The 113,285-nt window shown below is 67.9% G+C and carries 104 protein-coding genes (2 of these 104 cut by a window edge); 65 read left to right on the top strand and 39 right to left on the bottom strand.

What is annotated here, in order from left to right:
* From ASC81_RS19765 to ASC81_RS19710, 12 genes are all read left to right on the top strand, one after another.
* A protein-coding gene (locus ASC81_RS19765) for a response regulator (protein WP_056270870.1) crosses the window boundary here: on the top strand, positions 1-2,209 show its 3' portion. 128 nt of this gene lie to the left of the window's left edge; the window shows 2,209 of its 2,337 coding nt (coding positions 129-2,337); its start codon lies beyond the left edge, outside the window; its stop codon occupies positions 2,207-2,209.
* Positions 2,206-4,245 (top strand): ATP-binding protein, encoded by a 2,040-nt coding sequence (locus ASC81_RS19760; protein WP_056270868.1) that lies wholly within the window; start codon positions 2,206-2,208, stop codon positions 4,243-4,245. Before ASC81_RS19765 ends, ASC81_RS19760 begins: the two co-directional genes overlap by 4 nt.
* Positions 4,242-5,360: an HD-GYP domain-containing protein gene (locus tag ASC81_RS19755; RefSeq protein ID WP_082536665.1), complete on the top strand. Its 1,119-nt coding sequence runs from the start codon at positions 4,242-4,244 to the stop codon at positions 5,358-5,360. The genes ASC81_RS19760 and ASC81_RS19755 overlap by 4 nt, the downstream gene beginning before the upstream one ends.
* Before the next feature lie 23 nt (positions 5,361-5,383).
* On the top strand, positions 5,384-6,124 hold the full coding sequence (locus tag ASC81_RS19750) for a sulfurtransferase (protein WP_056270866.1): 741 nt from the start codon (positions 5,384-5,386) through the stop codon (positions 6,122-6,124).
* Between the two features lie 133 nt (positions 6,125-6,257).
* Complete coding sequence (locus ASC81_RS19745; protein WP_056271818.1) at positions 6,258-7,208, top strand: alpha/beta fold hydrolase; 951 nt, start codon at positions 6,258-6,260, stop codon at positions 7,206-7,208.
* A gap of 26 nt (positions 7,209-7,234) precedes the next feature.
* On the top strand, positions 7,235-8,014 hold the full coding sequence (locus tag ASC81_RS19740; protein ID WP_056270863.1) for an ABC transporter substrate-binding protein: 780 nt from the start codon (positions 7,235-7,237) through the stop codon (positions 8,012-8,014).
* Positions 8,014-8,814, top strand: coding sequence for a transporter substrate-binding domain-containing protein (locus ASC81_RS19735; protein ID WP_056270860.1), 801 nt, complete (start codon positions 8,014-8,016; stop codon positions 8,812-8,814). The genes ASC81_RS19740 and ASC81_RS19735 overlap by 1 nt, the downstream gene beginning before the upstream one ends.
* A 139-nt stretch (positions 8,815-8,953) precedes the next feature.
* Complete coding sequence (locus tag ASC81_RS19730; protein ID WP_304438379.1) at positions 8,954-9,646, top strand: ABC transporter permease; 693 nt, start codon at positions 8,954-8,956, stop codon at positions 9,644-9,646.
* Positions 9,643-10,329 (top strand): ABC transporter permease, encoded by a 687-nt coding sequence (locus ASC81_RS19725; RefSeq protein WP_235533715.1) that lies wholly within the window; start codon positions 9,643-9,645, stop codon positions 10,327-10,329. The genes ASC81_RS19730 and ASC81_RS19725 overlap by 4 nt, the downstream gene beginning before the upstream one ends.
* Before the next feature lie 2 nt (positions 10,330-10,331).
* Positions 10,332-11,456: a succinylglutamate desuccinylase/aspartoacylase family protein gene (locus ASC81_RS19720; RefSeq protein ID WP_056270857.1), complete on the top strand. Its 1,125-nt coding sequence runs from the start codon at positions 10,332-10,334 to the stop codon at positions 11,454-11,456.
* Positions 11,457-11,467: 11 nt separating this feature from the next.
* Positions 11,468-12,238: an ABC transporter ATP-binding protein gene (locus ASC81_RS19715; protein ID WP_056270854.1), complete on the top strand. Its 771-nt coding sequence runs from the start codon at positions 11,468-11,470 to the stop codon at positions 12,236-12,238.
* A 10-nt stretch (positions 12,239-12,248) separates the two neighbouring features.
* Positions 12,249-12,617 carry a YbaN family protein gene (locus ASC81_RS19710; protein WP_056270852.1) on the top strand — a complete coding sequence of 123 codons (369 nt, stop codon included), beginning with the start codon at positions 12,249-12,251 and terminating at the stop codon, positions 12,615-12,617.
* Between the two features lie 31 nt (positions 12,618-12,648).
* Here the strand turns inward: ASC81_RS19710 and ASC81_RS19705 are convergent, their stop codons facing one another.
* From ASC81_RS19705 to ASC81_RS19695, 3 genes are all read right to left on the bottom strand, one after another.
* On the bottom strand, positions 12,649-13,647 hold the full coding sequence (locus ASC81_RS19705; RefSeq protein ID WP_156392311.1) for a hypothetical protein: 999 nt from the start codon (positions 13,645-13,647) through the stop codon (positions 12,649-12,651).
* A 63-nt stretch (positions 13,648-13,710) separates the two neighbouring features.
* The gene (locus ASC81_RS19700) at positions 13,711-15,765 is read right to left on the bottom strand and encodes a M3 family metallopeptidase (protein ID WP_056270847.1); all 2,055 of its coding nucleotides are present in this window, start codon (positions 15,763-15,765) and stop codon (positions 13,711-13,713) included.
* 81 nt (positions 15,766-15,846) lie between these two features.
* Complete coding sequence (locus ASC81_RS19695) at positions 15,847-16,509, bottom strand: hypothetical protein (protein WP_056270843.1); 663 nt, start codon at positions 16,507-16,509, stop codon at positions 15,847-15,849.
* Positions 16,510-16,623: 114 nt separating this feature from the next.
* Between ASC81_RS19695 and ASC81_RS19690 the strand changes: the two genes are divergently transcribed.
* The 3 genes from ASC81_RS19690 to argG are packed head-to-tail and all read left to right on the top strand — an operon-like array spanning position 16,624 to position 18,775.
* On the top strand, positions 16,624-17,184 hold the full coding sequence (locus ASC81_RS19690) for a YaeQ family protein (RefSeq protein ID WP_056270840.1): 561 nt from the start codon (positions 16,624-16,626) through the stop codon (positions 17,182-17,184).
* Positions 17,181-17,447 carry a GNAT family N-acetyltransferase gene (locus ASC81_RS19685; RefSeq protein ID WP_056270837.1) on the top strand — a complete coding sequence of 89 codons (267 nt, stop codon included), beginning with the start codon at positions 17,181-17,183 and terminating at the stop codon, positions 17,445-17,447. Before ASC81_RS19690 ends, ASC81_RS19685 begins: the two co-directional genes overlap by 4 nt.
* A gap of 14 nt (positions 17,448-17,461) precedes the next feature.
* Complete coding sequence (argG, locus tag ASC81_RS19680; RefSeq protein ID WP_056270835.1) at positions 17,462-18,775, top strand: argininosuccinate synthase; 1,314 nt, start codon at positions 17,462-17,464, stop codon at positions 18,773-18,775.
* Positions 18,776-18,926: 151 nt separating this feature from the next.
* On the opposite strand, the gene ASC81_RS19675 is transcribed toward argG, so the two are convergent.
* Positions 18,927-19,742 (bottom strand): DNA ligase, encoded by an 816-nt coding sequence (locus ASC81_RS19675; RefSeq protein ID WP_056270832.1) that lies wholly within the window; start codon positions 19,740-19,742, stop codon positions 18,927-18,929.
* Positions 19,742-20,821 (bottom strand): UDP-N-acetylmuramate dehydrogenase, encoded by a 1,080-nt coding sequence (gene murB, locus ASC81_RS19670; protein WP_056270829.1) that lies wholly within the window; start codon positions 20,819-20,821, stop codon positions 19,742-19,744. Before murB ends, ASC81_RS19675 begins: the two co-directional genes overlap by 1 nt.
* A 73-nt stretch (positions 20,822-20,894) precedes the next feature.
* On the opposite strand from murB, the gene ASC81_RS19665 reads away from it, so the two are divergent.
* The 14 genes from ASC81_RS19665 to ASC81_RS19600 all read left to right on the top strand — a co-directional run bounded on the left by ASC81_RS19665 (position 20,895) and on the right by ASC81_RS19600 (position 38,533).
* Positions 20,895-21,383 carry a YajQ family cyclic di-GMP-binding protein gene (locus tag ASC81_RS19665; protein WP_056270826.1) on the top strand — a complete coding sequence of 163 codons (489 nt, stop codon included), beginning with the start codon at positions 20,895-20,897 and terminating at the stop codon, positions 21,381-21,383.
* Between the two features lie 2 nt (positions 21,384-21,385).
* Positions 21,386-22,036, top strand: a complete 651-nt coding sequence (locus ASC81_RS19660) for a TIGR02281 family clan AA aspartic protease (RefSeq protein ID WP_056270823.1) — start codon at positions 21,386-21,388, stop codon at positions 22,034-22,036.
* A gap of 54 nt (positions 22,037-22,090) precedes the next feature.
* Positions 22,091-24,898 (top strand): XrtA/PEP-CTERM system TPR-repeat protein PrsT, encoded by a 2,808-nt coding sequence (gene prsT, locus ASC81_RS19655; protein WP_056270820.1) that lies wholly within the window; start codon positions 22,091-22,093, stop codon positions 24,896-24,898.
* A 156-nt stretch (positions 24,899-25,054) separates the two neighbouring features.
* A complete protein-coding gene (gene xdp1, locus ASC81_RS19650; protein ID WP_082536664.1) occupies positions 25,055-25,924 on the top strand; it encodes an exosortase-dependent surface protein XDP1 in 870 nt (289 codons plus the stop codon).
* Between the two features lie 144 nt (positions 25,925-26,068).
* Positions 26,069-27,268, top strand: coding sequence for an acyl-CoA dehydrogenase family protein (locus ASC81_RS19645; RefSeq protein WP_056270815.1), 1,200 nt, complete (start codon positions 26,069-26,071; stop codon positions 27,266-27,268).
* A gap of 15 nt (positions 27,269-27,283) precedes the next feature.
* Complete coding sequence (locus ASC81_RS19640; protein ID WP_056270812.1) at positions 27,284-28,411, top strand: acyl-CoA dehydrogenase family protein; 1,128 nt, start codon at positions 27,284-27,286, stop codon at positions 28,409-28,411.
* Positions 28,412-28,457: 46 nt separating this feature from the next.
* Complete coding sequence (locus ASC81_RS19635; RefSeq protein WP_082536663.1) at positions 28,458-29,012, top strand: DUF3617 domain-containing protein; 555 nt, start codon at positions 28,458-28,460, stop codon at positions 29,010-29,012.
* Positions 29,009-29,743 carry a 16S rRNA pseudouridine(516) synthase gene (locus ASC81_RS19630; protein WP_056270806.1) on the top strand — a complete coding sequence of 245 codons (735 nt, stop codon included), beginning with the start codon at positions 29,009-29,011 and terminating at the stop codon, positions 29,741-29,743. The genes ASC81_RS19635 and ASC81_RS19630 overlap by 4 nt, the downstream gene beginning before the upstream one ends.
* A gap of 96 nt (positions 29,744-29,839) precedes the next feature.
* Entirely contained in the window at positions 29,840-31,813 is a 1,974-nt protein-coding gene (locus tag ASC81_RS19625) for a PAS domain-containing sensor histidine kinase (protein ID WP_082536662.1), read from the top strand.
* A gap of 22 nt (positions 31,814-31,835) precedes the next feature.
* The gene (locus ASC81_RS19620) at positions 31,836-32,864 is read left to right on the top strand and encodes a bifunctional riboflavin kinase/FAD synthetase (protein WP_056270802.1); all 1,029 of its coding nucleotides are present in this window, start codon (positions 31,836-31,838) and stop codon (positions 32,862-32,864) included.
* 73 nt (positions 32,865-32,937) lie between these two features.
* Positions 32,938-35,760 carry an isoleucine--tRNA ligase gene (gene ileS / locus ASC81_RS19615; protein ID WP_056270798.1) on the top strand — a complete coding sequence of 941 codons (2,823 nt, stop codon included), beginning with the start codon at positions 32,938-32,940 and terminating at the stop codon, positions 35,758-35,760.
* A gap of 2 nt (positions 35,761-35,762) precedes the next feature.
* Positions 35,763-36,251 carry a signal peptidase II gene (lspA, locus tag ASC81_RS19610; RefSeq protein WP_056270795.1) on the top strand — a complete coding sequence of 163 codons (489 nt, stop codon included), beginning with the start codon at positions 35,763-35,765 and terminating at the stop codon, positions 36,249-36,251.
* Positions 36,252-36,321: 70 nt separating this feature from the next.
* Positions 36,322-37,017 carry a PEP-CTERM sorting domain-containing protein gene (locus ASC81_RS19605; protein WP_056270794.1) on the top strand — a complete coding sequence of 232 codons (696 nt, stop codon included), beginning with the start codon at positions 36,322-36,324 and terminating at the stop codon, positions 37,015-37,017.
* A gap of 40 nt (positions 37,018-37,057) precedes the next feature.
* Complete coding sequence (locus ASC81_RS19600) at positions 37,058-38,533, top strand: ATP-binding protein (protein WP_056270791.1); 1,476 nt, start codon at positions 37,058-37,060, stop codon at positions 38,531-38,533.
* A 24-nt stretch (positions 38,534-38,557) separates the two neighbouring features.
* On the opposite strand, the gene ASC81_RS19595 is transcribed toward ASC81_RS19600, so the two are convergent.
* On the bottom strand, positions 38,558-39,544 hold the full coding sequence (locus ASC81_RS19595) for a quinone oxidoreductase (RefSeq protein WP_056270789.1): 987 nt from the start codon (positions 39,542-39,544) through the stop codon (positions 38,558-38,560).
* Between the two features lie 71 nt (positions 39,545-39,615).
* Here ASC81_RS19595 and ASC81_RS19590 point away from each other — a divergent pair, with 71 nt between their 5' ends.
* The 5 genes from ASC81_RS19590 to ASC81_RS19570 all read left to right on the top strand — a co-directional run bounded on the left by ASC81_RS19590 (position 39,616) and on the right by ASC81_RS19570 (position 44,843).
* Positions 39,616-40,518 carry a DMT family transporter gene (locus ASC81_RS19590; protein WP_056270787.1) on the top strand — a complete coding sequence of 301 codons (903 nt, stop codon included), beginning with the start codon at positions 39,616-39,618 and terminating at the stop codon, positions 40,516-40,518.
* A complete protein-coding gene (locus ASC81_RS19585; RefSeq protein ID WP_056270785.1) occupies positions 40,518-41,108 on the top strand; it encodes an RluA family pseudouridine synthase in 591 nt (196 codons plus the stop codon). The genes ASC81_RS19590 and ASC81_RS19585 overlap by 1 nt, the downstream gene beginning before the upstream one ends.
* Before the next feature lie 3 nt (positions 41,109-41,111).
* Entirely contained in the window at positions 41,112-41,816 is a 705-nt protein-coding gene (locus ASC81_RS19580) for an SDR family NAD(P)-dependent oxidoreductase (RefSeq protein ID WP_056270782.1), read from the top strand.
* Between the two features lie 56 nt (positions 41,817-41,872).
* Positions 41,873-42,748, top strand: a complete 876-nt coding sequence (locus ASC81_RS19575) for a Tim44 domain-containing protein (protein WP_056270779.1) — start codon at positions 41,873-41,875, stop codon at positions 42,746-42,748.
* An 82-nt stretch (positions 42,749-42,830) separates the two neighbouring features.
* Entirely contained in the window at positions 42,831-44,843 is a 2,013-nt protein-coding gene (locus ASC81_RS19570; RefSeq protein ID WP_082536661.1) for a S9 family peptidase, read from the top strand.
* Here the strand turns inward: ASC81_RS19570 and ASC81_RS19565 are convergent.
* From ASC81_RS19565 to rpsP, 9 genes are all read right to left on the bottom strand, one after another.
* Entirely contained in the window at positions 44,818-45,348 is a 531-nt protein-coding gene (locus ASC81_RS19565; RefSeq protein ID WP_056270776.1) for a histidine phosphatase family protein, read from the bottom strand. The genes ASC81_RS19570 and ASC81_RS19565 overlap by 26 nt on opposite strands.
* Positions 45,348-46,109 (bottom strand): adenosylcobinamide-GDP ribazoletransferase, encoded by a 762-nt coding sequence (cobS, locus tag ASC81_RS19560; RefSeq protein WP_056270775.1) that lies wholly within the window; start codon positions 46,107-46,109, stop codon positions 45,348-45,350. The genes ASC81_RS19565 and cobS overlap by 1 nt, the downstream gene beginning before the upstream one ends.
* Positions 46,110-46,112: 3 nt before the next feature.
* Positions 46,113-47,138, bottom strand: coding sequence for a nicotinate-nucleotide--dimethylbenzimidazole phosphoribosyltransferase (gene cobT / locus ASC81_RS19555; protein WP_056270772.1), 1,026 nt, complete (start codon positions 47,136-47,138; stop codon positions 46,113-46,115).
* Positions 47,139-47,157: 19 nt separating this feature from the next.
* Positions 47,158-48,147, bottom strand: coding sequence for a CobD/CbiB family protein (locus tag ASC81_RS19550; protein ID WP_056270770.1), 990 nt, complete (start codon positions 48,145-48,147; stop codon positions 47,158-47,160).
* A 268-nt stretch (positions 48,148-48,415) separates the two neighbouring features.
* Positions 48,416-49,099 (bottom strand): CoA pyrophosphatase, encoded by a 684-nt coding sequence (locus tag ASC81_RS19545; protein ID WP_056270767.1) that lies wholly within the window; start codon positions 49,097-49,099, stop codon positions 48,416-48,418.
* A 63-nt stretch (positions 49,100-49,162) separates the two neighbouring features.
* A complete protein-coding gene (gene rplS / locus ASC81_RS19540) occupies positions 49,163-49,516 on the bottom strand; it encodes a 50S ribosomal protein L19 (RefSeq protein WP_056270764.1) in 354 nt (117 codons plus the stop codon).
* Between the two features lie 121 nt (positions 49,517-49,637).
* A complete protein-coding gene (gene trmD, locus ASC81_RS19535) occupies positions 49,638-50,390 on the bottom strand; it encodes a tRNA (guanosine(37)-N1)-methyltransferase TrmD (RefSeq protein WP_056270762.1) in 753 nt (250 codons plus the stop codon).
* A gap of 10 nt (positions 50,391-50,400) precedes the next feature.
* Entirely contained in the window at positions 50,401-50,916 is a 516-nt protein-coding gene (rimM, locus tag ASC81_RS19530) for a ribosome maturation factor RimM (RefSeq protein WP_235533714.1), read from the bottom strand.
* A gap of 79 nt (positions 50,917-50,995) precedes the next feature.
* Positions 50,996-51,253 (bottom strand): 30S ribosomal protein S16, encoded by a 258-nt coding sequence (gene rpsP, locus ASC81_RS19525; protein WP_056270756.1) that lies wholly within the window; start codon positions 51,251-51,253, stop codon positions 50,996-50,998.
* A 198-nt stretch (positions 51,254-51,451) separates the two neighbouring features.
* Here rpsP and ASC81_RS19520 point away from each other — a divergent pair, with 198 nt between their 5' ends.
* Entirely contained in the window at positions 51,452-52,006 is a 555-nt protein-coding gene (locus ASC81_RS19520) for a GNAT family N-acetyltransferase (protein WP_056270754.1), read from the top strand.
* Positions 52,003-52,428 (top strand): hypothetical protein, encoded by a 426-nt coding sequence (locus ASC81_RS19515; RefSeq protein WP_056270751.1) that lies wholly within the window; start codon positions 52,003-52,005, stop codon positions 52,426-52,428. The genes ASC81_RS19520 and ASC81_RS19515 overlap by 4 nt, the downstream gene beginning before the upstream one ends.
* Here the strand turns inward: ASC81_RS19515 and ASC81_RS19510 are convergent.
* The 9 genes from ASC81_RS19510 to murJ are packed head-to-tail and all read right to left on the bottom strand — an operon-like array spanning position 52,422 to position 60,330.
* Positions 52,422-53,432: an inorganic phosphate transporter gene (locus tag ASC81_RS19510; RefSeq protein ID WP_056270749.1), complete on the bottom strand. Its 1,011-nt coding sequence runs from the start codon at positions 53,430-53,432 to the stop codon at positions 52,422-52,424. The genes ASC81_RS19515 and ASC81_RS19510 overlap by 7 nt on opposite strands.
* Before the next feature lie 9 nt (positions 53,433-53,441).
* On the bottom strand, positions 53,442-54,089 hold the full coding sequence (locus ASC81_RS19505; protein ID WP_056270746.1) for a DUF47 domain-containing protein: 648 nt from the start codon (positions 54,087-54,089) through the stop codon (positions 53,442-53,444).
* 58 nt (positions 54,090-54,147) lie between these two features.
* Positions 54,148-54,504: a DMT family protein gene (locus ASC81_RS19500; RefSeq protein ID WP_056270744.1), complete on the bottom strand. Its 357-nt coding sequence runs from the start codon at positions 54,502-54,504 to the stop codon at positions 54,148-54,150.
* Positions 54,505-54,519: 15 nt separating this feature from the next.
* Complete coding sequence (gene folK / locus ASC81_RS19495; protein WP_056270741.1) at positions 54,520-54,996, bottom strand: 2-amino-4-hydroxy-6-hydroxymethyldihydropteridine diphosphokinase; 477 nt, start codon at positions 54,994-54,996, stop codon at positions 54,520-54,522.
* The gene (gene pcnB / locus ASC81_RS19490) at positions 54,993-56,546 is read right to left on the bottom strand and encodes a polynucleotide adenylyltransferase PcnB (RefSeq protein ID WP_056270738.1); all 1,554 of its coding nucleotides are present in this window, start codon (positions 56,544-56,546) and stop codon (positions 54,993-54,995) included. The genes folK and pcnB overlap by 4 nt, the downstream gene beginning before the upstream one ends.
* Positions 56,543-57,211 (bottom strand): HAD family phosphatase, encoded by a 669-nt coding sequence (locus tag ASC81_RS19485; protein WP_056270736.1) that lies wholly within the window; start codon positions 57,209-57,211, stop codon positions 56,543-56,545. Before ASC81_RS19485 ends, pcnB begins: the two co-directional genes overlap by 4 nt.
* Complete coding sequence (gene hda / locus ASC81_RS19480) at positions 57,208-57,894, bottom strand: DnaA regulatory inactivator Hda (protein WP_056270733.1); 687 nt, start codon at positions 57,892-57,894, stop codon at positions 57,208-57,210. Before hda ends, ASC81_RS19485 begins: the two co-directional genes overlap by 4 nt.
* Positions 57,895-57,908: 14 nt before the next feature.
* A complete protein-coding gene (locus ASC81_RS19475; protein ID WP_056270730.1) occupies positions 57,909-58,766 on the bottom strand; it encodes a SirB1 family protein in 858 nt (285 codons plus the stop codon).
* A 1-nt stretch (position 58,767) separates the two neighbouring features.
* Positions 58,768-60,330 carry a murein biosynthesis integral membrane protein MurJ gene (gene murJ / locus ASC81_RS19470; protein ID WP_056270729.1) on the bottom strand — a complete coding sequence of 521 codons (1,563 nt, stop codon included), beginning with the start codon at positions 60,328-60,330 and terminating at the stop codon, positions 58,768-58,770.
* 120 nt (positions 60,331-60,450) lie between these two features.
* On the opposite strand from murJ, the gene rpsT reads away from it, so the two are divergent.
* A complete protein-coding gene (gene rpsT, locus ASC81_RS19465; RefSeq protein ID WP_056270726.1) occupies positions 60,451-60,747 on the top strand; it encodes a 30S ribosomal protein S20 in 297 nt (98 codons plus the stop codon).
* A 235-nt stretch (positions 60,748-60,982) separates the two neighbouring features.
* Here rpsT and ASC81_RS19460 read toward each other — a convergent pair whose 3' ends face one another.
* Together ASC81_RS19460 and ASC81_RS19455 are read right to left on the bottom strand one after the other, a co-directional pair.
* Complete coding sequence (locus tag ASC81_RS19460; protein ID WP_156392309.1) at positions 60,983-61,939, bottom strand: alpha/beta fold hydrolase; 957 nt, start codon at positions 61,937-61,939, stop codon at positions 60,983-60,985.
* On the bottom strand, positions 61,936-62,274 hold the full coding sequence (locus ASC81_RS19455) for a DUF3579 domain-containing protein (RefSeq protein WP_056270720.1): 339 nt from the start codon (positions 62,272-62,274) through the stop codon (positions 61,936-61,938). Before ASC81_RS19455 ends, ASC81_RS19460 begins: the two co-directional genes overlap by 4 nt.
* Positions 62,275-62,424: 150 nt before the next feature.
* On the opposite strand from ASC81_RS19455, the gene ASC81_RS19450 reads away from it, so the two are divergent.
* Together ASC81_RS19450 and argF are read left to right on the top strand one after the other, a co-directional pair.
* Positions 62,425-63,630 carry an aspartate aminotransferase family protein gene (locus tag ASC81_RS19450; RefSeq protein WP_056270718.1) on the top strand — a complete coding sequence of 402 codons (1,206 nt, stop codon included), beginning with the start codon at positions 62,425-62,427 and terminating at the stop codon, positions 63,628-63,630.
* Positions 63,627-64,589, top strand: a complete 963-nt coding sequence (gene argF / locus ASC81_RS19445; protein ID WP_056270716.1) for an ornithine carbamoyltransferase — start codon at positions 63,627-63,629, stop codon at positions 64,587-64,589. Before ASC81_RS19450 ends, argF begins: the two co-directional genes overlap by 4 nt.
* 63 nt (positions 64,590-64,652) lie before the next feature.
* Here argF and ASC81_RS27960 read toward each other — a convergent pair whose 3' ends face one another.
* Complete coding sequence (locus ASC81_RS27960; RefSeq protein WP_056270713.1) at positions 64,653-65,231, bottom strand: PEP-CTERM sorting domain-containing protein; 579 nt, start codon at positions 65,229-65,231, stop codon at positions 64,653-64,655.
* Positions 65,232-65,415: 184 nt separating this feature from the next.
* On the opposite strand from ASC81_RS27960, the gene ASC81_RS19435 reads away from it, so the two are divergent.
* The 11 genes from ASC81_RS19435 to atpE all read left to right on the top strand — a co-directional run bounded on the left by ASC81_RS19435 (position 65,416) and on the right by atpE (position 77,091).
* Positions 65,416-65,865: a copper chaperone PCu(A)C gene (locus ASC81_RS19435; protein ID WP_162245931.1), complete on the top strand. Its 450-nt coding sequence runs from the start codon at positions 65,416-65,418 to the stop codon at positions 65,863-65,865.
* Positions 65,866-65,984: 119 nt separating this feature from the next.
* The gene (locus tag ASC81_RS19430) at positions 65,985-68,261 is read left to right on the top strand and encodes a hypothetical protein (protein ID WP_056270708.1); all 2,277 of its coding nucleotides are present in this window, start codon (positions 65,985-65,987) and stop codon (positions 68,259-68,261) included.
* Between the two features lie 169 nt (positions 68,262-68,430).
* Positions 68,431-69,288 carry a peptidyl-prolyl cis-trans isomerase gene (locus tag ASC81_RS19425; protein ID WP_056270704.1) on the top strand — a complete coding sequence of 286 codons (858 nt, stop codon included), beginning with the start codon at positions 68,431-68,433 and terminating at the stop codon, positions 69,286-69,288.
* Positions 69,285-70,265 carry a HupE/UreJ family protein gene (locus ASC81_RS19420; protein WP_056270701.1) on the top strand — a complete coding sequence of 327 codons (981 nt, stop codon included), beginning with the start codon at positions 69,285-69,287 and terminating at the stop codon, positions 70,263-70,265. Before ASC81_RS19425 ends, ASC81_RS19420 begins: the two co-directional genes overlap by 4 nt.
* A complete protein-coding gene (locus ASC81_RS19415) occupies positions 70,262-70,888 on the top strand; it encodes a putative 2OG-Fe(II) oxygenase (RefSeq protein WP_056270698.1) in 627 nt (208 codons plus the stop codon). Before ASC81_RS19420 ends, ASC81_RS19415 begins: the two co-directional genes overlap by 4 nt.
* Positions 70,889-71,036: 148 nt before the next feature.
* Complete coding sequence (locus ASC81_RS19410) at positions 71,037-73,469, top strand: fused MFS/spermidine synthase (protein WP_156392307.1); 2,433 nt, start codon at positions 71,037-71,039, stop codon at positions 73,467-73,469.
* A 44-nt stretch (positions 73,470-73,513) separates the two neighbouring features.
* A complete protein-coding gene (locus ASC81_RS19405; protein WP_056271803.1) occupies positions 73,514-74,290 on the top strand; it encodes a metallophosphoesterase in 777 nt (258 codons plus the stop codon).
* Complete coding sequence (locus tag ASC81_RS19400; RefSeq protein ID WP_056270697.1) at positions 74,290-75,738, top strand: bifunctional serine/threonine-protein kinase/universal stress protein; 1,449 nt, start codon at positions 74,290-74,292, stop codon at positions 75,736-75,738. Before ASC81_RS19405 ends, ASC81_RS19400 begins: the two co-directional genes overlap by 1 nt.
* Before the next feature lie 135 nt (positions 75,739-75,873).
* The gene (locus ASC81_RS19395; protein WP_056270694.1) at positions 75,874-76,320 is read left to right on the top strand and encodes an Hsp20/alpha crystallin family protein; all 447 of its coding nucleotides are present in this window, start codon (positions 75,874-75,876) and stop codon (positions 76,318-76,320) included.
* Between the two features lie 24 nt (positions 76,321-76,344).
* Positions 76,345-76,752, top strand: a complete 408-nt coding sequence (locus tag ASC81_RS19390) for an Hsp20/alpha crystallin family protein (RefSeq protein WP_082536659.1) — start codon at positions 76,345-76,347, stop codon at positions 76,750-76,752.
* A gap of 96 nt (positions 76,753-76,848) precedes the next feature.
* Positions 76,849-77,091, top strand: coding sequence for a F0F1 ATP synthase subunit C (atpE, locus tag ASC81_RS19385; RefSeq protein WP_056270691.1), 243 nt, complete (start codon positions 76,849-76,851; stop codon positions 77,089-77,091).
* 7 nt (positions 77,092-77,098) lie between these two features.
* On the opposite strand, the gene ASC81_RS19380 is transcribed toward atpE, so the two are convergent.
* Complete coding sequence (locus ASC81_RS19380; protein ID WP_235533713.1) at positions 77,099-77,746, bottom strand: plastocyanin; 648 nt, start codon at positions 77,744-77,746, stop codon at positions 77,099-77,101.
* An 81-nt stretch (positions 77,747-77,827) separates the two neighbouring features.
* Between ASC81_RS19380 and ASC81_RS19375 the strand changes: the two genes are divergently transcribed.
* Complete coding sequence (locus ASC81_RS19375) at positions 77,828-78,154, top strand: YkgJ family cysteine cluster protein (RefSeq protein ID WP_056270686.1); 327 nt, start codon at positions 77,828-77,830, stop codon at positions 78,152-78,154.
* A 39-nt stretch (positions 78,155-78,193) separates the two neighbouring features.
* Here ASC81_RS19375 and ASC81_RS19370 read toward each other — a convergent pair whose 3' ends face one another.
* Positions 78,194-79,393: a tetratricopeptide repeat protein gene (locus tag ASC81_RS19370; protein ID WP_156392305.1), complete on the bottom strand. Its 1,200-nt coding sequence runs from the start codon at positions 79,391-79,393 to the stop codon at positions 78,194-78,196.
* Between the two features lie 270 nt (positions 79,394-79,663).
* On the opposite strand from ASC81_RS19370, the gene ASC81_RS19365 reads away from it, so the two are divergent.
* Together ASC81_RS19365 and ASC81_RS19360 are read left to right on the top strand one after the other, a co-directional pair.
* The gene (locus tag ASC81_RS19365) at positions 79,664-83,245 is read left to right on the top strand and encodes an alpha-1,6-glucosidase domain-containing protein (protein ID WP_056270681.1); all 3,582 of its coding nucleotides are present in this window, start codon (positions 79,664-79,666) and stop codon (positions 83,243-83,245) included.
* Positions 83,242-83,808, top strand: a complete 567-nt coding sequence (locus ASC81_RS19360) for a PEP-CTERM sorting domain-containing protein (RefSeq protein ID WP_056270678.1) — start codon at positions 83,242-83,244, stop codon at positions 83,806-83,808. The genes ASC81_RS19365 and ASC81_RS19360 overlap by 4 nt, the downstream gene beginning before the upstream one ends.
* On the opposite strand, the gene ASC81_RS19355 is transcribed toward ASC81_RS19360, so the two are convergent.
* Positions 83,809-84,141 (bottom strand): hypothetical protein, encoded by a 333-nt coding sequence (locus tag ASC81_RS19355; RefSeq protein ID WP_056270676.1) that lies wholly within the window; start codon positions 84,139-84,141, stop codon positions 83,809-83,811.
* Positions 84,142-84,314: 173 nt separating this feature from the next.
* Here ASC81_RS19355 and ASC81_RS19350 point away from each other — a divergent pair, with 173 nt between their 5' ends.
* From ASC81_RS19350 to ASC81_RS19340, 3 genes are all read left to right on the top strand, one after another.
* A complete protein-coding gene (locus ASC81_RS19350) occupies positions 84,315-84,968 on the top strand; it encodes a phosphatase PAP2 family protein (protein ID WP_056270673.1) in 654 nt (217 codons plus the stop codon).
* Between the two features lie 66 nt (positions 84,969-85,034).
* The gene (locus ASC81_RS19345; protein ID WP_056270672.1) at positions 85,035-85,589 is read left to right on the top strand and encodes an ECF-type sigma factor; all 555 of its coding nucleotides are present in this window, start codon (positions 85,035-85,037) and stop codon (positions 85,587-85,589) included.
* A 7-nt stretch (positions 85,590-85,596) separates the two neighbouring features.
* Positions 85,597-88,419 carry a serine/threonine-protein kinase gene (locus ASC81_RS19340; RefSeq protein ID WP_056270669.1) on the top strand — a complete coding sequence of 941 codons (2,823 nt, stop codon included), beginning with the start codon at positions 85,597-85,599 and terminating at the stop codon, positions 88,417-88,419.
* Here ASC81_RS19340 and ASC81_RS19335 read toward each other — a convergent pair.
* The 3 genes from ASC81_RS19335 to pulA form a co-directional block, all read right to left on the bottom strand.
* On the bottom strand, positions 88,399-88,659 hold the full coding sequence (locus tag ASC81_RS19335) for a hypothetical protein (RefSeq protein WP_056270666.1): 261 nt from the start codon (positions 88,657-88,659) through the stop codon (positions 88,399-88,401). The genes ASC81_RS19340 and ASC81_RS19335 overlap by 21 nt on opposite strands.
* A gap of 5 nt (positions 88,660-88,664) precedes the next feature.
* The gene (locus ASC81_RS19330; RefSeq protein WP_056270664.1) at positions 88,665-89,720 is read right to left on the bottom strand and encodes an NF038122 family metalloprotease; all 1,056 of its coding nucleotides are present in this window, start codon (positions 89,718-89,720) and stop codon (positions 88,665-88,667) included.
* A 98-nt stretch (positions 89,721-89,818) separates the two neighbouring features.
* Entirely contained in the window at positions 89,819-92,530 is a 2,712-nt protein-coding gene (gene pulA / locus ASC81_RS19325; RefSeq protein ID WP_082536658.1) for a pullulanase-type alpha-1,6-glucosidase, read from the bottom strand.
* A 116-nt stretch (positions 92,531-92,646) separates the two neighbouring features.
* Between pulA and ASC81_RS19320 the strand changes: the two genes are divergently transcribed.
* Genes ASC81_RS19320 through ASC81_RS19305 form a run of 4 tightly spaced genes read left to right on the top strand, consistent with a single transcriptional unit; the run spans position 92,647 to position 98,258 of the window.
* Positions 92,647-92,904, top strand: coding sequence for a hypothetical protein (locus ASC81_RS19320; RefSeq protein WP_056270661.1), 258 nt, complete (start codon positions 92,647-92,649; stop codon positions 92,902-92,904).
* 4 nt (positions 92,905-92,908) lie between these two features.
* Complete coding sequence (locus ASC81_RS19315; protein WP_056270658.1) at positions 92,909-94,528, top strand: alpha-amylase family glycosyl hydrolase; 1,620 nt, start codon at positions 92,909-92,911, stop codon at positions 94,526-94,528.
* A gap of 2 nt (positions 94,529-94,530) precedes the next feature.
* Positions 94,531-96,405: a glycoside hydrolase family 13 protein gene (locus ASC81_RS19310; RefSeq protein WP_056270657.1), complete on the top strand. Its 1,875-nt coding sequence runs from the start codon at positions 94,531-94,533 to the stop codon at positions 96,403-96,405.
* Positions 96,406-96,428: 23 nt separating this feature from the next.
* On the top strand, positions 96,429-98,258 hold the full coding sequence (locus tag ASC81_RS19305; protein WP_056270655.1) for a glycoside hydrolase family 13 protein: 1,830 nt from the start codon (positions 96,429-96,431) through the stop codon (positions 98,256-98,258).
* Between the two features lie 200 nt (positions 98,259-98,458).
* Here ASC81_RS19305 and ASC81_RS19300 read toward each other — a convergent pair whose 3' ends face one another.
* From ASC81_RS19300 to ASC81_RS19280, 6 genes are all read right to left on the bottom strand, one after another.
* Positions 98,459-98,752: a type II toxin-antitoxin system RelE/ParE family toxin gene (locus tag ASC81_RS19300; RefSeq protein ID WP_056270652.1), complete on the bottom strand. Its 294-nt coding sequence runs from the start codon at positions 98,750-98,752 to the stop codon at positions 98,459-98,461.
* Complete coding sequence (locus ASC81_RS26685; RefSeq protein WP_082536657.1) at positions 98,749-98,979, bottom strand: addiction module protein; 231 nt, start codon at positions 98,977-98,979, stop codon at positions 98,749-98,751. The genes ASC81_RS19300 and ASC81_RS26685 overlap by 4 nt, the downstream gene beginning before the upstream one ends.
* A 29-nt stretch (positions 98,980-99,008) precedes the next feature.
* Positions 99,009-100,520: a 4-alpha-glucanotransferase gene (gene malQ, locus ASC81_RS19295; protein WP_056270648.1), complete on the bottom strand. Its 1,512-nt coding sequence runs from the start codon at positions 100,518-100,520 to the stop codon at positions 99,009-99,011.
* Positions 100,517-102,589, bottom strand: coding sequence for a glycogen debranching protein GlgX (glgX, locus tag ASC81_RS19290; RefSeq protein ID WP_056270645.1), 2,073 nt, complete (start codon positions 102,587-102,589; stop codon positions 100,517-100,519). The genes malQ and glgX overlap by 4 nt, the downstream gene beginning before the upstream one ends.
* A 290-nt stretch (positions 102,590-102,879) precedes the next feature.
* Positions 102,880-105,066, bottom strand: coding sequence for a 1,4-alpha-glucan branching protein GlgB (glgB, locus tag ASC81_RS19285; RefSeq protein WP_056270642.1), 2,187 nt, complete (start codon positions 105,064-105,066; stop codon positions 102,880-102,882).
* 4 nt (positions 105,067-105,070) lie between these two features.
* On the bottom strand, positions 105,071-107,530 hold the full coding sequence (locus ASC81_RS19280; RefSeq protein ID WP_056270639.1) for a glycogen/starch/alpha-glucan phosphorylase: 2,460 nt from the start codon (positions 107,528-107,530) through the stop codon (positions 105,071-105,073).
* Between the two features lie 360 nt (positions 107,531-107,890).
* Here ASC81_RS19280 and ASC81_RS19275 point away from each other — a divergent pair, with 360 nt between their 5' ends.
* From ASC81_RS19275 to ASC81_RS19255, 5 genes are all read left to right on the top strand, one after another.
* The gene (locus ASC81_RS19275) at positions 107,891-109,015 is read left to right on the top strand and encodes an ABC transporter ATP-binding protein (RefSeq protein ID WP_056270636.1); all 1,125 of its coding nucleotides are present in this window, start codon (positions 107,891-107,893) and stop codon (positions 109,013-109,015) included.
* On the top strand, positions 109,012-110,181 hold the full coding sequence (gene malE / locus ASC81_RS19270; protein WP_056270634.1) for a maltose/maltodextrin ABC transporter substrate-binding protein MalE: 1,170 nt from the start codon (positions 109,012-109,014) through the stop codon (positions 110,179-110,181). The genes ASC81_RS19275 and malE overlap by 4 nt, the downstream gene beginning before the upstream one ends.
* A 5-nt stretch (positions 110,182-110,186) precedes the next feature.
* Positions 110,187-111,758: a maltose ABC transporter permease MalF gene (gene malF, locus ASC81_RS19265; protein ID WP_235533712.1), complete on the top strand. Its 1,572-nt coding sequence runs from the start codon at positions 110,187-110,189 to the stop codon at positions 111,756-111,758.
* Between the two features lie 104 nt (positions 111,759-111,862).
* Positions 111,863-112,753, top strand: coding sequence for a maltose ABC transporter permease MalG (gene malG, locus ASC81_RS19260; RefSeq protein WP_056270632.1), 891 nt, complete (start codon positions 111,863-111,865; stop codon positions 112,751-112,753).
* 5 nt (positions 112,754-112,758) lie between these two features.
* Positions 112,759-113,285, top strand: partial view of a glycoside hydrolase family 13 protein gene (locus ASC81_RS19255; protein WP_056270629.1) — the start only. 1,858 nt of this gene lie beyond the right edge of the window; 527 of the gene's 2,385 nt are visible here — the first part of the coding sequence; it begins with the start codon at positions 112,759-112,761; its stop codon lies beyond the right edge, outside the window.

Below are 113,285 nucleotides of genomic sequence, written 5' to 3'. Positions count from 1 at the left end.
CGCCCTGCTGTTGCCGCTGCCGCTGCTGTGCGTCTTCATGCTGCGCCGGCATGCCGACAACAGCCGGACGCTGATCGCCAGCACCCAGGCCGCCACCGAGGCCAAGACCCGCTTCCTCGCCCAGCTCAGCCACGAGATCCGCACGCCGATGAACACCGTCATGGGCATGACGCAGTTGGCACTGCAGACCCCGCTGACGGCCGAGCAGCGCGACCTGCTCACCAAGGCCGATGCGGCCTCGCGCATGTTGCTCGGCCTCGTCAACGACGTGCTGGACGTGTCCAAGATCGAGGCCGGCCACATGGAGATCGAATCGCTGCCGTTGCGGCTGGAGGATGTGGTCGGCCAGGCCATCGAGCTGGTGCGGCCGGTACATGCCAACCCCGACGTCGCGCTGATCTGCGATTGGGCGGATGCCAGCCTGCTGGGCGCGCGCGGCCAGCTGCGCGGCGATGCGCTGCGGCTGCAGCAGGTGCTGGTCAACCTGCTGTCCAACGCGCTCAAGTTCACGCCGGCCGGCGAGGTCCTGCTGCGCCTGGCCGCAAACCCCGGCGACGCCGACGGCCGCGTACCGCTGAGCATCACCGTGCAGGACAGCGGCATCGGCATGAGTGCCGGCCAGCTCGAAGGCCTGTTCAGCGAGTTCCGGCAGGGCGACGCCTCGATCCCGCGGCGCTACGGCGGCACGGGCCTGGGCCTGGCGATCACGCGCCGCCTCGTCGAGCTGATGGGCGGCACGCTGGATGTGCAGAGCCAGCCGGGCCGCGGCAGCAGCTTCGAGATCCGCCTGGCCCTGCCGCTGGACCCGGCCGGCACGCCGCCACCGGCCCTGCAGCCGGTGCGCCTGCTGCTGGCCAAGGCACGAGCAGAAAGCCGCGAGGCCACGCTGGCCCTGCTGCGCCACCTCGGCCTCGGCCCCGGCCTGGGCGCCAGCATCGACGTCGCCGGCACCCTGGCCGCGCTGGCCGAGGCGCGCCAGGCCGGCAGGCCGTTCGACTGGCTGCTGCTGGACTGGCTGCTGCCCGGCCCGGGCGCCACCGCCGCCGAACTGCTGGCCCAGCTGCGCCGCGACTACCCGGCCCTGCGCATCGCCGTGCTCAGCCCGCCGGGCGTCGACGAAGGGCCGGCGCAGGCACGCGGCTTCGGCGCCCGTGCCCTCTGCCCCAAGCCGCTGCTGCCCCAGGAACTGCGACGCCTGCTCAGCAACGCACGCGCGGATCGCCCTGCCGGCGTCGATGCGCAGTCCCTGGCCGGCCTGCGCGTGCTGCTGGTCGAGGACCATCCCATCAACCAGGAAATCGCCCTGCGCCTGCTGAGCAGCCGCGGCGCGCAGGTCGACGTGGCCGGCAACGGCCAGGAAGGCCTGGACCGGCTGCAGGCGCGTGGCCCCGGTGCCTACGACCTGGTGCTGATGGACCTGCAGATGCCCGTACTCGACGGCCTCAGCGCCACGCGCCGCCTGCGCGCGCTGCCCGAGTTCGACACCCTCCCCGTGCTTGCCATGACGGCCCACGCGCTGGCGGAAGAGCGTGCCCAATGCATGGCCGCCGGCATGCAGGGCCACATCGCCAAGCCGCTGGACGTGGGCCGGCTGGTGCGTGAACTGCAGCGCTATCGCCCGCTGCCCGAGCCGCCCGAATCGCCTGTGTCGTCGCCCCAGCGCCTGACGCTGGACGTGCGGCTGGGCCTGGGCCGGTTCGACGGCCAGACGGCGCTCTACCGGCGCACGCTGCAGGGCTTTGCCGACCAATACGCGGCCGGGCTGGGCGGCTGGTCCGACTGGCTGGCCAACGGCGACTGGGCCGAATTGCGCCGTGCCGCCCACACCTTGCAGGGCCTGGCCGCAACGCTGGGCGCGCAGCCGCTGCATCAGCTCGCCCTCGCGCTCGAACGCAGCGCCAGCGCGGCCGACGCGGCCAGTGCCGGCACGCAGCTGGGCCGCGTCGAGGCCGGGCTGGCCTTGCTGCAGGCCGAGATCCAGGCGACCCTGGCCCGCCCCTGGGACGAGCCCGCGCGGCGCGTTGCCGGCCCCGGCGACCTGGACGAGCTGCACCAGCTGCTGGCGCAGAGCGACAGCCGCGCGCTGGACTGGTGGCAGGCCCATGGCGCGCACAGCGGCCTGAAGCCCGAGCTGCAGCAGCGCCTGGACCGCGCCCTGGCGGCGCTGGACTTCGACGCCGCAGCGCTCGCGCTGAAGAGCGGCGCATGAAGGGACCGGCCCTCGTCATCCTCGGCCCGGTTGGCACGCGCTGGCTGTTTGCCGTCATCGTCGTATCGGCCCTGATGGCCTGGGGCAGCGAGACGGCGCTCGGCGTCATCGAGCCCAGTGACCGCATTGCCTATCCACTGATCGCGGCCGCCTTCGCGACGCTGGCGGCGCTGGTCTGGCGCCAGCCGCAGCGGCTGCGCGTTTGGCAGCGCGCCGGTGTCACGCTGCTGGCCGTGTACTTCAGCCTGACCATGCTGGTGTTCACGCTGGGGCCAGGCCCTGGCCCCAGCCTCTACACGCTGGGCAGCTTCGCGCCCTGGGCGATGGGCGGCAACCTGCTGCTGTTCACCACCTGGCGAGCGCGCGAGGCCCTGTGGATTTCGCTGGGCCTGCTTGCTGTCATGCTGGCGCCGCCGACGCTGCTGCGCTTTCACGGCACGCCGCCCGCCTGGCTCATCGAAGGCTGGCCGCTGATCGCGAACCTGGCGCTGTGCCAGGCCATGTTCTGTATTGCGCTGTGGGGCCTGTCGCGCCAGCTCGGCCGCCTGACGCAGCTGGCACCCGCCACGGGCAGCTCCGCGACCGCCGACGACCTCATCAAGGCGCGCGTGGCCGAGCTGGAGCGCTCGCGTGCGGCGGCCGAGGCGGCGTCGCGCGCCAAGTCCGACTTCCTGGCCAACATCGGCCACGAGATCCGCACGCCGATGAACACCGTGCTGGGGCTGACGCGGCTGCTGCTGCAGGGGCGCCTGGAGGCCGCCCAGCGCGGCCGGCTTCAGGAAGTGGCCAAGGCTGGTGAATCCCTGGTTAGGCTGATTGACGGCCTGCTCGACTATGCCGACCTCGATGCCGGCCGCATGCAACTGGGCAGTGATCCCCTGCATCTGGAGCAGTTGCTGGCCAGCGCCTTCGACGCGGTGCGGCCCGCGGCCCAGGCCAAGCAGCTGGAGCTGATCTGCGATGTCGCCTCGCCCGAGCTGCTGGGCAGGGCCGGCGCACGGCGCGGCGACGCGGTGCGGCTGACGCAGCTCATCACCGAGCTGCTGGTCAACGCCGTCAAGTTCACGCCGGCCGGCCAGGTCAAGCTGAGCGCGACGCTGGACGCCGCCGGCGGCTGGGTGCTGCGAGTGCGTGACAGCGGACTGGGCATGCAGCCCGACCAGCTGGCGCGCCTGTTCACGCCCTTCGCCCAGGCCGAGGCCGGCGCGACGCGTCGCTTTGGCGGCACCGGCCTGGGCCTGGCCATCTGCCGTGCGCTGGCCGAGCGCATGAGCGGCACGCTGTCGGCGCGCAGCGCGCCGGGGCGCGGCAGCGAGTTCGAACTGGCGCTGCCGCCGTCGCCCTGCGCCGACTACGCGCTGCCGCCCGCGCCGCCGGCGCGGCGCGTGCTGCTCGTGCAGGCCGCGCACAGCGGCGGCCACGACAACTTGCTGGCCCTGCTGGACGCCCTCGCCCCCAACACCCGCGTCGACCTGTTGGCCCAGGGTCGGCAGGCACTGGCGCGGCTGGTGGCAGTGCCGGCCAGCCAGCCCTACGACCTCCTCGTCATCGACTGGGTGCTGCCCGACATGGAGGGCAGCGAGCTGCTGGCGCAGCTGGCGCAGAGCGGGCCGCCGCGCGCCCGCCGCACCGTGCTGTTGAGCGCCTTCGACACGCCAGTGCTGCGCGAGCGCGCGCAACGCCAGGGCGCGGAGGCGCTGGTGCCCAAACCGCTGCTGCCGCACTTGCTGCGCCGCCTGCTGGACCTGGACCGGCCACTGCCGGTCGACATGCCCCTGCCTCTGCCCGAGGTGCCGGACGCCACGGCGACGAGCGCCGACCCGGCCACGCTGATCAGTGAGCTCGACACGCTGCTGGGCGATGCCGACAGCAACGCGCTGACGCTGTGGGAGCAACATGAGTCCGCCTTCATCGATGCCCTGCCCGCCCGCCAGGCCAAGGCCTTGGCAGGCGCCATGCAGCGCTTCGACTTCGACGAGGCCCAGGCCGCCTTGCGCGGCCCTGCCCAAGCCAGCGAGGATGCCCCAAAGCAATGACGATGATGCCGCCCGATATCGCTGCCGCCAGCCAGGCCACCCAGGCCACGGTGCTCGTCGTTGACGACACGCCCGCCAACCTGACGCTGCTGGCCCAGGTGCTCAAGCCCAACTACCGCGTGCAGCTGGCCGTCAGCGGCGCCAAGGCGCTGGAGATCTGCCGCCGCCAGGCACCCGACCTCATCGTGCTGGACGTGATGATGCCGGAGCTGGATGGCTACGAGGTGTGCCGCCAGCTGAAGGCCGACCCGGCCACGCGCCGTGTGCCGGTCATCTTCCTGACCGCGCTGACCCGGCCCGAGGACGAGAGCGCCGGCTTCGAGGCCGGTGGCGCCGACTTCATCCACAAGCCGTTCAACCCGGCCACCGTGCTGGCGCGGGTGCACACCCACCTGCAGCTCAAGTTGGCTGAGGACCAACTGCTGCGCCACAACGCGCAGTTGAGCGACGAGCTGGACGCGCGCCGCCGCGAGGTCGAGCGCCTGCGCGACACGACGCTGTTCGTCATGGTCGGCCTTGCCGAGTTCCGCGACGCCGACACCGGCAACCACATCCAGCGCACCCAGGAATACGTGCGCACGCTGGCGCGCTGGATCGCCGCCCAACCCGACGGCCCCGCCGACCTGACCGAGTACGCCATCGACGAACTCGCCAAGGCGGCGCCGCTGCACGACATCGGCAAGGTGGCCATCCCCGACGGCATCCTGCTCAAGCCGGGCAGGCTCTCGCCCGACGAATGGCGGGTCATGAAGACGCACGCCGAGCATGGCGCCGACCTGCTGCAGCGCGCCATCGACCGCCTCGGCGACGATGCCGGCCCGATGCTGACCTTCGGCAAGCAGATCGCCCGCCACCACCACGAGAAATGGGACGGCAGCGGCTACCCCGACGGCCTGGCCGGCGAGGCCATCCCGCTGTCAGCCCGGCTGATGGCGGTCGCCGATGTCTACGACGCGCTGATCAGCGTGCGCCCTTATAAGCAGGCCATGACGCACGACGAGGCGCTCGCATTCATCCGCAACGGCAGCGGCAGTCATTTCGACCCACGCGTCGTCGATGCGCTGAACGCCTGCCTGGACGAGGTGCGCGGCATCGCGTCCCAGTGGGCCGACTGAGCCCGCGGATAATCCGCGGCCTCATGCAGACCGGCCCCATCCTCAACATCTCCTGTTACCTCTTCGTCTCGCTGACCGACACGGCAGCGCTGCGTGACCGCCTTGAAGCGCGGGCGTTGGCCCTGGACCTCAAGGGCACGGTACTGGTCGCCGAGGAGGGCATCAACCTCTTCCTGGCTGGCCCGGCCGACGCCGTCAACGCCTGGGTGAACGAACTGCGCGCCGACGCCCGCTTCGCCACGCTGACGCCAAAGGAAAGCTGGAGCGACGTGCAGCCCTTCCAGCGCCTGAAGGTCAAAGTGAAGCCGGAGATCATCCGCATGAACCGGCCCACGGTGCGCCCCGACCGGGCGCCGCGCGCGCCCGCGTTGGCGCCGGCAACGCTGGTACGGTGGCTGGACCAGGGCCACGACGACGACGGCCGCGAGGTGGTGCTGCTGGACACGCGCAACGGCTTCGAGGTCGACCAGGGCGCCTTCGACAACGCCATTGACTGGCGGCTTGACAAGTTCAGTGACTTCCCGGAGGCGCTGGCCGCGCACCGCGACGAACTGGCTGGCAAGACGGTCGTCAGCTACTGCACCGGCGGCATCCGATGCGAGAAGGCGGCCATGGTGCTGGCCGATCAGGGCATTCCGGCCTGGCAGCTCGACGGCGGCATCCTGAAGTACTTTGAGGACACCGGCGGCAAGCATTACCACGGCAACTGCTTCGTCTTCGACGACCGCCGGGGCGTCAACGCCGACCTGAGCCCGCAGGAATGAAGCCCCTCGTCCAAGGTGTACCTTGGCCGGTCCCCCGAGGGGACGGCGATGCTTGCGGCAATGGGCCGCAAGCACATCGCCAGATGGGCCGGCTTGGGAGCGGCCCGGCGCTCGGCCCGAAATACCACTCATGATGCGATTTGGCGATTTCACCCTGAAGGCCCTCGGCGTTCTGCTGATGCTGGCTGCGCTCGGCTTTGCCGTCAGCAAGGCGCCCGACCGCTCGCTGGACAGCCTGGTGGCGCGCTGGGCGCCGCCGCCGTCGGACTTCGTCGAGCTGGACGGCCAGCTCGTGCACTTCCGCGACCAAGGGCCGAGCAGCGATCCGCTGCCCCTCGTGCTCATCCACGGCACCGGCGCCAGCCTGCACACCTGGGAGGGCTGGGTGGCCGAGCTGGCACAAACCCGCCGCGTCATCAGCTTCGACCTGCCCGGCTTCGGCCTGACCGGCCCGAACGCCGACCACGACTACAGCAACGCCCGCTACATCGCCTTCGTGCGCAACCTGCTGTCGCGCCTCGGCGTGGGCCGCGCCATCGTCGGCGGCAACTCGCTGGGCGGCGAGATCGCCTGGCAGCTGGCGCTGGCCGACCCGGCGCTCGTCGCCGGCCTGGTGCTGGTCGATGCGGCCGGCTTCGACTTCACACCCGAGTCGTTGCCGCTGGGCTTTCGCATTGCGCGCATTCCGGTGGTTCGCGAGCCCATGCGCTGGCTGCTGCCGCGCCGCGCCATCGAGGCCAGCGTGCTCGATGTCTATGGCGACCCCGGCCGCGTCACTGCCGCACTGGTGGACCGTTATTACGAGCTGACGCTCCGCGAGGGCAACCGGGTCGCGCTGATGCGGCGCATGGACCAACTCGGCGCCGGCCCCGTCGAACGCCTGGGTGACATCAAGGTGCCCACGCTCATCCTCTGGGGCGAACGCGACCGGCTGATCCCGCCGCAATGGGGCCGCGAGTTCAAGAAGGGCATCCCGAACAGTCATTTGGTGGTTTTCCCGAAGCTGGGCCATGTGCCGCAGGAGGAAGACCCGGCTGCTACCCTTGCGGCCTTGCGTGACTGGCTATCCACCGTCACCCGCTGATTGACGTCCCACCTATGAGGTTAGACATGAAAAGATTTGCCGTCCTCGCGCTGCTGACCGCAGCCTCGCTGGCCCAGGCCCAAGCCCCCGAATGGAAGAAGCTGCGGATCGGTGTCGAAGGCGCCTATCCGCCCTTCTCCGAGATTGGCCCCGATGGCAAGTTGAAGGGCTTCGAGATCGAGCTGGTGCAGGCCTATTGCGCCGAAATGAAGGCGCAGTGCACGCTGGTGCAACAGGACTTCGACGGCCTGATTCCGGCGTTGCAGTCGCGCAAGGTCGACGCCATCTTCGCCAGCGTGTCCATCACCGAGGAGCGCCAGAAGGTCATCGCGTTCAGCAAGCCCTACTACGCCACGCCGGCCCGGCTCGTCGCCAAGGCCGGCGCCAAGCTCGACCCCACGGCCGCCAGCCTGAAGGGCAAGAAGATCGGCGTGCAGCGGGGCACGACGCATGAGACCTATGCCACCGCCATGTTCAAGCAGAGCGAGATCGTGCGCTACGGCAGCCAGGATCAGGTCTTCCTGGACTTGAAGTCGGGGCGCCTTGACGCGACCTTGATGGACGCACCTGCCGCCGACTTCGGCTTCCTGAAGAAGCCCGAGGGCAAGGGCTTCGCCTTTGCCGGCCCGGCGATCCTGGACGACAAGATCTTCGGCGTCGGCACCGGCGTGGGCATGCGCAAGGCCGATGAGGCCACGCTCGGCAAGAAATTCAACGCCGCCATCGACGTACTGCAGGCCAATGGCACGTTCAAGAAGCTGGCCGACAAATACTTCGACTACGACATCACGCCGCAAAAGAAGTGATGCGCCGCCGCTCCGCACTGGCCGCCGGGTCTTTGCTGGCCGCCACCGCAGCAACCACCGCATGGGCGCAGCCGGCATCCGCACCGGCCCAGCGCCTGCGCATCGGCTTCGCGGTGGGCTATGCGCCCTTCAGCGAGGTCGGCACGGATGGCCAGTTGAAGGGCTTCGAGGTCGACGTGGCGCAGGCGCTGTGTGCGCGCCTGGGCATGCCATGCGTGCCCGTCATCCAGGAATTCGACGGCCTGATCCCGGCCCTGCAATCGCGCAAGATCGACGCCATCATGGCCTCGATGTCGATCACGCCTGAGCGCCAGCAGGTCATCGCCTTCTCGGCGCCCTACTACTTCTCGCCGGCCCGGCTCGTCATGCGCAGCGGCACGCGCACGGAGGCGACCGCCGCCGGCCTGAAGGGCAAGCGCATCGGCGTGGAGCGCGGCACCATCCATGAGCGCTTTCTGGCCGAGCAGTTCAAGGACAGCCAGGTGCTGCGCTATCCGACGCAGGACCAGGCCTTCCTGGACCTGAAATCGGGCCGCCTGGACGCCACGCTGGTCGACGCCGTCATCGCCCAGTTCGGTTTTCTCAACCATGCCGACGGCCGCGGCTTCGGCTTCGTGGGGCCCGACTTTGGCAAGGACCAGCGCTACTACGGCAAGGGCATCGGCGTCGGCCTGCGCAAGGCCGATGCCGCCTCGCTGGGCAAGCGGCTCGACGAGGCGCTCGCCGCCCTGCGCGCGAATGGCATCCTCAAGTCATTGAACGACCGCTACTTCAGCTTCGACCTCGTCACCCCCAGATGATGCGGCCCCTCGCCCGGTCCCGCCGCGCTGAACGCGGGCGCGCCCAGTCGGTCCTCCGAGGGGACGGCTTGGGAGCGGCCCGGCGCCGGTCCGCTCCCTCCAACCCGACGGACGACGTGTAGCGTCACCCATTCCCGACATGTTGTTGCACGGATTTCTGCCCAGCCTGCTCGAAGGCGCCACCGTCACGCTGGCCGTGGCGCTGTCGTCGCTCGTCATCGCGGCGTTGCTGGGCCTCGCCGGGGCGCTGGCCAAACTGTCGCGCTCGCGTGTTGCGCGCGCCCTCGCCGCTGTCTACACGACGTTGATCCGCGGCGTGCCCGACCTGGTGCTGATGCTGCTCGTCTTCTACGGTGGCCAATTCGCCATCAACACCGTTGCACCGATGCTGGGCCATGAGGACTACATCGACATCGACCCCTTCGTCGCCGGCGTGCTGACCATCGGCTTCATCTTCGGCGCCTATCTCGCCGAGGCCTTCCGCGGCGCCTTCCTGGCCGTGGCACCGGGCCAGCGGGAGGCGGGCCTGGCCTTCGGCATGAGCCCGCGCCAGGTGTTGTGGCGCATCACCGCGCCGCAGATGCTGCGCCATGCGCTGCCGGGCATCTCCAACAACTGGCTGGTGCTGATCAAGAGCACGGCCATCGTGTCCATCATCGGCCTGTCGGACCTGATGACGCGTGGCCAGCAGGCCGCCGGCAACACGCGCGAGCCCTTCAGCTTCTACCTGGCCGTCGCGCTGATCTACCTGGCGTTCACGACTGTTTCTGAACTGGCTTTCGCCTGGGCTCAGCGGCGCTTGGCGATCGGGATCAGGGAAGGAGCACTTTGAACTTCGAAGCCATCGGCGAGAACTTCCCGATGTACCTGTCGGGCTTGCTCGTCACGCTGAAGCTGCTGACGCTGTCGCTGGCCGCCGGCCTGCTGCTGGCGCTGCCGCTGGCCTTGGTCCGCACCGTATCGCGGGGTATCGCGTCGCGCATCGTCTGGGCCTACACCTATGTGTTCCGCGGCACGCCCATGCTGGTGCAGCTCTTCCTTTGCTACTACGGGCTGGCGCAGTTCGACGCGGTGCGCGAGAGCTGGGCCTGGCCCTGGCTGTCGTCGGCCACCTTCTGCGCCTGGCTGACCTTCACGCTGAACACCGCCGCCTACACGACCGAGATCATTGCCGGCAGCATCCGCGCACTGCCGGCTGGCGAGATCGAGGCGGCCAAGGCGCTGGGGCTGAGCCGCAGCCTGATGCTGCGCCGCATCGTGCTGCCCGCGGCGCTGCGCCGCGCGCTGCCGGCCTACGGCAACGAGGCCATCTTCATGCTGCACGGCACCTCGCTGGCCAGCGTCGTCACGCTGCTCGACCTGACCGGCGCAGCGCGCGCCGTCAACGCCAAGTACTACCTGCCCTTCGAGGCCTTCATCACCGCCGGTGCCTTCTACTTCGTGCTCACGCTCAGCCTGGTCGGCCTGTTCCGCTGGGCCGAGAACCGCTGGCTCAAGCCAATGATGTCGCGCTGATCATGCAAACCCGTCACCATCCCCTGCTCTCCCCCACCCCCGGCACCCAGCGCGAACTGGTCTCCCTGCACTATGGCCAGCCCGGCGGCCGGAAAGCCTATATCCAGGCCTCGTTGCATGGCGACGAACTGCCCGGCATGCTCGTCGCCCATCACCTGCGCCTGCAGCTGGGCGCGTTGGAAGCGCAGGGCCAGATCAGCGGCGAGATCGTCCTCGTGCCGATGGCCAACCCCATCGGCCTCAGCCAGTTCCTGCTGCATGCCCATCTGGGTCGCTTCGACTTGATGTCGGGCGAGAACTTCAACCGCCATTACCCCGACCAGATCGCCGCCGTGGCCGCCGCGGTGGAGCCCGAACTGGGCGGTGATGCGGCGACCAACGTCGCCGTCCTGCGCCGGGCATTGAAGGCCGCCGTGCTGGCTGCACCGGTCGACACCGAGCTGCAGTCGCTGCGCCGCAGCCTGCTCGGCCTGTCCTGCGATGCCGACATCGTGCTGGACCTGCACTGCGATGCGCAGGCGCTGATGCACCTCTACACCGAGACGCCCTGCTGGCCCGACTGCGAGCCGCTGGCGCGCTTTCTGGGCTCGCGCGTCACGCTGCTGGCGCAGGACTCGGGCGACAACCCCTTCGACGAAGCCTGCTCCCAGGTCTGGTGGAAGTGGGACAGGCATTTCAACGGCCAGCGCCAGCGCTTCCCCATCCCGCAGGCCTGCCTGTCGGTGACCGTGGAGCTGCGCGGCGCCACCGACGTGACGCATGAGCTCGCTGCGGCCGATGCGCGCAACATCGTCGACTTCCTGCGCTGGCGGGGCCTCATCAAGGGGGACAAGCCCGCGCTGCCGCAAGCCGTGGGCGATGCCCGTCCGCTGGCCGGCAGCATGCCGATCAAGTCACCCGTCCCGGGCGTGCTGACCTTCCTGAAGGAGGTCGGCGCCGAAGTGCAGGCGGGTGACGTGCTGGCCCATGTCATCGACCCCCTCACGGCCGAAGTTACCGAACTGAAGAGCCCCGTCGACGGCTTGTTCTTCGCGCGCGACTTCCTGCGCTTCGCCAATGCCGGCATGCGCGTGGCCAAGGTCGCGGGGCGTGAAGCCGTGCGCACCGGCAAGCTGCTGGGCGCCTGAGCTGCAAGACCATGAGCAATATCCAACTCCAGGCCACCAACATCCACAAGCGCTTCGGTGAGCGCGAGGTGCTCAAGGGCATTTCGTTCGCGGCCAGGGCGGGCGACGTCGTCACGCTGATCGGCTCCAGCGGCTCCGGCAAGAGCACCTTGCTGCGCTGCCTCAACCTGCTGGAGCAGCCGCACGAGGGCGAGCTGAGCCTGTGCGGCGAAAGCCTGGAGCTGACGCGCGACCGCGACGGCAGCCTGAAGGCCGAAGATGCCAAACAACTGCAGCGCTGGCGCGCCCGGCTGGCGATGGTGTTCCAGAACTTCAATCTCTGGGCCCACATGACGGTGCTGGAGAACGTCATCGAGGCGCCGATTCACGTGCTCGGCAAAACCAAGGCCGAGGCCATCGAGCGCGCGCAGGCGCTGCTGGCGCGCGTCGGTGTCTCCCACCGCGCGCATGTCTACCCGGCCCAGTTGTCCGGCGGCGAGCAGCAGCGCGTGGCCATCGCCCGCGCGCTGGCCGTCGACCCCGAGGTCATGCTGTTCGACGAGCCGACCTCGGCGCTCGACCCCGAGCTGGTCGGCGAAGTGCTCAAGGTGATGCGCGACCTGGCCGGCGAGGGCCGCACCATGATCGTCGTCACCCATGAGATGGGCTTTGCCCGCGAGGTCTCCAACCACTGCCTCTTCCTGCACCAGGGGCGCGTGGAAGAGGAAGGCAATCCCAAGGAGATGCTGCTGAGGCCGCAGTGCGAGCGGCTGCAGCAGTTCCTCAGCGGCGGCCTGAAGTAGAGGCCTGGCGATGCGCAAGGCGGCGATCCGGTTGCTGTGGCGCGCGCTGGCCTTGCTGATGTTGCTGCTGGCGTTGATCGGCGTCGTCATGCCGGTCATGCCGACCGTGCCCTTCCTGCTCGTGGCCGCCTGGGCGGCAAGCAACGGCTGGCCGGCGCTGGAGCAGTGGATGCTGGCGCACGCGCATTTCGGCCCCAGCATCCGCAGCTGGCGTGAGCGCGGCGCCGTGCCGCGCCGTGCCAAGTGGCTGGCCACGGTCATGATGGCCTGCAGCGCGGTGATGCTGCAGTTCCTGCCGCTGCCGCTCGCGCTGCAGCTGGGCGTGCCGGCCGTGATGCTCGCCGTGGCCTGGTGGTTGTGGCTGCGGCCGGACGCTTAGGGAAGCGCCGTTCAGCGCTCCCTCAACGACTTCATTCGAGTTCGGCCCAGGTCTTCAAGGTCTGAGTTTCATAGCTGCCGTCGCCCTCGGCATCCAGCTCAAGCCTTGCCTGCGTGACATTCAGCGCCGTGATGCGCAGCACCGAGTTCGCATGGCCTCGAACCACCATCTGGCCGCTGCTCGGGTAGCTGTCGCTGCCGGTAATGACCATGGGCTGTGGCGTTGTGACCGTCACCACCTTGTCGCCGAACTGGCTGCTGCTCAGGCTGCTGGTGTAAGCGACGCTGGTGCGCAGCGTGCCACCGATGGTTTCGGTGCGCAGCGACAGCCGTGTGTCGGTCAGGGCGGTCGAGAACACCTTGCCCTCAATGCGGCCGCCGAGCGTCAGCCGTGGCGTCGCCAGCGTCAGCTCGCCGACACCGGCGGGCGTCTGGCTGACGGTCAGCGTCAGTGAGCCATCCGCCTGCGCGACATCGCTGTCCGAGGTGACGCCGAAGCCGGTCAGCGTCATCGTCAGCGTGGCGCTGAAATTGTTGCTGTCGTAGACCCCGTTGAGCGCCTGCACGCCCAGCGCGAGGCGGCCTTGCATGACGGCGCCATCCTCCTTGCAGGACTGCGCATCCAGCGTGATGACATCGCCGACGTCGAAGTTGCCGTTGTTGTTGGCGTCGTTGAAGCTGAAGGCGAGGTTGCCGCCCTGGCTGCAGGGCAGGGTCTCGTTCAGCACTGCCAGGGGTTTAAGCGACCCGGCTTGTCCGCTCCCGGCGCTCAGCGCGCGGCGCGAAGTGCTGGCTGCCAGGCTAAGGAGGCGCGCATCACCGCCCGCCAAGCCGCTCGCGCCGTTGAGGAATAGCGCGCTGGACACCGTCGACTGAGCGACGGCCTGGTAGTTGCTGGCATTCAAGCCGAGCATCGTGGACTCGGACGGAACGGCCGGTGAGTTGTCGCCCCCCCCGCCACCGCCGCAGGCGGAAAGTGCGAGCACGCAGGCGACGCTGACGGCCGACAGGCCGGTGCGATGAATTGACATGATTTTCTCCCTGAGCTAACGCCCGGCTCGCACGCATGGCGGCCGGGCGGCCCAGGTTTTACCTCATGCCGGCAGCAGGCCCCGGTCTGTCAGCATCGGCTCGACGACCGGATCGCGACCGCGGAAGCGCCGGAAGGCCTCGCCCGGCTCGACGCTGTTGCCGGCCGACAGGATGCATTCGCGCAGCCGCGCAGCGACGGCCGGGTCGAAGACATCGCCCGCCTCGACAAAGGCATCGAAAGCATCGCAATCGAGCACCTCGGCCCACAGGTAGACGTAGTACCCGGCCGCATAGCCGGCACTGCTGAAGAGATGCTGGAAGTGGGTCAGGCGGTGATTGAGACCGACCTCGTGCGGCAGCTTCCATTCGGCCAGCGTGTCGCGCTCGAAGGCGACGACATCGGCGGGCGCCGCGGGCAGCGCATGGGCCGCCATGTCGACGATGGCACTGGCGGTATACCGCAGCGTCTCGTAGCCCTGGCCGAACTGGCGGGCGGCCTGCAGCTTGGCCAGCAGCGCATCGGGCAGCGGCTCATCGGTCTGCCAGTGGCGGGCAAACCTCTTCAGTACCTGGGGCTCGGCCATCCAGTGCTCGTAGAGCTGGGACGGCAGTTCGACGAAGTCGCGCAGCACTTGGGTGCCGGCGAGGCGTTCATGCTCGACGTTGGACAGCAGGCCGTGCAAGCCATGGCCGAACTCGTGGAACAGCGTGCGCACATCGTCGAAGCTCAACAGCGTCGGCTCACCCGCCGCGCCACGGGCGAAGTTGTTGTTGTTCAGGATGACCGGCGTGCTGCCGAGTGCGCGGCTCTGGTTGCGCAAGGCATTCATCCACGCACCGCTGCGCTTGGTCGGGCGGGCGAAGTTGTCCTGCAGGAAGAGGCCGCGCAGCGAGCCGTCGGCGTTGAAGACCTCGTAGGCGAGCACGTCAGCGTGGTAGGCGGTGATGTCGGGCCGTGCCGTGAACTGCAGGCCGAACAGGCGGCTGGCGCAATCGAACATCGCCGCCACCATGCGGTCCAGCGGGAAATACGGCTTGACCTCGGCTTCGTCGAGCTCGAAGCGGGCGCGCTTGGCCTGCTCGGCATAGAAACGCCAGTCCCAGGGCTCGATCTCATGCGCGGCGCCGGCGGCGGCCATCGCGCCTTGCACCGCCTCGCATTCACGCGCCTGGGCAGCCAGGGCCGGGTGCCAGACACGCTCCAGCAGGCCCATGACGGCGCCCCGGCTGCGCGCCATGGTGTCTTCCAGCGCGTAGTCGGCATAGCAGGCTTGGCCATGCAGCCGGGCCTGCTCCGCCCGCAATGCCAGGATCTCGCAGCAGATCTCGCGGTTGTCGGTTGAGCCGCCATCTTCCCCATGACCGTCACCGCGGCCCACCCACGCGCGCCAGGCCTGCTCGCGCAGATCGCGCCGGGCGCTGAAGGACAGGAAGGGCACGATCAGCGAGCGCGACAGCGTGATGACATGGACACCGTCGCCCAGCCCCCGGTCGATGGCGGCCTGGCGCGCGGCGGCACGCACGAAGTCCGGCAGGCCGCCCAGCTCGGCGTCGGTCGTCAGGCGCAGCTGGTAGCCGTTCTCTGCGGCCAGCACGTTCTGGGCGAAGCGGGTATTCAGCTCGGCCAGACGCGTCATGACGGCGGCATAGCGCTCGCGCGCCTGGGGTGCGAGGCGTGCGCCGGCGCGAAGGAAGTCCAGATGCACGCGCTCCAGCAGGCGGCGCTGCTCGGACGACAGGCCCAGCTGGTCGCGCTGCTCGAACAAGACTTCGATGCGCGCGAACAGCCCCTGGTGCATGTAGACGGCGCTGTTGTGCTCGGCCAGCGGCGCGGCCAGTGCGCGTTGCACGGCCTGCAGTTCAAGCGAAGTGGCCGATGCAGCCAGCGTGTAGAACACGTGCTCCAGGCGGGTGAGCCAGCGGCCGCTGGCATCAAAGGCGGCCAGCGTGTTGGCAAAGCTCGGTGCATCGGCCTGGGCGGCGATGGCATCGATCTCGGCGCGGTGCTCGCTCAGCGCCGCGTCGAAGGCGGGCTGGAAATGCGCTGGCAAGAGGTCGGCAAACGGCGGCAGGCCGTGTGCACCGGCCCACGGCCGCATCAGGGGGTTGCTGTTCATGCGGGGATCTCCCGTGAATGAAGAAGGGCCGCTCCCTGGTGGGGAGGCGGCCCGGCTTGGGTCGTCAGTGGACGGTGAGGATCACTTGGCGGCAGCGGCCTTTTCCTTGCGGATGGCCTTCTCGTCGTTCTCGTCGTAAGCCTTGTTCTGGCACTCGGCCTTCCACTTGTCGTTGGCGTCGAAATGCTTCTCGGTGCGGTCCTCGATGGCTTTGAACTGGGCGTCCAGCGCGTCGACCTTGTCGGAGAAGGCCTTGCGCTTGACGCCCTGCTCGGCGTCGGCCGCCTTGACGGTTTCGACCATCGTGCCGAAGGCCGTCGTGCGCGCGACATAGGCTTCGTTGCGCGCCTTCAAGTCGGCCTTTTCGAGCTTGGGCGCTTCGGCCGTCAGCGTTTCATGCGCCTTCAGGATGGCTTCCTTCTCGGCCTTCACGTCGTTGATCTGCTTGGCAAGCGCGGCCTCGCCGGTTTCGATGGTGGCTTTCTCGGCCTTGAGCTTCTCGGCATTGGCCTTGTAGGAAGCCTGGTCGACCTTGATGGCCTCGGCTTCCTTGCCATTGGCTTCCTGCTGGTCCATGCAGGCCCGCAGCTCGTCACGCGTCATCAGCTTGGGCTTGGGTTTCTCGACGACCGGATTGCTGACCTTGTTGTTCTTCGGGTCGACCTTGGCCTTGGGGTTGTTGACGACCTGTGCCTGGACGGAGACGGCAAAAACCAGGGCCAGCGGAAGGAGGATGCGTTTCATGGCGAGCGCGCAAGCAGGGTTGCGAAGGTTCAGAACGGGAGGCGGAATGATGCCATGAGGCTTCGCCACGATAATCCGCGGCTGCTCTTGGTTACCACCTGGCCCTCACATCGCATGGCGCTCAAAGCCACCATCCACAAAGCCCAGCTCCAGATCGCCGACATGGACCGCCATGTCTACGGCGACCACGCCCTCACGATTGCCCGCCACCCCAGCGAGACCGACGAGCGCATGATGATCCGCGTGCTGGCTTACGCGCTGAACGTGTCGGCGGACGACCTGAACGGCCGGCTCGAGTTCACCAAGGGGCTGTCCGATGTCGACGAGCCCGACCTCTGGCAACTCGACCTGACCGGCGAGGTGCAGCACTGGATCGATCTCGGCCAGCCCGACGAGCGCCGTCTGATGAAAGCCCACGGCCGCGCTCGCCGCGTCAGCGTCTACAGCTTTGCGTCCAGCACACCGGTGTGGTGGGCCGGCATCGAGACGAAGCTGACACGCGCGCCTCGCCTGGCGGTCTGGCAGATACCGGCCGACCAGTCACAGGCCTTGATCGCACTGGCCGAGCGCAGCATGCAGCTGCAGATCAGCATCCAGGACGGCAGCATCTATGTGTCGACCGACAGCGCGTCGGTCGAGATTCATCCCGTCGCCTTGAAGGTGGCCAGCGAATGACGCCGCGGCACGAACCGCAGGCTCAGCGCTTCACGCTGCCGACCACGCCGATCAGCGTGCTCGATTACGAGCAGCAGGCGGGCCGTGTCGTCTTCACGCACACCGGCGTGCCGTCGGCCTTCCGCGGTCAAGGCCTGGCGGCCCTGCTCGTCGAAGCCGGCCTGCAATGGGCTCGGGACGAAGGCCTCAAGGTCGTGCCCGCCTGCAGTTACGTCCAACTCCATATCCAGCGCCACCCCGAGTGGCAACACCTCGTCGCCTGAAGAAGAGACCTCCCATGTCCACGATCCTCAAATCCGTTCCCCTCGGCCAGAAGGTCGGCATCGCCTTCTCGGGCGGCCTCGACACCTCCGCCGCCCTGCACTGGATGAAGCTCAAGGGCGCCCTGCCCTATGCCTACACCGCCAACCTTGGCCAGCCCGACGAGCCGGACTACGACGAGATCCCTCGCAAGGCGATGCTCTACGGCGCGGAGAAGGCGGTGCTGGTCGACTGCCGCACGCAACTGGTCGCCGAAGGCATTGCCGCGCTGCAGGCCGGCGCCTTCCACATCAGCACGGCCGGCGTGACCTATTTCAATACGACGCCCATCGGCCGCGCCGTGACCGGCACGATGCTGGTGGCCGCCATGCAGGCCGACGACGTGCACATCTGGGGTGACGGCTCGACCTACAAGGGCAACGACATCGAGCGTTTCTACCGCTACGGCCTGCTGACCAACCCGGCCCTGCGCATCTACAAGCCCTGGCTGGACCAGACCTTCATCGACGAACTGGGCGGGCGTGCCGAGATGTCGGCCTTCATGACCGAGAAGGGCTTCGCCTACAAGATGAGCGCGGAGAAGGCCTATTCGACCGACTCCAACATGCTGGGCGCCACCCACGAGGCCAAGGACCTGGAGCATCTGAACAGCGGCATCAAGATCGTCAACCCGATCATGGGTGTCGCCTTCTGGCGCGACGACGTGGCCGTCAAGACCGAAGAGGTCTCGGTGCGCTTCGAGGAAGGCATGCCGGTCGCGCTGAATGGCGTCGAGTACCGCGACCCGGTGGCACTGCTGGCCGAGGCCAACAAGATCGGCGGCCGCCACGGCCTGGGCATGAGCGACCAGATCGAGAACCGCATCATCGAGGCCAAGAGCCGCGGCATCTACGAGGCCCCGGGCCTGGCGCTGCTGCATATCGCCTACGAACGCCTCGTCACCGGCATCCACAACGAAGACACCATCGAGCTCTACCGCGACAACGGTCGCAAGCTGGGCCGCCTGCTCTACCAGGGCCGCTGGTTCGACCCCCAGGCCATCATGCTGCGCGAGACCGCCCAGCGCTGGGTGGCCCGGGCCGTCACCGGCGAGGTCGCCATCGAACTGCGTCGCGGCAACGACTACTCGCTGCTGGACACCAAGAGCGCCAACCTGACCTACGCGCCCGAGCGCCTGAGCATGGAGAAGGTCGAGGGCGCCTTCAGCCCCGCCGACCGCATCGGCCAATTGACGATGCGCAACCTCGACATCAGCGACACGCGCGGCAAGCTCGGCATCTACACCGGCGTCGGCCTGCTGGCCGGCGGCGGCTTGCCCAAGCTGGAGTAAACACTGGTTGGGCATCCAGTGGTGCTGTATACAATCACAGCACTTCGTTGGAGCCCGACCATGCACAGCCAATACCGCCAGAACTACGTACCGAACCGCCCCTTGCCGCGCTGGCTGCAGCTGTTGCTGCGCTGGCTCTGACGCGGCGAGTTCAGAAGTCGTCCGCCATGCGGAGGAAACTCGCAAACCGCGGCTTGCCGGCGGGCGTGCGGTCACGGAAGCGATAGGTCACCGTGGCGCCGATGGGCGGCGGGTTGCGCCGCTGCGCATCGCTGAAGCCCGTGCCGAGTTTGAAGCGAATACCGTCCGGCGTCTGCAGTTCAAGCGCACCCAACTGGCCGGCAAAGCGCCCCTTGCCTGGCTCCTGCCCGACGACCACCGCCTCGGCATCCTCATGCGGCTTGAGCTTGAGCAGCAGGTCGCTGCGCCCCGCGGCCAGCGGCGCGTCGGCGCGGTGCAGCATCAAGCCTTCACCGCCGGCGGCGATGACCTCCTTAAGCTTGTCCCGCAGCGCCGCATTCGACGCCAGCCGCATGTGCTCGACCGGCACGACCACGCCGCCTGCCAAGGTTTTGAGCTTCTCGACGCGTTGCTCGAAGCTGCCTTCACCGTTGGGCAGCTCGAACACATGAAACCGCACGCGGCGCCACTCGGCATCGACCGGCTCGGTGCGCCGCACCGTCCCCGACAGGGCGTCGAAGCCGCGCCGCGCCGTCCACAGCTCGCCGTCCAGCGCCTGCCTGGGCAACTGCGCCAGGAACCAGGCCGGCGCAGCCACGGTGCGGCCGCTGCGGAAGCGCAGCACTTGCCCGTCCCACAGCGCTCGCACGCCGTCGAGCTTCTCGCTGACGAGGTAGGGCCGCGGATCGATATGGGCCGGTGCGGTGCGCGCCAGCAGGGGCTCCAGGGCGGCCGCCGGCAGACCGGCCGAACCGAGCCAAGCCAGCAGAGCGCGCCGGCCCAGCATCAAACGACCACCGGTTCCGGCTCCAGCCGGATGCCGAAGCGCCCATAGACGCTTTCCTGGATGGCGCGCGCCAAGGTCACGACCTCGGCGCCACGCGCGTCGGCCTTGTTGACCAGCACCAACGCCTGCTTCTCGTAAACCGCCGCTCCACCCACCGTCTTCCCCTTCCAGCCGCAGGCGTCGATCATCCACCCGGCGGCCAGCTTCACGCTTCCGTCGGGCATGGGATAGTGAACGATGCCAGGGTCGCGGCCGATGATGTCGCGGCACTGCTCGGCGGTGACGACGGGGTTCTTGAAGAAGCTGCCGGCATTGCCGATCACGGCGGGATCGGGCAACTTGGCGCGACGCACGGCCACCACCCAGTCATAGATTTGCCGCGCGTCTGGCGCGGTGATGCCCGTCTCGGCCATCTTGCGTTCCAGCTCCAGATAGCCCAGCACCGGCTGCCACGGCCTGGGCAAGCGGAACCTCACCTTGGTGATGACGCTCTTGCCGGCCAAGCCGCCGAAGTCGCTGTGCTTGAAGACGCTGTCGCGGTAGCCGAAGCGGCAGACCTCGGCCGGCAGCAGCGCCGGCCGGCCGGTGACCAGGTCCATGACCTCCACCGCCTCCAGCCTGTCTTTGACTTCGATGCCGTAGGCGCCGACGTTCTGCACCGGCGCCGCGCCGACCGTGCCCGGGATCAGCGCCATGTTCTCCAACCCCGGAAAACCGTGATCCAGCGTCCAGGTCACCAGTTCGTGCCAGCCGACACCCGCGCCGGCCTCGACGATCCAGGCGTCGTCGCGCTCCTCCAACAGCCGGATGCCGGTAATTTCCACCTTCAGCACGACTGCCTCGACATCCCGCGTCAGCACCAGGTTGCTGCCGCCGCCCAGCACGAACTTCGGCGCCCGTCCGAGTTCAGGGTGGTCCACCACGCGGCGCACGTCGGCCGCCTCGCGGATGCGCACCAGCCGCCGGGCGACCGCCGGCAGCGCAAAGGTGTTGTAGGGCTTGAGGTTGACATCCGTCTCGACGCGGAGCCCGGGGGCTTCATTCGAGGGGGGCGACGCGCTGACGAGGGTGTTGGGCATGGGACACTTTTGGACGGCTTGCGCGACAGCGCGAGCAGCCAAATTTTCGCCGATTCACTCACAGGCCCCTGCAATGCCCAGCTTTGACACCGTCCTCGAACCCGATCACGTCAAGATTCGCAATGGCGTGGACAACAGCATCAAGGAGCTCGGCACGCGTTTCGACTTCAAGGGCACCGGCGCGAAGGTCGAATTGAAGAACAAGGAAATCCATGCCACCGGCGACAGCGACTTCCAGTTGGAGCAGATCGAGGCCGTGCTCTACGGCAAGCTGACCAAGCAGGACGTCGTCATCAACTTCCTCGACAAGGCCGAGAAGATCGAGAAGCTCGGTGGCGACAAGGTGCGCCAGGTCTACAAGATCAAGGAGGGCATCGAAGCTGCCCTTGCCAAGAAGATCGTCACGTCGCTCAAGGACAGCAAGCTCAAGGTCCAGGCCAGTATCCAGGGCGATGCCGTGCGCGTGACAGGCAAGAACCGGGACGATCTCCAGACGGCCATCGCCCATCTCAAGAAGAATTTCAGCGATACGCCGCTGACCTACAACAACTTCCGCGACTGAGCATGCGCGGCTTCGCGCCTCTGCCGTTGCTGCTAGGCTTGGGCCTTGCGCTGGCCCAGCCGCTGCCACCGGCTCAGGTGCATCTCAATGGCATGCTGGGCGCGCGCTCCGCCTTGCTGATCATTGATGGCGAACATCGCATCGTCGAGGTGGGCGCGGTGATCAAGGGCGTCCGGCTCGTGTCAATCGAAGATGGCCGAGCCACCGTCGAGTTTGGGGGCCGGCGTCAGGTCCTGACCCTGGGTGCGGCGCCTGGCCGAGTCGTCGCACAGACGCCGGCACCACCGCGCCAGATCGTGCTTCCCATGGGCCCCGGTGGGCACTACACGACGATAGGCACGATCAACGGCCAGGTCACCAGCTTCCTGATAGATACCGGCTCGACCAGCATCGCCATCAGCCAGGTCGAGGCAGAAAAGCTCGGGCTGCGCTACCTCTACGGCAAGCGCATCGTGACGCACACGGCCAACGGCATCGTGCCGGCCTACCAGTTGCAGCTGGCCGTCGTGCGCATCGGCGACGTCGAGGTGCGCGATGTCGAAGCCATCGTCATTCCCGGCGTCATGCACCATGTGCTGTTGGGCAACAGCTTTCTGAATCGATTTCAGATGCGACGTGTGGACGACGTCATGACCTTGCAGCTTCGCTACTGATCGGATCGCGGGGCTTCTGCAAGAATCCGGCGCCCTCCTCCGCCGGCCGCCCTGATGACCCGTCACCCTGCTTCGCTGTCCGGCCTCCTGGCCGCCTTGCTGATCGCCGGCGCTCCCGCGCTGGCGCAGGACGCCGCCAAGGCGTCGCGCTTCTACGAGGACGCGCTGCAACGCTACGAGAAGCGCGACATCCCCGGCGCCATCGTGCAGCTCAAGAACGCGCTGCAGGCCGACAAGTCCCAGCTGTCCGTGCATGTGCTGCTGGGCAAGGCCCTGCTGGCCAACAGCGAACCGGCGGCGGCCGAGTTCCAGCTCGGCGAGGCGATCCGCCTGGGTGTTGACCGGGCGGAGGTCGTCGTTCCGCTGGCCGTGGCGATGAATGCGCAGGGCAAACAGCCGCAGATGATGGAAGACCCTCGCCTGCAGCCGGCCGGCCTGCCGACCGGCGTCAGACAGGCCTTGATGCTGGAGCGCGCCCTCGCCCAGTCCGACATGGGCGACAACCGGGCTTCGCTGGCCACCGTGCTGGAAGCACGCGCGCTCAACGCCAACGATCTGAACAGCTGGTTGGCCGAGGTACCGCTGCGCATTCGCACACGCGAGTTTGCTCAAGCCCATGCCGCCGCCGACCAAGCCCTCAAGCTGGACGCCCAGAACGCGGAGGCGATCTATCAGAAGGCCTCGATCTTTCATGCAACAAGCGAAATCGTGCAGGCGATGGCCTTGTACGACCGTGGCGTGAAGATCCAGCCGACCCACGCCGAGACCCGGCTGGCGCGGGCAGGCCTGATGGTCGACATGAACCGCGATGCAGACGCCTTTGCCGAGATCGACGAACTGCAGAAGCTCAGGCCGAACGACCCCCGTGGCACCTATCTGCGTGCCGTGCTGGCCGAGCGGGCCGGCAACGCGGCGGCGGCCAAGGCAGCCCTGAAGAGGATCACGGAACTGCTGGACCCTGTCCCGATTGCGAACATCCGCTACCGGCCACAGTTCCTGATGCTCAACGGCCTGGCCCACTACAGTCTCTCGGAGCTGGAAAAAGCCAAGCCCTATCTGGAGCTGGCGGTGCGCCAGCAGGCCAGCAACCCGCTCAACAAGCTGCTCGCACAGATTGCGTTGGCCGAGCCCAATCCGAGCCGTGCTGCGGAGCTGCTCGAAGCCTATGTGAAGGCCCGCCCGGGTGATGGGCAGGCGCTGCTGATGCTGGCGTCGACCTATATGGGTCAGGGCAAGCATTCACGTGCAGCTTCGCTGATGCAGGAAGCGCTCAAGGCGCAGGATTCGCCGCAGTACCGCACGGCGCTCGGTCTGTCCCTGTTGCAGAGCGGCAATACGCCCATGGGAGCCGACGAGTTGGCGAAGGCCTACAAGGCCGATCCCAGGCAGACGTTCGCGGGCTTGGCCCTGGTCACGGTCCATCTGCGCGACAACCAGACGGCCAAGGCAATCGCGGCCGCTGACAACCTTGCCCGGACCAACCCGGGCAATGCCACCGTGCTGATGGTCCAGGCCTATGCGAAGACCCAGGCCAAGGACTACCCCGGCGCACGCGCCAGCTACGAGAAGTCGCTGCGGATCGAACCGAAGCTGACCGAGGCGCGGCTTGGCCTGGCTCGCCTGGATACGCTGACCGGGAATTTTGCCGAGGCCGACCGCCGGCTCAAGGAACTGCTCAAGACTGAACCGCGCAACGTCGACCTGCTCTTCGAACTGGCGCTGTTGCAGGAACGGTGGGGCAAGGACGACGAAGCGCTGAAGTGGCTTGAGGAGTCCGTCGCTGCCAGCGGCCCCCGGGAAACGCGCGCCAACTTCGCGCTCGTCGCCTGGCATCTGCGCAAGGGCCAGGCGGCGCGCGGCGTCGAGGCAGCCAAGACTTTGCTCGCCAAGTTGCCCGAGGATGTCGAGGCGCTGCAAGCCTATGCGGCAGCGCAGGCAGCCAACGGCGACCCGGCGGGTGCCAAGTCCACGCTGACCAGCGCCGCCCGCCGCGCGGCGTTCGAGGCCCCGAAACTCGTGGAAGTCGCCCGTCAGCAAATACTGGTCGGCGATCTCAGCGGCGCTGCCTACAGCCTCGACAAAGCTCTCAGTGGCGATCCCGGGTCGCTTCCCGCGCAAGCGTTGCTCGCCAGCGTGGAACTGGCGCAAGGCGATCCCGCCAAAGCCGAAAAGCGCGCCCGCCAAGTCATCCAGTCAGCACCGAAGAACGCGATGGGCTACAACCTGCTGGCCGATATCGCTGCGTCCCGCGGGCAAGGTTCTGCCGCGGTCGAAGCGCTGAAGCACGCCCACGACATCGAAAAGTCCGGCACCAGCCTGATGAAATTGCTGCGTGCGATGAGCGGCCAGGGCAGCAACAAGGCGGCGCTCGATGCCGGCGCAGCTTGGCTCAAGCGCAATCCCGGTGACCTGATCGTCCACAACGGCCTGGCGGAGCTGAACGTCCGCGCCAAGGACTTCGGCAGCGCACGCAAACACTATGAGGCCATTCTCAAGGAGAGCCCCAACCGCGTGGACGTTCTCAACAACTTGAGCAATGTGCTAATCGCGCTCAAAGACCCCGGTGCCGTCCAGATGGCCGAGCGGGCGCTGCAGCTCAATAACCGCAGCGCGACGGTGCTCGATACGGCCGGTTGGGCGCAGCTGACGGTCGGTGGCAACGCTGACCGCGCGCTGCAGTTGCTTCGCGAAGCCCGCCTGCGCGCGCCGAACAACGGCGAAATTCGCTATCACCTCGCCGCTGCGCTGGCGCGCACCAACCGCCATTCCGAGGCGCGCATCGAATTGGCCGCCGCATTGCAATCCGGCGAGAGCCTGGAGAGCACCGAAGACGCGAAAAGGTTGCAAACGACACTTAAGTGAGGGGGAGCGTGCCCCCCAAATCGTGTCGAGCCTTCTTACAATTTGCAGCAAGAACTAGGGGGGCAATCGCCAAGTGGTTGATGCGAAAGCAAATTCCGACCTGGCATTGAGATTGCTAAATACCTTGCAACCAATTAACCCGCGACGGCACTAAAAATGACAAAGAACACCCGCTTGATCAAATGGGCCTCTGCGATTGCTGGTTTGTGCTTTTCCGGCGCGGCCTCCGCAAACTGGACTTTTGATAACACCACGGTGACCTCCATCGGTGCCGGTGCGACAACGTTCAGCAGCAAAGACGCAGCGTCCAGCACTGCGAGTGTCCAGATGGCTGCGGTCTATGCGACCAATTCGACGTTCGGCACCGCCAACTGGGCAGCCGCCTCGCTGAGCAATCAAGGCGCCTCGGGCCAGGGCGTCTGCTCCACGAACGACGGCAATAACTGCGGCAGCCCGGACCATGCCGTCGACAACAACCTCAACACCGAAGGCGTGCTGTTGAAGTTCAGCTCCAGCGTCATCCTGAGCAGCATCGGCCTGGGTTGGACCAACAGCAGCACTTCCGTCGACCTCGCACTGTTCCGCTGGACCGGCAACGGCACGCCGACGGGTTCGCCGTCCGCTCTGGTCGGCCAGTCCGCCAAGAACATGACCGGCTGGGAGCTGGTGGGTGAGTACGGCGACATGAGGCAAGACATCACGCCGGTCTACAACGTCGTCAACACCAACCAAGCCAATGGTTCGGGTACTGCCGGCAGCGGCAACAAGGGTTCGAGCTGGTGGTTGATCAGCGCCTACAACTCGGCGTTCACCAGCACCGCTTCGCAGACGCGCGACGCCGCAACGCTGGACAACGGCAATGACTACTTCAAGCTGTTCGGCGTGACCGGCAAGACCTGCGCCAACGTCGCTGGTGCGGACTGCGGTGGCAAGCGTCTGCCCGAGCCGGCTACGCTGGCCCTGACCGGCGTCGCGCTGCTCGGCATGGCTGGCCTGCGTCGCCGCAAGATCAAGCTCTCCGCCTGATCGAGTCACCTCACCAGAAAAGGCACTCTTCGGAGTGCCTTTTTTGCTTTTGAGGATGGACTTGCAGTCCTGTCCCAGGCCGGACAGCCAGGATGCGAACGACCGTGCTAAAAAGCCCGCCATTCCCATCACAACAGGCGAGACATGGACCTCAACTTCACCGAGGCGGAGCTGGCGTTCCGTACCGAGGTACGCGACTGGGTGCGCGCGAACCTGCCGGCCGACATCGCCCACAAGGTGCGCCATGCGCTGCGCCTGAACAAGGACGACCTGCAACGCTGGGCCAAGATCCTCGGCGCCAAGGGCTGGCATGGCTGGGCCTGGCCCAAGCAGTTCGGCGGTCCGGGCTGGAATGCCGTGCAGCGCCATCTGTTCGAAGAGGAATGCGCCCTCGCCTGCGCGCCGCGCATTGTTCCGTTTGGCCCGGTCATGGTCGCGCCCGTCATCATGGCCTTCGGGACGCCCGAGCAGCAGCAGCGCTTCCTGCCCGGCATCATGAGCGGCGAAGTCTGGTGGAGCCAGGGCTATAGCGAACCCGGCTCCGGCTCCGACCTGGCCTCGCTCAAATGCCGGGCCGAGCGCCAGGGCGACAAATACATCGTCAACGGCCAGAAGACCTGGACGACGTTGGGCCAGTACGGCGACTGGATCTTCTGCCTGGTCCGCACCTCCTCTGAGGGCAAGCCGCAGACCGGCATCAGTTTCCTGCTGATCGACATGAAGTCGCCCGGCGTCAGCGTCAAGCCCATCATCATGCTCGACGGCGAGCATGAGGTGAACGAGGTCTGGTTCGACAACGTCGAGGTGCCGGCCGAGAACCTGATCGGCGAAGAGAACAAGGGCTGGACCTATGCCAAGCACCTGCTCTCGCACGAGCGCACCAACATTGCTGACGTGAACCGCGCCAAGCGCGAGCTGGAGCGGCTCAAGCGCATCGCCAAGGCCGAGGGGCTGATGGACGACCAGCGCTTCCGCGACCAGATTGCGCTGTGCGAGGTCGACGTCGTGGCGCTCGAAATGATGGTGTTGCGCGTGCTGTCCGGCGAGCGCACCGGCAAGCAGCCGCTCGACGTCGCCGGCCTGCTCAAGATCCGCGGCAGCGAGCTGCAGCAGCGCTACACCGAGCTGATGATGCTGGCCGGCGGGCCACTGGCCCTGCCCCACATCCTCGACGCCATGGAAGCCGGCTGGCAGGGCGACCAGTGGCTGGGCGGCGCCTGGATCGGCGGTGCTGACCATGCCATCCCACTGACCGGCAACTATTTGAACGTCCGCAAGACGACGATCTATGGCGGGTCCAACGAGGTCCAGCGCAACATCGTCGCGCAGACCGTGCTCGGCTGATTGGGGAGACAAGACATGGATTTCGATTTCAGTGAAGACCAGGGAGCGCTGCGCGATGCGGTGCGCCGTTTTGTCGACAAGGACTACAGCTTCGAGCGCCGCACGCGCATCGAGCGCGCCGGCGGCTTCGACCGCGCCGTCTGGGAAGGTCTGGCGGGCTTGGGCCTGACTGCGCTGGCCGTGCCCGAGGCCCATGGCGGATTGGGATTTGGCGCCGTCGAGGCGATGGTGGTCATGGAAGAACTCGGCCGCGGCCTCGTCATGGAACCGGTCGCCCACGGCGCTCTGATCGCGCCGGCTCTGCTCGGTCACGCGCAAGACGAGTTGCAGGCGGCCTGGCTGCCGCGGATTGCCGGTGGCGAAGCGTTGGTCGTGCTGGCCCACCAGGAAGCCAGGTCGCGCTACCGCCTGAACCAGGTCGCGACGCGCGCCGTCGACGGCAAGTTGACCGGCGTCAAGAGCCTGGTGCCCGCGGGCGACGTGGCCGATGCCTTCATCGTGCCGGCCCGGGTCGCCGGCACGGACGACGCGCCGCATGGTGTCGCCCTCTACCTTGTCGAGCGAGAAGCGGCCGGCGTGCATACGCGCTCGTACTCGCTCTACGACGGTTCACGCGCTGCCGAGGTCCACTTCGACAACACCCCCGGCCAGCTCATCGCCGGCCCCGACCAGGGTCTGGCGCTGCTGGAGTTGGCGGCGGATATCGGCATCGCCGCGCAAGCGGCCGAGGCGGTCGGCGTTATGGAAAAGTACCTCGCCCTTACTACCGAGTACATGAACACGCGCAAGCAGTTCGGCGTCGCCATCAGCAGCTTCCAGGCCCTGCGTCATCGCGCGGCGGACGTGAAGATGCAGCTCGAACTGGCCCGCTCGATGAGCTACTACGCAACCCTGCGTCTCGGTGACACGCCAGCCGTGCGCCGCCGCGCGCTCTCCCAGGCCAAGGTGCAGCTCGGCCAGGCCATGCGCTTTGTCGGCCAGCAATGCACGCAACTGCATGGCGGCATTGGCGTCACCGATGAATACGCCGGCAGCCACTACTTCAAGCGCCTGACCGTCATGGAGATGCAATGGGGCGACACCCTGCATCACCTGGGCGAGGTGAGCAGCAGGATGCAGGACACTGCGGGGGTGTTTGCTTAGGCAGCGCCAGCGGCGCTGCCCTCACGCCCCTCGCGGAGGTCACCCGATGAAATCAACTGCTCTCTTGCTGGTGGCCGGCATGGCCGCCGCCAGTCCCACCATGGCCCACGCCCAGGGCATGAAGCCCGGGTTGTGGGAATTCAAACAGACGCCCCAGCTCGGCCCCGCGCACCAAGCCCAGATGGCCCAGGCGCAAAAGGCCATGGAAGGCATGTCGCCCGACCAGCGCAAGATGGTCGAGCAGATCATGGCCCAGCGGGGCGTCAGCGTGAACATGGCCGGTGGTGTTATCACGGTCAAGGCCTGCATCACCCAGGAACAGGCCGAACGGAATCTGGCGCCGGTCATGCAACAGGGCAACTGCACCCAGGACAGCAAGCGCAGTGGCAACGTCATCCGGACGCATTTCGTCTGCACCAACCCCGCCTCCGAAGGCGATGCCGTCGTGACCTTGCAGGGTAACGAGGGCTTCACGAACGACGTGACGATCAGGCAGCAGCGCCAGGGCAAAACCGAGACGACCAAAGTCAACGGCGAAGGCCGCTGGCTCGGTGCCGACTGTGGCGACGTCAAACCGATGAAGTCCCAGGCCAAACCTTGAAGCAGAAACTCTCCCAGATCCTTTTCAGCCAGGGTTTCGGCACCCGTCGCCTTTGTGCAGGCCTGGTGTGGAACGGCGAAGTCAGCGTCCACGGCGAAGTGGTCGAAGAGCCTGACACCGAGTTCGAGACCGAGGGGCTGCGCTTCACGATCCATGGCCGCGAGTGGCCGTGTGTCAACAAAGCGCTGATCCTGCTGAACAAGCCCGCCGGCTATGAGTGCTCGCAAAAGCCCAAGCACCACCCCAGCGTCATGAGCCTGCTGCCCGCACCGCTGCGCGAGCGCGGCGTGCAGCCCATCGGCCGCCTCGACGAGGACACGACCGGCCTGCTGCTGCTGACCGACGACGGCACGCTGATCCACAAGCTGACCTCGCCCAAGCACCATGTGCCCAAGGTCTACGAGGCGCGCTGCAAGCATCCGTTGACTGCCGCCATGGTGGAGCAGTTGCTGGCTGGCGTCGAACTGCGCGAGCCCGAAGGCAAGCCGCCGGCCAAGTTCCAGCGGCCGCCGGAAACGACCCGGGCGGAGGGCGCCGAGCTCGCTGGCGAAACCTTGCTGCGCCTCACGCTGGTCGAAGGCAAATACCACCAGGTCAAACGGATGGTCGCGGCCGTGGGCAACCGCGTCGAAGCCCTGCACCGGTCCCAGTTCGGCGCGCTGACGCTGCCAGCCGACCTGGCGCCAGGGCAATGGCGCTGGGTAGAACCCGGCGACATCACGCCGGGCTGAGGGGCGGCAGGCTTCACGGTTTCATAGGGGGAATCGCCTCCGGCGGCTGCAGCGCTGGCCGGCATGGGCTAGTCTGTGGGCCAGGGGAGATCCAAAATGGACGTCCATACCGAGCCCGCTGAGGGCAGCCCGCTAGATACGGGAGACCCGGCGCACCTGTTGCGGCTGGCCACGGACATGCTTGCGCTCGGCGCATGGACGTTGGACCTGCGCGACTTGCGCCTCACGCTGTCGGACCAGGCCGCCACCGCATTCGGCCGGCAGTCCGGCGGCGTGATCGGCTGGGAAGCGGCGTTGAGCAGCGCCCAGCCCGCTGACCAGCAAAGCCTGCGCCAAACGCTGGCTGCCTGTCTTTCGTCCCGTGGGCCGGTTGATCGCAACTTCCGGATGAAGCGGCCTGACGGCACACCCCGCTGGCTGCGGATTCGCGCCCAGGCGGTGCGCAACGCCAACGGCGAGGCCGTACGGGTCAACGGTGTTTGCCAGGACGTCACCGCGGCCAAGCGCGCGGAGCAGGCCGTGGCCGAGACCGAGACCCGTTTCCAGGCCCTGGTCGAGGGCTTGCAGCGTGTCTCCGTGCAGGGTTACGACAGCCAGCGCCGCGTCATCTTCTGGAATGGCGCCAGCGAGCGCCTGTACGGATACAGCCGCGAGGAAGCGCTCGGCCAGCAACTGGAGGACCTCATCATCCCGCCCGAGATGCGCGAGCTGGTCATCGAGGGCACCAAGCAGTGGCTGGCCTCGGGCGTCGTGTCAGTGCCGGCCGAGGAGCTGGTGCTGCGCCACAAGGACGGCTCCGCCGTGCCGGTCTTTTCCAGCCACACCATGCAGCGCAGCCTGTCGGGCGAGGCGCTGCTGTACTGCGTCGATGTGGACCTCAGCGACCGCGTGGCGGCCGAGGCCCAACGACAGGAGCTGGAAGAGCGGCTGCGCGAGGCGCAGAAGATGGAAGCGCTGGGCACCATGGCCGGCGGCATCGCCCATGACTTCAACCATGTGCTCGGCGCCGTGCTGGCCAACGTCAACTTGGCGCGCGAAACACTGCCGCCCGTCCACCCTGCGCTGGTCCAGCTGGACCTGATAGCCCGCAGCGGGCGGCGGGCGCGCGGCATGGTGCAGCAGATCCTGTCCTTCAGCCGCCAGCAGGTGCTGGAGCTGCAGGCGGTGGACCTGGTGGCCGAGGCGCAGCATGCGCTGGACCTGCTGCAGGCCAACCGCCAGCCCGGCGTCCAGCTGCTGCTGACCCACCGGGAACCGGCGCTGTGGGTGAAGGCCGATGCCGCACAGATGCAGCAGTTGCTGATGAACCTCTGCACCAACGCGCTGCAGGCGCTGCCACCCACCGGCGGCCGCCTGGAGGTGGACCTGCAGCGCCTGCACCTGATCTCGCCCGGGCAGGGCTTGCCGGACGGCGACTATGTGCGGCTGACCGTGCGCGACAACGGCAGCGGCATGGACGCCGTGACGCGTGCGCGCGTCTTCGAGCCCTTCTTCACGACCAAGGCGCCGGGCCAGGGCAGCGGCCTCGGGCTGTCGGTGGTGCATGGCATCGTGCTCGCCCACCGGGGTGCCGTGCACATGGACAGCCAACTTGGGCGTGGCACCAGCTTCCGCATCGACCTGCCCTGCCTGGAAGCCGAACCCCACGAGGCCGGGACTTCCGAATGGGCCGGCCTGCCCGACGACTTCTCCACGCCGGAACAGGCCTTGATCATCTATGTCGACGATGACGACGTGATGCGACTGACGGTGCAGGCCTTGTTGGAACGTGCGGGCTACCGCGTGAGCCTGTGCGGCAGCGCGCAGGAGGCGCTGGATCTGCTGGCGGACGTGGCGGATGAAGCGGCACTGCTGGTGACCGACTTCAACATGCCCGATGGCGACGGCCTGGCCTTGACCCGCACGGTGCTCCGCCGGCACCCGGCGCTGCCAGTGCTGATCAGCTCGGGCTATGTCAGCGAAGCCTTGGCGCAGCAGGCCGCGGCGCTCGGCGTGCGCGCCGTGCTGCACAAGGAAAGGATGCTGGAGGACCTGGTCGCTCGGGTTCGCGAGACCTTGCAGGCCAGCTGAAGGGTGGCCGCGATAATTCGGCATGCGAGTTTTCAGAGGCTTTCAACACCACGGCATCGCGCCGGCCTGCGCGCTGACCATCGGCAATTTCGACGGCGTGCACCGCGGCCACCAGGCCATGCTGGCCCTGCTGCAGTCCGAGGCCCGCCACCGCGGCCTGCCGACCTGCGTGATGACGTTCGAGCCTCATCCGCGCGACTTCTTTGCCGCCAAGGCCGGCAGACCGGAGCTCGCCCCCGCCCGCATCGCCAACCTGCGCGACAAACTTGTCGAGCTGGAGCGCTGCGGCGTCGACCAGGTCGTCATCCAGCGTTTCGACGAGACCCTGGCCTCCCTGCCGGCACAGGACTTCATCCGCCAGGTCCTGGTGGAGGGCCTGGGCGCTCGCTATGTGCTGGTCGGCGACGACTTCCGCTTTGGCGCCAAGCGCCAGGGTGACTACGCGACGCTGGACGCCGCCGGCCAGGCGCGCGGCTTCGATGTCGCACGCATGATGAGCTACGAGGTACATGGTCTACGCGTCAGCAGCTCGGCCGTGCGCGAGGCGCTGGCAGCGGGCGACATGGCGGCAGCGGCGGCCCTGCTCGGCCGCCCGTACGCGATCTCGGGTCATGTCACGCACGGCCGCAAGCTGGGGCGCCAGCTGGGCGAAAGCGCGCCTGGCGCGGCCGATGGCTTCCGGACGCTGAACCTCCGCTTCGACCACGACAAGCCGGCCGCCAGCGGCATCTTCGCGGTGCTGGTGCACGGCCTGGCGCCTGAGCCACTGCCAGGCGTCGCCAGCCTTGGCCGCCGCCCCACCGTCGAGGACGCCGGACGCGTGCTGCTAGAGGTCCACTGCCTGGAATGGCCCCTCGCTCCCGAGGGGGGCTACGGTAAACTCGCCCGCGTGGAACTGCTGCACAAACTTCGCGACGAAGCCAAGTACGACGGGCTGGAAGCACTCACGGCTGCCATCGCGGCCGACACCGCAGCGGCGCGCGCCTTCCTGGCCAGCCACGCCGCCTCGCACGCCCAGGTCAGCCGCCAGACCACGCGCGACCGAATTTGAAGCGGCTCCCCGCCGCTCTCCGTCCGCCCTCTTCCGCTTTTCGACCGCCAGGCTCGCAGCCTGGCCGCATGCCATGACCACCCCGGACTACCGCTCCACGCTCAACCTGCCCGACACGCCCTTCCCGATGCGCGGCGACCTGCCCAAGCGCGAGCCGGGCTGGGTCAAGGCCTGGGACGAGCAAGGCCTGTACAAGCGCCTGCGTGACGCTCGCTGCGGCGCGCCGAAGTTCGTGCTGCACGACGGCCCGCCTTATGCCAATGGCCAGATCCACATCGGCCACGCCGCCAACAAGATCCTCAAGGACATGATCGTCAAGGCGCGCCAGCTGGCGGGCTTTGATGCGGCCTACATCCCGGGCTGGGACTGCCACGGCCTGCCCATCGAGAACCAGATCGAGAAGACCTTCGGCCGCGGCCTGCCGCGCGACGAGGTGCAGGCCAAGAGCCGTGCCTACGCGACCGAGCAGATCGACGGCCAGCGCCAGGACTTCAAGCGCCTGGGCGTGCTGGGCGAATGGGACAAGCCGTACAAGACGATGGACTTCGCCAACGAGGCCGGCGAGATCCGCGTTCTGAAGCGGTTGTTTGAGCGCGGCTTCGTCTACCGCGGCCTCAAGCCGGTCTACTGGTGCTTCGACTGCGGCTCGTCGCTGGCCGAATTCGAGATCGAGTACGCCGACAAGCAGAGCCCGGCCGTCGATGTGGCCTTCCTTAGTGCTGAGCCCGAAAAGCTAGCTGCGGCGTTCGGCGTCGCACCGCTGACCAAGGACGCCTTCACCGTCATCTGGACGACGACCCCCTGGACCATTCCGGCCAACCAGGCGCTCAACCTGAACCCCGAGTTGCCCTATGCACTGGTCGACACGCCCAAGGGGTACTTCGTCGTCGCGGAGGCGCTGGTCGAGAAGTGCCTGGCGCGCTGGCAGCTCGAAGGCAACGTCGTCGCGACCATGCCAGGCCGTGCGCTGGAGCTGTTGAAGTTCAAGCACCCTCTCGCCCACGTCGACCCGGGCTACGACCGCGAAAGCCCGGTCTACCTGGCCGACTACGCGACGGCAGAAGACGGCACCGGCGTCGTCCACTCCGCGCCTGCCTACGGCCTGGACGACTTCCAGTCCTGCGTGGCCCACGGCATGGCCTTCGACGACATCCTGAACCCCGTGCAGGGCAACGGCGCCTATGCGGCCGACCTGCCGCTGTTCGGTGGCCAGCACATCTGGAAGGCCAACCCCGTCATCGCACAAACGCTGCTGGACGCCGACCGTCTCATGGCGCAAAGCAAGCTGACCCACAGCTACCCGCACTGCTGGCGCCACAAGTCACCCGTCATCTACCGCGCCGCGGCGCAGTGGTTCGTGCGCATGGACGAGGGCGAGGGCTTGTTCGCCACGGACAAGGCGCCCGACAGCCTGCGCAAGACCGCGCTGGCCGCCATCGAGGCGACGAGCTTCTATCCCGAGAACGGCCGCGCCCGCCTGCACGACATGATCGCCGGCCGGCCCGACTGGTGCATCTCGCGCCAGCGCAGCTGGGGCGTGCCGCTGCCCATCTTCCTGCACAAGGACACGGGCGAGGCACATCCGAACACGCTGGAATTCATCGAGCGCGCCGCGCAACTGGTCGAGCAGAACGGCATCGAGGCTTGGTCCAAGCTGGACGCTTCCGAGTGGCTGGGGGGCGAGGCCGCCCAATACACCAAGGGCAACGACATCCTCGACGTCTGGTTCGACTCTGGCTCCACCTTCGAGCATGTACTCAAGGGCAGCCACAAGGGCGCCGGCCACGAGACCGGCCCGGAGGCCGACCTGTACCTCGAAGGCCACGACCAGCACCGCGGCTGGTTCCACTCATCGCTGCTGATCGCCTGCGCCCTCTATGGCCGGGCGCCTTACCGGGGCCTGCTGACCCACGGCTTCGTCGTCGACGGCCAGGGCCGCAAGATGAGCAAGTCGGTGGGCAACGTCGTCGCGCCCCAGGCGGTGTCGGACAAGTACGGCGCCGAAATCCTGCGCCTGTGGACGGCCGCGACCGACTACTCCGGCGACCTCGGCCTGGACGACAAAATCCTCGCCCGCGTCGTGGACAGCTACCGCCGCGTGCGCAACACGCTGCGCTTCCTGCTCGCGAATGTCAGCGACTTCGACCCGGCGACCGACGCCGTCGCAGCCGATCAGCTGCTGGAGGTGGACCGCTATGCGCTGGCCCGCGCGGCCGAGCTGCAGGCCGACATCCTGGCCCACTTCGAGCGCTACGAGTTCCACCCGGTCGTCGCCAAGCTGCAGGTCTACTGCTCCGAAGACCTGGGCGCCTTCTACCTCGACGTGCTCAAGGATCGCCTTTACACGACCGCGCCCAAGTCGCTGGCCCGCCGCTCGGCGCAGACGGCGCTGTGGCAGATCACGCAGGCCATGCTGCGCTGGATGGCGCCCTTCCTCAGCTTCACCGCTGAAGAGGCGTGGCAAGTGTTCGGCAAAGGCGAGAGCATCTTCACCGAGACCTATTGGGACTTTGGCGAGACCGACGGCGCCTTGCTGGCCAAATGGCAGCGCATCCACGAGATCCGCGACGAGGTCAACAGGGCCATCGAGGCCGTGCGCGTGACGGGCGCCGTCGGTGCGTCGCTGCAGGCGGAGCTCGTGCTCAAGGTCGACGAGCAGGACCAGGCCCTGCTTGCCAGCCTGGGCGATGACCTGCGCTTCGTCTTCATCACCTCGGCCGTCAAGCTGATGTCGGCGGCCGAGCTGGGCGTCACCGTGACGCCCAGCAGCCACGCCAAGTGCGAGCGCTGCTGGCACTACCGCGCGGATGTCGGGCAAATTGCCGCCCATCCGACGCTGTGCGGGCGCTGCGACAGCAACCTGCACGGCGCCGGCGAAACCCGGAAGGTGGCCTGATCATGGCGGGCAAATCCTCCTCCGCCGGCCTGAGCCAATGGCTGCTGATCGCCGCCGTCATCATCCTGGCCGACCAGTTCACCAAGATCCTTGTCATCGGCGCTTTCCAGCTCGGCGACGTGCGCCCGGTGACCGGCTTCTTCAACCTCGTGCGTGCGCACAACTACGGCGCGGCCTTCAGCTTCCTGCATGGCGCGTCGGGTTGGCAGCGCTGGTTCTTCCTGGTGCTCGGCGTCGTGGCGGCCGGCTTCATCATCTGGATGCTGCGCCGCCATGGCCAGCAAAAGCTCTTTGCCTGGGCGCTGACGCTGATCCTCGGGGGCGCCCTCGGCAATGTCATCGACCGCGCCGTGCACGGCTATGTCGTCGACTTCATCCAGGTCCATGCCGGCGGCTGGTACTTCCCGGCCTTCAACATCGCTGACGCCGCCATCAGCATCGGCGCCGTGCTGCTGATCGTCGACGAACTGCGCCGGGTGCGGCGCGGCTGACGTCCATGTGTGGGGGAGCCGCCGCAGCGCGTTGCGGCTACCCTCGCCGGACTCTGCTGAAAGGTCACCCATGCGCTCGCTGATCGCCGCCCTCGCCCTGTCCGCCGCCAGCCTTTCCCAGGCCGCCGAGCCGACACACCTCTACCTGATGGACGACGCCAGCGACGCCCTTGGCGGCGCCGCGCTGACAACGCTGGGTGGTGACTTCACCAGCCTGCCCGGCCGCTACAGCTTTGGCGCCAATCAAGGCTTCTGGCTGGAAGGCGCGATCAACCCCGACGTCTACACGCTGGACTTCGCCTTCAGCCTCGACAACGTGGACGGCTATCGCCGCCTGGTCGACTTCAAGGCACTGACCTCCGACACCGGCCTCTACACCCTCAACACGCGGCTGAATTTCTACAACGAGATCACCGGCCCCGATGACGTCTTTGCGGCCGGCAAGGAAGCCCGTGTGACGCTGACCCGCGATGGCGACGGCTTGCTGACCGGCTATTTCAACGGCGTCCAGCAATTCCAGTTCACCGACGGCGCCGGGCTGGCCAGCTTCAGCGCGACCAACGGCGTTGGCTATTTCTTCCGCGACGACAACGAGGTGGCGGGCGAGGCCAGCGGCGGTGCCGTCGACTACCTGCGCATCTACGACGTGGCACTGACCGCCACGGATGTCGCCAGCCTGACCAGCCCCGTCCCCGAGCCGGCGTCCAGCCTGCTCGCAGTCGCCGGTATCGGTCTTTTCGCACTGCTGCGCCGCCGTCCCCGCTGAGCCGCTCGCGGACAATGCGGCGCTCTCCCAGCCGCCGCCAATGCTTCTCGACTTCGCCAGCCTGAGCCATTACGACTGGCTCGACGTGCCCCTCTGGGTCTTCGACCCCGACCAACAGCGCAACCTATGGGCCAATGCCGCGGCCCTGCGCTTCTGGCATGCCGACAGCGCTGAGGAGTTCCTGTCGCGCGACTTCTCCGAGCATGGAGACGCCGTGCGTGAGCGTCTGGCCGTCACCGCCGTCGACCATGCCCAGGGCAAGATCGTCCGCGAGCAGTGGACCCTCTATCCCAAGGGCGAGCCAACGACGGTGATGCTGGTGTCGCGCGGCATGCGCACGCCGGACCGCCGCCAAGTCATGCTGTTCGCGGCCGACTCACTGGGCGGTGGCGCCGACCTGTCGATGCTGCGCGGCGTCGAGGCGCTGCAGCACACCTCGGCACGAATCGCCGTGTTCGGCCTGGTGGGTCCGAACTGCGGCGAGCTGCTGATGCGCAACCCCGCCGCCGCGCTGACCTTCGGTGACACGCCGCCACCGCCGGGCCAGACCGAGTTCACCCGCCTGTTCGCCCATGCGGCAGACGCCGAGGGCATCCTCGGCCGGGTGCTGCGCGGCGAGACCTGCCGCCAGGACGTCGAGCTGCAGACCCTGGCCGGCCGCTGCTGGCATGCGCTAGACGCGCGCCCGATGCGCGACCCCGTCACCGGCGACACGGCCATGCTCTTCAACGCACGCGACATCGCCGAGCTGAAGGCCAGCCAGGCCGCCCTGGTCGCCGCGCGCGAGGCGGCCGAGATGGCCAGCCAGGCCAAGAGCTCTTTCCTGGCCAACATGAGCCATGAGATCCGCACGCCCATGAACGGCGTGCTGGGCCTGACGGAGCTGGTGCTGCAGACCGAACTGAATGATCGCCAGCGCCGTTTCATCGGCATGGCCCACCAGTCGGCCAAGGGGCTGATGACCATCATCAACGACCTGCTGGACGTGGCCAAGATCGAGGCCGGTCGCATCGTCATCGAGGAGACGCCCTTCAGCTTGCACGATTGCCTCGGCGAGTCACTTCAACCCCTGCTGCTGCAGGCCCACGACAAGGGCATCCAGTTGCATGCGCGGGTGCAACCGGGCGTGCCGTCCTGGCTGATCGGTGACGCGCTGCGGCTGCGCCAGGTGCTGATCAATTTGATCGGCAACGCGCTCAAGTTCACCGAGCACGGCGAGGTGCGCATCGAGATCGCGCTGGCCGACATGCACGACTGCGACCCGCCAGAACGCCTGCGCCTGCGCGTTGCCGTGACCGACACCGGCATCGGCATGACGCGTGACCAGATCGGCCAGATCTTCGATCCCTTCATCCAGGCCGATGGCAGCATCACGCGGCGCTACGGCGGCACCGGCCTGGGCCTGACCATCGTGCAGCGCCTGGTCACGCTGATGGGCGGAACGGTGAACGTCGAGAGCACACCCGGGCTTGGCTCCTGCTTCAGTTTCGAGATCGCCGTGCTGCGAGTCATCTGAAGCCTCTGAACCGGCTGAAACGGCTCAGGGCAGCAAGACGGCGCTGCCAGTCAAGCGGCGCGCTTCCAGGTCGCGATGGGCCTCGGCCGCGTCGGCCAGCGGGTAGCGCTTGTCGATGCGGATCTTGACCCGGCCGCTGGCCACCATGTCAAAAAGGTCGGCGCCCATCGACTGTGTGGCCTCATGGCTGGCGATGTGGGTGAAGAGCGTTGGCCGCGTCACGTAGACCGAGCCCTTGGCCGCGAGGCTGCCGATGTTGATCGGCGGTACCGGTCCGGAAGCCGCGCCGAAGCTGGCCAGAAGCCCGAAAGGCGCGAGGCTGTTCAGCGAGCCCTCCCAGGTGTCGGCGCCGACCGAGTCGTACACCACCTTGACGCCGCGGCCGCCGGTGATGTCGCGCACCCGCGCTGCAAAGTCCTCGCGGCGGTAGTTGATGGCATGTGTCGCGCCGTTGTCGAGCGCGAGCTGGCATTTCTCGTCGCTGCCGGCCGTGCCGATCAGCTGCAGGCCCAGCGCCCGCGCCCACTGGCAGGCGATCAGGCCGACGCCACCCGCCGCGGCGTGGAAGAGCACGAAGTCGCCCGCCTGCAGCCCGCCCTGGGGCAGCGTCTTGCGCAGCAGGTATTGCACCGTCAGGCCCTTGAGCATCATGGCGGCGCCGGTCTCGAAGGCGATGGCATCGGGCAGCTTCAGCACGCACTTGGCCGGCATCACGCGCGCCGTCGCATAGGCGCCGGGCGGCTGGCTGGCATAGGCGGCCCGGTCGCCCACCTGAAGGTGCGTGACGCCCTCGCCCACCGCCTCGACAACACCTGCGCCTTCCATGCCCAGGCGCGCCGGCAGCGGCAACGCGTAACTGCCATTGCGGTGATAGACGTCGATGTAGTTGAGGCCGCAGGCATGGTGGCGGATGCGGATCTCGCCGGGGCCCGGCGCGCCGACTTCCACGTCCACCAGCTTGAGCTGTTCCGGCCCGCCGGCAGCTTCAATGACCACAGCCTTTTCATTCATGCAGCGTCTCCTGTTCAACGTTCCTCAAGGTCGGCTATCGTGCCAGCCCTTTGCCCTCCGCGCCGCCGGTGATGACGCTGACCCCACGACTGGCCCTGTTGCTGACGATGCCGCCTCTGCTGTGGGCCGGCAATGCCGTCGTCGGCCGCCTGGTGCGGGACGACATCCCCCCCATGGCGCTGAACGCGCTGCGCTGGCTGCTCGCGTTCGCGCTGCTCGCGCCACTGGCCTGGCGGCTGCTGGCCAACCCGCGCGAGGCGCTGGTGCGCTGGCGCGGCCTGGCCTGGCTGGGTTTCCTCGGCATGGGTTGCTACAACGCGCTGCAATACCTGGCGCTGCACACCTCGTCGCCGCTGAACGTGACGCTGATCACCGCCAGCATGCCGGTGTGGATGCTGGGTGTCGGCGCGCTGTTCTACGGCGTCAAGCCGGCGCGCCGCCAGCTGGTCGGTGCGGGGCTGTCGCTGCTGGGCGTGGCCGTCGTCATCGCTCGCGGCGAGCCCGCAGCGCTGCTGGCGGTGCGCTTCGTGCCCGGCGACTTGCTGATGCTGCTGGCCATCTTCACCTGGGCCGTCTATTCCTGGATGCTGGCGCGGCCCGTCAAAGGCCTGCGGCCCGGCGAGAAGCCCGACTGGAACTGGGCTGAGGCGCTGATGGCCCAGCTGATGTTCGGCGTTGTCTTCTCGGGTGTTGCCGCGGGCGCCGAGCAGGTCATTGCACCCGCCGACATCCACTGGAGCCCGGCGCTGTTTGCAGCCTTGGCCTATGTCGCCATCGGCCCGTCGCTGATCGCCTACCGTTGCTGGGGCATGGGCGTGGCCCAAGCCGGCCCGGCGCTGGCCGGCTTCTTCGTCAACCTGACGCCGGTGTTCGCCGCCATCATCTCGGCCGCCCTGCTGGGCATCGCGCCGGCCTGGTACCACGGCCTGGCGTTTGCGCTGATCGTGGCCGGCATCGTCGTGTCGTCGCGCTGATGCGGGTGCTGCACGCCGACGACCGCCTGGTCGTCATCGACAAACCGGCCGGCCTGCTCAGCGTGCCGGGCCGCAGCGAGCCCGACTGCGCGAGCGCGCGGGTGCAGGTGCTCTACCCCGACGCCCTCGTCGTGCATCGGCTCGACCAGGCCACCTCCGGCCTGTTGATGTTCGCGCTCGGCGCCGAGGCGCAGCGCCAGCTCAGCGCGGACTTCGCCGAGCGGCGTGTCGGCAAGCGCTATGTCGCGGTGGTCTCGGGCCACATGGACGGTGACGGCCTGATAGAAGTGCCAGTGGGTGCGGACTGGCCGAACCGCCCGCGCCAGCAAGTGGACCACCAGCGGGGCAAAGCCTCGCAGACACGATGGTGGGCGCTGGCTCATGAAGGCGCTCATACCCGAGTCGTGCTCGAGCCGCTCACCGGCCGCACCCACCAGCTTCGCGTCCACCTCGCCCACCTTGGCCATGCCATCCTGGGCGACACGCTTTACGCTGGCGCGGATGTCGCCGCGGCCAGCCCACGGCTGCTGTTGCACGCCAGCGAGTTGCACATCGGCGAACTGCATTTCCTCTGCCCACCGGAGTTCTAGACCATGCATCTCTACGTCGTGACCGGCAGCTCGCGCGGCCTCGGTGCCGCCCTTGTCGAACAGCTGACCCAGCCCGAGCACACAGTCATTGGCATCGCTCGCCGCAGCAACCCGGCGTTGAAGGCCGAGCAATGGGCGCTCGACCTTGCCGACCCACTCCCCGCCGCCGAGCGCCTGCAAGCCTGGCTGCGCGCCAACACCGGCTGGGAGAGCGCCACGCTGGTCAACAACGCAGCGCTGCTCAGCGCGCCGGGCCCGCTGGCGGCCACGGATCTGGCAGAGCTGTCCGCGGCGCTGCGGGTGGGCCTGGAGGCGCCGGCACTGCTGAGCCGGGTCTTCCTGGCAGAAACGACTGGCGTGCCGCAGCGCCGCATCCTCAACATCTCCTCGGGCCTGGGCCGGCGTGCGATGGCCGGCAGCGTGGCCTATTGCGCCGTCAAGGCCGGGCTTGACCATCTGAGCCGCGCCCTGGCACTGGAGGCGCCGGATGTCGGCGTGGTGTCGCTCGCGCCGGGCGTCATCGACACCGACATGCAGACTCAGCTGCGCGGCGCCGACCCGGCCCGTTTCCTCGAGCAGGCTCGCTTCCAGGGCTTGAAGGATGGCGGCCAGTTGCAGACCGCCGAGGCCACTGCGGCGGCCGTGCTGCGCTACCTGGTAAAACCCGATTTCGGCCATAACGTCATCGCGGACATCCGCGAGGCTTGAAAATACGCCGCACGAGCCCAAGCTCTGACCTGTTTCACCCATTCTGGAGACGCACCGTGAACCGCATCCTCGCCGTGACCCTGGCCGCCCTGCTGGCCTTCGCGCTGCCTGTCCACGACGCCGAGGCAAAGCGCCTGGGCGGCGGCGGCATGAAACGCAGCGTGCCCACTCAGACGACGCCACAGACGCCGCCGGCCCAGTCGCCCCAACAGGCCGCTCCCGCCAAGCAGGCGGCGGCCACCCCGGCTGCCGCAGCAGCGGCGCCCAAGCGCTCCTGGATGGGCCCCATCGCCGGCCTCGCCGCCGGCCTGGGCCTGGCAGCGCTGGCCAGCCATCTCGGCTTTGGCGCGGAGCTGGCCAACATCATGACCATGGTGCTGCTCGGTCTGGTGGCAGCCGTCGTGATCGGCTTCCTGGTGCGTCGCTTCGCCAAGCCCAAGGCGCAGGCCCAGTTGGCCGGCGCGAACGGCGCCAACTTCCAGGCGGCACAGCCGGCTTGGAACCCGCAACCCATGGCGGCTGCGGGCGGCGCACCTGCCGCAGCAGCGAGCCCACTGGCTGCCGCGGTGCCGGCTGACTTCGACGCCGCAGGCTTCGAGAAAATCGCCAAGCAAGTCTTCATCCGCCTGCAGGCTGCCAACGATGCCGGTGACCAGGCCGACCTGCGCCGTTTCACGACGCCACAGATGTACGCCAGCATCCAGAGCGACCTGCTGGAGCGCGGCAGCCAGGCGCAGCGCACCGAAGTGCTGCAGCTCGACGCCAGCGTGGTGGACGTCGCCAGCGAGAACGGCCAGCAGATTGTCTCGGTGCGTTTCTGGGGCCTGGTGCGCGAGAGCAGCGACCAAGCCGCGAACGACTTCGACGAAGTCTGGCACCTGGTCCAGGCCAACGAGGGCTGGCTCATCGCCGGCATCCAGCAGACGGCATGACCAATGGCATAGCGGGTTAGACCCGAGCCGGACCGGCATGAGAATGGGCGCTTCAAGCGCCCATTTTTCTTTGAGGCTCCACATGATTCGTTTGCGTCTATCCCTCTGCGCCTTGGGCACCGCCTTGCTGGCTGCCTGCGCTTCCACCCCTTCCACCCCGCCGGCCTCCACAGCCGTCGTTGCACCGAACGCTAACCTCGTGGTCCAGGGCATTCCGCCCGTGCCGCAGAGCTTGGCGGATGCCATCGGCCGCTACAACGACTTCCGCGGCCATGCCTTCTCCGACTGGCATCCGACCCAGCGCGAGATGCTCGTCAGCCACCGCAAGGCCGGGGCCAACACGGCCCAGATCTTCCGCGTGACGACCCCGCTGACCGACGGTGAGCAGCTGACGGACGGCGCAGACCCTGTGGCGCGCGCAAGCTATGAACCGCGCACCGGCCAGTACATCGTCTTCGAGCGCGCCGCCGGCGGCAACGAGGTAGGCCAGATCTACCGCCTGCCACTCGGGCAGGCCGGCGCCCAGCCCGTGCTGCTGACCAGCCCCGACGAACGTCACTCGATCAACACCTGGCTGCGCAAAAGCGGCCAGCTGATCTACTCGTCCGTGCCCATCGACCGCACGGCCCAAGGCGGCACGCGCACCAAGGTCACGACAACGTTCTGGGTGATGGACCCCGCCAAGCCGGAAGGCCGCCGCAAGCTGGCGGAGCTGGACGGCGGCGGCTGGTTCGCCGGCCGGCCCTCGCCCAATGAGCGCCTGCTGTCGCTGACCCGCTATCTGTCCGCCAATGAATCGCAGATCTGGATGCTGGATCTGGACAGCGGCGTCGCCAAGCAGGTGGCACCCGCCGTCGGAAGCCAGGAGGCCAAGGCCACGTATTCGCCGGCCGGCTGGACACCTGACGGTCGCACGCTGTGGATCGGCAGCGACCGCGCCGGCGAGTTCCGCGAACTGATGAAGCTCGACCTCGCCAGCGGCCGCATCGACCGGGTCAGCAGCCACATCCCCTGGGACGTCAGCGGCGTCACGCTGACCGAAGACGGCAGCAAGCTGGTGGCCCAGTTCAACGTCGACGGCCGCGACGAGCTGCGCTTTTTCGACGCGGCAACCGCCAAGGAAGTGCCCGCCCCCGCGGCCCTGCCGAACGGCAATGTCGGCGCGGCTTCCTTCGACCGTGCGCGCAACGAACTGGCCTTCTCGATCAGCAATGCCCAAGGCCCCGGCCAGATCTATTCGCTGGGCGCCGACGGCAAGGTCCAGCAATGGACGCGCGCCGCAGCCGCGCCCGGCATGGACACCTCGGGCTTCAGCGAGCAGAAGATCGTGCGCTGGAAGAGCTTTGACGGCACGACCATCTCGGGCCTGCTGACGGCACCGCCGAAGAAGTTCACCGGCAAGCGCCCGGTGCTGATCTCCATCCACGGCGGCCCCGAGTCGCAGGCCGGCTTCGGCTTCCTGGGCCGTACCGCCTACTTCGTGCAGGAACTGGGCATGGCGCTGATCCAGCCCAATGTGCGCGGCTCCAGCGGCTACGGCAAGAGCTTCCTGGCGATGGACAACGGCTTCAAGCGCGAGGACTCCGTCAAGGACATCGGCGCCCTGCTCGACTGGATTGCGACTCAGCCCGACCTCGACGCCTCGCGCGTGCTGGTCACCGGTGGCAGCTACGGCGGCTACATGACGCTGGCCGTGTCGACCAACTACGCCGACCGGATCGCCGGCGCCATCGACGTCGTCGGCATCTCGCACTTCGTGACCTTCCTGAACAACACGGAGAGCTATCGCCGCGACCTGCGCCGCGTCGAGTACGGCGATGAGCGCGACCCGGCGATGAAGGCCCACCTCGACAAGATCTCGCCGCTGACCAATGCGGCCAAGATCAAGAAGCCGCTGTTCGTCATCCAGGGCAAGAACGACCCGCGCGTGCCCTACACCGAGGCCGAGCAAATCGTCGAGACCGTGCGAAAAGGTGGCACGCCGGTCTGGTATCTGCGCGCCGAGAACGAGGGCCATGGTTTCCAGAAGAAGGACAACCAGGACTTCCAGTTCTACGCGACCGTGCTGTTCATGCAGCAGACGGTATTGAAGTAGCCCGGCCGTAGGCGAGCGGCCGCGGCCAGCTCGCCGGTGTCGGCATGACGCCGGTGGGCCAGCTGCGAGCTGCGATCCAGCCCGCATGGCCGACCACCAGTGCGCAGGTCGGCTGCCAGTTCGCTGCACGGTCGAGCAGTGCCGTCAGAGCCTCGCCGCCGTCGAAGTCGAAGCGCAGGAAATCGGCCATCCAGCGGTCGAACTCGGCGCCCGGGATGGCGGACCACGGCCTGCCGTCCCAGGCGCCGAAGTCCATCTCGGCGAGTGCTGGATCGACGCGCCAGCGAAAGCCCCAACGTTGCAGCCAACGGCCCACGTCCGCCGCGCGGGCCAGTGGCGAGGTGACCACGTCGCGCGCCAGGCCGTGCCGGCGGGCATGCGCGCGAATGCGGTGCGCCAGGCGCTTGGCCTTGCGTGGGTGGACGGGCAGATCGGTGCGGGCGCCAACGCAGCGCCCTTCCGCCCCGCGTGGCTTGGGATGGCGCCAAAGGGTCAGCATCGCCATCAAACCGTGGCCGTGAAGGCGAGCAGCACGGCAATCTCGGCCACCTGCTCAGTCGCGCCGAGGCCGTCGCCGGTGTAGCCGCCGAGGCGGCGCTTGAGCCATAGCCGCATCAGCAGCGCGACGAGGGCCGCTGCGGCCAGCGCGGCGACAAGGCGCGGCAGCGCAATGCCACAAGCCGCGAGCGTCCCCATGAGCAGCCCGCACCAGCCCACAGCGATGACGAAGTTGCGCGGTGCCACGGCGAGCGCCAGTGGCTTGGCCTTGGCATGCTCGGCATCCCCGCCATAGGGCAGGCTGACCATGACGCCCACGGCCGCCGCGCGGGCCAACGCATGGCTGGCCAGCAGGGCTGCGACCGCGCCCAGCAGGGGCCGAGTCGCCAGCACCGCCAGCAGCGCCGCGCGCATCAGCAGGGACAGGCCGAGGGCGAGCGCGCCATAGCTGCCGATGCGCGAGTCCTTCATGATGGCCAGCGCTCTGTCACGCGGCACGACGCCACCGAGCGCGTCGAAGGTGTCGGCCAGGCCGTCTTCGTGGAAGCCGCCGGTCAATGCAACCGTGGCGGTCAGCGCGAGCACCGCGGCGATCCACGCTGGCCAGAACTGTGCGGCGCCGACGAGGACCGCGCCACCCACCGCACCGATCAGCACGCCGACGAGGGGGAAGTGGCGCAAGCAGTCGTTCAGCCACGCCGGCTCAAAGCGGCTGAGCCGCACCGGCAGCCGAGTCAGGAACTGCACCGCGACGAGGATCAGCCGCACGCCTCAGTCCCGGTTGCTGACGCCGGCGCTTTCAAAGCTGGCCATGTCGGCCAGCAGGGCGCAGGCCGCCGTCAGCAGCGGCCAGGCCAGAGCCGCGCCACTGCCCTCACCCAGGCGCAGGTCCAAGTCCAACAGCGGGCGAACGCCGAGCCGCTGCAGCCACAGCGCATGCGGTCCCTCGGCCGACCGATGCGCGAACACGCAGGCGTCCAACACGCCCGGACACAGCGCCTGCGCCAGCGCGACGGCGGCCGTCGTGATGAAGCCGTCGACGACGACGACGCGGCGCTGCGCCGCGGCAGCAACGACGCTGCCGGCCATCGTGAGGATCTCGAAGCCGCCGAACGCTGCGGCCATCTCCAAAAGGGTTCGCGCGTCAGCATTGGCCGCCAGCGCTTCATCGAGCACGGCCAACTTGCGCGCGAGACCGGCATCGTCCAGCCCGGTACCGCGGCCGACGCAATCGACCAGCGGCAGGCCGGTCAGGCGCTGCATCAGCAGGCTGGCCGACGAGGTGTTGCCGATGCCCATCTCACCCAGCAGCAGCGCATTGCCGGGCAGCCGTTCGACCAATGCCATGCCGTTGCGCAGGGCGCGCTCGGCCTGCTCAAGCGACATCGCCGGGCCGGCGCTCGCGTCGGCAGTGCCGGGCGCGATGCGCAGGTCGATGGCACCCTCGGCCAGCGGCGCATCGACACCGCAATCAGCAATACTCAGCGCCAGACCTTGCTGGCGAGCCAATACCGAGACGGCTGCGCCACCAGCCAGCATGTTGGCGACCATCTGCGGCGTTACTTCGCGCGGAAAGGCCGACACGCCACGGCGCGACAGACCGTGATCGGCCGCGTAGACGACGAGCTGAGGTGCCTGCAGCGCGGGCCGCTCGACGCCCTGGATCAGCGCAAGCTGCAGGGCCAGCGCCTCGATGCGACCGAGGGCGCCCAAGGGCTTGGTCTTGTGGTCGAGGGCGTGCTGCACGCGCGCGCTCAGGCGGGGCTCGGCCAGCGCCGGCAATTCGGGGAAGTTCATAAAGGGGCGGGTCGGCCGTTCAACCGACGAGATTGGCCAGCGTCAGCAGCGCCAACAGCAGCATCCACAAGACGACAGAGCGCCACACCAGGCCGACGACGCTCTGGAGATGGCCGAGCTGGGGCGGCGCACCGGCGGTGGAACCGGCGGCGCCGGTCGCATCGGGCTCTGAGCCGGCATCAAAGGTCTTGCTGCGGTCTGGCGTGATGCCGGGGGCCGCGGCGCCGCCGAGCTGCAGGCCGACGGCGCCGGCCGCGGACGCCAGGATGATGCCCTCGTTGGAATGCAGCCAGAGGCTGGCGTCGCGACGCCAGCCGTTCACGGCCTCTTCGAAGTTGCCGACGATGGCGAAACCGGTGGCGGTCAGCCGCGCAGGCAGATGGTCGATGACCGTGAAGGCCTGGCGCGACAAGGCGAGCAGGCGCGGATTGGTCGGCGCGTCGAGCGTGCGGCTCTTGAAGGCCCAGTAGCGGCCGGCAAACTCGGCCATGCGGTAGACGACCGCGCCAGCCGGCCCTAAGCCGATGGTCGAGCAGACGATGAACCAGAAGAACACGCCGAAGACGTGACGGTGAGCTGCCAGCAGCGAGTGCTCGATGACGTGGCGGATCAGCTCCGTGCGCGGCAGCTCGCTGGCGTCGAGATGGCGCCACTCGGCCAGCAGCTGGCGCGCGGTCGCGTCGTCACCGCGCTCCAGCGCATCGCGGATGTCGGTGAAGTAGTGGCTGAACTGGCGAAAGCCCAGGGTCAGGTAGAGGATGAGCACGTCCAGCGCCAGCGCCAGCAGCAGGCTGAAATGGCGCAGCGCCAGATAGATCGCCGTGATGGCCAGCCCAGGCACCAGCACGGTAATGGCCCAGACAACGACGGCATGGCGCTCGTGGCCTGCATCGAAGTTCCGGCCGGTCCAGCGCACCCAGCCGATGACGGACTCGTGCACGCGGTTGCCATGCCTCAAGGGCTTGAGTTGCTCACACAACAGCGCCAGCAGCACCGCGAAGAAATTCATCCTGGAAACGGCAGTTGAGCGAGCCCGAGGGGCTGGCGAAGCGGGTTGATGGCGAGGCGCGACGACGCAGTGGGCTCTTGCCCACAAGGATGAGCAACGCTGCCAGCGGCCCGAAGCGCCAGACCAGCGGGCTTGCAGCGCTGCTCAACGGAGTGGTGACGCTGGCGGCACCTATCACCTGTTGATGGAGCCACCGAGTCGATGAATGGCAAGCGGTCAACTGCCGTTTCCAGGATCATGGGCCGGGATGATAGTGGCGCCGTGGAGCTCAGCCGGTGATGAGCAGCCGATAGAGGTTGCGCAACATCGCCGCCGTCGCACCCCAGATGAAGTATTCGCGCTCGCCACCATGCCAGGGCATGGAGAGGAAGCGTCGCTCGGCGCCGGCGAACTCGAACGTGTGGTGGCGGTGATGCGCCGGGTTCATCAGGAAGGCGAGCGGCACTTCGAAGGCCTCGGCCACTTCGAAGCCATCGAGTTGGAGCGTGAAACCGGGCTCGATCAGCGCAACCACCGGCGTCACCTGGAAGGCCGTCACGGTCGAATAGACGGGCAACTGGCCAATGACCTCGATATGGCTGCGCGACAGGCCGATCTCTTCCTCGGTCTCACGAAGCGCCGTCGCGACCGGACCATCGTCCTCGGGCTCGACGCGCCCACCGGGGAAGCTGATCTGGCCGGCGTGGTCGCGCAGATGGTCAGTGCGCCGGGTTAGCAGCAGGCTCAAGCCCGTTTCACGCTGCACCAGCGGCACGAGGACGGCCGCACCGGCCGGCTCCCGCCCGGCGAAGAGACCGCCGTCGCCGGCGAACTCTGGCGTCCAAGCGGACAGCGCGGCGAGCCGGGCACGGATGGCTTGAGCGGTCAGCAAGTCGGCGGGAACAGCCGGCAGGTGCTCGTCGATGCTCGTGACGGGCACGAGATGAGGCTGGGTGATGGCAGGTCGGTTCATGCGAAAAAACAAAAGCCGCCGAGAGCGTAGCTCCGGGCGGCCTCAGTGAAGCGAAAAGGCTGATTAGGCCAGCTTCTCTTTGATTCGAGCCGACTTGCCCGAACGCTGGCGCAGGTAGTACAGCTTGGCGCGGCGGACATCGCCACGACGCTTGACTTCGATGGTCGCGATCAGCGGGCTGTAGAGCTGGAAGGTGCGCTCGACGCCTTCACCGCTCGAGATCTTGCGGACGATGAAGCTGCTGTTCAGGCCGCGGTTGCGCTTGGCAATGACAACGCCTTCGTAGGCCTGCACGCGCTTGCGGCTGCCTTCAACGACGTTGACGCTGACGATCACGGTGTCGCCGGGGGCGAAGGCCGGGATGGTCTTGTTCAGGCGAGCAATTTCTTCTTGCTCAAGGGTTTGGATCAGGTTCATCTGTACTCCTGGAGATCTTGGCGGGGCGCTATTTATCGGGATGTTTGCAGCTGGAACGTCTTGAATGCTTCAGCCACTCGACCCGCCAGAGGATCGGACAGCCCGCGAGTATAGCCGCCGCTTACGGGTTTTGCCTAGAGCTGGCCAGGAAGGCTTCATCGGCCTTGCTCAGTCGACCAGCCGCCCGTGCAGCCTGGATGAGATCAGGCCGCCGCGCCGCTGTCAGCGCCAGCGACTGCTCGCGGCGCCAGCGCCGGATGTCGGCATGGTGACCAGACAGCAGCACCGGCGGCACGCCGCGGCCGTCCGACAACATCTCGGGTCGGCTGTAATGCGGGCAATCCAGCAGGCCGTCGGAAAAGCTGTCCTGCTCGTGAGACTGCACGTCGCCGAGCACACCGTCCTGCAGCCGCGCAACGGCGTCCAACAACGCCAGCGCCGGAAGCTCTCCACCCGACAGCACGAAGTCGCCGAGACTCAGCTCCAGCGTCACGTGGCTGTCCAGCACGCGCTGGTCTATGCCCTCGTAGCGACCGCAGAGGAGAATGGCCCCGGGGCCGCCGGCCAGTGCCTGGACGCAGGCCTGGTCGATGCGGTTGCCGGTCGGCGTGAAGTGAATGACTGTCGGCGCCGCTTCGGCGCGATCAGCCTTGACGGCGGCGAGCGCCTTCTCAAGCGGCTCCGCCAGCATGACCATGCCGGGGCCGCCGCCAAAGGTGCGGTCATCGACGCGGCGGTAATTGCCCTCGGCAAAGTCGCGCAGCGGCCAGAGGCGCACGTCGACCTGACGGCTCTCGAAGGCGCGCCGCGTGACGCCGTGTGTCAGATGAGGCCCGAACAGTTCCGGGAAGATCGTCAGGACGTCGAAGCGCATGCCTCAGGCCTCAGAAATCGAGGCCCCAGTCGACCCGGATCTGCCTTGTCTCAAGATTCACATCGTCCACAAATGCGCCGACGAAAGGAATCAATCTTTCCTGGTCGGGCTTGGCAGGCTCTTCCACCCCTGGCGGCAGGATGCGGAGCACGGCGTGGGGGCCGGTGTCGATCAGCCCGATGACACGGCCCAGCGGCTGTAATTCCCGGTTGATGACGTCCAGGCCAATCAGATCGACCCAGTAATACTCGCCATCCGGCGTTCGGGGGAATTCGCTGCGCGGCACGAAGATTTCGTGGCCCCGCAGCGCCTCGGCGGCATTGCGGTCATCCACACCTTCCGCTGTGGCGACGATGCCCTCACCCTGCTCGCGGACCGACTTCAGGTCCAGCATCATCTGGGCTGGCTTGGGCCCGGTGGATTTCAGATACCAGCGCTTGGCGCTGAACAGCGCGGCCGCGTCGGCGGAATAGGCCTGGACCTTGAGGCCGCCCTTGATGCCCCAGGCGTCGAGGATGCGACCCACAGGCTGCAAGTCTTCGGGCCAGGAAGCAAAAGACGGCGCCGAAGCGCCGTCTTGCTGAGGCTTGTTGCCTGCCACTGCTTTAAGCGGCCGGGGTGGCCTTCTTGGCGTCGCCGACCAGGCGCTCGACCGTGGGCGACAGCTGGGCGCCGACACCGATCCAGTAGCTCACGCGGTCTTGCTCGACGCGCAGCTTTTCGGCAGCACCGGACGCGACTGGGTTGTAGAAGCCGACGCGCTCGATGAAGCGGCCATCACGGCGCTGGCGGCTGTTGGCCACGACGATGTTGTAGAACGGGCGCTTCTTGGAACCGCCGCGGGCAAGACGAATGACAACCATGATGTTTCCTAAACTGATGACGTGATGATGGACTTGGCGATCACCGCACCAGGAGACACTCAGGGCGAGCAGATCGTTCGCGGCGAGTTCCCGCCGGTGTTGCCACCGTCTCTGGCGCCGTAGATACGCTGCAGCTCCCCACGGCCGGCACCAGAACTCAGCATTATAAACTCGTTCAGCATCAATTCCAGACAAGATATGTCTCTGCCCTCCCCTGCTCCCGCCAGCGCTTTGCGCATACGACCCAGCACTGACGCCGATTTGCCCGCCATCCAGGCCATCTACGCGGTGGCTGTGCTCAATGGCACCGGCACTTTCGAGACCGAGGTGCCCGGGGTCGACGAAATGGGCCGGCGTCGCCAGGAAGTGTTGGGGCGCAGCCTGCCGTGGCTTGTGGCAGAACGGGATGGCGTCGTGCTGGGCTATGCCTATGCCAATTACTTCCGGCCACGCCTGGCCTACCGCTTTTGTGTCGAGGACTCGATCTATCTCTCGCCCGACGCTCAGGGCCAGGGTATCGGCCGGCTGTTGCTGGCCGAATTGATTGCCCGCTGCGAAGCCGCAGGCGCTCGCCAGATGCTGGCGGTCATCGGCGACGCGGCCAATATCGGCTCGGTGGGTGTCCATACCGCGTTGGGCTTCGAACACACCGGCGTGCTCAAGAGCGCGGGCTGGAAATTTGGCCGCTGGCTCGACGTTGTGCTGATGCAGCGCACGCTCGGTCTTGGCGACAGCGCCGCGGCCGCTGAATGAATGCCACAAGGCATAAGGCAGCGGCAACCTGGCTGGCATTGCTGGGCGGCACCCTCGGCCTGCACCGCTTCTATCTGCATGGCCTGAAGGACCCCTGGGGCTGGGCTTATCCAGTGCCTACGCTGCTCGGGCTGGTCGGCGTGCTGCGCATGAACCAGCTGGGCCAGGATGATCGCCTGGCCTGGGCGCTGATTCCCTGGCTCGGCGTCAGCCTTGTTGCGGCGCTGTTGAGTGGCATCGTCTATGGCTTGATGCAGGACGAGCGCTGGAACGCACGCTTCAATGCCGGCCGGCCGGCCTCATCGGGCGGCTGGGCGGCCGTCATCGGCGTGGTGCTGTGCCTGCTGTTCGGCGGCACGGCGCTGATGGCGACCATCGCCTTCAGCGCACAGCGCTATTTCGAATCCCAGGCCGGTCAGTAGAGGATGAAGCTGGCCCAGTAGCAGACGCCGGCCATCACGGCGGCCGCCGGGATGGTGAAGATCCATGCCCAGACGATGTTGCCCGCCACGCCCCAACGCACGGCCGAGGCGCGCTGGACCGAACCCACACCGACGATGGCGCCGGTGATGGTGTGCGTCGTCGACACCGGTATACCCATCGCCGTTGCCAGGAAGAGCGTGATTGCGCCGCCCGTCTCGGCGCAGAAGCCGCCGACCGGCTTGAGCTTGGTGATGCGCTGACCCATGGTCTGCACGATCCGCCAACCGCCGAACATCGTGCCCAGGCCGATGGCGACATAGCAGGACACGATGACCCAGCTCGGCGGCGACGACTCGCCCGTGCCCATCATGCCGGCAGCAATCAATAGCATCCAGATCAGACCGATGGTCTTCTGCGCGTCATTGCCGCCATGGCCGAGGCTGTAGAGGCCTGCCGATACCAGCTGCAGCCGCCGGAACCATCGGTCAATGCGTATGGGCGACTTGCGTCGGCAGATCCAGCCAACGAGAACCATCAACAGCGAGCCAAGCAAGAACCCCAGCAGCGGCGACACCAGGATGAATGCCACCGTCTTCCAGATGCCGCCGGCGATCAGTGCTTGCGGCCCGGCCTTGGCAATGACCGCACCGACGATGCCGCCGATCAGCGCGTGCGAGGAACTCGACGGGATGCCCCACCACCAGGTGATGACGTTCCAGACGATGGCGCCGATCAGCGCGCCAAAGACGACGTGGTGGTCCACGATGCCCGGCTCGACGATGCCCTTGCCGATGGTGGCAGCCACCTTCAACTGGAAGAAGGCAATGGCCAGCACGTTGAAGAAAGCTGCGAACAGCACGGCCTGCTGGGGTTTCAGCACGCCGGTCGAGACGACGGTGGCAATCGAGTTGGCCGCGTCGTGGAAGCCGTTCATGAAGTCGAACACCAGGGCCAGCACGACGAGCAGGGCCACCACCCAGAAGGCGATCTCAGCGGATGCCATGGGGGCTTTTCAGGAGTTCTCGAGGACGATGCCCTCGATCAGGTTCGCCACGTCTTCGCAACGGTCGGAGATGGACTCCAGTTGCTCGTAGATGGCCTTGAGCTTGATCAGTTCACGCACATCCGGCTCTTCGCGGAACAGGCGCGACATCGCCGAGCGCATCACACGGTCCGCGTCCGACTCCAGGCGATCAATCTCCTCGCAGGTCTTCAGCGCCGCCTCGGTGGTCGCCGGCTTGCTCAGGTTGGGCAGCAACGTGACGGCGTGCTGCACGCGCTCGCAGCAGCGCACCGACAGCGTCGCCAGCTGCAGCACCTGCTCGGGCACGGTACGCACGTCGTAGAGCGACAGCGTCTCGGACGAGTCCTGCAGCAGGTCGAGGATGTCGTCCATTGCATTGATCAGGCCATGGATCTGCTCGCGGTCGATGGGCGTGATGAATGTGCGGTGCAACAGCCGGTTGACCTCTGCGGTGATCCGGTCGGCCGCATGCTCCGCCTTGTCGACCTCGTCCGCATACTGCTGGCGCAATGTCGGGTCGGCATAGTTCTCGATCATCTTCAGGAAAGCGCGCGCTCCCTGCGCGATGAAACCGCCATGCTCATTGAAGAGCTCAAAAAAATTGCCCTCGCGGGGCAGCAGCTTGCCAAAAAGCATCGGCGTCTTTCAATTCTCGAAGGCGCGCAGTTTAGCGGGCGCTGTCACGCAACCGTCATCAAGCAGACCGGAAGATGAAGTAGACGGCACCCATCAGGCAAAGCCCTGCCCACAGGAAATCCAGCTTCATCGGCTCGCCCATGTAGTACAGGCTGAACGGCACGAAAACGGCCAGCGTGATGACTTCCTGAGTGATCTTGAGTTGGGCCAGCGAGAACCCGGCGCCGTGGCCGATGCGGTTGGCGGGCACCTGCAGCAGGTACTCGAACAAGGCGATCCCCCAGCTGATGAGGGCGGCGATCCACCAGGGTTTGGCGGCCAGCCCCTTCAGGTGCCCGTACCAGGCGAAGGTCATGAACACGTTGGACAGCAACAGCAGACCCGCGGTCTGCCAGCCGGCAAGGGTCGAAAACATCGAGGTCTCCTGAGATCAAATCGGGATGGGGCCGCTGCGCTCGATGCGCTGCGCCTGCCAGCCCCGGCAGGTCGCCAGCGGCGCCAGCTCCGGCGCGATCTCCAGCAACGGGCGCAGCACAAAGGCGCGCTCGCCGAGCCGCGGGTGGGGCAGCGTCAGGCGCGGCGTGCCCAGCACGGCGTCGCCGTAGAGCAGCAGATCCAGGTCAAGCGTGCGTGGCGCGTTCCGGTAGGGGCGCTCGCGGCCGTGGGCCTGTTCGATGGCCTGCAGCGCATCCAGCAGCTCGATCGGCGGCAGCGTCGTGTCCAGCCCGACGACGGCGTTCAAGAAGTCCGGGCCGCTCGCATCCAAAGGAGCGCTGCGCCATGCGCTCGACACGGCCACGAGCCGCGTTCCGGGCAAAGCAGATAGCGCCCGCACCGCCTGCGTCAGCGTGGCGAGGAGATCGCCACCAAGGTTGGCGCCCAGGCCGACGTAGGTGCGAGAACTCACTCGGCGGCTGGCGTGGGCGCCGCGGCGCCATCTCCGCCGCCCGGCTTGCGGCGGCGACGGCGGCGCTTCCTGACAGGCGCGTCCGCATCCACATCGACGACGGCGGCAGTTTCCGTGTCTTCACTGGCCGGCGCTTCGGCCCGCGGCGCGCGCACGACGCGCGGCTGCTTCTGCTGCGCGGTGCGGGCGTCGGCCAGCAGCGCCTGGCGGTCGTCGTCGCTGCCGAGGGCGAAGTCTTCCCACCAGTCGGCCAGTGCCGGGTCGATCTCGCCGACATCGGCGCGCAGGCGCAGGAAGTCGAAGCCGGCGCGGTAGCGCGGCTGCTCGATCAGGCTGAAGACGCCGGAACCGCTGCGGCGCTCGAAGCGCGTCTGCATCATCCAGATCTCGCGCATGTCCCCGGCCAGCTTGCCGCGGCCGGAGATGTCGCCGATGCGGGCGTCGAAGACGGCGTCGATGGCCTGGGCCAGCGCCGGCACGGGCGGCTCGCCGCTGGCGCGGATTCTGGTCCAGCGGTCCAGCACCTCGTGCCAGAGCATGCAGGCGAGCATGAAGCTGGGGCTGACGCCGCGGCCTTCCTGCACGCGGCGGTCGGTGTCTTCAAAGGCTTGGCGCACGAAGTCGCCGCGCACGCCCTCATACAAGTCGCCGCTCTCCGTCAGCATCGCGTCCAGCACGGCGAAGATGCCGCGCGCCAGGCCCAGCTTCTTCAACTGCGCAATGCTGGCCAGGGAGTGGCCGGTCTGCAGCAGCTTGATCATCTCGTCAAAGAGGCGCGAGGCCGGCACATTGGCCAGCAACGCCGACGAAGCCTTGACGGGCGCCAGCGTCTTGGGCTCCAGCGTGAAGCCCAGCTTGGCCGCAAAGCGCACCGCGCGGATGATGCGGACCGGGTCTTCGCGGTAGCGCGTCTCGGGGTCGCCGATCATGCGCAGCAGCTTGGCCTTGGCGTCGGCCAGGCCGCCGTGGTAGTCGACGACAAGCCGGCGCACCGGGTCGTAGTACAGGGCGTTGACCGTGAAGTCGCGGCGCGCGGCGTCTTCGATCTGCGGACCCCAGACGTTGTCGCGCAGCACGCGGCCGCTGGCGTCCACCGCATGCGACTTGCCCTCGAGCTCGCTCTTGGCCGTCTTCTCGTTGCCACCGACTGCGTCCGATTCGGTCGGCAGCGCGCGGAAGGTCGAGACCTCGATGACCTCATGCTCGCGGCCGCGGCCGTAGACGACGTGGACGATGCGAAAGCGCCTGCCGATGATGAAGGCGCGGCGGAACAGACCCTTGACCTGCTCGGGCGTCGCGTTGGTCGCGACGTCGAAGTCCTTGGGGCGCACGTTGAGCAGCAGGTCGCGCACCGCGCCACCGACGATATAGGCCTCGAAGCCTGCATCGGTCAGCGTCTTGACGACCTTGACGGCGCGCTCATCGAGCAGGTCGGGGTTGATGCCATGAACATCGGCCTCGACCTCGACACGCTTGCCAAGCGGATTGGCCTTCTTGGCAGCCGCGGGCGTGGACTTGCTGAACAGCTTGTCGATGAACTTCTTGATCATGCGAAGAGTTGGAACTGAGGCCAGCCGCGTTCGGCGGCAATTTGAGCGAGTGCCGGGCTGGGATTGGTCGCCACCGGGTGGCTGACGCGTTCAAGCAAGGGCAGGTCGTTGGTCGAGTCGCTGTAGAAAGTCACGCGCTCGAACCCATGCCATTGTGCCCCCAGGCCCTGCAGCCAGTCCTGCACCCGCGCGATCTTGCCCTCGCGGAAGCTCGGCACACCGTGGATGGCGCCGGTGTAGCGCCCCTCGGGATCGCGCTCAAGCTGCACGGCGATGAGATGTTCGATGCCGAAGGCCGCCGCGATCGGCGCGGTGACGAATTCGTTGGTCGCGGTGACCAGGGCGATCAGGTCACCCGCGGCGCGGTGTTGCTCGACCAGCGCGACGGCCTCGGGGCGCAAAGCCGGCTTCATCACCTCGACCATGAAGCGTTCCCGCATCGCCAGCGCCTCCGCCAGCGGTCGGCTGCGCCAGGCCGAAGTTGCGAAATCCACATAGGCCGGCAGGTCCAGCGTGCCGGCGTTGTACTGGGCGAAGAACTCATCGTTCTTCGCGCCCCAGACGGCGCCGTCCACCCAGCCCACGTCCACCATGAATCCGCCAAAGGCGTGATCGGAATCCACCGGGATCAGCGTCCCGTCGAGGTCAAAGAGCGTCAGGTTCATAAGGTGGCGTCAGGGTCAGGTTTTTCATCGGCGAGCATGGCCTTCAGCAGCGGCAGCGTCAGCGCGCGTTTGCTGACCAGCGCGAACTCGTCCAGGCGTTCGAGCAGTTTCATCAGCCCTTTCAGATTGCGCTCGAAGCGCGTCAGCAGATAGGACAGCACTTCCTCGGTCAGCAGCAGGCCGCGGCGGTCAGCCTCACGGCGCAGCGCGGCGCGCATCTCGGCTTCGCGCAGCGGTTGCAGCGCGAAGCCTGGCCCCCAACCCAGGCGCGTGCGCAGGTCCTCACGCACGGCCAGGTCGACGGCGGGCGCGTCAGCCGTCGCAACGACGGTATAGCCCTGCCCGGCCGAGGCGACGAAGAGCGCGAACGCCGCATGCTGCTGGCCCGCGTCGAAGCGCTGGCAATCGTCCAGCAGCAGCAGGCTTTCATGGGCCGGCAACTCCCAAGGCAGGGCCGTGTCGGCGTCATACCAGGCGACGCGCTGACCGGCGGCCTGCCATCGTTGGGCCAGCGCCTGCAACAGATGGGTCTTGCCGGATCCCGTCGGTCCCCACAACAGCACGGGCGGGTCACCGGGCACCAGGCCGAGCAGATAGGCCAGCGCCTCGGCGTTGGCGCCGGGCAGAAAGTTGTCGAAGCTGTGTGCAGGCGGCGCCAGCAAAGCGAGGGGTATCTGTCTCATGAGCGTTTGCCCTGTCACTGCAGCGGCGGCGGGCCCTGATCTAGCAGCAGGGCCAGGCGGTCGCGCAGTTGTCCGGAGTCAGGCGCGTCGGGGCGCTGGGCAAGATAGAAGGCCAGGTCAACGGCCGCGGCTGCGAGCGCGCCGACAGCCTCCAGCACCAGTCCGCGATCCCGCCGCTCGACCGCATCGCCCGGCAGCAGCACGACGAGGCGCTGCTGCACCGCCAGCAGGCGCGGCCAGTCACCAGCAGCACGGTGCACCTCCTTCAGGTTGCGCAGCATGCGAGCCAGGATCTGACGCGGCGTCGCGGCACGCAGGAAGAACTCCAGCGGCAGGTCCAGGTCCTGCGGCAGACCGCTGCCATGGCGATAGACCGCCAGGCGTTCATCGAGTCGCGCCGCGGAAAGCTGCTGCCCCGTGAAAGGATCGATGACGACCTCGCCCAGCCCGATCCGGCACTTGACGAGGAAGTGGCCGGGGAAGGCCACGCCAGCGGCGCGCAGACCGGCGTGCTCGGCCAGTTCCAGCAGCAGCACGGCCAGCGTGATGGGGATGCCGCGCCGCATTTCCAACACGCGGTGAACGAAGCTGTTGTCGGCCGCGTAGTAGTTGTTGAGGTTGCCGGCAAACCCCAGCTCGCCATGGAAAAAGCGCGTCAGCAGCCGCAGCCGCTCGGCCGGCGCCATCTCTGGCGCGATGCGTTCGCGCAGCCGCCCGGCGAGCCGGTCGACTTCGGACAGCACCGTCTGCACATCGAGTTGCGGATGCTCGTCCTGCGCCAGGCTGACGGCGGCTTCCAGCAGGTTCAACCCGTCATCCTGCGCCACCAGCGTGGCGAAGTAGTCGAGGGGCGTGGGCCGGGCAAACTTCATATCAGCTGGGTCGCCCCAGCGCCTTCGGCCGCATGCCGACGAGCAGCAGCACGCCGAAGTACAGAACTGCGCTGCAAGCCAGGCTGGCCGCCATGACGAGTGCCCTTTCGATCTCGTTCACGCCAAGTGCAATCCAGTCCAGCCGGGTCGCCAGCTGCCATTGCAGCAAGCCCATCGCCGCCGAACCCAGCAGCACGCGCACCCCGAATGCCAGCCAGCCCGGGGACGGGCGGTAGCTGCCCAGCCGCATCAGGCCCCACAGCAACCAGCCGGCGTTGACCAGCGCGCCAACGCCGATGGACAAGGCCAGCCCGGCAACGCCGATCCAGGGCACGAAGACGATGTTGAGCGCCTGCGTCAGCAGCAGCACGGCGATGGCGATCTTGGCCGGCGTGCCGGTGTCCTGGCGCGCATAGAAGCCCGGCGCCAGCACCTTGATGGCGATCAAACCGATCAGGCCGATGCCCCAGCCCATGACCGATTGCGCGGTGTGCACCACGTCGGACGGCAAGAACTTGCCGCGGTGATAGAGCACGGCCGTCAGCGGCTCAGCAAATACCAACAGCGCCACGGCGCAGGGCAGCGCCAGCAGCATCACCATGCGCAGCCCCCAATCCAGTAGATGGCTGTAGCGCTCGGTCAGCCCCCCGGCCTGGGCGGCGGACAGCTGCGGCGTCAGCACGGCCGCCAACGCAACGCCCAGCAGGCCGATGGGGAATTCCATCAGCCGGTCGGCGTAGTTCAACCAGGAAGTCGCACCCTCGCCCAGATGGCTGGAGATCTGCGTGTTGATCATCAGCGACAGCTGCGAGACGCCGACGCCGAGCAGCGCCGGACCCATGCCGCGGATGACGCGGCCGACGCCAGGATTGGCGCGCGACTCCTGAAAGCCGCGCCAGCTCAAGCTCATGCGGGGCATGGCGCCAACGGCGCGCAGCGCCGGCCACTGCACCAGCAGCTGCAGCACGCCGCCCAGCATCACGCCAACGGCCATCGCATAGATGCCCGGATAGCCGGCGCGCTCCAGCGGCCCGGCCAGCGACCAGCCGACGGCGATCACGCTGAGGTTGAGCAGCACTGGCGTGGCGGCGGGCACCACGAAGCGCTTCCAGGTGTTCAGGATGCCGGCCGACAGCGCCACCAGCGACATGCAGCCGATGTAGGGAAACATGAATCGCGTCATGACGACCGAGGCGTCGAAGGCCTCGCTCGGCAAACCCGAGCCGAGCAGCAGGACCAACAGCGGCGCAGCGATGACGCCGGTCACCGACGTCACGACCAATGCCCACAACAGCACCGTTGCGACCGCATCGATGAGCCGGTGCGTTGCGGCCTCTCCCTCGCTCGCCCTTGTGGCAGCCAGCAGCGGGACGAAGGCCTGGGAAAATGCGCCTTCAGCAAACAGCCTGCGCAGCAGATTGGGAATCCGGAATGCGACGAGAAACGCGTCGGTCATCGCCGTGGCGCCAAAAAGGCCGGCCACCATGGTTTCACGGACGAGGCCGGTGATGCGCGAGGTCAGGGTCAGCAGGGATATGGTCGACGCAGCGCGCAGCAGATTCATGGCGGCGGATTATCTGTGTCGTGAATGGCGCCGCGTTGGATACTCGGCCCAGCCGCTTGGCTTCAACTGAGATTCCAGGCTATACTCATTGTCTTTGCACCAACTGGGTATAGATACAGCATGGCAACCAGCTCCAAAGCCAAGAAGAAGACGGTCCGCCTGGCATCGGGCCTCAAGCGCGTCCGTCAAGACGCCAAGCTCAATGCCGCCAACACGGCACTGCGTTCGCAGTTCCGCACCGTCGTCAAGAACGTGCAGAAGGCCGTGACCGCAGGCGACAAGTCCAAGGCTGCTGATCTCTTCAAGAATGCCCAGGCCGTGATCGATTCGGTCGCCGACAAGGGCATCTTCCACAAGAACAAGGCCGCTCGCCACAAGAGCCGCCTGTCCGCCAAGATCAAGGCGCTCGCCGCCTAATACCCAATCCAGCTCTGGTGCAAGGCCGAAGGCCCGCGAAAGCGGGCTTTCTGCTTTGGGCCCGCCGCACGGGCCTTGTGAATCGGTATGGCGGTTTCGGGCCGAGCGCCGGGCCGCCCCAAGCCGGCCCGCCTGTGGCTGCTTGCGGCTCAATGCCGCAAACAGCCTCGTCACCGCGGAGGACCGACCAAGCTCGCCGCGTTCAGCAGGCGCGACTGGGCGAGGGGTCAACGGTCTAGTGCCACTCGCCCGGCTCCACGCCCTGAATGCTGCGGTCACGCAGCCATTCCGCCACCGCGCGGGCCACCCATTGCGGGTCGTCAAGCGGCAAGTCGTGACCAGCTCTGGTGTGCAAGCGCAGCGGCGCGCCCCAGGCCCGGCTGATCGCTTGCGAGCAACGCCAGTCAACCAGGTTGTCAGCCTTGCTGCACAACAGCAACATCGGCGCTGCCGGACGCGTGCGGCTGGCGCGATAGCGCATGCTGGCCAATAACTGGCGCGCTGTATTGCGCACGCCCAGTGGATGCAAGCGCTGCAACTCCACCCAACGTTCGATGACGGCCTGCGTGGGCGTCAACCGCGTCGTCAGGCTGAGCACGCGCTCCTCGCGCAGGCGGGCGCTGAAGCGGCTCAGCGACAGGAGCAACAGCTCCAGGTAATTGAGCGGCCGTGGTTTCCGGAAGAGTTCGCTGAACGGCCGCAGGCTGGGGTTGATCAGCACCCCTGCCACCACTTCATTTGGATAACGGTTGGCCCAGTCGCTCAGGACCGCGGCGCCGAGCGACATGCCGATCAGGGACACCGCACCCTTCACGCCGCGCCGCTGCAGTTCGGCGCGGCAGGCATCGACGATGACCGACACCTGCGTCGGGCTGACCTGACGACGCAGCGTGCCATTGCCAGGCAGATCCAGCATCAACAGTTGGGAGTCGGGTTGCTGAGCGCGCAATTCGCGCAGCAAATGTTCCGGGAAGACGCCCCAGTGACCGCTTTCTCGGGACAGGCCGCGAAGCAGCACCCAGACCGGCCCCTGCGGAGCCGGCAGCTCGGCATGACCCAAAGTCGGCACGGCGGGAACCGGACTGGCGATGGGAGCGGCGCTGAGGTTTGTCGGCATGTGTCGAAACGTAGCCGACGAGGATAACGGCGACGCGCGGCCGCAAACCCCGGGAATGTCGCTAACCCGCCTCAAACGGCCGACTTGCCGCCTGGCCCATCAGGCAGCAGACAGGCTTCAGCAACCTGCAGGTTGTTGTCGCGGGCGAAGTTCATGACGAAGTCCCAGGCCATCGGCTCAAGGCGCTTGAGGTCTTCGTTGACGACGACGCACTTCACGCCGTTGATGACGGTGGGGACGCACAGCGGCGAATAGCCGATGAAGGCACCGATGCCGCCGCGGGTACCACCGGGGCGGAAGCAGGACATCGCGCCGGCCAGCCGCTCGGCCCAGTCGCTCGGGCGGAAGGTTTTTCCATCCAGGGTGACACCTTGGATGAAGACTTCGCGCGGCGGGGGGGCAACGGTCATGGACGGGGGCTGTGCGGTACAGCGGGGCGCCGCTGCCAAAGACCTGTATTGTGCCTCGGCACAGCCTCATCTGCTGCGGCGCAGCAAATGCCGCGGTGCCGGACTCTAGAATCAAAAGCCCACTTTTCCTCGACCCTTTTCGGAGACCCGATGAACGCCGATCCCCTTCCGTCCGACGCCCACGTGATGCCGACCTACGGCCGCCTGCCCGTTGCGCTTTCGCACGGCCAGGGCTGCTGGGTCTGGGACACCACGGGCCGACGACTGCTGGATGGGTTGGCTGGCATCGCGGTCAACACGCTGGGCCACAACCATCCGCGCTTGGTGCCGGCGCTGCAAGAGCAGATCGGCAAGCTGATTCACACCAGCAACTACTACCACTCGCCGCTGCAGTCTCGACTGGCCAGCAAACTCTGCGAAATTTCCGGGCTGGAGAACGTCTTCTTCTGCAACAGCGGGCTGGAAGCCAACGAGGCGGCCTTGAAGATCGCCCGCAAGTTCGGCCACGACCGCGGCAACACAGCGCCGGAAATCCTCGTCTTCGAAGGCGCCTTCCACGGGCGCTCCATCGCCACGCTGTCGGCCACCGCCAACCCCAAGATCCAGGCCGGCTTCGGGCCGCTGGTGCCGGGCTTCGTGCGCGTGCCACTGAACGATGTCGCAGCGGTGGAAGCCGCGATTGCTGCGCATCCCAACATCACCGCCATCTTCCTGGAGACCATCCAGGGCGAAGGCGGCATCAACCCCGCGCGCGTCCAGTTCCTGCAGGCGCTGCGCCGCGTCTGCGACGAGCACGACCTGCTGCTGATGCTCGACGAAGTGCAATGCGGCATCGGCCGCACCGGCAAGTGGTTTGCCCATCAATGGGCCGGCATCAAGCCCGATGTCATGCCGCTGGCCAAGGGCCTGGGTTCGGGCGTGCCCATCGGCGCGGTCGTTTGCGGCCCGCGTGCGGCCGGCGTGCTGAAGGCGGGCAACCACGGCACGACCTTTGGCGGAAACCCGCTGGCCATGCGCGCCGGCATCGAGACGCTGACCATCATGGAAGAGGATGGCCTGCTGGCCAACGCGGAAGCCGTCGGTGCCACGCTGCGCGGCGCGTTGTCCGACGGCCTGGCAGGCGAGGCAGGTTTGGTCGAAATCCGCGGCCAGGGCCTGATGCTGGGCATCGAACTGGACCGCCCGGCCGGCGTGCTGCTGACGCAGTGCCTGGACGCCGGCCTGCTCATCAGCGTGACCGCCGATCGCGTCGTGCGCCTGCTGCCGCCGCTGATCCTCACGCATGACGAAGCGCGCGAGATTGCGGCCCGCCTGGTGCCGCTGATCAAGGCGCTTCTCGGCCAGCCCAAGCCATGAAGCCGGGAGACGCATTGATGCGCCATTACCTTCAATTCAAGGACTTCCGCGCCGAGGAGTACGCCCACCTGTTCGAACGCGCCGCCATCATCAAGCGCCGCTTCAAGAACTACGAGAAATACCAGCCGCTGCAGGACCGCACGCTGGCCATGATCTTCGAGAAGGCCAGCACGCGCACGCGCGTGAGCTTCGAGGCCGGCATGTACCAGATGGGCGGCTCGGTTGTGCACCTGACGACCGGCGACAGCCAGTTGGGCCGCGCCGAACCCGTGGAAGACTCCGCGCGCGTCATCAGCCGCATGGTCGACATCGTCATGATCCGCACCTACGAGCAGAGCAAGCTCGAGGCCTTCGCCGCGCACTCGCGCGTGCCGGTCATCAACGGGCTGACCAACGAGTACCACCCGTGCCAGATCCTGGCAGACCTGTTCACCTTCATCGAGAACCGCGGCATGGACCGGCGCGGTGCCATCGACATGGATTGCCTCAAAGGCCGTGTCGTTGCGTGGGTGGGCGACGGCAACAACATGGCCAACACCTGGCTGCAGGCGGCCGAGATCCTCGGCTTCACGGTGCATGTCAGCACGCCCAGCGGCTACGAGGTCGACCCGGTGGTGGCGGGCGTGAAGAACGCCGGCTGCTACAAGGTCTTCAAGGACCCGCGCGAGGCCTGCGTCGGCGCCGACCTGGTCACCACCGACGTGTGGACCAGCATGGGCTACGAGGCCGAGAACGAAGCCCGCAAGGCGGCGTTCAACGACTGGTGCGTGGACCGCGACATGATGGCCCGCGCCAAGCCCGACGCCCTCTTCATGCATTGCCTGCCGGCGCATCGCGGTGAGGAAGTGGCGGCGGACGTCATCGACGGTCCGCAATCGGTCGTGTGGGACGAGGCTGAAAACAGAATGCACGTGCAGAAGGCACTCATGGAGTACCTGCTGCTCGGGCGGATTGGCTGACGCCTCACCTCAAAGCAAAAGCCGGCTGCGCACAGCCGGCTTTTCTTTTGGCCGCTCGGCCGGTCAGGCGCGACGGCGGCGGGCCAGCACCAAGGCGCCGCCGGCCAGCAGCAGCGCGACGCTGCTCGGCTCCGGCACGGCGCTGATGTTGTCCAGTGCGACGGCGTTGGCCGCGCCACTCAGGTCGAAGGACAGGGCCGTACCGCTGAAGCTCAGGACGGCCTGGTTCCAGGTGGTGTAGTCGGCGGAATTCACGCCCAGGTCGATGCTGCCCAGCAGCGTGCCCGTCCCGTTCAAGCCGGAGTAGGCCTTGATGGCACCCGTCGCTGCGCTGGGCGTCGAGTAGAAGAAGCTCAGGCCGCCGGCGACGCCGGTGGCAACGTTCATGTAAGCCGCGGTGTTGACGACGCCGTCCAGCTGCACGAAGGCCACGCCCAGCGGCGAGGGTGCATTGCCGAAGTAGCTGAAGTCGACATCGTTGGACAGGCCCAGCACATTGGTGAAGGACACGCCGTCGGCGACGTAGGCGTCCGCCACTTCCTCGCCGTAAGACCACGACTTCTCAAAGTCAACGGACAGCGGGGTGGCCGCGAAGGCCGGCGAGGCCAGGCCAAGGGCCAGTGCGAGGGTGGCGAGCTTCATCGAGAACTCCAGAGCTGAGAGGGTTTGGGGCGGCCGAGGCCGCGGCGTCTATGTCGGGCCGGAGTTTGGTGGCCAAAGACGACAGCCGCATGACGCGATGAAGGCAGCGGCGGGCGCCACGTCGGTTCACGCGCCTGTCATCGGCGGCTGCGATGGTTCCCGGCTTCGTCCGTCGCGCGCTGCCATGACCCCACCGCCCCTGCTCCGCCGCCACTTGTTGATCGCCCTTGGCGCCGCCGGCATTGGCAGCCCCGCTCTGGGCTGCGAGTTCTTCAGCAGTCATCTGCGCATCTGGCATCCGTGGACCCGCGCCAGCCGCGTCGACGCCGACACCGCCAAGCTCTGCATGCGCTTTGACGAGGTGCAGCGGACCGACCGGCTGATCGGCATCAAGACCCCCGTCGCCGGTGGCGCCCGCCTCGTCGGCGCGGCTGCCGATGCTGGCGCGCAAGGCCTGTCCCTGTTGATCCGCGCCGGCCAGGAGCTGCAATTGACCGAGGACGGCCTTCACATCGAACTGCTCGATCTGCAGCAGCCGCTGCAGGTCGGCCGCAGCTATCCGCTGCACCTTCATTTCGAGTTCGCCGAGCCGGTCAAGGTCGCGCTCAACGTCGACTACGCCGGCTTGCGCTGAACCTGGCCGAGGCGGCTTCGGCTCGCCAGCCGTCGCGGAGCCGTCACGCCCAGGTCACGACCGCTTCCTAGCATCCGCCGGTCCCACGCCTCCCCCATTTCCTCTCCCGGAGCCGCTTCATGCCTCATTTCCTCAGCAAGAGCCAGATCGCCTTGGCCGCCGTCGCGGCGCTCGGCAGTGCCGTCGTCATCGTGCCGACCGTTGCCACTGCCGCCGGCAAGGTCGCCGGCAAATACGTGGCGGGTGACTTCCACAACCACACCACCTGCTCGGACGGCGCGATCTCCATGCAGAAGCTGGTCAAGAAGTCCACCGACAAGACCGCCGACTCGCCCTGGGGTCTGGACTGGTTCGTGCAAGCCGGCCACGGCGGCCGCGGCAACCGCAACTGCACGCTGGCCGAAGACGCATCCTTGTCCACGCCGGCCTACCCGCACGTTGCAGGCCAAGGCCCGACGACGAGCTGGTCCAACAGCATCGGCGCAGCCAACCTCAAGGGTGATGGCGGCGGCGTGGGCGGCAACGGCAACATGTGGCGCTGGCAGTCGCTGCAGGAGTACCAGTACCCGCAGCTCGAATACCTCGCGGCCAAGACCAATGCGCCGATGTTCCTCGGCCTGGAATCCGTCGTCGCCGGCCACGAGCACAGCTCCATGGCCATCGTCAGCGGCCAGATGCCGCCGGCCATTGACACCGCCACGCTGCCGACGGCACCGGGCTATGTCGCGCTGGGCGATGCCAACGCGCTGTCCAAGTGGTCCTACTGCTTCGACCGCAACGACACCGACACCAGTCGCGGCAACGTGACCGGCTCGGCCAACGGCAACAACTGGGATTGCACCAACCCCGCCAGCGCCGATTCCACGTCCGCTGCCATCGGCTGGAGCGCCACCGGCAAGAAGCTCGTCCCGACCAGCGGCACCGGCGTCGGCACGCGCGGCCACCTCAAGACCGTGGAAGCGATGAAGTGGATGGCCAACTTCCACGGCCAGTCCAGCTACTACGTGCCCGCCCACCTGGAGCGCGCCGGCCCGTTCAACCCGAACGGCAACAACGGCTTCAACGTCGAGCACCTTCGCAACCTCAACAACGCCGCGCCGGCCGTCGCCTTCGGCTTCGAGTCGCAACCGGGCCATGGCGCCTCCGACGCGCGCGGCGAATACCACCAGCGTCGCAACAACATTGGCGGCACGCTGACCGACTCCGTCGGCGGCACGACCTACGGCGGCACCGGCGTTTATGCGGGGCAGCTCGGCGGCGTCTGGGATGCGCTGCTCGGCGAAGGCCGCAACTGGTGGTTCTTCGCCAGCTCCGACTGGCACAACCGCGGCCAGTTCGGCCCGGACGACCGCCGCTCCACACAGGACTTCCTGCCCGGCGAGTACCAACGCACCTATGTGATGGTGCGCAACGGTGCCGACAAGCTGCGCCCACAGACCATCGTCGACGGCCTGCGCACCGGCAACGCCTGGGCCGCCAGCGGCCAGCTGATCGACCGCCTGGCCTTCATCGCCTGCGCTTCCTATCCAGGTGTTGGCGCGCGCAGCAATGCTTCCGTCGAAGCTCTGGCCATCGCCGCGGCGACCAACGGCACCGACATCGACAAGGCCGGCTGCGCGACCATGGGCGAGAAGCTCGTGGTTCGCCCGGGCGCCGACATCGTCGTCGCCATCGTGCTGCGCGATCCGGACGGTGCCAACTACGCGCCTTACAGCTTCGCCAACCCGTCGCTGGCCCAGGTCGGCATCAACCAGCCGCTGAACAAGCCGGTCCTCGACCACGTCGACGTGATCCGTGGCCTGGTGACGGGCTACAAGATGCCGGGCGCGCCCGACTACGCCGGCGAATGGCCGCGCAACGCCGACTGGCTCAAGGCCGACGGCACGACCACCGGCCTGGCCACCGTGCCGGCAGCTGCCAAGAACACCTCGACGGCCGTGCTGAAGACCTTTGGCAACGGCAGCTCGGTGTGGACCCCGGTCCAGTCGGGCGTGGACAACAGCGTCTTCCTGAAGATGAGCCTGCGCATCCCGGCCGTTCAGGCCTCGCAGTACGTCCGTCTGCGCGGCACCAACATGCCGGCCGCCGTGCCCTATGAGACCGATGCGAACGGCAACCCGCTGGCCGACGTCTACACCAACGCCATCGACCCGACGATGTTGCGCATCCCGTGCACGACGCCCGCCACGAACCAGCCTGCCGCGGGCGCGACCTTCGCCACCGGCACCATCAACGGCTGCCCCGCCCACATGGAAACCGCCACCGGTGCCGGCAACCCCATCGCCGGCCAGAAGGCCGTGTCCTTCGACGTCGCCGCCTGGGCCGACCTCTGGTTCTACAGCAACCCGATCTACGTCGAAGTGGCCAAGGCCATCACCGTCGCCGGTGTGAAGTGATGCCTGCGCGGGCTTGAGCCCGGCTCGCCAAAAAGGGGTGCCGCAGCGATGCGGCACCCCTTCTTCGTTGATAGACCGGGCCCGAGCTGCGCAGCACCGGCTTTGTCGTCGTTTTGTCTTGCAGCGTCGATAGCATCCGCGACCTGTTGGCTGCCCTGCTTAGAGATCCATGTCCGCCCAGCTTCCCTTGACCTCGGCCACCCAGGCGCGCCGCGCCGACCCGCGACGTCCCGACTGGATCCGTGAACCGCTGCTGCATTTCCTGTTGATCGGTGCGGCGTTGTTCGGCGTCGACCGCCTCGTCAATGGCGATGGCGACACAGCCAACGAGATCGTCATCAGCGCCGAGGTCGACGCCGAGGCGCGCGAGATCTTCAAGGCCAAGCGCGGCCACGAGCCCGATGCCGACGAGATCAACGCGCTGCGCAGAGTGTGGCTGGACAACGAGGTGCTCTACCGAGAAGGCCTGGCCCTGCAGCTCGACAAGGGCGACACAGCCATTCGCGAGCGCGTCATCTTCAAGGCACTCAGCGTCGTCGACGGCGGCACCAAGCTGCCGCCGGTGACCGATGAGGTGCTGCGCAACTGGTTCGAGAAGCGCCGCGCCAAGTACGACGAGCCGGCCCGCTTCGACTTCCAGGAAGCCGTGCTCGGCGGCGAGTCCGGCGAGACCGCCGTGCGCGCCTTCGTCGACCTGCTGAACAACGGCACACCCGGCGACACCAAGGCTGGCCTGCGCGTCTTCAAGGGCCGGCCGCACAGCAACCTGCTGCAGAGCTATGGCGAGGGTTTCGCCAAGGCGCTGGAGAACGCCAGCCCCGGCCAGTGGCTGCCCCTGCAGTCGCGCGACGGCTGGCACGCCGTGCGCCTGGAGGCCAGCAGCGCCGCCCGACCCGCCAGCTTCGAGGCCCTGCGCGGCATCGTGCTGCAGGACTGGACGGACGCCACCCTGGCCGAGCAACGCAGCGCTGCCGTGGCCGCCCTGGCCAAGAAGTACACCGTCAAGGTTGAGGCGCCCGCGAAATGAGTGCCCCCACACCTGTCGCTTCGCGCCTGCTGACCTGGCTGCGCGCGGCCCTGCTGCTTGCTTTGGCCGCTGCCGCCCTGCCCTCGCTGGCTCACGAGATGAGCATGGCCGAGATGCAGCTGCACGAAACCCGCCGCGGTGAATTCATCTGGCAATGGATGGCCGGCGAGAAACGGCCGCTGGCCCAAGACCTGACACCGGTTTGGCCGGCCAGCTGCGACGCCCAGGGCAATGCGCTGCGCTGTGGCGACCGTGGTCTGTCCGGCACGCTGTCGGTCAAGGGCGTGGGCGACCGGTACTCGGCCGCCGTCATCCGCGTCTTCTGGCTGGACGGCCAGAACCGCGTCTACACACTCACCAAGGCCCAGCCGGCGGTGCAGCTCTACGGTGCCGCCGACGACCCGCGCGGCATGGGCGAGATCGCCACCGCCTACGCGCTGCTGGGCGTCGAGCACATCCTCGGCGGCATCGACCACCTGCTCTTCGTCGTCGGACTGCTCTTTCTGGTCGGCTTCCGGCGCCACCTGGTGTGGACCATCACCGCCTTCACCGCTGCGCACAGCCTGACGCTGGCCAGCAGCGCACTCGGCTGGCTGACGCTCAGCTCCGCGCCGGTCGAAGCCACCATCGCGCTGTCCATCGTCCTCGTCGCCGCCGAGGCCATGCACAGGCGCCAGACGCTCGCGCGCCGCTGGCCGGCGCTCGTGGCCTTCCTGTTCGGCCTTGTGCACGGGCTGGGTTTTGCCGGCGCGCTGCAGGAGATCGGCCTGCCGGAGAACCACCTGTTCGTGGCCCTGCTGACCTTCAATCTCGGCGTCGAGCTGGGCCAGCTGATGACCGTCGGCGCCTGCTGGTGCTTGTGGCGCCTCAGCTACCGCTGGCCGGCGGCGCAGCGGCTGCGCACCGTGTCGCTGTACGGCATCGGCGGCCTGGCGGCGTATTGGTCCTGGCTTCGCGTTGCGGCGGTGGTGGCATGACGGATGAGGTGATCGGCCTCTTTCCCATCCCGCTGCTGCGCGCGCCCGGCGTGCTGCCAGCACCCCTCGTCGACGCCCTCGTGGACCACTTCAGCACGCGTGCGCTGGAGCACAACAACAGCTCCGAGGCGCTGTCGCACACGCGCATGCTGCAGCCGGCCGACAGCCCGCTGCTCGTGCAGGCCGCCGCGCTCATCACGCCCAAGATCACGGAGTTCGGGCGGCTGCTGTTCGGCGAGAACCTGGGCTGGGCCATCAAGGAGATGTGGGTCAACGTGCTGGACACCGGCGGCCGCCAGGCCATGCACAACCATGCCAACAGCTTTGCGTCTGGGGTGGTCTACCTGACCGAGACGCACGACTCGGCGCGCACCGTCTTCATGAAGTCGCCCGGCGGCCATGACTTCACGCTGAAGAACGACCACGCCGGTGTGGCCACCGGGCCCTACAACGCCGAAAAATGGGTCAGCCCTTCGCCCGCCCCCGGCGACCTGATCCTGTTCCCGAGCTACCTGATGCACGCCGTACCGCCTAATGCCGGCGGGCGCCGCATCAGCCTGGCGTTCAACGCGATCCCGACGCGGCTGGAGAGCTGGGGCTACACACTGAGCTTCAACGCTTGAAAGAAATGCTGCCCCTCGCCCCGTCTCGCGCCGCTGAACGCGGACGAGCCAAGTCGGTCCCCCGAGCGGACGGCGATGCTTGCCGGATTGACCGGCAAGCACATCGCCATGACGGGCCGGCTTGGGAGCGGCCCGGCGCTCGGCCCGAATGAACTGGCTGGCCCTTGTGCTGATGGCCGCGTCCGGCTTTGCCGGGCTGGGCTACCAGATCGTCTGGACGCAGCAGTTCGGCCTCGTCCTCGGCCACGAATCGGCCGCCGTGCTGGCCGTTGTCGCCGCCTTCTTCGGCGGGCTGTCCGTCGGATCGCTGCTGCTCGGCCGGCGCATCGAGGCCAGCAGCCAGCCGCTGCGCTGGTATGCCGGCTGCGAGGCGCTGATCGGTCTGTGGGGCGCAGTGCTGATGGCCGCGATGCCGGTGGCCAGCAAGGCTGCGCTCGCACTCATCGGGCCCGATGCGACGCCGCTGTGGCATTGGAGCGTGGCTTTCGGTGCGAGCTTGCTGCTGCTGCTGCCGGCCACCGCGGCGATGGGGGCGACGCTGCCGGCCATGGCGCGAATCGGCACGTCCGGCGTCGCGCCGCTCTACGCCGCCAACACGCTGGGCGCGGTCGCCGGCGTGCTGGCCACGGCCTTCTGGCTGATCCCCGCCTGGGGGCTGACGATGAGCGCCGGCCTTTGCGTGGCGCTCAACTTCGGCTGCGCCCTGCTGGCCGGCGCCGCATTGCAGGCCCGCCCCACGCCGCTGCTGGGCCCGGCCAGCTCCAGTCGCCCGCTGGCCATGCTGGCGCTGACCGGCCTGCTCGGCATCGCCTATGAGGTGCTGGCGGTGCGCGTGCTCAGCCAGGTCGCCGAGGACACCGTCTACACCTTCGCCCTGCTGCTGGCCGTCTACCTGACCGGCAGCGCACTGGGTGCGGCGGCGTTTGCGCGCTGGCCGCCGCTGCGCGACACGCCGCGACTGTTGCAGGCCTTGGCCCTGAGCTGCCTGATCGGCATGGCCGCGATGTTGGGCGCCGAAGCCATCAAGGCGGCGCTGCAACCCGAGACCCTGGTCGGCGCCCTGGCCACCGAGGCGCTGCTGGCCGCCGCCGTGTTCGCGCTGCCGACGCTGCTGATGGGCGCCCTCTTCTGCCAGCTCAGCGCCGACGCGGCCGCGGCCGGCATCCCGTTCAGCCGTGCGCTCTGCGTCAACACCCTGGGCGCGATGCTGGCCGCGCCGCTGTTCGGCGTCGTGCTGGTGGCCGGGCTGGGCCCGAAGCTCGCATTGCTGCTGGTCGCCGCGGGCTATCTGCTGCTGGTGCCGGCGTGGCGCCGTGCGACGTGGTGCCTGCCGGCTGCGGCCACCGTGGCGCTGGCGCTGTTCGCGCCGCCGCTGGCCTTCATCACCCTGCCTGAAGGTGGCCGCGTGCTCAGCTACCGGGACGGCGCGATGGCCGCGGTCAGCGTCGTCGAAGACGCCGCCGGCGTCGCGCGGCTGCACATCAACAACCGGCAGCAGGAGGGCAGCAGTGCCACGGTCTTCGTCGACGGTCGGCAGGCGGTGTTGCCGCTGTTGCTGCACCCGGCGCCCCGGCAGGCCCTTTTCCTTGGCGTGGGCTCGGGCATCACGGCCGGCGTGGCGGCGCGCATGCCGGGCGTGCAGGTCGACGCGGTCGAGCTGCTGCCCGAGGTCATCGAGGCCTCGGCGCTGTTCCAGTCGGCGCTCGGCCCCGGCCCCCAGCCAAGGCTGCATGCCGCTGATGCACGACGTTATGTTCGCACCGCCAGGCGACGCTACGACGTCGTCGTCTCCGACAACTTTCACCCCGCGCGCAGCGGCTCGGGGGCGCTCTACACGGTCGAGCACTTTCAAGCCGTGCGCGAGCGGCTCGCGCCGCGGGGTGTCTTCTGCCAATGGCTGCCGCTGCACCAGCTCGACATCGACACGCTGCGCAGCATCGCGGCCGCCTTCCTGCAAGCCTTCCCCGACGGCGCGGCCGTGCTGGCCAGCAACAGCCTGGACACGCCCACCATCGGCCTGGTCGGCCGCGCCGGCGGCACGCGCTTTGCGCCAGCGGCGACCAAGCCCGGGCTGGCGGCTGATTTCGGCCTGGCTGACGACTTCGCCGTGCTCGGCAGCTTCGTCGCCGACGCCGCCGCGCTGCGGCGCTTGGCCGGCGACGCGCCGCTGAACACTGATGACCGGCCCTGGGTGGCCTACCGCGCGCCGCGCATCACCTATGCGCCCGACTCGACGCCGCGCGACCGTCTGCTCACCCTGCTGGGCCAGGTGAATGTCGACGCGAGTACCTTGCTGGCCGTGCCCGATGCGGCCCTGTCTGGCCGCTTGACCGCCTATGCCCGGGCGCGCCATGGCTATCTGGACCTGGGCCGGCGCACCGCGCCGAGTGCCGACCCGGGCGTCATGCTGGCCCGCGTCGGCCAGCCACTGCTGGCCGTGCTGCGCCAGAGCCCCGACTTCCAGCCCGCTGCCGAGCCGCTGCGCCGGCTGGCGCAAGCCCTGGCACCCAGCGACCCGGTGGCCGCCCGCGAACTGCTCGAAGCGATGGCCCGCATCCGCCCCGATCTGGCCGGTTTTTGAGCCGCGTCGGCCCGGTGTCAGTCCGGCGTGGCAAGCTGCGCCCCATGCGCTGGGCTCTCATCACCGACATTCATGCCAACCGGCAGGCCTTCGAGGCCGTGCTGGCCGACGCTCGCGCCCAGGGCGCTACCCGCTATGCACTGCTGGGCGATTTCGTCGGCTATGGCGCCGACCCGGCCTGGGTGCTGGACCAAGTTGTAGATCTGGTCACCGACGGCGCCATCGCCGTGATGGGCAACCATGACGAGGCCGTCGCTCGCGGCAGCATGCCGGGCATGCACCCCGACGCACGCGCCGTCGTCGACTGGACGCGCGCCCAGCTCAGCGAGGAACATCTGCGCTTCCTGTCGCGGCTGCCGCTGCAGGCCCATGGCGAGCCGGGCCATTGCCTGTTCGTGCACGCCAACGCTTTCGATCCCATGGGCTGGGAATATGTTCAAGGCCGTGCCGAGGCGGTAAAAAGCCTGCACGCCAGCGCGGCGCGCATCCAGGTCTGCGGCCATATGCACGAACCCATGCTCTTCCACCTCTCGGGCACCGGCAAGGCGGGTGACTTCCGACCCGTGGCCGGCGTGCCAATGCCGCTGCCGGCCCACCGCCAGTGGCTGGCCATTCCGGGCTCCTGCGGCCAGCCGCGCGACGGCAACCCGGCAGCCTGCTACGCCTTGCTGGACCCGGGCAAGTCGGACCTGGACGATGCCCGCATGACCTTTCAGCGCGTCGCCTATGACGTCGAGGCGGCCTGCGCAGCGCTGCGGGCGACCGATCTGCCGCCACTGATTGCCGAGCGCTTGGCGCGCCGCCTGACGCTGGGCGAGTGATGACCACCAATCCGCCCTTGTCCGCCCAGCACGCGCCGCTGCAAGTCGGCCAGGTGCTTGACGGCTTCCGGCTGGAGGCGCGGTTGCACCAGGGCGGCATGGCCAACCTGTGGCGAGTCAGCCGCGTCGATGGCACCGACGACGGCGGCATCGAACTGCTGATGAAGGTGCCGCGCATCAAGGGCGGCGAGGACCCGGCCACCATCGTCGGCTTCGAGGTCGAGCAGATGCTGATGCCGCAACTGAGCGGCCCCCATGTGCCGCGCTTCGTGGCGCGCGGCGACTGGACCCGCCAGGCCTTCATTGTCATGGAGCACATTCCCGGCGAGACGCTCCGCCCGCGCCTGGACGACGCGCCGCTGCCGCCCGAGGAAGTGGCCGACATCGGCGCCCGCGTGGCCACGGCCCTCGCGGCGCTGCACCGCCAACATGTCGTGCACCTGGACATCAAGCCGAGCAACATCATGTTTCGGCCCGACGGCACGGCCGTGCTGGTGGACTTCGGATTGAGCCGCCACGAGCAACTGCCCGACTTGCTGGAAGAGGAGTTCACGCTGCCGATGGGCACGGGGCCGTACATGAGCCCGGAGCAGGTGCAGTTCGTGCGCAGCGATCCCCGCAGCGACCTGTTCGCGCTGGGCGTGATGCTCTATCACCTGGCCACCGGCGAGCGGCCCTTCGGCCAACCGGACTCGGTGCGCGGCCTGCGACGGCGCCTGTACGTCGAGCCGGTACCGCCGCGCGCCATCCGGCCGGAGCTGCCGCCCTGGCTGCAGGAGATCATCCTGCACTGCCTCGAAGTGAAGCCCGAGAAGCGCTATCAAAGCGCCGCCCAGCTGGCGCTGGACCTGCGAGAGCCCACTGGCGTGGTGCTGACGGCGCGGGCCGAGAAGCTGCGGGTCAGCGGCGCCATGCTGCGCATGAAGCGCTGGTTCTTCGCACTCGGCGCCGACCCGGCCGCGGTCCCAGCCGTGACCGAACAGCTGGCACGCAGCCCCATCGTCATGGCCGCCGTCGAGGTGGACCGCGGCACGAACGAGTTGCGCGCGCAGCTGTGCGAGACCGTGCGCCGCATCGTGCAGACCGAGACCGGCGCGCGTCTGGCCTGCGTGTCGGTCATGAAGATCAACCGCATCGGCATCGACGAGCTGACCGACCAGCACGGCCAGAGCCTGCACGTGAAGCAGCTCATCGCGCTCAAGCACTGGGCGCGACCGATCAGCAAGGCGCTGGACCTGGCGGACGGCCGGCTGACCTTCCACGTGCTGGAAGCCCCCGACGTGGCCGACGCACTGGTGGATTTCGCGCGCCGCAACGGCGTGGACCACATCGTCATGGGCGCCCGCGGCGCGTCGGCGTTGCGGCGCTATCTGGGCAGCGTGTCTAGCCAGGTGGTGGCCGAGTCGGACTGCACGGTCACCGTCGTGCGCGAGCCCGCTGCGTCCTGAGCCCCCGGTGGGCGGCTGAAACGGGCTGCAACACCGCCTCTTGAAACCTCGCGAGCAGCTCCTAAGTCGGCGCTGATGCCCGCAGCGCTTGGCCTTGCACGCCGGCCCGGCATCGCAACTTGAAAGGAGGCTTGCATGTACTCGTCGCTTTGGACTTTTCCGTCCAGCTTCTTCTCCGACTTCGACCGCCTGCACCGCGAATTCGATGAGCACTTCGGCGCGGTCGGTGCGCCGTCGAGCATTCGCTCGGTCGCACCGGGCGCCTTCCCTGCCATCAACGTCGGCAACACGCCCGAGAGCGTGGAGATCTACGCCTTCGCGCCCGGCCTGGACGCGGCGAAGCTCGACGTGACCGTCGACCGCGGCGTGCTGAGCATCTCGGGCGAGCGCGCCGCCACAGCGCAGGAGGATGGCGCCCGCACCTACAGCCGCGAGCGCTTCAGCGGCAGCTTCCGGCGCGCCATCAGCCTGCCCGACGATGCCGATGCGGCCCAGGTCAAGGCCAGCTACCGCGACGGCATCCTGCGCATCAGCGTGGCCCGCCAGGCCAGCGCCCAACCGCGCCGCATCGCCATCCAGTAAGCACCACCGGAAAGGACCCACACCATGAGCAACAACGCTGTTCAAACCGACACCGGCCGTGGCCGCGCGCCGGCCCGCAACGGCGCTGATGGCGAAAGCCAGCGCGCCCTGACCCCACGCGTGGACGTCAGCGAGGACGACACCGGCATCACGCTGCTGGCCGACCTGCCCGGCGTGACCCGGGAGCAGCTGGAGCTGCGCGTCGAGGCCGACACCCTGCTTATCGAAGGCAACGTCGATGCTGCGGCACCCGGCGGGCTGGAGGCGGTCTACGCCGAGGTGCGGCTGCCGCGTTACCGCCGCAGCTTCACGCTCAGCCGCGAGCTGGATCCGTCGCGCATCGAAGCGCAGTTGAAGGACGGCGTGCTGAAGCTGCGCATCCCCAAGCAGGCACACGCTCAGCCGCGGCGCATCGAGGTCTCGGCGGCCTGACGCCGCCGCAGCGCGGCGCATCCATGACCTGCGGGGTCATCGACGCGCCGCGGGCCGGGCATCAGACTTCTGGCATCCCACAGCCAGGAGCCCACGATGCCCGCCTTTGATGTCCTGCCCCTCGCCGTCGCCCTGCTGATTGGCATTCCTGCGTTCGGGTCCTGCATCGGCATCGGACTGGCCAGCATGAAGCTGCTGGAGGGCATCGCACGCCAGCCCGAGATCGCGCCGGAACTGCAGACCAAGTACTTCCTGGCGGTGGGCGTCACCGATGGCGCCTTCATCATCGCCACCGGCATCGGCCTTTGGTTCGCGACGGCGAACCCCTTCGCCCGCTGAGGCGGCCTCAGCCGCCGAAGTAGGGGTCGCCAGCCGGACGCTTCTTGCGCGCCGGCGCGATCTGCGTGGTGATCGTCACCGCATTGCCGGTGGCGGCCAGCTGCACCGCGGTCGGTGCGCCATCGATGAGTTGGTCCGGGTGCCAGATGCGCACCCGCGCCGGGCCTTCCGGCAGGGCCTGCATCAACACCTTGCCGTCAGCGCCGCCGACGAGCTTGGCCCAGGGTGTGTCGGACACATAGACATGGCCGCGCATCGAGCTGTGGATGTGGCAGGCCAGCAGGTAGGGGCCCGGCTGGCTCAGCACCTTGCTGTCGCTGGCCGGCGCCTTGCCCGCCAGGCGCCCGGCCAGGCGAAACTGGGTATTGAGCCCCGGGTCGACATACACACCGCCGGGCCCCATCACGCCGAGGATGACGTGGTGGTCCCAGGTATCGAGGTTGTTGAAACTGACCTTGGCGTTCAGCCCGACAACGGTGACGGCCGGGATGAAGCGCAGCTTTTCCTGGCTGACGTTGGCTTCCATCGCGGGCGCGGGCCGGGGGCCCGGCACGCTGCTGTCGACCAGCACGACGGCATCGGCCAGCGGTTTGCCGTTGCGGTCCAGCACGGTCACGGTCAGGTCGGCCGCCTGGGCGGTTACAGCCGCGGACATCAGGGCAAAGATGGAAAGGGCGCGCATGGTGGACAGCGAAGCGGAGGCGGCCCAGTGTCACCCGCTGCCTACACTGGCGAGATGAGTGACAACCCCTGCCTGAGCTGCGGCGCGTGCTGCGCCAGCTTCCGCGTCGATTTCGACCGCAGCGAGCTGGACAGCGAAGGCGGCCGCGTCCCCGACGGCCTGGCGGCGGAACTGACCGGCCGCCTGATGCGCATGCGCGGCACCGACCACGCCCAGCCGCGCTGCGCGGCCCTCAGCGGTCAGGTGGGTGTGAAGGCGAGCTGCGGCATCCACGAATGGCGCCCGTCGCCCTGCCGGGAGTTTGGCGAACGCGCGCCCATGGGCATTGGCGACGACGCCTGCGCGCGGGCCCGAGCGCGGCACGGGCTCCTGCCGATCTGACGCGGCACGGGCCGCTGTCGATCTAGCGCTGCAGCCGGCTCACGAACCCGCCTGCCGCAGCGGGCTGCGCTGGCGCTGCTGTTCGCGCACCTCGTTGAGCCAGGCCAGCTTGGCGCCGTAGACCTCGCGGTCCTTGGGCGTCGCGCTGTTTTCAAGCGCCTTGGCGATCTCGCCGCGCGCGCCCGACAGGTCGCCCAGGCCGTAGTTGGCCAGGCCCAGCCAGAAGTGGAATTCGGGCACATAAGCCGCACGGGCCACTTCCTTGCGGAAGAGCTGGCGCGCAGTCGCGAACTCGCCGGCCTTCATGGCCGCCACGCCTTCGTCAAAGAACTTGTACGGCGGCACCGGCTGGATCTGCGCAAGCTGGTTGGCGTAGCTTTGAGCCTCCTCGCGCCGGCCGGTGTCGCTGAGCACGAGCACGAGGTTGGACATGGCCTGCAGGTTCAGCGGCTCACGCTCCAGCACCAGGCGCAGCGTCGACTCGGCCTTGTCCAGCAGCCCCTTGCGGCGGTAGAGCACGGCCAGCGTGTTGTACGCGGCCAGCCAGCGTGAGTCGGTCAGGATGGCTTCGCGGGCCCACCAATACGCGTCGTCCAGGCGGCCCACCGTGAGCGCCTCGGCGGCACGGTTGTTGAGGAACATCGCCAGGATGGTGGACTCGTCGACTGGCCGGCTGCGGTGACTGCGCACCTGCTCGGGCGGCAGGAAGTCGATGGTCAACAGTTCCGGATCGCCAAAGACCGTCACGCGGTTGGAGGCGAGCGGGCGCGCCAGGCTGATGTTGACGTGGCCGGCGACGAAGAAGATGCCGTTGGAGCGACTCCAGTTCTCTTCAAGGTAGACGCTGTTGAAGCGCACCGGCATGTTGAGGTGACGGGCGAAGGCGGCCGTCATCAGCACCAGCGACATGCAGTTGCCGCGCTTGGCATCGAAGGCCTCGGCGGCCGTGCGGGTGACCTCGGCGTCGTAGTCGAGCTGCAGGCGGCCCTTGGTGTAGAGCGCGTCGATGAGGCCGTCACGCTGGCCCTTGACGCGAACCTCACTGGCCATCTCGGTCTCGGCAAAGCGCTGCATAGCAGGGCTCAGCGCGAGCGCCGCCTTGGCGTCGATGGGAACGCTGGCCGGCTTGAAGGCCGCATCGACAAAAACGTCTTGGCGCGGTGGTGCGATGGGGTCCACAGCGCAACCGGCCAGGCTGGCCAGGGCCACCATCACGATCAGGACACGTATCTTTTTCATGTCAGTCTCCTGACACAAGCTTAGCCCTCGCCCGCGAGGTTGTCTTGAGTCATCCGGCACGGTTTTGTAGGCGGCGTCAGGCTAAAAAACGCAATCAGCTCAGTCGCATAACAGGAACTAAAACTACAACGCGCCGTCAAACAGCATGCCAATTCTGCCGGGTTCGTGGACATCATCACGCTCTGAAGCCGTTTATTTCCGGGATTTCACCAACTATCGGATGTAGTTTTACTTCAATAGCATCCGCGAACTTCCAAGGAGTGCGCGGTCATGAAGGCATGGGCAGACGGTTTGGCGCGTCAGGCGCGACGGGTGGCTGGCGCGGTTGCGCTTGGCCTGTGCGGGCTGCTTGCGGCATGCGGCGGCGGCGCTGAAGCCCCGCTGCAAGAGCCCGCAGCGAGCGTCGGCGCTGCGGCGGCGGCGGGCGGCGACAACGTCGAGCTGCTGGCCGGCGTGCCCGCGACTGTCGCCGTCCCGCGCGCCAAGATCGCCGCCGTGGCCACGCCCGGCGAGCCGGCCACGTCGCTGCGCGTGCACTACCGCCGCGCCGACGGCAACCACACCGGTTGGCAGATCCACACCTGGAACGCCGCGCAAAGCCCCAACTGGAACGCCGGCTGGAACGCCGCCGGCAGCGACAGCTTCGGCGTGTACTACGACGTGCCGCTGGCAGCGGCCAGCGGCACGGTCGGCTTCCTGCTGCACAACCAGGACAACAAGGACAACGGCGGCGCTGACCAGAGCTATGTGCTGCAGGCCGGCGCCAACGAGATCTGGCGCCTGGAGGGCGACAGCACCAACTACACCAGCAACCCGCTGCTGCTGCCGGCGCCCGACATCACGACCGTGCGCGTGCACTACAAGCGCTTCGACGGCGCCTACAGCGCCTGGGGCCTGCATCTGTGGAACGGCAGCGGCCTCGACGTGGCCGCGCTGCCGGCCGGCATGCAGATCGACAACTGGGGCCAGCCGGTGCCGCTGAGCGCCATGCCGGGCCATGCCACCGCCAACGGCGAAGTGGTGTTCGACATCCCCGTGCTGAACCCGCAAGGCGACGTCAACCGCAAGGGCCTGGAATTCATCATTCACGGCATGCCGCCCAACGAGAACGACAAGGACGGCCGCGACAACAACATCCGCGTCGAGTTCTCGGCGCTGACGATCCAGAACCAGGTCGGCCACATCTGGCTGGTCGAACGCGACGCCACCGTCTACACCGCACCGCCCGACCTGCGCCAGGTCTCCAGCACCGACGCCCGCGCCGTGTGGCTGAACAAGAGTCTGGTCAAGTGGCCGCGCATGGCCGCCGTCACCGGCGTGCGCCTGTACCACTCGGCCACCGGTCAGATCAGCGTCGCCGCCGATGCGCCCGTGCAGGGCGCCGACGGCTACATCACGCTCGACGCCTTCACCGGCAGCGTGCCACCCGCCGATGCGCTGCGCTTCAAGTACGTCGCCGGCGGCGCCGTCTTCAGCGTGCGCGCGGCCGACATCGCCCGCCTGCCCGCCCTGCATCAGCAGCAGCTTGTGCTCGTGCAGGAAGACGCCAACGGCAAGGTCCAGAACGCCACGACCGCGCAGATCGCCGGTGCGCTGGACGACCTCTACGCCACCGCCAACAACGTGCCCGACCTGGGCGCCGCAGCCAAGAACGGCAGCACCAGCTTCAAGCTCTGGGCGCCGACGGCTCAGAACGTCTCGCTGGTGCTGACCACGGCTCTGGGCAACTCGCCGCTGACCCGCACGACCACCGAGCCGATGACGCGCGACGCCGCTACCGGCGTGTGGAGCCTGACCAAGCAAGGCCATCTGCAAGGCGCGACCTACCGCTATCAAGTGCAGGTCTTCGTGCGTGGCGTCGGCCTGGTCAAGAACTTGGTCACCGACCCCTATTCGCTGGGCCTGACCATGGGCGGCCAGCAGAGCGTCGTCATGGACCTGCAGTCGCAGGCGACCAAGCCCAATGGCTGGGACCAGAGCGCGCCGCCCGCCACGGTGGCCGCACCGTCGGACCTGAGCATCTACGAGCTGCATGTCCGCGACTTCTCGATCAACGACGCCACCGTGCCCGCCGCCCGCCGCGGCAAATACCTGGCATTCGCCGAGCCCAACTCCAACGGCATGAAGCACCTCACGGCGCTTGCCGCCGCCGGCCTGACCGACGTGCACCTGCTGCCGGTGTTCGACATCGCCAGCGTCAACGAGAAGAGCTGCACCACGCCCGCCCCCAGCGGCGCGCCGGATGCCGAGTCGCAACAGGCGGCCGTGGCCGCCACGGCCGGCACGGACTGCTTCAACTGGGGCTATGACCCGCACCACTTCACGACGCCCGATGGCGCCTATGCCAGCACGGCCGCCAACCCGCTGGCCCGCGTCGTCGAGTTCCGCCAGATGGTGCAGGGCCTGAACGCGGCTGGCCTGCGCGTCGGCATGGATGTCGTCTACAACCACACCACCTCGTCCGGCCAGAACGCCACCTCGGTGCTCGACAAGGTCGTGCCCGGCTACTACTTCCGCTACAACGCCACCGGCGGCATCGAGCGCTCGACCTGCTGCGAGAACACCGCGTCAGAGAACCTGATGATGGCCAAGCTGATGATCGACTCGGCCGTCACCTGGGTGCGTGACTACCGCATCAGCTCACTGCGCTTCGACATCATGGGCCACCACCCGCGTTCGGTCATCGAGGCGCTGAAGGTCCGCGTCGAGGCCGCCGCCGGCCGCACCGTGCAGATCGTCGGCGAGGGCTGGAACTTCGGCGAGGTGGCCAATGGCGTCCGCTTCGTGCAGGCCGAAATGCTGTCGCTCAACGGCTCCGGCATCGGCAGCTTCAACCCGCTGATTCGCGACGCGGTGCGCGGCGGTGGCTGCTGCGACTCGGGCAGCGCGCTCGTCGCCAACCAAGGCTATGTCAACGGCTTCTTCTACGACCCAAACGGCGCCAACGGCAGCCAGAGCCGCGGCGAGCTGATGTGGTTTGCCGACCGCATCAAGGCGTCGCTGGCCGGCTCGATCCGCAGCTTCGAGATGCAGACGAGTTGGGATGCCAACCTGCGACTGGACCAGATCGACGTCGGCGGCATCCCGGCCGGCTGGGTCCTGGAGCCGGGCGAGGTCGTCAACTACGTCGAGAACCACGACAACCTGACGCTGTTCGACAACAACGCCTTCCGCCTGCCCACCGGCACCAGCAAGGAAGACCGCGCCCGCGTGCAGATCCTGGCCAATGCGATCAATGCCTTCAGCCAGGGCGTGGCCTATTTCCACGCCGGCGGCGAGGCGCTGCGCAGCAAGTCGCTGGACAAGAACAGCTACGACAGCGGCGACTGGTTCAACCGCTTGGACTGGACCTTCAGCGACAACAACTTCGGCGTCGGCTTGCCGCCCGCACGCGACAACGCCGACAACTGGAACCGGGCCCGCCCGCTGCTGGCCAATACGTTGATCAAGCCCCATGCCAACGACATCGCCTGGACGCGCGACGCCTTCCGCGACCTGCTCAAGATCCGCAAGAGCACGACGCTGCTGCGCCTGCGCACGGCCGACGACATCAAGGCGCGATTGAGCTTCCTGAACACCGGCTCGGCCCAGGAGCCCACCGTGCTGGTCGGTCGCCTCAACGGCGTCGGCTATCCCGGCGCCAACTTCAGCGAGCTGGTCTACCTGATCAACGTCGACAAGACCGACAAACAGCTGACCCTCCCCGCCCTGGCCGGCCACACGCTGGCGCTGCACCCGGTGCACACGGCGCCGACCGCTGGTGACAAGCGCGCCGCCCAGGCCAGCTTCAACGGCGCGACCGGGGCCTTCAACGTGCCGGCCCGCACCGCCGTCGTCTTCGTCGCCCCATGAAAGTCATTGCCATGAAGCAACTCCACCGCCTGGCCGCTGCGGCCGCCCTTGCCTTTGCTGGTTTGGCGGGCTTCGCCGCCAGCGCCGCCACCGTCGTGGTCGACATCAGCGGTGCGCAGAGCATCAACCTGCAAGGCGAGGCCGGCAACACCGTCTGGCTCGTCGACATCGGCGCAGGCACCGTGCTGAATTCGCTCGACTGGGCCGTCACGCTCAATGCCTTCGCGCCCAGCAGCCTGTCCGAGATGCAGCTCAGCTTCGGCAGCGCCAGCGGACCGGCCTTCACCTTCGCCCCCGACGTGGTCGACGGTTTCAGCGGCAGCGGCAGCTATGCCGGCTCAGTGGACCTGACCGGCCTGGGTATCGCCGCAGGCGCCGACGGCGAGCTGCGCATCGAGTTCAGCGAAGGCTTCAAGGACTTCGGCCTCAATGTCGCCGAAGGCCAGTGGACCAGCGGCAGCTTGACCTTCGACGTCAGCGCCGTGCCCGAGCCGGCCAGTGCCGTGCTGGCCGTGCTGGGTCTGAGCCTCATCGGCGCCCGCCGCCTGCGCAGCGCTGCTTGATCAGGCGCGGCTGCGGGCGAGGTGGGCCACCGGCGCCACCTCGCCACGCTGCAGCCGGCGCCGGGCGCGCATCGCCAGCGCGATGGTGACCAAGCAAGCGCCGGACGATGCCCAGAACGAGAGTGCCAGGCCGGCGTGCCCCATCACCACGCCCGTGTAGGCGCCGCCCAGCGCATTGTTGAGCGCCCACATCCACCAGGTGGACAAGGCGATGTCGCGGGCGCCGTCCACGCTGCGCGCCACCGCCACGACCTGCGGCAGGTAGAACAACGCGCGCACCGCGTTGGATAGCGTGAAGGCAGAAATCAGCCAGCTTTGATCAGCTTCGAACATGGGGCAACTCCATCGGCGGGCGGTGCCCTCCTGTCTGCCTGTACGTGCTGCGGCAGGCTTTCCGGACAGCCACATTCAGGGGACACGGCCGCTGCACCGCCATGTCCGGCCGGTGCCTGCCAGTGCGTATCTGGGGCAAGCGGGTCGTGTGGCACCCGCGCCGGAGTCCCCGCATGTCTCACGTCGCCCGTTCACCCGCGCTGCGCTGGCAGCCCCTGCAGTGGCTGGCCGCCACGTCGCTCGCCTACATCACGCTCTACGCGCTCGCCAACCAGCTGACCAGCCTGCGCGCCGACGTCGGCACCGGCGTCTTCGCCTGGGAGCAGGGCATTCCCTTCATCGGCTGGAGCATCGTGCCCTACCTGTCGATCTGCGGCTTCTTCCTGATGTCCTTCTTCGTTGACGGCGACGGGCCGCGCCTGCGCCAGCATGTGGCGCGGCTGCTGGTGGTGCTGGTCGTGTCGGTGCTCTGCTACGCCGCCTTTCCGCTGCGCTTCACCTTCGAGCGGCCGGAGACCCACGGCCTCACCGGCCTGCTGTTCGACCTGCTCAATGCCTGCGACCTGCCCTACAACCGGGCGCCCTCCCTGCACATCGGCGTGCTGGTGGTGCTGTGGGCACGCTTTGCGCCGCTGCTGCGCGGCTGGGCCGGTCTGGCGCTGCAGGGCTGGTTCCTGCTGATTGCCGCGTCCGTGCTGACGACCTACCAGCACCATGTGCTGGACGTGCCGGCCGGCGCGGCGCTCGGGCTGTTCGCGCTGTGGGTCACGCGCATGGCACCGCTCGCGCGCGCCGTGCCGCAGCGTGCCGATTCACCACGCTCCTAGGGCTGCCCGTGCCGGCCACCGCACCACTACCATGCCGCCTGCCATTCAGGCAGGGGTGGGAGTGCCATGGGAGATGTCACGCTTTTGATCGCTCGCGCACGCGACGGCGACCGCGCCGCGCTCGACGCCTTGTTCGAGATCCTCTACCCGGACCTGCGCCGCATCGCGCATGCGCGCCTCAGCGGCCACGAGCGCAGCCACCAGCTGCAGACGACCGCGCTCGTCAACGAGTGCTACATGAAGTTCGTGCAGATGGCGCGCGTCAATCCGGTCGACCGGGCGCACTTCCTGTCCTACTCGGCCACCGTGATGCGCTCGGTGGTGGTGGACGCGGTGCGCGCCAACCAGGCCGACCGCCGCGGCGGGGGCGCTGCCCATGTAACGCTCAGCACGGCAGTGGGGGACGAGGTGGCGCTGTCAGAGGAAGAAATCCTGGACGTGCACGGCGCGCTGAACGACCTGGCGACGCTGGACCCGCGGTTGGCGCAGGTGGTGGAAATGCGCTACTTCGGCGGCATGAACGACCTGGAGATCAGCCAGGCGCTCGGCGTCACCGACCGCACCATCCGCCGCGACTGGGAGAAAGCCCGCATGCTGCTGGCCACCGCGCTGCGCAGCTGAGGCCGCCATGAAGCGGCTCGACACCATCGCCGCGGACTGGCCAGCCATCAATGCGCTGCTCGACGAGCTGCTGACCCTGCCGCCCACCGAACGCGCGGCCTGGGTGGACGCACTGAGCGACGAGCGCGCTCGCTTCAAGGACACGCTGCGGCGCCTGCTGGCCGCGCGCGGCGGTGTCGAGACCGACGACTTCCTCAAGCAGATGCCCCCGCTGCCGCACCTGGCGCGCGCCGCGCCGTCGGACACCGCCACAGCCGGCACGCGCGTCGGGCCGTACCGGCTGATCTCCGAGTTGGGCCACGGCGGCATGGGCACCGTGTGGCTGGCGGAACGGGCCGACGGCGAGCTCAAACGCCAGGTCGCGCTGAAGCTGCCCCGCATGGCCTGGGACGGCTCGCTGGCCGAGCGCCTGAAGCGCGAGCGCGACATCCTGGCCTCGCTCACCCACCCGCACATTGCCCGCCTCTACGACGCCGGCACCGACGACCACGGCCGCCCCTACCTCGCGATGGAGTACGTGCAGGGCCGCCCCATCGACGAGCACTGCGAAGCCGAAGGCGCCAGCGTTGCTCAGCGGCTCAGGCTGCTGCTGCAGGTGTGCAGCGCCGTGGCGCACGCGCATGCGCAGTTGGTCATCCACCGCGACCTCAAGCCGGGCAACATCCTCGTCACCGCCCAGGGCCAGGTGCGGCTGCTGGACTTCGGCATCGCCAAGCTGATGGAAGGCGACCGCACCGAGGAGACGGCGCTGACGCGCATGGCGGGCCGCGCACTGTCGCTGGACTACGCCAGCCCCGAGCAGATCCGCGGTGACCCCATCGGCACCGCGAGCGACGTCTACAGCCTGGCGGTGGTGGCCTACGAGCTGCTGGCCGGCCAGCCGCCCTACCGGCTCAAGCGCGGCAGCGCCGCCGAGCGTGAGGAAGCCATCATGCAGGCCGACGCGCCGCGCGCCAGCGACATGGCGGCCACCCAGTCGCTGAAGAAGCAGCTGCGCGGCGACCTCGACGCCATCCTCAACAAGGCGCTGAAGAAGGCGCCCACCGACCGCTACCCGACGATGGTGGCGCTGGCCGACGACATCGAGCGCCACCTGGACGGCCGCCCGGTGCTCGCGCGGCCCGAGAGCCGCAGCTACCTCGTGCGCCGCTTCATCAGCCGTCACCGGGTGGGCGTGGCTGCCCTCACCGCCGTCATCGTCGCGCTGAGCGTGGGCCTGGCCACGGCGCTGTGGCAGACGCGCGTGGCCCGGCTCAGCGAGCAGTCGGCCGAGGGCGCGGTCGACCGCGAAGGCGCCGTCAAGATGTTGATGATGGACACGCTGGCGGAAGTGGCCAGCGCCGGCGCCCAGCAGCTGCAGACGCCCACCGCCGCCGCCAGGATGATGCGCACCAAGCTCGACGAGTACGAGGTCCGCTTCAAGGACCGGCCTGAGCAGCGACTCGGCCTGCTGGAGGCCGTGGGCTCGCAGCTGCCGTTCTTTGGCGACTACGAAGGCTCGCTGATCGTGACGCGACGCTATCTCGCGCTGCTGAAGGAGACGAAGTCGGACGACTGGCGCGTGCTGCGCGCCCACATGGGCATCGCACGCGCGCTCGGCAACCTGCAGCGCACGCCCGAAGCGGCGGCGGTGCTGGAAGAAGCGCTGGCCACCGTGCCGGACTCTCCGGGCGCCGTGAACAACCGTGTGGCGGTAATGGCCGACCTCGGTCGGGCGCTGATGCGCATGGACCGGCGGGAAGACGCGCAGCGCTGGCTGACGGCCGCCGTGCAGCGCATTCCCGAGTTCAAGGACGGCAGCATCCGCTGGGCCACGCGCTCGACGCTGGCGCGCTTCTACCTCGGCTTCGACGATCCCCAGGCGCTGCAGCTGATGAGCGCGGCGCACGAGGAGTACATGACCTACCCAGAAGCGCAGTCGTCCGAGAAGGGTGGCAGCTTCCTGTTCCTCGGCACCGCGCTGATGAATGTCGGCCGCGCCGCTGAGGCCGAGCGGGCGCTGGCCGAGACGGTCAAGCGCTATGGCGAGATCTTCGGCAAGGTCGACCGCGACACCGTCATCGCGTCGGCACGGCTGGCCGCCGCGGTCGCTGCGCAGGGGCGCTACCCCGAGGCCAACGAAATGCTGATCCGCAAGAGCGCCGAAGTCGAAGCCCAACCCGGGCCGGACACCGCCATCGCCCGGGCCACGCTGGCGGCCCAGCAGCTCGACACCGCGCTGAAGCACGGCGACCTTCAAGCAGCGACACCGCTCGCAACGCGCGACATGACGCCCGCGTTGCCGGCCGATGCGGCCTTGCATCAGCTGGGCGCTGCGCGGCTGCTGACCGCCAGCGGCCAACCCGCCGAAGCGGCACAACGACTGGCGCAGGCGCTGAACGCGCGGCCGGTGGCGAGCCGCTGGGTTCTCAGCACCTTCGCATCGGGCATGGCGCTGGCCGAAGCGCGGCTGGCCGTGGGCGATGCGCGCCAGGCGCTGGCCGGCCTGGTGGAATTGGCCGGCGCGATGCAGGCCCAGCAGGCCAAACGCAACGCCACATACGGCCAGGCGCTGATGTTGTCGGCGCTGGCACAGAGCCGCCTGGGGGATCACGCGCAGGCGCTCGCGCTGCAGGAAGCGAGCGACAAGGAGGCGACCGACCTGAAGCTGCCTTCACGGGCCGAGCAGGCCGACGCGGATGCCATCCGCGCGGAGGTGCTGCATGCCGCCGGCCGACCCGCCGCGGCCGCCGCCGCGCTGAAGGCCATGAAGGCCGCACTGGGCGGCCAGCACGCCGACAGTCCGCGGCTGAAGCAGGCACAGCGCCTGTCAGCGCTGTTGGGCGCCTAGGCGCGGCGCGGCAGGCTCGCGGTCAGCCGGCTTGCACTGCTCGTACAGGCGCAGCAGGTTCAGCGGCAGCAGCAGGCCATGCAGCACCAGGATGGGCAGCAGTTCTGCAGACGCCCCATAGGCGATGAAGAGCAGGTTGCTGGCAATGGCGAAGGCGCGCAGCGCGCGCAGGGAACGAACCGAGAACGTCAGCAGCACGCAGCCACCGGCGAGCAGGCCGATCAGGTCGGCGGCGTTCATGAACGTCAGGCCAGCGCTGTGCGGCGGGCGCGTGCAGCCAAGCCGGCAAGCCCGAGGGCCAGCAGCGCCGCGCTGGCCGGCTCGGGCACAGGCGCCATCGTCCAGCCGATGACGTCCATGGCCAGCAGGTCAGCCGTCACCGGGGCGTAGGCCACGCCGGTTTCGAACATCGGGCGCATCAGGCCGGCGCCGTCTTCCAGTTTCCAGTGACTGGCCTGGTTGCCGTCGCCGAAGGTCGCGCCTTGCGAGAACTCGGGCCCGAAGCTGACGCCGCCGTCGATGGAGAAATACTTGGGCTGCGTGCCCACCGTGAAGTCGATGACGCCCGCCGCCGCGCTCCGGGCCGAGTAGCGGAAGAAGTCCAGCGAATTGACGTAGTTGTACTGGCCGGATGGCGCCGTGGCCGCCAGGCGGTCCACCGTGTCAACGCCGCTGAAGAAGCCCAGCGCATGGCCGATCTCGTGCATGGCCACGCCGACGAAGTCGTACTGGCCGGCCGTGATGCCGTCGCTCGGGTCGAGGTCGAAGGCGACGCTGCCGCTGAGGCGGATGCGCGCATCGCAACCGGCGGGGCAGCCGAGCGCCGTGCTGAGCGGGAACTGCTGCCCGAGGCCGCGCGCATTCGGCGCCGCCAGCCGCACCCCGATGTTGCCGCTGTCCACATAGGGCGTCAGCGAGCCGGCGCCGGCCGGGTTGTCGCTGCTGCGGTTGACCAGACGGCTGTACGAGAAGCCGGTGGGCAGGCTGGCCACCGCGATGGCATCCGCGGCGCTGTTGGCTTGCGCCGTCAGGCGGTTGCGGAATTCGTCATAGAACATGCCGACGTAAAGCGTGTCGGCCTTGCCCAGCACGCCGGGCTCCAGCGCCAGGCCCGAACTCATGTTGAGGCTGATCGTGAGGTCGGTGCTGATCAGCGACGACCAGCGCGCCGCCGCCAACTCGAAGCCGGCCCGGGCCTGCGCGGTGACGTCAGGCGTGTACGTGAGGTTGAAGCGCAGCGCCTGGGCGCTGCCGCTCAGGGCCAGGGCAACACAGGCAGCAAGGGGGGCGAGACGGCGCATGGCATCGACCTTTCATCGTGGGCGGTGAGCAAGGCACCACGCGCCCTGCCCTTCTCCTTACGACGTGCCGACCCCGATCCGGACATGCCGGCGTCGATTCACTGCATCACGAAGACGGCGGCGCTGCGGGCCGGCACCTCAAAGCGGCCCTGCCGCGCCCGCGCCTCGCTGCGCAGGCGGGCATCGGCGCCCTGGCGCTGCACCGGGTGCAGCACCCAGCGCGCGCCGGCTTCCCCGGGCAGCGTCAGCGTCTGGGCCGTGGGCGCGGCGTTGATCAGGGTCATCACCGCCTTGAACCCGGCGCCGGGCAGGCCAGCGCCGTCGACGCGCGTCGCGATCAGCACCGGGTTCTGGCCGGCGCCGCTGCCGGGAAAGCTGACCCGCTTATGGACCTCGGCAGCGCTGGGCAGGCGCAGCAGCGGCGTGCTGGCGCGGATCTTCAGCAGGTCGCGGAAGACGTCGCGCGCCCAGGCGATCTCGGCCGGGCCTGGGGCAATGTCGGCAGTTCGGGCCAGCCGCTCCTTGGCCAGCTCCCAGTCACGGCCATCCTTGCCGAAGTTGTCCTGCTTCGGCGGCAGGCCGGTGCCGAAGTGGTTGGTGCGGTAGGTCCAGTCCAGGCGGTTGAACCAGTCGCCCGAGTCGTAGCTGTTGCGGTCCATGCTCTTGCTGCGCAGGATGTCCTGGCCGGCATGGAAGTAGGCGATGCCTTGGCTGAAGGCGACGAGGGCCGCGCCCAGCATCTGCACGCGCGCGCGGTCCTCACGGCTCGTCGCCTGTGGCAGCTTCAACGCGTTGATGTCGAACAGCGTCTGGTTGTCGTGGTTCTCGACGTAGTTGACGACCTCGTTGGGCTCGCTGGCAAAACCAGCCGGCTGGTCGCCGTAGGCCATGGCATCGAGGCGCTTCTTTTCGCCGCGCCAGGTCGTCAGCTCGAAGCCGCGCAGCGAGCCCGCCAGGCCGACGCGGATCATGTCGGCGGCGGTGAGCAGTTCCTCAGGCTTCGATGCAGCCATCGCGTTGGGCGCGTAGACCATGCCGTTGAGCCAGCCCTGGCGGCGCAGGCTGTCGTCACCGCTCTCGCCGGCGCTGCCGCCCCGCGCCGCATCGCGGCCGCGGTCGCTGAAGGAGCCGATGCCGCTGCCGTTGAGCGACAGCTGCGACGCCTGCACGAACCGCGCGCCGTTGGCCACCTCGCCGAAGTTCCAGCCCTCGCCCAGCAGTTGCACGGGCCGGCCCGCTTCGGCGTCGACACGCTTTTGCAGCCGCTCCATCGCCTCGCGCGGCTGGTGGCCCATCAGGTCGAAGCGCATCGAGTCGATCTTGTATTCGCGCACCCACAGCGCCGCTGAATCGATCATCAGTTTGGCCATCATGCGGTGCTCGGTGGCCGTGTTGTCGCAACAGGTCGAGCGCTCAACCTCTCCCTTGGCGTTCAGCCGTTGGTAGTAGCCCGGCACGAGGCGGTCCAGCACCGATTTCGGATGCTGGCCCGCCGCGGTCGTGTGGTTGTAGACCATGTCCATGCCGACGCGCAGCCCGGCCTGGTGCAGCGCCATGACCATCTGGCGGAACTCGACGATGCGCTTGAACGGGTCGTTCGCGGCGCTGCTGAAACTGCCCTCGGGCGCGTTGAAGTGCCAGGGGTCGTAGCCCCAGTTGAAGCAGTCATCGGCGGCCACCGCCATGACGGCGGCCTGTTGGGCCTCGCTGTCGGGCGGCGCTTTCGGCACGGCGGGCGTCTTGCAGCCGCGTTCGGGCACGCTGGCCAAGTCGAAGACGGGCAGGAGGTGCACGTCCGTCATGCCGGCCCGGGACAGCGCCTTGAGGTGCTTCATGCCGTTGGACGCGCTTTCGGTGAAAGCCAGGTACTTGCCCCGCCAGGCGGGGCGCACGGTGGCGTCGCCGATGGAGAAATCGCGCACATGCAGTTCGTAGATGACCTGGTCGGTCGCGGCCTTGACGCGGTCCGGGCGCTTGGCGGCATCCCAGCCGCGCGGCTTGAGCGCCGGCGACGACAGATCGGCAACCACGCTGCGCTGCGAATCGGCCGTCAACGCGACGGAGTACGGGTCGGTGACGAGGTTGCGCACGAGGCCATGCGTCGGCGTGACGACATCCACGAGATACCGATAGGCCTGGCCGCTCAAGTCGCCGGGCAGCTCCATTCGCCAGACGCCGGTGGCAGCGTCGAAGCGCATCGCGTCCGCGGCGATGGCCGGCGCCTCTGCACCCGTGTAGCGGCACAGCAGCAGGCGTTGCGCTGTGGGCGCCCAGACGGCGAAGCGCGTGCTCGACTTGCCGGGCTGGGCGCCGAGGTGGTCGACGGCCTCCGCCGCGGCATAGAGGTCGTCCAGCGCGCCGGGTATCTGCAAGCCGGTGGACGTGATGACGCGGCCATCGGCGCCCTCATGCACCAGCAGCGCCTGCTCACGCAACAACGCCGCGACATCGATGCCCGACACCGCGAAACGCGGCCCGTCGCCGATGAAGCGGAACCGCGCCGGCAAAGGCGTGGCGCTCGGTGTCAGATCGATGGCGCCGTCAGCGCCGGTGACCGCCTCGCCTGTCAAGGCGCGCAGCCTTGCCGCCTTGGCGTGATGCAGACGCAGCCGCTCTCCCTGCTGCAGCTTCAGCCCGGGCCATTGAACGGTGCGTGCATCAAGCCAATAGGCCTTGGCCTCGGCCATGGTCGTCGACGTGATCGCCGGAATGGGCACGGCGGCATTGCAGGCGTCGAGATCGCTGGCCTGCGCCGTGGCGGCCACCAACGCCAAAACCAGCATCGGCACGAGCGGTGTGCGGACGGACATGAGGTCTCCTGATGTGTTTGCGAAATAGTAGCAAAACTACTTTCATCGAAATCCCCATAGCACGCGCATAGGTGAAGTCGCTATGCTCGCGGCGAACATCAAAGTAGTTTGATTACATGAATCACTTGGTTATCAGGACTTTCGCCAGCGCCAGCGGCGCACTGCTGAGCTTCCACCGCCGCACGGCCACCCAGCCGGCCATCATCAAATTTGGCAACACCTCGGCCGAGGTCAACCCGGCTGACCTGCCGGCCAGCTCAGCGCTGCAAGCCGCCTACCCCGCGGGCGCCATCAACCCATCGAGTGACGCGGCCGGCCACGCCCGCGTCACCGTTCCCGCGCAATCCTTGTGCGTCTACACGCATCCGCGTTGAAGCCATGTCCAAGCAACTTCTTTCTTCCCTTGCGCTGGCTGCAGCGTGCGCGGCCCACGCCCAGATCGACACGCGCGCCGTGCCGGCCCAGCCGCGCGCCAGTGGCCTGCCCGCCCACTGGCAGCACGGCGTCTTCATGGAAATCTTCGTGCGCGGTTATCGGGACAGCGATGGCGACGGCGTCGGCGACCTGCGTGGCCTGACAAGCCGGCTCGACTACCTGAAGACGCTCGGCATCAGCGGTATCTGGCTGATGCCCATCACCGCCAGCTCCGACCACGACCACGGCTATGCGACGACCGACTTCCGCGCCATCGAGCCGCAGTACGGCACGCTGGCGGACTTCGACGAGCTGATCCGCGAGGCGCACAAGCGCGGCATCGGCATCGTCATGGACTACGTCATCAACCATGCGTCGTACCAGTTCCCGCCCTTCCAGCAAGCCGTGGCCGACCGCGCCAGCCCCTGGCGCAGCTGGTTCGTCTGGAACACCGACCCCGGCCCGGGTTGGGACATCTGGGGCAAGTACCCCTGGTACGACGCCGCCAAGCAGCCCTGGACCTGGACCGGCTTGTTGAAGGACATGCCGCCCATCACACCGGGCTCGCCGGACATCTTCTTCGGCACCTTCGGGCCTCACATGCCCGACTTCAACATGCGCAACCCAGCCGTGGTGCAGTACCACGAGGACTCCATGCGCTTCTGGCTCAACCGCGGCCTGGACGGCTACCGGCTGGACGCTGTGCCCCACCTGATCGAGAACAACGCCCAGGACTGGAACGACCAGCCCGAAAGCCGCGCGCTGACCAAGCGCTTCCAGGACCTGATCAAGAGCTACCCGAGCCGCTATGTCGTCTGCGAGGCGACGGCCGAACCCATCGCTTACGGCGATCCCGGCCTGTGCGGTGGCGCCTTCGCGTTCAACCAGAACTACGAGATCGTCAAAGCGGCCAAGGGCGACGCGGCCGCCCTGCAGAAGGTGGCCGACTACTACCGCACGATGGCGCCGACGATGGCGACCTTCCTGCACAACCACGACATCTTCACCGGCCAGCGCCTGTGGGACCAGCTCCGCGGCGACGAGGCGCGCTACCGGCTGGCGGCGGCCAGCTATCTGCTGCTGCCGGGCACGCCCTTCGTCTACTACGGCGAAGAGATCGGCCAGGCCGGCATCGACGGCAGGGGCGCCGAAGACGATGCACCGCTGCGCTCGCCGATGAGCTGGACGCCTGCTGGCGGGTTCTCAACGAACACACAGCCCTTCCGCCCGCTTTCGCTGAACCGCAGCCTGCATAACGCCGAAAACCAGCAGCGCGATGCCGGCTCGCTGTTCAACTTCTACCGCGAGCTGATCGCCCTGCGCCGCGCATCCCCGGCGCTGACGCTGGGCCGCTACGAAGCCGACAAGGTCGAAGGCCCGGTCTGGAGCTTCCAGCGCGTGCACGGCAAGCAGCGCAGCCTGGTTGCCATCAACTACGGCGACCAGCCGGCGTCCATCACCGTGGCCGGCGCGCGCGCCGCGACGGCCTATCCGCGCGGTGCCGCCACACCGAAGGCCGATGCCCAAGGGCAACTCCGCATCACGCTGCCGGCGCTGTCGGTACGCGTCTACACCCTGAACTGACGATGAACCGACGCCTGACCCGCGGCCTGCTGGCTGCGCTGCTGATCTCGACCACCTCTGCGTGGGCCGCCACCGCCATCGACCGCATCGAGCCGCCGCACTGGTGGGCCGGCATGCGCGAGAGCCGGCTCGATTTGATGGTGCATGCACCCGGCATTGCCAAGGCGGGCGCCAGCCTGCGCAACGCGCTGCCCGGCGTGCGCCTCAAGGGTAGCCAACGGCTGGACAGCGACAACTACCTGTTCGTCGAACTCGACATCGCCGCCACCGCAAAGCCCGGCACGCTGAACCTCGACTTCATCGGCAGCGACGGCAAGGTCGTCGCCAGCCATGCCTACACGCTGCGCGCCCGCGCACCAGGTTCGGCACAGCGCCAGGGCTTCGACAGTCGGGACGCCATCTACCTGGTCGTGCCCGACCGCTTCGCCAACGGCGACCCCGGCAACGACAACGCCGGCGGCCTGGGCGACCCGGTGGACCGGGCCCATGTCGACGGCCGCCACGGCGGCGACATCAAGGGCATCGCCGACAAGCTGGACTACATCGCCGGCCTCGGGTTCACGCAGCTCTGGCCGACGCCGCTCGTCGAGAACAAGCAACCCAGCTATTCGTACCACGGCTACTCGCCGACCGACCTCTACAAGATCGACCCGCGTTTCGGCAGCAACGACGACTACCGCGCGTTGGTCGCCCAGGCGCGCGCCAAGGGCATCGGCGTCATCCACGACATCGTGCCCAACCACATCGGCTCGGGCCACTGGTGGATGGCGGACCTGCCCTCGCGCGACTGGGTCAACCAGCATGCGCAGTACACCGAAACCAACCACCGCCACGTGACGCAACTCGACCCCTACACGGCGCCGAGCGACCGCGAACGCTTCGCGGGCGGCTGGTTCGTGCCGACGATGCCGGACCTGAACCAGCGCAATCCGCGCATGGCGCGCTACCTGATCCAGAACGCGATCTGGTGGGTCGAGGACGCCGGCCTGTCGGGCTTGCGCGTGGACACCTACCCGTACTCGGACAAGGCCTTCCTGTCGCGCTGGTCGGCGGCGGTGATGCGCGAGTACCCGCGGCTGACGCTGGTCGGCGAGGAGATGAGCAACAACCCGCTGATGGTGGCCTACTGGCTGGCCGGCCACCCGAAGCACGACGGCTATGTGTCGCACATGCCCAGCATGATGGACTTCCCGCTGCACTACTGGCTGCGCGACGCGCTGGTCGAGCCCGAAGGCAAGGGCTATGGCACCGGCTGGGGCAAGATCTACGACGCGATGACCAACGACGCGCTCTACCCCGAGCCGACCCGCATGGTGCTGTTCGAGGGCAACCACGACACCAACCGCATCTACTCCGCGCTGGGGGAGGACGCCGCGCTGAACCGCATGGCCGTCACCTTCATCGCGACGACGGCACGCACGCCGCAGTTCTTCTACGGCAGCGAGATCCTGATGAAGAGCCCCATCGAGCGGGCCGACGGCGCCACCCGCGCCGACTTCCCCGGCGGCTGGGCCGGCGATGCAGTCGACGCCGTCTCGGGCCGCGGCCTGACCGATGCGCAGCGCGACGCCCAGGCCTATCTGCGCAAGCTGCTGACCTGGCGCAAGAGTTCACCCGCGATCCACAGCGGCAAGCTCATGCACTACAACCCGCTGGACGGCGTGTACGTCTATTTCCGCTACACGGCCACGCAGAAGGTCATGGTGGTGATGAACAAGAACACCGCCACCACCACGCTCGACACCGGCCGCTTCAGCGACATGCTGTCGCCGCGCGCCGCTGGCCGCGACGTCATCAGTGGCACGCGTCACGAGCTGGGCCGCGCGCTGGCGCTGCCCGTCCGCTCGGCCCTCGTGCTCGAAGTGACCGAGCCCTGACCCGGCCGCCAAGGAGGCGCCGCATGAAGACCCTGATAACCCTTGCAACTGCCCTGCTGATGAGCCTGCCCGCCCTGGCTGCCGAGCCGCCCCACCGCGTCGAACCGCCGAACTGGTGGGTCGGCATGCGCGACACCTCGCTGCAGCTGATGCTGCACGGCCCCGGCATCGCCGATGCCAAGGCCACGCTGGCGCCCTACCCCGGCGTGACGCTGAAAGGCAGCCACCGTGCGGCCAGCGGCAACTACCTGTTCGTCGACCTCGACATCGGCCCCACCGCCAAGCCTGGAGAACTGGTGTTCGACTTGGCTGGCAAGGCCGTGCGCTACCCGCTGCTGGCGCGCACGCCCGGCTCGGCCGAGCGCCAGGGCTTCGGCCCCAAGGACGCGATCTACCTCGTCGTGCCCGACCGCTTCGCAAAGGCGGGCAGTGGCCAGCAGGCCGGCATGAAGGAAGGCGTCAACCGCGCCGACCACGGCGGCCGCCATGGCGGTGACCTGGCCGGCATGCGCCAGCACCTCGGCTACATCGCGGGCCTGGGTTTCACGCAGGTCTGGCCCACACCGCTGGTCGAGAACAACAGCGCCAAGTACAGCTACCACGGCTATGCGGCGACGGACTTCTACAGGATCGATCCGCGCTTTGGCAGCAATGACGACTTCGGCGCCTTCGTGGCCGAAGCTCGGGCCACGGGCCTGGGCGTCATCCACGACGTCGTGCTCAACCACATCGGCAGCGGCCATTGGTGGATGAAGGATCTGCCGGCGCCGGACTGGGTCAATGTCTGGCCCGAGTACACCGAGACCCATCACGCCCGCATGACGCTGCAGGACCCTTATGCATCGGCCAGCGACCGCAAGCGCTTCACCGACGGCTGGTTCGTGCCCGGCATGCCGGACCTGAACCAGCGCCGGCCTGAACTGGCCACGTACCTGATCCAGAAGACGCTGTGGTGGGTCGAGCGCTTTGGGCTGTCAGGCATCCGCACCGACACCTACTCCTACTCCGACCGCGACTTCCTGAGCCGTTGGTCGGCCCGCGTCATGCAGGAGTACCCGCGGCTGAGCATCGTCGGCGAGGAATGGAGCCCGCATCCGGCCGTCGTCGCCTACTGGCAGCGCGGCAAGCGCAACCACGACAGCTATGTGTCGCACACGCCGAGCATGATGGACTTCCCGCTGCAGAGCCATCTGCTGGCCGCGCTGACCGAGGACGACGGCCCGTTCACGGGGCTGACCCGGCTCTACGAGGGCCTCGCCCATGACTTCGTCTACCCCGACCCGGCCCAACTGGTCCTCTTTGAAGGCAACCACGACACGCCGCGGCTGTTCTCGCTGCTGAAAGACGACGTCGGCCTGACCAAGCTCGCGCTGGCCTACCTCGCCACGACGCGGCGCATCCCGCAGGTCTTCTACGGCAGCGAGATCCTGATGCAAAGCCCCGTCGAGCGCGACGACGGCCGCGTGCGTGCCGACATGCCGGGCGGCTGGGCGGGCGATGCGGTCAACGCGTTCACCGGTGCGGGCCTGAGCGCCGAGCAGCGTGACATGCAGGACTGGGTGCGCCGGCTGTTCACCTGGCGCAAGGGTGCTGGCGTCATCCACGACGGCGCGCTGATGCAGTACGCGCCAATGGAGGGCTGCTATGTGTTCTTCCGCTACGACGCAGGCCGCACGGTCATGGTCGCACTGAACAAGTCGGCCAGGGCAGTGAAACTGCCCATGGCCCGCTTCTCCGAGCGCATCGGCGTAGGTCAGCGCGCTAGCGACGTGTTGAGCGGCAAGGTGCAAACGTTGGGTCACAGCCTGACGGTGCCCGCGCGCAGCCCGTTGATCCTGCAGATTGATCGCTGAACACGGCATCACTTCGAGGGACTTGTACATCTTTGGCGACGGTAGCGGCCATGCTGTCAACGGATGCCGTAGCCCGCAGGTTGGGATGAGCCAAAGCCCAACATCGGCATAGCGCCTTGCGCCAAACGACACGTCACCGCGGTTCATGCCGAACGAGGACTGCTGGCAAGGTCCGACTTCCGCGACGCGTACAGAGGGGCTTATTTCCTATGGCGCCAATAGGCCGGCTTGCGCTTGAAGGGCGCCACGGCCAAGATGACCAACGAGTCGGCCATTTCGCGGTACACGACCGAATGCGGAAAGTCCTTGGGAAGGACTCTTCGAGTGCCATGCCGATACGGACTGCCGATGCCCGGCATGGACACCGCGAGGCTGACAGCCGCCTCGACCTGGACCGCGAACCTTTCACCCAAGCCGGCACTGCGCTCCTCGTAGAAGACAGCTTGCTCTTGAAGCTCCGCCAGTGCTTCAGGGTGAAAGACTGCCGGTTTCACCGACCGAGTGCGCGTCTGACCTGGGCAAATGCCTTGTCGGCAGGAACAAGTTGAACGGTACCGCTTTCGACCTCATCGATTCGACGACGAAGCTCTTCATCCCACGCCGCCTCGACTTCGGTATCCCGAGGATCGAGACTGGCCAGCAGTTCTTCGGCGAGGCGCGCACGCTGTTCCGGAGGAAGCGCGTGCGCCTGGGCAGACAGTTCGGCAACGAGGTCAGACATTCGGCGCTCCAGAAGCCACTGGCAGCAGTCTACGCTGGCAGCTTCAACAGCTCGAACGAGCCGCGCCCCGACGCGGCGGTGATCAGCCCCAGCACCCGCGCCGGCTCGGCACCCAGCATGCCCCAATGGAAGCGCCAGCCCCAGTTGCCGCCCAGCACGCCGGGCACGTTCATGCGGTGGGCGCTGCCCAGGCCGAGCACGTCCTGCAGCGGGTAGACCGCCATGTTGGCCACCGAGTTGGCGCAGGCGCGGATCATGGCCCAGTGCACGTCATGCTCGCTGCACGCCAGATACGAGCCGGCGAACTGGCGCTCGCGAGGGCCGGCCTGGTCCCACCAGCCGCGCACGGTGTCGTTGTCGTGCGTGCCGGTGTAGGCCACCGAGGTCCGCGGCCACATGTGCGGAAGGAACTCGTGGTCGCCCTCGGCACCGAAGGCGAATTGCAGGATCTTCATGCCGGGGAAGCCGCAGCCGTCGCGCAGTTCATGCACGTCGTCGGTGATGAAGCCCAGGTCCTCAGCCACGATGGGCAGCGGGCCCAGGGCCTTCTTGATGGCATCGAACAGCGCCATGCCGGGGCCGGTCAGCCACTGGCCCTGCTTGGCATCGGGGCTGCTGGCGGGGATCTCGTAGTAGCCGGCAAAACCACGGAAGTGGTCGATGCGGAAGACGTCGGCCTGGCTCAGCGCGCGCTGGATGCGTGCCGTCCACCAGGCGTAGTCTTCCTCGGCCATCTTGTCCCAGCGGTAGAGCGGGTTGCCCCAGCGCTGGCCGAGCGGGCCCAGGTCATCGGGCGGCACGCCGGCAACGACCGTGGTCTGAAAGTTCTCATCCAACTCGTACAGGTCGGGGCGCGACCAGCAATCGGCGCTATCGTGGGCGACGAAGATGGGCAGGTCACCCATGATGTTCACGCCGCGCTCGTTGGCATAGGCCTTCAGCGCCTGGATCTGCACATCGAACTGCCATTGCACGAACTGCCAGAAGGCGATCTCGTCAGCGTATTCCTTGCGCGCCGTGGCCATCGCGGCGGGGTCGCGCTTCTTCAGACCGTCGCTCCACTCCCACCACGGCTGGCCGTTCAACGGCGAGCGGATGGCCATGAAGAGCACGTAGTCGTCCAGCCAGCTCTGCGCTTCCAGGCACCACTTGGCGAAAGCAATGCGGTCCGCGTCCGCCGCATCCGCGAAGAAGCCCTTTGCTGCGGCACGTAGCTGCTGCTCGCGCCAGGGCGTGACGGCGCCGTAGTTGATCAGCTCGCCGCTGAAGGCCGGCACGTCCGGCTGCTTCAGCCAGCCTTTCGCGATCAGCGGCTCCAGTGCCACCATCCACTGGCTGCCGGCAAAGGCCGACACGCCTTGATAGGGGCTGTCGCCGGGGCCGATGGGCGTCGTCGGCAGCAGCTGCCAGATGCTCTGGCCGGCGGACTGCAGCCAGTCGACGAAGCGGTAGGCATCGGGGCCGAAGTCGCCCATGCCATGCGGGCCGGGCAGCGAGGTGATGTGCAGCAGCACACCGGAGGAGCGTTGGTCGAGATTCATTGATGTCTCAAGACAAGAAGAGATCGGGCTGGCACGTGGAGTGGCTGGCCGGGAAGAACGAGGGGCGCGGCCGATTCGCCGCTGCTGTCGAGCACCAGCTGCCACGGCCCGTTGCAGAGCAGGAAGGGCAAGGGCGCCGGGTCGGGGTTGAAGACGATCATCAGCCGCGGCGCAGCGGCATCGGCTTCACGAAGCTGGGCCCCGAACGCGCGCTGGCCGGCGTCGTGCCAGTCGTGCGGGCTCATCTCGTGGCCGCTCGGCGCATACCAGGCGATGCTCGCTTCACCGGGGCCGGCGGCGAACCAGCGCGGGTGGCGCAGCAGCGGCTCGACCGCGCGCAAGGCCAGCAATTCGGCCACCAGCTCCGTCATGCGGCCGTCCGCACTGTCCCAGTTCAGCCAGGTCGTCGGGTTGTCCTGGCAATAGGCGTTGTTGTTGCCGCCCTGGCTGTTGGCGATCTCATCGCCGGCGCACAGCATCGGCGTGCCCTGGGCCAGCAGCAGCGTCGCGAGCAATGCGCGGCGCACGCGCTCGCGCGTGGCGTTGATGGCCGCGTCGTCGGTTGGACCCTCGACACCGAAGTTGGCGGCCAACTCGCCATCGCGGCCGTCGCGGTTGTCTTCACCGTTGGCGTGGTTGTGTTTGGTGCTGTAGCTGGTCAGGTCGGCCAGGGTGAAGCCGTCGTGCACGGCGACGAAGTTGACCGAGGCGGTCGGCAGGCGCTGGCCGTGGTGGAAGACGTCGCTGGACGCCATGAAGCGCCGCGCGAACTCGCCGCGACCCGTGCCCACGCCCAACCAGTAGCCGCGTACGGCGTCGCGGAACTTGTCGTTCCATTCCAGGAAGCGGCCCGGAAAGCGGCCGACCTGGTAGCCGTCATAGGCGGCGTCCCACGGCTCGGCGATCAGATGGACGCCGGCCAGCACAGGGTCCTGGCGCAGCGCGGTGAAGAAGGCGGCGTTGGTCTCGAAGCCGTGCGCACCACGACCCAGCACCGGTGCGAGGTCGAAGCGGAAGCCGTCGACGCCCATCTCGGCCACCCAATAGCGCAGCGAATCCAGTACGAACTGCGTCACGCGCGGGTGGGCGCAGTTGACGGTGTTGCCGCAGCCGGTGAGGTTCTCGTTGCGGGTCTTGTCGTCGGGCACCAGCCGATACCACGTGGTGTTGTCCAGGCCGCGAAAGCTCAGCGTCGGGCCGAACTCGTTGCCCTCGGGCGTGTGGTTGTAGACGACGTCCAGCACCACCTCCAGGCCGGCGGCATGCAGGGCCTCGACCATCTGGCGGAACTCGGCCGTCACGGCGGTCGGGTCTTGCCGGTGGGCCGCATTCGCCCAGCGCGGGTCCGGGCAGAAAAAGCCCAGCGTGTTGTAGCCCCAGTAGTTGTGCAGGCCGCGCTCGGCGAGGTGGGGCTCGTCGATGCAGTACTGCACCGGCAGCAGCGACAGCGTCGTCACCCCCAGGCGCTTGAAATGAGCCACGGCGGCCGGGTGCGCCAAGCCGGCATAGGTGCCGCGCAGGTCCTCGGGCACGCCGGGCAGCAGCTTGGAGAAGCCCTTGACGTGGACCTCATACAGCACGACGTCGGCCGGCGCGCGGCGCGGCTGGTGGGCGCGCGCGTGTACTACCGGCGGCGGTGCCACGCGCGCCTTCAACGCCTGCGTGGCGTTGTCGCGCGTGTCCAGCGAGCGCGGGCCGTCCGGGTGGCCCAGCTCATAGCCATGGTGCTCGGCGCGCCAGCCGAAGTGACCGACGATCTCGCGCGCCCAGGGGTCCAGCAGCAGCTTGTGCGGGTTGAAGCGGTGCCCCTGCTCGGGCACATAGGGACCATGCGCGCGCAGGCCGTAGACCAGGCCGGGGCCGACGCCGGGCAGGAAGCCGTGGAAGACGCCGTCATGCGGGCCGTCCAGCGTGTAGCGGCGCAGCTCGCGCTGGCCTTCGCCGTCGAAGACGCAGAGCTCGATGCGCGTCGCGTGCTCGCTCATGACGGCAAAGTTCACGCCGCCGTCTCGGGCGAAAGAACCCAGGGGCTCGTGCCAGCCGGGTTCGATGTCGGGAAGATGGGCCATGTCAGAACGCCGACGCGGGAAACCGGAAGGGCCGCGGGCTGCGGGCGGGCGCGTCCACTTCGTGTCCCCCGGCCGCTGCGCGGCCTCCTCCTTTACCTTCGTGTCCGCCCCCACCCACATCCCGCGGCAAGCTGCTGCGGGTCATCGCGACCAAGCAGGGTGGTGGGGTGCCCCCAAAGCGCAAGTAAAGGAGGAGGCCGCGTAGCGGGCGGGGGACATGGAGCTTTGGGGGTACCCCGCCGCCCTGCGCTCCCCACGCAACCCCAGCCAAAGCATGCAAAGGCTTCATCTCAAATCGGCACGAAGAACAAGGTCGCCAGCGGCGGCAGATTGATCGTGATCGACAGCCGCTTGCCGTGCGCCGGCTGCGCCTGCACTGGCAGCCCAGCGGCTGCGACGCCATTGCCCATGTTGCTGCCGCCGTAGTAGGCGGAATCGGTGTTCAGCGCCTCGCGCCAGGCGGTCACGCCGTCCGGCACGCCGAGCGAGTAGCCCTCGCGTGGCACCGGCGTCATGTTGACGACGACGATGACCATGCGGCCCGTGCCGTCGCGGCGCACCCAGGCGTAGATGGAGTGCTCGGCGTCGTGGGCGCTGATCCACTCGAAGCCGCCGGCCTCGCAGTCCAGCCGGTGCAGTGCGGAGTGGTCGCGGTAGAGCTTGTTGAGGTCGCGAACGAGGCGCTGCACGCCGGCGTGGCGGTCGTCCTCCAGCAGCGCCCAGGGCAGCGGCTCGGCGTGGTTCCACTCGTTGCGCTGAGCGAACTCCTGGCCCATGAAGAGCAGCTTCTTGCCCGGGTGGCCCCACATGAAGCCGTAGTAGGCGCGCAGGTTGGCGAACTTCTGCCAGTCGTCGCCCGGCATCTTGCTGAGCATTGAGCCCTTGCCGTGCACGACCTCGTCATGCGAGATGGGCAGCACGAAGTTTTCGCTGAACGCATAGATCAGGCCGAAGGTCATCTTGTCGTGATGCCAGCGGCGGTTGATCGGGTCCTCGGCCATGTAGCGCAAGGTGTCGTTCATCCAGCCCATGTTCCACTTGTAGTGAAAGCCCAGGCCGCCCGCATAGGTGGGCGCCGAGACGCCGGGAAAGCTGGTGCTTTCCTCGGCCACGCTGATGGCGCCTTCGACTTCGCCGACATGCTCGTTCATCTCGCGCAGCATGGAAATGGCCTCGAGGTTCTCCCGGCCGCCGCGAGCGTTCGGAATCCATTCGCCCGCCGGCCGCGAGTAGTCGCGGTAGAGCATGCTGGCCACGGCGTCCACGCGCAGGCCGTCGACGCCCCAGCGCTCGATCCAGTACAGCGCGCTGCCGACCAGGAACTGGCGCACCTCGGTGCGGCCGAAGTTGTAGATCAGCGTGTTCCAGTCGCGGTGGAAGCCTTCCTTGGGGTCCGCATACTCGTAGATGCGCGTGCCGTCGAACTCGGCCATGCCGTGGGGGTCGGTCGGGAAGTGGGCCGGCACCCAGTCCAGCAGCAGGCCCAGGCCCTGGTCGTGGCAGGCCTTGACGAAACGCGCAAAACCCTCCGGCGGGCCAAAGCGGGCGCTGGGCGCGTAAAGGCCCAGCGTCTGGTAGCCCCAGGAACCATCGAAGGGGTATTCGGTGATGGGCATCAGCTGCAGATGCGTGAAGCCCATGTCGGCGACATAGGCCGGCAGCTGCTCGGCAAGCTCATCCCACGTGGGGAATTCGCCCGCACCGCGGCGCCACGAGGCCGCATGCACCTCGTAGACGCTGATGGGCGACTCGCGCCGGTTGGCGCGCTCGCGCTGGCGCGGCAGCGGCGTGACCTCAGGCAGGGCCGCGACGATGCTGGCCGTGTCGGGCCGCAGCTGGGCGCGGCGCGCATAGGGGTCGGCCTTCAGCGGCAGCAGCGTGCCCCCGCCGGAGACGATCTCGAACTTGTAGAGGTCGCCCAGGGTGGCGTGGGGAACGAAGATCTCCCACACGCCCGCCGTGTGCCGCAGCCGCATCGGGTGGCGGCGGCCGTCCCAGTTGTTGAAGTTGCCGACGACGCTGACACGCCTGGCATTCGGCGCCCAGGTCGCGAAGCGCACACCGCTGACGTCGCCGTACTGCACGACATGCGCACCCAGGCTCAGGTAGGGCCGGGTGTTGCGGCCCTCGGCCAGCGCCTGCAGTTCCGCGTCGCTGAGCTGCGGGTAGAAGTTGTAGGGGTCGGCGTAAATGCCCTCTGCAGCGCCCTCCCCGCCCCCGGTCCAGCGCACCGCCAGCCGGTAGTCGAAGCGGTGCTTGCGCCGCGGCACCTGCGCTTCCCACAGGCTGTCGCGGCGGCGCTCCAGCTCGACGATGCGCTTGTGGTTGCCGGCATCCAGCAGCGCGACCGAGTCGGCACCCGGCAGCAGCACGCGCACCCAGAGCCGGCCGTTGTCGTCCGCATGCAGGCCCAGCCGAGCAAAGGGGTCGGCGTGGCGGCCTGCCAGCAAGGCATCAACGTCGGCGTCGTTCAGCATCAGTTCAACTATTCAGACTCTTCACGGACCAGACCCGGTCCACGTACTCGGCGATCGTGCGATCGGACGAGAACGGGCCCATGCCGGCGATGTTTCTCAAGGCGCGTTCCGCCCAGGCGGCGCGGTCGGCGAACAGCGTGTCGACCTTGGCCTGCGTCGCGACGTAGTCGGCGAAATCGGCCATCAGCAGGTAGACGTCGCGGTGCAGCAGGCTGTCCACCAATGCGCGGTAGCGCTCGGTGTCGCCATTGCTGAAGACGCCCGCCGCGATGGCATCGATGACGCGCTTGAGCTGGCGATTCTCTTCGACATACAGGCGCGGGTCGTAGCCCAGCTGCTTGATCTTGGCGACGGCATCGGCGCGCAGGCCGAACACGAACACGTTCTCCACGCCCATGGCCTCGGCCATCTCGATGTTGGCGCCGTCCCAGGTGCCGATGGTCACGGCGCCGTTCATGCCGAACTTCATGTTGCCGGTGCCCGAGGCCTCGGTGCCGGCCGTCGAGATTTGCTCGGACAAATCGGCCGCCGGGATGATGCTTTCGGCCAGCGTGACGCTGTAGTTGGGCAGGAAGACGAGCTTGAGCTTGTCGCCCACGCGAGGGTCGCTGTTGATGACGCGCGCCACGTCATGCGCCAGGCGCACGATGCTCTTGGCCGTCTGGTAGGCCGAGGCCGCCTTGCCGGCGATGACGACGGTGCGCGGCACCCAGTTGGCGTCGGGGTTGTCGCGGATGGCCTGGTAGCGGCTGATGACGTGCAGGATGTTCAGCAGCTGGCGCTTGTACTCGTGGATGCGCTTGATCTGGATGTCGAACAGGCTGTCGACATTGACCGCGATGCCCAGCTCCCGGCGGATGACGGCCGCCAGGCGCTCCTTGTTGGCGCGCTTGACGGCCAGGAACTCGTCGCCCAGTTCCTTGTTGGCGGCCAGTGGCGCCAGCTCTCCCAGCTCGGCCAGGTTCTTGCGCCAGCCTTCGCCGATGCGGCTGTCCAGCAGCCCCGACAGCAGCGGGTTGGCCTGCTCCAGCCAGCGCCGCGGCGTGACGCCATTGGTGACGTTGTGGAAGCGGTCGGGCCAGAGGCGGGCGTAGTCGGCAAAGATGGTCTGCACCATCAACTCGGAGTGCAGCGCGGCGACGCCGTTGACGCGGTGCGAGGCCACCAGCGCCAGCGCCGCCATGCGCACGCGGCGCTCGCTGCCGTGGCTGCCTTCATCGATGAGGGACACGCGCGCGGCGAAGGCGTGGTCGCCGGGGAAGCGCGACTGCACTTCTTCCAGGAAGCGGTGGTTGATCTCGTAGATGATTTCGAGGTGACGCGGCAGCAGGTGCTCGAACATGCGCACGGCCCAGGTCTCCAGCGCCTCCGGCATCAGCGTGTGGTTGGTGTAGGCCACGGCCTGGCGCGTGATCTTCCAGGCCTCGTCCCAGCCCAGGCCATGCTCGTCCAGCAGCAGGCGCATCAGCTCGGCGGGCGCCAGCGCGGGATGCGTGTCATTGAGGTGGATGGCGTTGGTCTTGCCGAGGTTGTGCAGCGAGCCGAACTCGCGCAGATGGCGGGCGATCAGGTCCTGCAGCGAGGCGCTGACGAGGAAGGCCTCCTGCTTCAGGCGCAGCTCGCGGCCGGCTTCGGTGGAGTCGTCGGGGTAGAGCACCCAGTTCAGCGCGTCGGCCAGCACCTGGTGGCGAGCGGCGCGGGCGTAGTCGCCCTCGCAGAAGGGCTTGAAGGCGATGGGCGCGGCCGTGGCCTGCCACTGGCGCAGCGTGGAGACGCGGTCGCTGTGGTGGGCGGGCACGATGAAGTCGAAGGCCTGGGCCTCGATGCTGTCGGCCGGCTGCCAGCGGCGCACGCCGGAGGCATCGGCCTCCACGCGGCCGCCAAAGCCGACGTTGAAGCGCAGGTCCTGGCGCGGCAGCTCCCAGGCGGGCGAGTCGCGCGTCCAGTCATCGGGCTGCTCCAGCTGGCGTCCCTGGCTGATGACCTGGGCGAAGGTGCCGTAGCGGTAGCGCAGCCCGTAGCCAAAGGACGGCAGCTCCAGCTCGGCGAAGGAGTCCAGGAAGCAGGCGGCCAGGCGACCCAGGCCGCCGTTGCCCAAAGCGGCGTCGGGCTCGCGCTCCAGCACGTCACCCAAAGTCAGGCCCTGCTCGGCCAGCTTGGCCTCCAGCGGGTCGACCAGCTTCAAGGCCGCGAGCGCATTGGACAGCGCGCGACCCATCAGGAACTCCATCGACAGGTAGTGCACCCGGCGCACCGGCGCCTTGTCGCCGCGCTGGGCGTCCTGCGCCTGCGTGGTGGCCCAGCGGCGTGCCAGCGTCTCGCGGCAGGCGATGGCGGCGGCATGCAGCGCGGCCTGCGGCGTGGCGCCATGGCTGGATTGGGACAGCTCGCGCTCGTACGCGACCTCGAAGGCCTCGCGCAAGGCCTTGGCTTCGGCGGAGAGGGCAGTGGTGGGCTTCTTCATCGCGGTGGAGGCCTTGGCGGCAGGCTTGCGTTGAACGGGAAGACGGGTTGGGGTGTTCATCAGTGCCGGCCCCCTGCGACGGGGGCAAGAATGCTACTCGAAGGTCAGCGTTGGACTAAGTATCGGGCAGCTCCGACCTGTTGTGTAGTTTGACTACATCGGGGAAACCCGTATCGTTTTGCAAACCATTGATTTTCAAGGCTTTCCTGAAGAATCAGTCGGGTAGTTGCTGTTGTTCCTGGCGAATGTCAGCTGTATATTGTCTACAAAGGCGGCCAAACAACAGAAATTTAGCCGTCTCATGATGAGACAAGCCGGCGTAGTTCCGCAAGGGGACGCCCGGCGACTGAAAGGTTAGAAGTGGCAGACGTTCGACTGACCGGTGTGGAGAAGGCCTACGGCGATATCCGCATCCTTCATGGCATCGACCTGGAGATCCGGGACGGCGAGTTCATGGTCTTCGTCGGCCCCTCGGGCTGCGGCAAGTCCACGCTGCTGCGCACCATCGCCGGTCTGGAAGAGATCACCGGCGGCGAATTGACCATCGGCGGGCGCGTCGTCAACGAAGTGCCGCCGAGCGAGCGCGGCATCGCGATGGTGTTTCAGTCGTATGCGCTCTACCCGCACATGAACCTGTTCGACAACATGGCCTTTGGGTTGAAGCTGGCCAAGGTGCCGAAGGCGGAGATCGAGACCGCCGTGCGCAACGCCGCCAAGATCCTGCACATCGAACACCTGCTGGACCGCAAGCCCAAAGACCTGTCCGGCGGCCAGCGCCAGCGCGTGGCCATCGGCCGCGCCATCGTTCGAAAGCCCGAGGTTTTCCTGTTCGACGAGCCGCTGTCCAATTTGGACGCGGCCTTGCGCGTGCGCATGCGCTACGAGTTCGCCAAGCTGCACGAAGACCTCAAGACCACGATGATCTACGTGACCCACGACCAGGTGGAGGCCATGACGCTGGCCGACCGCATCGTCGTGCTGTCGGCCGGCAAGATCGAACAGGTCGGCTCGCCGCTGGAGCTGTACGAACACCCGCGCAACCTCTTCGTGGCGGGCTTCATCGGCAGCCCCAAGATGAACTTCATCGAGGCGGAGCTGTCCGCGATCGAGACGGGTCATGTCGAGGTGAAGCTGGCTGACACCGGCGTCGTGCTGCGCGCGCTGGTGGATGGCAGTGCCTCCAAAGTGGGCGACAAGGTCACGCTGGGCGTGCGGCCCGAGCACATCCGCCAGGGCGGCAGCCAGAGCAACCTGCTGCAAAGCACCGTCGCCTTCGTCGAGTCGCTCGGTGGCATCACCTTCGCCTACTGCCCCTACCCCGGCCTTGAAGAACCTTTGACCTGCCAGTTCGAAGGCCGCAACGGCTGCGACCGCCTGCGCGCGGGCCAGGCGCTGGACCTGCACCTGCCGGCCGAGGCGCTGTATGTGTTCGACGCCAACGGCCTCGCCCTGCGCCGCCTGGCCGCACCGGAGCTGGCGGCATGAAGTGGCTGCCCCTGGTGGCCGCGCTGATGGCAGCGCCTGCGCTGGCTGCATCGCCCAAGCTGCTCGTCTGGATCAATGGCGACAAGGCCTACAACGGCCTGCAGAAGGTCGGCGACGCCTTCGAGAAGGCCTCGGGCGTCAAGGTCGTCGTCGAGCACCCGGTTGACGCCACCGACAAGTTCCAGCAGGCCGCCGGTGCCGGCAAGGGCCCGGACATCTTCTGCTGGCCGCATGACCGCATCGGCGAATGGGCCAAGGCCGGCCTGCTGACGCCGCTGCGCCCTTCGGCCAAGCTGAAGGCCGAGTCCGAGGACCAGGCCTGGACGGCGCTGAGCTACCGCGGCCGCATCTGGGGTTACCCGATAGCCATCGAGACGACAGGGCTGATCTACAACAAGGCCCTGGTGCCGAAGCCGCCCGAGACCTGGGACGAGGTCATCGCCATCGACAAGGAGCTCAAGGCCGACGGCAAGAGCGCCGTGCTGTGGGATTACAACAAGAGCTTCTTCACCTGGCCCATGCTGGCCGGTGCAGGCGGCAAGATCTTCGAACGTGACGCGCAGGGCGATTTCGACTCGACCCAGGTCAAGGTCAACAACGAAGGCGCACTGGCCGGCGCGCTGATGATCGAACGCCTCATCAAGGGCGGGCACATGCCCAAGGGCGCGCGCTACTCCGAGATGGAATCCGCCTTTGCCCGGGGCGAGGTGGCCATGATGATCTCCGGCCCCTGGGCCTGGGACAACGCCCGGAGCGCCAAGATCGACATCGGCGTCGCCCCCATCCCGGCGGTCGTCGCCGGCAAGCCGAGCAAGAGCTTTGTCGGCGTGCTCGGTTGCATGATCTCAGCGCCGTCGAAGAACAAGGACATCGCCAAGGAGTTCATCGAGAACCACCTGATGCGCCCCGAGGCGCTGAAGGTGCTGGACGCCGACGTGCCCATCGGCGTGCCGGCTAACAAGGCCTTCTATGCCGAGCTGTCGGTCAACCCGCTGATCGCGGCCAGTATGACCAATGCGCGCAACGGCGCACCCATTCCCAACATCCCCGAGGTCGGCCGCTTCTGGACCGCGATGGACGCGGCGCTGGAAGCCATCACCAACGGACTGCAATCACCGAAGGACGCGCTTGACGGCGCCGCCGCACGGATGCTGCTGAACAAATGACTGCCTTGTCCTCATCCCTCGGCCAAGGCGCCTACACGACGCTGCCGCCCTCGCCGACCGAGAAGCTGGCCAGGTGGCTGCACTGGCCGCTCGCCATTGCCGGCATGCTCGGCGCGCTGTATCTCGTCTTCCTGATCTACACGACCGGCCAGGCCACCTGGGCCGCGGGCGTGCTGCTGCTGTTCACGGCGGGCTTCTATGTCTATCTGAGCCGCGGCGGCTTTGCCTGGCGCTACCTCTTCCCCGGCGTGGCCGGCATGCTGGTCTTCATCGCCTTTCCGCTCGTCTATACGGCGCAGATCGGCCTGACGAACTATTCCAGCATCCACCTGCTCAGCGAGAGCCGCGTGCGCGAGTACCTGCTGGAACAGCGGGACGCGGTGGAAGAGCGCGTGCTGGCCTACAGCCTGCATGCCAGCGGCGCCGAGTACCGACTGGTGCTGAAAACCGAAGGCGAAGCCCATCCGCAGTGGGTGTCGCCACCGCTGGCACTGCGCGCCGGCAAGCCTTTGCGCGTGGACATCGTGGCAGCGGACGCTGCGAGCACACCGCCAGATGCCGCCCTGCCCTTGCCCGAGCTGATCCAGCACCGCGACGCGCTGGCCAAGCTCGTGCTCGTGGCGCCCGACAAGACCGAGCTGCACTACCTCGGCCTGCGCGAGTTCGGTCCCGTCAAGCCGCAGTGGACAGCGAATGCCGACGACAGCCTGACCCGCAACGCCGACGGCGCCGTCTTCCAGCCCAACCGCGAGACCGGCTTCTTCGAATCCGCGTCCGGCGAAGTGCTGCAGCCCGGCTTCAAGGCCTTCATCGGCATGGCGAACTACACGCGCATGCTGTTCGACGCCGAGTTCCGCGGGCCCTTCCTGTCCATCTTCACGTGGACCGTGGTGTTCTCGGCACTGACCGTCGCCTTCGCCACCGCCATCGGCATGCTGTTCGCCGTGCTGCTGAACTGGGAGGGCATGAAGTACCGCACCACCTACCGCACGCTGCTGTTCCTGCCGTATGCGGTGCCGGGTTTCATCTCCATCCTCGTCTTCAAGGGCCTGTTCAACCAGAACTTCGGCGAGATCAACGCCATCCTGGACGCGCTGTTCGGCGTCAAGCCGGCGTGGTTCGCGGACCCCTATCTCGCCAAGACGATGCTGCTCATCGTCAATGTGTGGCTGGGCTACCCCTACATCATGATCCTGTGCTCAGGGCTGCTGAAGGCAATTCCGGCGGACCTGTACGAGGCCTCGGCCCTGGCCGGCGCCAGCCCGTTCACCAACTTCTTCAAGATCACCGCGCCGCTCATCATCAAGCCACTCGCGCCGCTGCTGGTGAGCGCCTTCGCGTTCAACTTCAACAACTTCGTCCTGATCGCCCTGTTGACCGATGGCCGGCCGGACTTCCTGTCCACCAAGCTGCCGGCGGGCCAGACCGACATCCTCGTCAGCTACACCTACCGCATCGCCTTCAAGGACTCGGGCTCGGACTTCGGCCTGGCTGCGGCGATCTCGACGCTGATCTTCTTCCTGGTGGCGGCCTTGTCGCTAGTCAACCTTCGCATGTCCGCCAAGGCGCAGAAATGAAATGCAGGAAATGCAACCACAGAGGCACGGAGACACAGAGAAAAGCCTTCTCTGCATGGCCTCTGTGTCTCTGTGCCGCTGTGGTTAAGTATTCGGAGTTCTGAATGGCCATCGTCCTCGGCAAACAAGCCCGCTGGCGCACCTTCGCCGGTCACGCGGTGATGTGGATCTTCATCGCCATCACCATCTTCCCGCTGCTCGCGGTCGTGTCCATCTCGCTGCGGCCCGGCAACTTCGCCACCGGCAGCCTGATCCCGACCGAGATCAGCCTGGAGCATTGGAAGCTGGCGCTTGGCATCCCGTATCAAGCGCCGGACGGCAGCCTCGTGCAGCCGCCCTTCCCTGTGCTGACCTGGCTGTGGAACTCGATCAAGATCGCCACCATCTCGGCCTTCCTCATCGTCGCCATCTCCACCAGCGCGGCCTATGCGTTTGCGCGCATGAAGTTCCGCTTCGACAAGCCGGTGCTCAACGGCATGCTGCTGCTGCAGATGTTCCCCCCGGTGCTGGCGCTGGTGGCCATCTACGCCATCTTCGAGACCATCGGCACCTATGTGCCGGCCCTCGGCATCGAGACGCATGCCGGCCTGGTGCTGGCCTACCTCGGCGGCATCGCCACGCACGTGTGGACGATCAAGGGCTACTTCGAGACCATCCCCGTCGAGATCGAGGAAAACGCCAAGGTCGACGGCGCGACGCACTGGCAGGCCTTCTCGCGCGTGCTGCTGCCCATGGCCATTCCCATCCTGATGGTGGTCTTCGTGCTGGCCTTCATCGGCACCATCATCGAGTACCCGGTGGCGTCCATCCTGCTGCGTGAAGAGGGCAACCTGACGCTCGCGGTGGGCTCCAAATACTTCCTGCATGACCAGCGTTTCCTATGGGGCGACTTCGCGGCGGCGGCCGTGCTGTCGGGCCTGCCGATCACGCTGGTCTTCCTGCTGGCCCAGCGCTGGATCGTGTCCGGTCTCACCGCGGGCGGCGTGAAAGGCTGATTCCCATGTTCAAGATGATTGCGCTGTGCTCAGCGCTGCTTTCGCTCGCCCCTGCCCTTGCTGCGCCCTGCAAGCCCGCGCCGCTCGGCGACGCCACGCTCTATCTGCGCGGTGGCCTCAACAACTGGGCCGCCCAGGACGAGCAGGCGTTCGAGTACCGCTGCACCGCCTACTTCCTGAACCTCAAGGCCAAGGGCCGGCAGGAGTTCAAGCTCGCCGACGAGGAGTGGACGCCCGCCCTCACCCTCGGCGGCGATGCCAAAGGCGACCCGGCACGCGGTGGGCCCGGCAACATCCGGCGGGACTTCAACGGCAAGCACACCTTGCGCCTGAGCTTCGCCGCCGACGGCACGCCGCGGCTCGACGTCGGCCCCAGGACCTTCAAGCCCACGCCGCCCAAGCCCATCACCGACCGTGCCGCGCTGACGACGCACTTCGACTCGCGCAATGCCGAGTTCAAGACGCCCTTCGGCGCCCAGCCGGCCGGCACGGAGATGCGCTTCACCGTCGGCAACCAGGTGCCCGGCCTCAA

This window comes from Pelomonas sp. Root405 (genome assembly GCF_001425165.1).
GTDB lineage: Bacteria > Pseudomonadota > Gammaproteobacteria > Burkholderiales > Burkholderiaceae_C > Pelomonas.
Note: the sequence above shows the minus strand (reverse complement) of the source record. Positions and strands in the feature narration are given on the sequence as shown.

Excerpts from the sequence above, each read along its gene's own strand:
- ASC81_RS19760 (WP_056270868.1), top strand. The coding sequence starts at position 2,206 with ATGAAGGGACCGGCCCTCGTCATCCTCGGCCCGGTTGGCACGCGCTGG.
- ASC81_RS19755 (WP_082536665.1), top strand. The coding sequence starts at position 4,242 with ATGACGATGATGCCGCCCGATATCGCTGCCGCCAGCCAGGCCACCCAG.
- ASC81_RS19750 (WP_056270866.1), top strand. The coding sequence starts at position 5,384 with ATGCAGACCGGCCCCATCCTCAACATCTCCTGTTACCTCTTCGTCTCG.
- ASC81_RS19745 (WP_056271818.1), top strand. The coding sequence starts at position 6,258 with ATGCGATTTGGCGATTTCACCCTGAAGGCCCTCGGCGTTCTGCTGATG.
- ASC81_RS19740 (WP_056270863.1), top strand. The coding sequence starts at position 7,235 with ATGAAAAGATTTGCCGTCCTCGCGCTGCTGACCGCAGCCTCGCTGGCC.
- ASC81_RS19735 (WP_056270860.1), top strand. The coding sequence starts at position 8,014 with ATGCGCCGCCGCTCCGCACTGGCCGCCGGGTCTTTGCTGGCCGCCACC.
- ASC81_RS19730 (WP_304438379.1), top strand. The coding sequence starts at position 8,954 with ATGTTGTTGCACGGATTTCTGCCCAGCCTGCTCGAAGGCGCCACCGTC.
- ASC81_RS19720 (WP_056270857.1), top strand. The coding sequence starts at position 10,332 with ATGCAAACCCGTCACCATCCCCTGCTCTCCCCCACCCCCGGCACCCAG.
- ASC81_RS19715 (WP_056270854.1), top strand. The coding sequence starts at position 11,468 with ATGAGCAATATCCAACTCCAGGCCACCAACATCCACAAGCGCTTCGGT.
- ASC81_RS19710 (WP_056270852.1), top strand. The coding sequence starts at position 12,249 with ATGCGCAAGGCGGCGATCCGGTTGCTGTGGCGCGCGCTGGCCTTGCTG.
- ASC81_RS19705 (WP_156392311.1), bottom strand. The coding sequence starts at position 13,647 with ATGTCAATTCATCGCACCGGCCTGTCGGCCGTCAGCGTCGCCTGCGTG.
- ASC81_RS19700 (WP_056270847.1), bottom strand. The coding sequence starts at position 15,765 with ATGAACAGCAACCCCCTGATGCGGCCGTGGGCCGGTGCACACGGCCTG.
- ASC81_RS19695 (WP_056270843.1), bottom strand. The coding sequence starts at position 16,509 with ATGAAACGCATCCTCCTTCCGCTGGCCCTGGTTTTTGCCGTCTCCGTC.
- ASC81_RS19690 (WP_056270840.1), top strand. The coding sequence starts at position 16,624 with ATGGCGCTCAAAGCCACCATCCACAAAGCCCAGCTCCAGATCGCCGAC.
- ASC81_RS19685 (WP_056270837.1), top strand. The coding sequence starts at position 17,181 with ATGACGCCGCGGCACGAACCGCAGGCTCAGCGCTTCACGCTGCCGACC.
- argG (WP_056270835.1), top strand. The coding sequence starts at position 17,462 with ATGTCCACGATCCTCAAATCCGTTCCCCTCGGCCAGAAGGTCGGCATC.
- ASC81_RS19675 (WP_056270832.1), bottom strand. The coding sequence starts at position 19,742 with ATGCTGGGCCGGCGCGCTCTGCTGGCTTGGCTCGGTTCGGCCGGTCTG.
- murB (WP_056270829.1), bottom strand. The coding sequence starts at position 20,821 with ATGCCCAACACCCTCGTCAGCGCGTCGCCCCCCTCGAATGAAGCCCCC.
- ASC81_RS19665 (WP_056270826.1), top strand. The coding sequence starts at position 20,895 with ATGCCCAGCTTTGACACCGTCCTCGAACCCGATCACGTCAAGATTCGC.
- ASC81_RS19660 (WP_056270823.1), top strand. The coding sequence starts at position 21,386 with ATGCGCGGCTTCGCGCCTCTGCCGTTGCTGCTAGGCTTGGGCCTTGCG.
- prsT (WP_056270820.1), top strand. The coding sequence starts at position 22,091 with ATGACCCGTCACCCTGCTTCGCTGTCCGGCCTCCTGGCCGCCTTGCTG.
- xdp1 (WP_082536664.1), top strand. The coding sequence starts at position 25,055 with ATGACAAAGAACACCCGCTTGATCAAATGGGCCTCTGCGATTGCTGGT.
- ASC81_RS19645 (WP_056270815.1), top strand. The coding sequence starts at position 26,069 with ATGGACCTCAACTTCACCGAGGCGGAGCTGGCGTTCCGTACCGAGGTA.
- ASC81_RS19640 (WP_056270812.1), top strand. The coding sequence starts at position 27,284 with ATGGATTTCGATTTCAGTGAAGACCAGGGAGCGCTGCGCGATGCGGTG.
- ASC81_RS19635 (WP_082536663.1), top strand. The coding sequence starts at position 28,458 with ATGAAATCAACTGCTCTCTTGCTGGTGGCCGGCATGGCCGCCGCCAGT.
- ASC81_RS19625 (WP_082536662.1), top strand. The coding sequence starts at position 29,840 with ATGGACGTCCATACCGAGCCCGCTGAGGGCAGCCCGCTAGATACGGGA.
- ASC81_RS19620 (WP_056270802.1), top strand. The coding sequence starts at position 31,836 with ATGCGAGTTTTCAGAGGCTTTCAACACCACGGCATCGCGCCGGCCTGC.
- ileS (WP_056270798.1), top strand. The coding sequence starts at position 32,938 with ATGACCACCCCGGACTACCGCTCCACGCTCAACCTGCCCGACACGCCC.
- lspA (WP_056270795.1), top strand. The coding sequence starts at position 35,763 with ATGGCGGGCAAATCCTCCTCCGCCGGCCTGAGCCAATGGCTGCTGATC.
- ASC81_RS19605 (WP_056270794.1), top strand. The coding sequence starts at position 36,322 with ATGCGCTCGCTGATCGCCGCCCTCGCCCTGTCCGCCGCCAGCCTTTCC.
- ASC81_RS19600 (WP_056270791.1), top strand. The coding sequence starts at position 37,058 with ATGCTTCTCGACTTCGCCAGCCTGAGCCATTACGACTGGCTCGACGTG.
- ASC81_RS19595 (WP_056270789.1), bottom strand. The coding sequence starts at position 39,544 with ATGAATGAAAAGGCTGTGGTCATTGAAGCTGCCGGCGGGCCGGAACAG.
- ASC81_RS19590 (WP_056270787.1), top strand. The coding sequence starts at position 39,616 with ATGACGCTGACCCCACGACTGGCCCTGTTGCTGACGATGCCGCCTCTG.
- ASC81_RS19585 (WP_056270785.1), top strand. The coding sequence starts at position 40,518 with ATGCGGGTGCTGCACGCCGACGACCGCCTGGTCGTCATCGACAAACCG.
- ASC81_RS19580 (WP_056270782.1), top strand. The coding sequence starts at position 41,112 with ATGCATCTCTACGTCGTGACCGGCAGCTCGCGCGGCCTCGGTGCCGCC.
- ASC81_RS19570 (WP_082536661.1), top strand. The coding sequence starts at position 42,831 with ATGATTCGTTTGCGTCTATCCCTCTGCGCCTTGGGCACCGCCTTGCTG.
- ASC81_RS19565 (WP_056270776.1), bottom strand. The coding sequence starts at position 45,348 with ATGGCGATGCTGACCCTTTGGCGCCATCCCAAGCCACGCGGGGCGGAA.
- cobT (WP_056270772.1), bottom strand. The coding sequence starts at position 47,138 with ATGAACTTCCCCGAATTGCCGGCGCTGGCCGAGCCCCGCCTGAGCGCG.
- ASC81_RS19550 (WP_056270770.1), bottom strand. The coding sequence starts at position 48,147 with ATGAATTTCTTCGCGGTGCTGCTGGCGCTGTTGTGTGAGCAACTCAAG.
- ASC81_RS19545 (WP_056270767.1), bottom strand. The coding sequence starts at position 49,099 with ATGAACCGACCTGCCATCACCCAGCCTCATCTCGTGCCCGTCACGAGC.
- rplS (WP_056270764.1), bottom strand. The coding sequence starts at position 49,516 with ATGAACCTGATCCAAACCCTTGAGCAAGAAGAAATTGCTCGCCTGAAC.
- trmD (WP_056270762.1), bottom strand. The coding sequence starts at position 50,390 with ATGCGCTTCGACGTCCTGACGATCTTCCCGGAACTGTTCGGGCCTCAT.
- rpsP (WP_056270756.1), bottom strand. The coding sequence starts at position 51,253 with ATGGTTGTCATTCGTCTTGCCCGCGGCGGTTCCAAGAAGCGCCCGTTC.
- ASC81_RS19520 (WP_056270754.1), top strand. The coding sequence starts at position 51,452 with ATGTCTCTGCCCTCCCCTGCTCCCGCCAGCGCTTTGCGCATACGACCC.
- ASC81_RS19515 (WP_056270751.1), top strand. The coding sequence starts at position 52,003 with ATGAATGCCACAAGGCATAAGGCAGCGGCAACCTGGCTGGCATTGCTG.
- ASC81_RS19510 (WP_056270749.1), bottom strand. The coding sequence starts at position 53,432 with ATGGCATCCGCTGAGATCGCCTTCTGGGTGGTGGCCCTGCTCGTCGTG.
- ASC81_RS19505 (WP_056270746.1), bottom strand. The coding sequence starts at position 54,089 with ATGCTTTTTGGCAAGCTGCTGCCCCGCGAGGGCAATTTTTTTGAGCTC.
- ASC81_RS19500 (WP_056270744.1), bottom strand. The coding sequence starts at position 54,504 with ATGTTTTCGACCCTTGCCGGCTGGCAGACCGCGGGTCTGCTGTTGCTG.
- pcnB (WP_056270738.1), bottom strand. The coding sequence starts at position 56,546 with ATGATCAAGAAGTTCATCGACAAGCTGTTCAGCAAGTCCACGCCCGCG.
- ASC81_RS19485 (WP_056270736.1), bottom strand. The coding sequence starts at position 57,211 with ATGAACCTGACGCTCTTTGACCTCGACGGGACGCTGATCCCGGTGGAT.
- hda (WP_056270733.1), bottom strand. The coding sequence starts at position 57,894 with ATGAGACAGATACCCCTCGCTTTGCTGGCGCCGCCTGCACACAGCTTC.
- ASC81_RS19475 (WP_056270730.1), bottom strand. The coding sequence starts at position 58,766 with ATGAAGTTTGCCCGGCCCACGCCCCTCGACTACTTCGCCACGCTGGTG.
- murJ (WP_056270729.1), bottom strand. The coding sequence starts at position 60,330 with ATGAATCTGCTGCGCGCTGCGTCGACCATATCCCTGCTGACCCTGACC.
- rpsT (WP_056270726.1), top strand. The coding sequence starts at position 60,451 with ATGGCAACCAGCTCCAAAGCCAAGAAGAAGACGGTCCGCCTGGCATCG.
- ASC81_RS19455 (WP_056270720.1), bottom strand. The coding sequence starts at position 62,274 with ATGACCGTTGCCCCCCCGCCGCGCGAAGTCTTCATCCAAGGTGTCACC.
- ASC81_RS19450 (WP_056270718.1), top strand. The coding sequence starts at position 62,425 with ATGAACGCCGATCCCCTTCCGTCCGACGCCCACGTGATGCCGACCTAC.
- argF (WP_056270716.1), top strand. The coding sequence starts at position 63,627 with ATGAAGCCGGGAGACGCATTGATGCGCCATTACCTTCAATTCAAGGAC.
- ASC81_RS27960 (WP_056270713.1), bottom strand. The coding sequence starts at position 65,231 with ATGAAGCTCGCCACCCTCGCACTGGCCCTTGGCCTGGCCTCGCCGGCC.
- ASC81_RS19435 (WP_162245931.1), top strand. The coding sequence starts at position 65,416 with ATGACCCCACCGCCCCTGCTCCGCCGCCACTTGTTGATCGCCCTTGGC.
- ASC81_RS19430 (WP_056270708.1), top strand. The coding sequence starts at position 65,985 with ATGCCTCATTTCCTCAGCAAGAGCCAGATCGCCTTGGCCGCCGTCGCG.
- ASC81_RS19425 (WP_056270704.1), top strand. The coding sequence starts at position 68,431 with ATGTCCGCCCAGCTTCCCTTGACCTCGGCCACCCAGGCGCGCCGCGCC.
- ASC81_RS19420 (WP_056270701.1), top strand. The coding sequence starts at position 69,285 with ATGAGTGCCCCCACACCTGTCGCTTCGCGCCTGCTGACCTGGCTGCGC.
- ASC81_RS19415 (WP_056270698.1), top strand. The coding sequence starts at position 70,262 with ATGACGGATGAGGTGATCGGCCTCTTTCCCATCCCGCTGCTGCGCGCG.
- ASC81_RS19410 (WP_156392307.1), top strand. The coding sequence starts at position 71,037 with ATGAACTGGCTGGCCCTTGTGCTGATGGCCGCGTCCGGCTTTGCCGGG.
- ASC81_RS19405 (WP_056271803.1), top strand. The coding sequence starts at position 73,514 with ATGCGCTGGGCTCTCATCACCGACATTCATGCCAACCGGCAGGCCTTC.
- ASC81_RS19400 (WP_056270697.1), top strand. The coding sequence starts at position 74,290 with ATGACCACCAATCCGCCCTTGTCCGCCCAGCACGCGCCGCTGCAAGTC.
- ASC81_RS19395 (WP_056270694.1), top strand. The coding sequence starts at position 75,874 with ATGTACTCGTCGCTTTGGACTTTTCCGTCCAGCTTCTTCTCCGACTTC.
- ASC81_RS19390 (WP_082536659.1), top strand. The coding sequence starts at position 76,345 with ATGAGCAACAACGCTGTTCAAACCGACACCGGCCGTGGCCGCGCGCCG.
- atpE (WP_056270691.1), top strand. The coding sequence starts at position 76,849 with ATGCCCGCCTTTGATGTCCTGCCCCTCGCCGTCGCCCTGCTGATTGGC.
- ASC81_RS19380 (WP_235533713.1), bottom strand. The coding sequence starts at position 77,746 with ATGTCCGCGGCTGTAACCGCCCAGGCGGCCGACCTGACCGTGACCGTG.
- ASC81_RS19375 (WP_056270686.1), top strand. The coding sequence starts at position 77,828 with ATGAGTGACAACCCCTGCCTGAGCTGCGGCGCGTGCTGCGCCAGCTTC.
- ASC81_RS19370 (WP_156392305.1), bottom strand. The coding sequence starts at position 79,393 with ATGAAAAAGATACGTGTCCTGATCGTGATGGTGGCCCTGGCCAGCCTG.
- ASC81_RS19365 (WP_056270681.1), top strand. The coding sequence starts at position 79,664 with ATGAAGGCATGGGCAGACGGTTTGGCGCGTCAGGCGCGACGGGTGGCT.
- ASC81_RS19360 (WP_056270678.1), top strand. The coding sequence starts at position 83,242 with ATGAAAGTCATTGCCATGAAGCAACTCCACCGCCTGGCCGCTGCGGCC.
- ASC81_RS19355 (WP_056270676.1), bottom strand. The coding sequence starts at position 84,141 with ATGTTCGAAGCTGATCAAAGCTGGCTGATTTCTGCCTTCACGCTATCC.
- ASC81_RS19350 (WP_056270673.1), top strand. The coding sequence starts at position 84,315 with ATGTCTCACGTCGCCCGTTCACCCGCGCTGCGCTGGCAGCCCCTGCAG.
- ASC81_RS19345 (WP_056270672.1), top strand. The coding sequence starts at position 85,035 with ATGGGAGATGTCACGCTTTTGATCGCTCGCGCACGCGACGGCGACCGC.
- ASC81_RS19340 (WP_056270669.1), top strand. The coding sequence starts at position 85,597 with ATGAAGCGGCTCGACACCATCGCCGCGGACTGGCCAGCCATCAATGCG.
- ASC81_RS19335 (WP_056270666.1), bottom strand. The coding sequence starts at position 88,659 with ATGAACGCCGCCGACCTGATCGGCCTGCTCGCCGGTGGCTGCGTGCTG.
- ASC81_RS19330 (WP_056270664.1), bottom strand. The coding sequence starts at position 89,720 with ATGCGCCGTCTCGCCCCCCTTGCTGCCTGTGTTGCCCTGGCCCTGAGC.
- pulA (WP_082536658.1), bottom strand. The coding sequence starts at position 92,530 with ATGTCCGTCCGCACACCGCTCGTGCCGATGCTGGTTTTGGCGTTGGTG.
- ASC81_RS19320 (WP_056270661.1), top strand. The coding sequence starts at position 92,647 with ATGAATCACTTGGTTATCAGGACTTTCGCCAGCGCCAGCGGCGCACTG.
- ASC81_RS19315 (WP_056270658.1), top strand. The coding sequence starts at position 92,909 with ATGTCCAAGCAACTTCTTTCTTCCCTTGCGCTGGCTGCAGCGTGCGCG.
- ASC81_RS19310 (WP_056270657.1), top strand. The coding sequence starts at position 94,531 with ATGAACCGACGCCTGACCCGCGGCCTGCTGGCTGCGCTGCTGATCTCG.
- ASC81_RS19305 (WP_056270655.1), top strand. The coding sequence starts at position 96,429 with ATGAAGACCCTGATAACCCTTGCAACTGCCCTGCTGATGAGCCTGCCC.
- ASC81_RS26685 (WP_082536657.1), bottom strand. The coding sequence starts at position 98,979 with ATGTCTGACCTCGTTGCCGAACTGTCTGCCCAGGCGCACGCGCTTCCT.
- malQ (WP_056270648.1), bottom strand. The coding sequence starts at position 100,520 with ATGAATCTCGACCAACGCTCCTCCGGTGTGCTGCTGCACATCACCTCG.
- glgX (WP_056270645.1), bottom strand. The coding sequence starts at position 102,589 with ATGGCCCATCTTCCCGACATCGAACCCGGCTGGCACGAGCCCCTGGGT.
- glgB (WP_056270642.1), bottom strand. The coding sequence starts at position 105,066 with ATGCTGAACGACGCCGACGTTGATGCCTTGCTGGCAGGCCGCCACGCC.
- ASC81_RS19280 (WP_056270639.1), bottom strand. The coding sequence starts at position 107,530 with ATGAAGAAGCCCACCACTGCCCTCTCCGCCGAAGCCAAGGCCTTGCGC.
- malE (WP_056270634.1), top strand. The coding sequence starts at position 109,012 with ATGAAGTGGCTGCCCCTGGTGGCCGCGCTGATGGCAGCGCCTGCGCTG.
- malG (WP_056270632.1), top strand. The coding sequence starts at position 111,863 with ATGGCCATCGTCCTCGGCAAACAAGCCCGCTGGCGCACCTTCGCCGGT.